The 115,343-nt window shown below is 62.6% G+C and carries 86 protein-coding genes, 1 tRNA gene and 1 pseudogene (2 of these 88 only partly in view); 46 read left to right on the top strand and 42 right to left on the bottom strand.

The window, feature by feature from the left end; all coding sequences use genetic code 11:
• Positions 1–55 carry the final stretch of a DUF1844 domain-containing protein gene (locus tag AC1TPF_RS25565; RefSeq protein ID WP_482145689.1) on the top strand. Its footprint begins 296 nt before the window's first position, so the window shows 55 of its 351 coding nt (coding positions 297–351); its start codon lies off the left edge, out of view; its stop codon occupies positions 53–55.
• 89 nt (positions 56–144) lie between these two features.
• Here AC1TPF_RS25565 and ilvD read toward each other — a convergent pair whose 3' ends face one another.
• From ilvD to AC1TPF_RS25550, 3 genes are all read right to left on the bottom strand, one after another.
• The gene (gene ilvD, locus AC1TPF_RS25560; RefSeq protein ID WP_482145688.1) at positions 145–1,833 is read right to left on the bottom strand and encodes a dihydroxy-acid dehydratase; all 1,689 of its coding nucleotides are present in this window, start codon (positions 1,831–1,833) and stop codon (positions 145–147) included.
• A gap of 66 nt (positions 1,834–1,899) precedes the next feature.
• A complete protein-coding gene (uvrA, locus tag AC1TPF_RS25555; RefSeq protein ID WP_482141947.1) occupies positions 1,900–4,851 on the bottom strand; it encodes an excinuclease ABC subunit UvrA in 2,952 nt (983 codons plus the stop codon).
• 158 nt (positions 4,852–5,009) lie between these two features.
• Positions 5,010–5,636, bottom strand: a complete 627-nt coding sequence (locus AC1TPF_RS25550; RefSeq protein ID WP_482141946.1) for a YoaK family protein — start codon at positions 5,634–5,636, stop codon at positions 5,010–5,012.
• Between the two features lie 216 nt (positions 5,637–5,852).
• Here AC1TPF_RS25550 and AC1TPF_RS25545 point away from each other — a divergent pair, with 216 nt between their 5' ends.
• Both AC1TPF_RS25545 and AC1TPF_RS25540 read left to right on the top strand, forming a co-directional pair.
• Entirely contained in the window at positions 5,853–6,527 is a 675-nt protein-coding gene (locus AC1TPF_RS25545) for an MBL fold metallo-hydrolase (protein WP_482141902.1), read from the top strand.
• 110 nt (positions 6,528–6,637) lie between these two features.
• Positions 6,638–7,882 (top strand): DoxX family protein, encoded by a 1,245-nt coding sequence (locus AC1TPF_RS25540; RefSeq protein WP_482141901.1) that lies wholly within the window; start codon positions 6,638–6,640, stop codon positions 7,880–7,882.
• A gap of 24 nt (positions 7,883–7,906) precedes the next feature.
• Here the strand turns inward: AC1TPF_RS25540 and AC1TPF_RS25535 are convergent, their stop codons facing one another.
• Positions 7,907–9,583 carry a phosphoenolpyruvate--protein phosphotransferase gene (locus AC1TPF_RS25535; RefSeq protein ID WP_482145714.1) on the bottom strand — a complete coding sequence of 559 codons (1,677 nt, stop codon included), beginning with the start codon at positions 9,581–9,583 and terminating at the stop codon, positions 7,907–7,909.
• A gap of 178 nt (positions 9,584–9,761) precedes the next feature.
• On the opposite strand from AC1TPF_RS25535, the gene AC1TPF_RS25530 reads away from it, so the two are divergent.
• From AC1TPF_RS25530 to AC1TPF_RS25510, 5 genes are all read left to right on the top strand, one after another.
• Positions 9,762–10,529, top strand: coding sequence for a DeoR/GlpR family DNA-binding transcription regulator (locus AC1TPF_RS25530; protein ID WP_482145687.1), 768 nt, complete (start codon positions 9,762–9,764; stop codon positions 10,527–10,529).
• A complete protein-coding gene (locus tag AC1TPF_RS25525) occupies positions 10,526–11,521 on the top strand; it encodes a 1-phosphofructokinase family hexose kinase (RefSeq protein WP_482145686.1) in 996 nt (331 codons plus the stop codon). Before AC1TPF_RS25530 ends, AC1TPF_RS25525 begins: the two co-directional genes overlap by 4 nt.
• Before the next feature lie 71 nt (positions 11,522–11,592).
• On the top strand, positions 11,593–13,689 hold the full coding sequence (locus tag AC1TPF_RS25520; protein ID WP_482145685.1) for a PTS fructose transporter subunit IIABC: 2,097 nt from the start codon (positions 11,593–11,595) through the stop codon (positions 13,687–13,689).
• Positions 13,690–13,738: 49 nt separating this feature from the next.
• On the top strand, positions 13,739–13,996 hold the full coding sequence (locus AC1TPF_RS25515; protein WP_482141897.1) for an HPr family phosphocarrier protein: 258 nt from the start codon (positions 13,739–13,741) through the stop codon (positions 13,994–13,996).
• Positions 13,997–14,214: 218 nt separating this feature from the next.
• Complete coding sequence (locus tag AC1TPF_RS25510) at positions 14,215–16,413, top strand: HelD family protein (RefSeq protein WP_482145713.1); 2,199 nt, start codon at positions 14,215–14,217, stop codon at positions 16,411–16,413.
• Here AC1TPF_RS25510 and AC1TPF_RS25505 read toward each other — a convergent pair.
• Positions 16,401–16,847: a universal stress protein gene (locus AC1TPF_RS25505; RefSeq protein WP_482141896.1), complete on the bottom strand. Its 447-nt coding sequence runs from the start codon at positions 16,845–16,847 to the stop codon at positions 16,401–16,403. The two genes, AC1TPF_RS25510 and AC1TPF_RS25505, sit on opposite strands and share 13 nt — an antisense overlap.
• 198 nt (positions 16,848–17,045) lie before the next feature.
• The gene (uvrB, locus tag AC1TPF_RS25500) at positions 17,046–19,202 is read right to left on the bottom strand and encodes an excinuclease ABC subunit UvrB (RefSeq protein ID WP_482141895.1); all 2,157 of its coding nucleotides are present in this window, start codon (positions 19,200–19,202) and stop codon (positions 17,046–17,048) included.
• 75 nt (positions 19,203–19,277) lie between these two features.
• Between uvrB and AC1TPF_RS25495 the strand changes: the two genes are divergently transcribed.
• Positions 19,278–19,787, top strand: a complete 510-nt coding sequence (locus AC1TPF_RS25495; protein WP_482145684.1) for a ribonuclease FAU-1 family protein — start codon at positions 19,278–19,280, stop codon at positions 19,785–19,787.
• Between the two features lie 21 nt (positions 19,788–19,808).
• Here the strand turns inward: AC1TPF_RS25495 and coaE are convergent, their stop codons facing one another.
• Together coaE and aztD are read right to left on the bottom strand one after the other, a co-directional pair.
• Positions 19,809–20,726 (bottom strand): dephospho-CoA kinase, encoded by a 918-nt coding sequence (coaE, locus tag AC1TPF_RS25490; protein WP_482145683.1) that lies wholly within the window; start codon positions 20,724–20,726, stop codon positions 19,809–19,811.
• A 114-nt stretch (positions 20,727–20,840) separates the two neighbouring features.
• Positions 20,841–22,085, bottom strand: coding sequence for a zinc metallochaperone AztD (gene aztD / locus AC1TPF_RS25485; RefSeq protein ID WP_482145682.1), 1,245 nt, complete (start codon positions 22,083–22,085; stop codon positions 20,841–20,843).
• A gap of 255 nt (positions 22,086–22,340) precedes the next feature.
• Between aztD and AC1TPF_RS25480 the strand changes: the two genes are divergently transcribed.
• The gene (locus tag AC1TPF_RS25480) at positions 22,341–23,678 is read left to right on the top strand and encodes a serine hydrolase domain-containing protein (RefSeq protein ID WP_482145681.1); all 1,338 of its coding nucleotides are present in this window, start codon (positions 22,341–22,343) and stop codon (positions 23,676–23,678) included.
• Positions 23,679–23,734: 56 nt separating this feature from the next.
• Here AC1TPF_RS25480 and rpsA read toward each other — a convergent pair whose 3' ends face one another.
• Positions 23,735–25,228: a 30S ribosomal protein S1 gene (gene rpsA / locus AC1TPF_RS25475; protein ID WP_482141890.1), complete on the bottom strand. Its 1,494-nt coding sequence runs from the start codon at positions 25,226–25,228 to the stop codon at positions 23,735–23,737.
• Positions 25,229–25,403: 175 nt separating this feature from the next.
• On the opposite strand from rpsA, the gene AC1TPF_RS25470 reads away from it, so the two are divergent.
• The gene (locus tag AC1TPF_RS25470; RefSeq protein ID WP_482145712.1) at positions 25,404–26,198 is read left to right on the top strand and encodes a class I SAM-dependent methyltransferase; all 795 of its coding nucleotides are present in this window, start codon (positions 25,404–25,406) and stop codon (positions 26,196–26,198) included.
• A gap of 15 nt (positions 26,199–26,213) precedes the next feature.
• On the opposite strand, the gene AC1TPF_RS25465 is transcribed toward AC1TPF_RS25470, so the two are convergent.
• On the bottom strand, positions 26,214–27,278 hold the full coding sequence (locus tag AC1TPF_RS25465) for an isocitrate/isopropylmalate dehydrogenase family protein (protein WP_482145680.1): 1,065 nt from the start codon (positions 27,276–27,278) through the stop codon (positions 26,214–26,216).
• A gap of 43 nt (positions 27,279–27,321) precedes the next feature.
• On the opposite strand from AC1TPF_RS25465, the gene AC1TPF_RS25460 reads away from it, so the two are divergent.
• Positions 27,322–29,652, top strand: coding sequence for a molybdopterin-dependent oxidoreductase (locus AC1TPF_RS25460; protein WP_482145679.1), 2,331 nt, complete (start codon positions 27,322–27,324; stop codon positions 29,650–29,652).
• Complete coding sequence (locus AC1TPF_RS25455; protein ID WP_482145678.1) at positions 29,653–30,177, top strand: 2'-5' RNA ligase family protein; 525 nt, start codon at positions 29,653–29,655, stop codon at positions 30,175–30,177. It begins immediately after the preceding gene.
• Between the two features lie 25 nt (positions 30,178–30,202).
• On the opposite strand, the gene AC1TPF_RS25450 is transcribed toward AC1TPF_RS25455, so the two are convergent.
• The 9 genes from AC1TPF_RS25450 to polA form a co-directional block, all read right to left on the bottom strand.
• Positions 30,203–31,579, bottom strand: coding sequence for a maltokinase N-terminal cap-like domain-containing protein (locus AC1TPF_RS25450; RefSeq protein WP_482145677.1), 1,377 nt, complete (start codon positions 31,577–31,579; stop codon positions 30,203–30,205).
• On the bottom strand, positions 31,576–33,429 hold the full coding sequence (treS, locus tag AC1TPF_RS25445) for a maltose alpha-D-glucosyltransferase (protein WP_482145676.1): 1,854 nt from the start codon (positions 33,427–33,429) through the stop codon (positions 31,576–31,578). Before treS ends, AC1TPF_RS25450 begins: the two co-directional genes overlap by 4 nt.
• Positions 33,430–33,579: 150 nt before the next feature.
• Positions 33,580–34,326, bottom strand: a complete 747-nt coding sequence (locus AC1TPF_RS25440) for a succinate dehydrogenase/fumarate reductase iron-sulfur subunit (RefSeq protein WP_482141883.1) — start codon at positions 34,324–34,326, stop codon at positions 33,580–33,582.
• An 11-nt stretch (positions 34,327–34,337) separates the two neighbouring features.
• On the bottom strand, positions 34,338–36,257 hold the full coding sequence (locus AC1TPF_RS25435; protein WP_482145675.1) for a fumarate reductase/succinate dehydrogenase flavoprotein subunit: 1,920 nt from the start codon (positions 36,255–36,257) through the stop codon (positions 34,338–34,340).
• Positions 36,258–36,318: 61 nt separating this feature from the next.
• On the bottom strand, positions 36,319–37,143 hold the full coding sequence (locus tag AC1TPF_RS25430) for a hypothetical protein (RefSeq protein ID WP_482141881.1): 825 nt from the start codon (positions 37,141–37,143) through the stop codon (positions 36,319–36,321).
• Positions 37,140–37,433: a hypothetical protein gene (locus AC1TPF_RS25425; RefSeq protein ID WP_482141880.1), complete on the bottom strand. Its 294-nt coding sequence runs from the start codon at positions 37,431–37,433 to the stop codon at positions 37,140–37,142. Before AC1TPF_RS25425 ends, AC1TPF_RS25430 begins: the two co-directional genes overlap by 4 nt.
• 57 nt (positions 37,434–37,490) lie before the next feature.
• Positions 37,491–38,714, bottom strand: coding sequence for an RNA polymerase sigma factor (locus AC1TPF_RS25420; protein WP_482141943.1), 1,224 nt, complete (start codon positions 38,712–38,714; stop codon positions 37,491–37,493).
• 55 nt (positions 38,715–38,769) lie between these two features.
• Positions 38,770–39,192, bottom strand: coding sequence for a YciI family protein (locus AC1TPF_RS25415; protein WP_482141879.1), 423 nt, complete (start codon positions 39,190–39,192; stop codon positions 38,770–38,772).
• Positions 39,193–39,294: 102 nt separating this feature from the next.
• Positions 39,295–42,039 carry a DNA polymerase I gene (gene polA / locus AC1TPF_RS25410; protein ID WP_482145674.1) on the bottom strand — a complete coding sequence of 915 codons (2,745 nt, stop codon included), beginning with the start codon at positions 42,037–42,039 and terminating at the stop codon, positions 39,295–39,297.
• Between the two features lie 306 nt (positions 42,040–42,345).
• Between polA and AC1TPF_RS25405 the strand changes: the two genes are divergently transcribed.
• The 4 genes from AC1TPF_RS25405 to AC1TPF_RS25390 are packed head-to-tail and all read left to right on the top strand — an operon-like array spanning position 42,346 to position 46,518.
• Positions 42,346–43,590, top strand: a complete 1,245-nt coding sequence (locus AC1TPF_RS25405) for an ABC transporter permease subunit (protein WP_482145711.1) — start codon at positions 42,346–42,348, stop codon at positions 43,588–43,590.
• A gap of 3 nt (positions 43,591–43,593) precedes the next feature.
• Positions 43,594–44,583, top strand: a complete 990-nt coding sequence (locus AC1TPF_RS25400; protein ID WP_482141877.1) for a branched-chain amino acid ABC transporter permease — start codon at positions 43,594–43,596, stop codon at positions 44,581–44,583.
• The gene (locus AC1TPF_RS25395; protein ID WP_482145673.1) at positions 44,576–45,685 is read left to right on the top strand and encodes an ABC transporter ATP-binding protein; all 1,110 of its coding nucleotides are present in this window, start codon (positions 44,576–44,578) and stop codon (positions 45,683–45,685) included. Before AC1TPF_RS25400 ends, AC1TPF_RS25395 begins: the two co-directional genes overlap by 8 nt.
• The gene (locus tag AC1TPF_RS25390) at positions 45,682–46,518 is read left to right on the top strand and encodes an ABC transporter ATP-binding protein (RefSeq protein ID WP_482141875.1); all 837 of its coding nucleotides are present in this window, start codon (positions 45,682–45,684) and stop codon (positions 46,516–46,518) included. The genes AC1TPF_RS25395 and AC1TPF_RS25390 overlap by 4 nt, the downstream gene beginning before the upstream one ends.
• Positions 46,519–46,605: 87 nt before the next feature.
• On the opposite strand, the gene AC1TPF_RS25385 is transcribed toward AC1TPF_RS25390, so the two are convergent.
• A complete protein-coding gene (locus AC1TPF_RS25385) occupies positions 46,606–47,931 on the bottom strand; it encodes an ABC transporter substrate-binding protein (protein ID WP_482145672.1) in 1,326 nt (441 codons plus the stop codon).
• 207 nt (positions 47,932–48,138) lie between these two features.
• Positions 48,139–48,768: an ANTAR domain-containing response regulator gene (locus AC1TPF_RS25380; protein WP_482145671.1), complete on the bottom strand. Its 630-nt coding sequence runs from the start codon at positions 48,766–48,768 to the stop codon at positions 48,139–48,141.
• 143 nt (positions 48,769–48,911) lie between these two features.
• On the opposite strand from AC1TPF_RS25380, the gene AC1TPF_RS25375 reads away from it, so the two are divergent.
• Positions 48,912–48,985: transfer RNA gene (locus AC1TPF_RS25375), tRNA-Leu, on the top strand.
• A 1,563-nt stretch (positions 48,986–50,548) separates the two neighbouring features.
• Positions 50,549–51,661, top strand: a complete 1,113-nt coding sequence (locus tag AC1TPF_RS25370; RefSeq protein WP_482145670.1) for a hypothetical protein — start codon at positions 50,549–50,551, stop codon at positions 51,659–51,661.
• 701 nt (positions 51,662–52,362) lie between these two features.
• Here AC1TPF_RS25370 and AC1TPF_RS25365 read toward each other — a convergent pair.
• On the bottom strand, positions 52,363–53,022 hold the full coding sequence (locus AC1TPF_RS25365) for a hypothetical protein (protein WP_482145669.1): 660 nt from the start codon (positions 53,020–53,022) through the stop codon (positions 52,363–52,365).
• A 102-nt stretch (positions 53,023–53,124) separates the two neighbouring features.
• Here AC1TPF_RS25365 and AC1TPF_RS25360 point away from each other — a divergent pair, with 102 nt between their 5' ends.
• The 4 genes from AC1TPF_RS25360 to AC1TPF_RS25345 all read left to right on the top strand — a co-directional run bounded on the left by AC1TPF_RS25360 (position 53,125) and on the right by AC1TPF_RS25345 (position 56,031).
• Positions 53,125–53,634, top strand: a complete 510-nt coding sequence (locus AC1TPF_RS25360) for an SDR family oxidoreductase (RefSeq protein WP_482145668.1) — start codon at positions 53,125–53,127, stop codon at positions 53,632–53,634.
• Between the two features lie 93 nt (positions 53,635–53,727).
• Positions 53,728–54,183, top strand: coding sequence for a hypothetical protein (locus AC1TPF_RS25355; protein ID WP_482145667.1), 456 nt, complete (start codon positions 53,728–53,730; stop codon positions 54,181–54,183).
• Positions 54,180–54,566 (top strand): M23 family metallopeptidase, encoded by a 387-nt coding sequence (locus AC1TPF_RS25350; RefSeq protein ID WP_482145666.1) that lies wholly within the window; start codon positions 54,180–54,182, stop codon positions 54,564–54,566. Before AC1TPF_RS25355 ends, AC1TPF_RS25350 begins: the two co-directional genes overlap by 4 nt.
• A gap of 721 nt (positions 54,567–55,287) precedes the next feature.
• Complete coding sequence (locus AC1TPF_RS25345) at positions 55,288–56,031, top strand: DUF4839 domain-containing protein (RefSeq protein ID WP_482145665.1); 744 nt, start codon at positions 55,288–55,290, stop codon at positions 56,029–56,031.
• Positions 56,032–57,172: 1,141 nt separating this feature from the next.
• Here the strand turns inward: AC1TPF_RS25345 and AC1TPF_RS25340 are convergent.
• Together AC1TPF_RS25340 and AC1TPF_RS25335 are read right to left on the bottom strand one after the other, a co-directional pair.
• The gene (locus tag AC1TPF_RS25340; RefSeq protein WP_482145664.1) at positions 57,173–57,763 is read right to left on the bottom strand and encodes a hypothetical protein; all 591 of its coding nucleotides are present in this window, start codon (positions 57,761–57,763) and stop codon (positions 57,173–57,175) included.
• A 707-nt stretch (positions 57,764–58,470) separates the two neighbouring features.
• Positions 58,471–61,488, bottom strand: a complete 3,018-nt coding sequence (locus tag AC1TPF_RS25335; protein ID WP_482145663.1) for a DEAD/DEAH box helicase — start codon at positions 61,486–61,488, stop codon at positions 58,471–58,473.
• Between the two features lie 599 nt (positions 61,489–62,087).
• Between AC1TPF_RS25335 and AC1TPF_RS25330 the strand changes: the two genes are divergently transcribed.
• Positions 62,088–63,386, top strand: a complete 1,299-nt coding sequence (locus tag AC1TPF_RS25330; RefSeq protein WP_482145662.1) for a hypothetical protein — start codon at positions 62,088–62,090, stop codon at positions 63,384–63,386.
• Positions 63,387–63,416: 30 nt separating this feature from the next.
• On the opposite strand, the gene AC1TPF_RS25325 is transcribed toward AC1TPF_RS25330, so the two are convergent.
• From AC1TPF_RS25325 to AC1TPF_RS25315, 3 genes are all read right to left on the bottom strand, one after another.
• A complete protein-coding gene (locus AC1TPF_RS25325) occupies positions 63,417–63,788 on the bottom strand; it encodes a hypothetical protein (RefSeq protein WP_482145661.1) in 372 nt (123 codons plus the stop codon).
• A 318-nt stretch (positions 63,789–64,106) separates the two neighbouring features.
• Entirely contained in the window at positions 64,107–64,625 is a 519-nt protein-coding gene (locus tag AC1TPF_RS25320; RefSeq protein ID WP_482145660.1) for a hypothetical protein, read from the bottom strand.
• Between the two features lie 585 nt (positions 64,626–65,210).
• A complete protein-coding gene (locus tag AC1TPF_RS25315) occupies positions 65,211–66,359 on the bottom strand; it encodes a hypothetical protein (protein WP_482145659.1) in 1,149 nt (382 codons plus the stop codon).
• A 334-nt stretch (positions 66,360–66,693) separates the two neighbouring features.
• On the opposite strand from AC1TPF_RS25315, the gene AC1TPF_RS25310 reads away from it, so the two are divergent.
• Positions 66,694–67,905 carry a hypothetical protein gene (locus AC1TPF_RS25310; protein ID WP_482145658.1) on the top strand — a complete coding sequence of 404 codons (1,212 nt, stop codon included), beginning with the start codon at positions 66,694–66,696 and terminating at the stop codon, positions 67,903–67,905.
• A gap of 951 nt (positions 67,906–68,856) precedes the next feature.
• Here AC1TPF_RS25310 and AC1TPF_RS25305 read toward each other — a convergent pair.
• Complete coding sequence (locus AC1TPF_RS25305) at positions 68,857–69,789, bottom strand: alpha/beta hydrolase (protein ID WP_482145657.1); 933 nt, start codon at positions 69,787–69,789, stop codon at positions 68,857–68,859.
• 77 nt (positions 69,790–69,866) lie between these two features.
• Here AC1TPF_RS25305 and AC1TPF_RS25300 point away from each other — a divergent pair, with 77 nt between their 5' ends.
• Positions 69,867–70,397, top strand: a complete 531-nt coding sequence (locus AC1TPF_RS25300; RefSeq protein ID WP_482145656.1) for a TetR family transcriptional regulator — start codon at positions 69,867–69,869, stop codon at positions 70,395–70,397.
• A 92-nt stretch (positions 70,398–70,489) separates the two neighbouring features.
• On the opposite strand, the gene AC1TPF_RS25295 is transcribed toward AC1TPF_RS25300, so the two are convergent.
• The 4 genes from AC1TPF_RS25295 to AC1TPF_RS25280 form a co-directional block, all read right to left on the bottom strand.
• Positions 70,490–70,765: a DUF6461 domain-containing protein gene (locus AC1TPF_RS25295; RefSeq protein ID WP_482145655.1), complete on the bottom strand. Its 276-nt coding sequence runs from the start codon at positions 70,763–70,765 to the stop codon at positions 70,490–70,492.
• Positions 70,766–71,266: 501 nt separating this feature from the next.
• Positions 71,267–72,100, bottom strand: coding sequence for an SDR family NAD(P)-dependent oxidoreductase (locus tag AC1TPF_RS25290; RefSeq protein ID WP_482145654.1), 834 nt, complete (start codon positions 72,098–72,100; stop codon positions 71,267–71,269).
• Between the two features lie 496 nt (positions 72,101–72,596).
• A complete protein-coding gene (locus AC1TPF_RS25285; protein WP_482145653.1) occupies positions 72,597–72,785 on the bottom strand; it encodes a hypothetical protein in 189 nt (62 codons plus the stop codon).
• A gap of 302 nt (positions 72,786–73,087) precedes the next feature.
• The gene (locus AC1TPF_RS25280; RefSeq protein ID WP_482145652.1) at positions 73,088–74,287 is read right to left on the bottom strand and encodes a metallophosphoesterase; all 1,200 of its coding nucleotides are present in this window, start codon (positions 74,285–74,287) and stop codon (positions 73,088–73,090) included.
• Positions 74,288–75,244: 957 nt separating this feature from the next.
• On the opposite strand from AC1TPF_RS25280, the gene AC1TPF_RS25275 reads away from it, so the two are divergent.
• The 5 genes from AC1TPF_RS25275 to AC1TPF_RS25255 all read left to right on the top strand — a co-directional run bounded on the left by AC1TPF_RS25275 (position 75,245) and on the right by AC1TPF_RS25255 (position 79,624).
• Positions 75,245–75,448 carry a hypothetical protein gene (locus AC1TPF_RS25275; protein ID WP_482145651.1) on the top strand — a complete coding sequence of 68 codons (204 nt, stop codon included), beginning with the start codon at positions 75,245–75,247 and terminating at the stop codon, positions 75,446–75,448.
• 267 nt (positions 75,449–75,715) lie between these two features.
• Positions 75,716–76,333 (top strand): hypothetical protein, encoded by a 618-nt coding sequence (locus AC1TPF_RS25270; RefSeq protein ID WP_482145650.1) that lies wholly within the window; start codon positions 75,716–75,718, stop codon positions 76,331–76,333.
• A gap of 72 nt (positions 76,334–76,405) precedes the next feature.
• Positions 76,406–77,389, top strand: a complete 984-nt coding sequence (locus AC1TPF_RS25265; RefSeq protein ID WP_482145649.1) for an SMI1/KNR4 family protein — start codon at positions 76,406–76,408, stop codon at positions 77,387–77,389.
• Between the two features lie 475 nt (positions 77,390–77,864).
• Complete coding sequence (locus AC1TPF_RS25260; RefSeq protein ID WP_482145648.1) at positions 77,865–78,035, top strand: hypothetical protein; 171 nt, start codon at positions 77,865–77,867, stop codon at positions 78,033–78,035.
• Positions 78,036–78,403: 368 nt separating this feature from the next.
• Positions 78,404–79,624, top strand: a complete 1,221-nt coding sequence (locus AC1TPF_RS25255; RefSeq protein WP_482145647.1) for a DUF6461 domain-containing protein — start codon at positions 78,404–78,406, stop codon at positions 79,622–79,624.
• A 1,160-nt stretch (positions 79,625–80,784) separates the two neighbouring features.
• On the opposite strand, the gene AC1TPF_RS25250 is transcribed toward AC1TPF_RS25255, so the two are convergent.
• The 3 genes from AC1TPF_RS25250 to AC1TPF_RS25240 all read right to left on the bottom strand — a co-directional run bounded on the left by AC1TPF_RS25250 (position 80,785) and on the right by AC1TPF_RS25240 (position 83,355).
• Positions 80,785–82,224, bottom strand: coding sequence for a sugar porter family MFS transporter (locus AC1TPF_RS25250; protein ID WP_482145646.1), 1,440 nt, complete (start codon positions 82,222–82,224; stop codon positions 80,785–80,787).
• 1 nt (position 82,225) lies between these two features.
• Positions 82,226–82,606 carry a hypothetical protein gene (locus AC1TPF_RS25245; protein ID WP_482145645.1) on the bottom strand — a complete coding sequence of 127 codons (381 nt, stop codon included), beginning with the start codon at positions 82,604–82,606 and terminating at the stop codon, positions 82,226–82,228.
• Between the two features lie 578 nt (positions 82,607–83,184).
• Positions 83,185–83,355 (bottom strand): hypothetical protein, encoded by a 171-nt coding sequence (locus tag AC1TPF_RS25240; RefSeq protein ID WP_482145644.1) that lies wholly within the window; start codon positions 83,353–83,355, stop codon positions 83,185–83,187.
• A 358-nt stretch (positions 83,356–83,713) separates the two neighbouring features.
• Here AC1TPF_RS25240 and AC1TPF_RS25235 point away from each other — a divergent pair, with 358 nt between their 5' ends.
• From AC1TPF_RS25235 to AC1TPF_RS25220, 4 genes are all read left to right on the top strand, one after another.
• A complete protein-coding gene (locus AC1TPF_RS25235) occupies positions 83,714–84,733 on the top strand; it encodes an alpha/beta hydrolase (protein ID WP_482145643.1) in 1,020 nt (339 codons plus the stop codon).
• 261 nt (positions 84,734–84,994) lie between these two features.
• The gene (locus tag AC1TPF_RS25230; protein ID WP_482145642.1) at positions 84,995–85,765 is read left to right on the top strand and encodes an amino acid hydroxylase; all 771 of its coding nucleotides are present in this window, start codon (positions 84,995–84,997) and stop codon (positions 85,763–85,765) included.
• 63 nt (positions 85,766–85,828) lie between these two features.
• On the top strand, positions 85,829–89,779 hold the full coding sequence (locus AC1TPF_RS25225) for an amino acid adenylation domain-containing protein (protein ID WP_482145641.1): 3,951 nt from the start codon (positions 85,829–85,831) through the stop codon (positions 89,777–89,779).
• Positions 89,780–90,012: 233 nt separating this feature from the next.
• Positions 90,013–90,798 (top strand): O-methyltransferase, encoded by a 786-nt coding sequence (locus tag AC1TPF_RS25220; protein WP_482145710.1) that lies wholly within the window; start codon positions 90,013–90,015, stop codon positions 90,796–90,798.
• Positions 90,799–91,092: 294 nt separating this feature from the next.
• Here AC1TPF_RS25220 and AC1TPF_RS25215 read toward each other — a convergent pair whose 3' ends face one another.
• Entirely contained in the window at positions 91,093–92,508 is a 1,416-nt protein-coding gene (locus AC1TPF_RS25215; RefSeq protein ID WP_482145640.1) for a pyridine nucleotide-disulfide oxidoreductase, read from the bottom strand.
• A gap of 172 nt (positions 92,509–92,680) precedes the next feature.
• Here AC1TPF_RS25215 and AC1TPF_RS25210 point away from each other — a divergent pair, with 172 nt between their 5' ends.
• Positions 92,681–93,193, top strand: coding sequence for a hypothetical protein (locus AC1TPF_RS25210; RefSeq protein WP_482145639.1), 513 nt, complete (start codon positions 92,681–92,683; stop codon positions 93,191–93,193).
• 349 nt (positions 93,194–93,542) lie between these two features.
• Here AC1TPF_RS25210 and AC1TPF_RS25205 read toward each other — a convergent pair whose 3' ends face one another.
• Both AC1TPF_RS25205 and AC1TPF_RS25200 read right to left on the bottom strand, forming a co-directional pair.
• Positions 93,543–94,535, bottom strand: a complete 993-nt coding sequence (locus tag AC1TPF_RS25205; RefSeq protein ID WP_482145638.1) for a helix-turn-helix domain-containing protein — start codon at positions 94,533–94,535, stop codon at positions 93,543–93,545.
• Positions 94,536–95,596: 1,061 nt separating this feature from the next.
• A complete protein-coding gene (locus AC1TPF_RS25200) occupies positions 95,597–96,139 on the bottom strand; it encodes a hypothetical protein (protein WP_482145637.1) in 543 nt (180 codons plus the stop codon).
• Positions 96,140–96,412: 273 nt separating this feature from the next.
• Here AC1TPF_RS25200 and AC1TPF_RS25195 point away from each other — a divergent pair, with 273 nt between their 5' ends.
• Entirely contained in the window at positions 96,413–96,760 is a 348-nt protein-coding gene (locus AC1TPF_RS25195) for a hypothetical protein (RefSeq protein WP_482145636.1), read from the top strand.
• Between the two features lie 102 nt (positions 96,761–96,862).
• On the top strand, positions 96,863–97,150 hold the full coding sequence (locus tag AC1TPF_RS25190; RefSeq protein WP_482145635.1) for a hypothetical protein: 288 nt from the start codon (positions 96,863–96,865) through the stop codon (positions 97,148–97,150).
• A gap of 370 nt (positions 97,151–97,520) precedes the next feature.
• Here AC1TPF_RS25190 and AC1TPF_RS25185 read toward each other — a convergent pair whose 3' ends face one another.
• Together AC1TPF_RS25185 and AC1TPF_RS25180 are read right to left on the bottom strand one after the other, a co-directional pair.
• Positions 97,521–97,925: an ABC transporter permease gene (locus AC1TPF_RS25185; protein WP_482145634.1), complete on the bottom strand. Its 405-nt coding sequence runs from the start codon at positions 97,923–97,925 to the stop codon at positions 97,521–97,523.
• A 477-nt stretch (positions 97,926–98,402) separates the two neighbouring features.
• On the bottom strand, positions 98,403–98,783 hold the full coding sequence (locus AC1TPF_RS25180; RefSeq protein WP_482141726.1) for an ACT domain-containing protein: 381 nt from the start codon (positions 98,781–98,783) through the stop codon (positions 98,403–98,405).
• Positions 98,784–99,062: 279 nt separating this feature from the next.
• Between AC1TPF_RS25180 and AC1TPF_RS25175 the strand changes: the two are divergent.
• Positions 99,063–99,193, top strand: a pseudogene (locus AC1TPF_RS25175) (IS256 family transposase); the annotation flags it as partial.
• Between the two features lie 144 nt (positions 99,194–99,337).
• Here AC1TPF_RS25175 and AC1TPF_RS25170 read toward each other — a convergent pair.
• Positions 99,338–99,940: a TetR/AcrR family transcriptional regulator gene (locus AC1TPF_RS25170; RefSeq protein WP_482141724.1), complete on the bottom strand. Its 603-nt coding sequence runs from the start codon at positions 99,938–99,940 to the stop codon at positions 99,338–99,340.
• A gap of 109 nt (positions 99,941–100,049) precedes the next feature.
• Between AC1TPF_RS25170 and AC1TPF_RS25165 the strand changes: the two genes are divergently transcribed.
• Together AC1TPF_RS25165 and AC1TPF_RS25160 are read left to right on the top strand one after the other, a co-directional pair.
• The gene (locus AC1TPF_RS25165) at positions 100,050–100,763 is read left to right on the top strand and encodes an SDR family NAD(P)-dependent oxidoreductase (protein WP_482141722.1); all 714 of its coding nucleotides are present in this window, start codon (positions 100,050–100,052) and stop codon (positions 100,761–100,763) included.
• 504 nt (positions 100,764–101,267) lie between these two features.
• Complete coding sequence (locus AC1TPF_RS25160) at positions 101,268–101,951, top strand: hypothetical protein (RefSeq protein ID WP_482141720.1); 684 nt, start codon at positions 101,268–101,270, stop codon at positions 101,949–101,951.
• A gap of 180 nt (positions 101,952–102,131) precedes the next feature.
• On the opposite strand, the gene AC1TPF_RS25155 is transcribed toward AC1TPF_RS25160, so the two are convergent.
• Positions 102,132–102,584 carry a MarR family winged helix-turn-helix transcriptional regulator gene (locus AC1TPF_RS25155; protein WP_482141718.1) on the bottom strand — a complete coding sequence of 151 codons (453 nt, stop codon included), beginning with the start codon at positions 102,582–102,584 and terminating at the stop codon, positions 102,132–102,134.
• A gap of 63 nt (positions 102,585–102,647) precedes the next feature.
• Between AC1TPF_RS25155 and AC1TPF_RS25150 the strand changes: the two genes are divergently transcribed.
• From AC1TPF_RS25150 to AC1TPF_RS25130, 5 genes are all read left to right on the top strand, one after another.
• Positions 102,648–103,016 (top strand): VOC family protein, encoded by a 369-nt coding sequence (locus AC1TPF_RS25150; protein WP_482141716.1) that lies wholly within the window; start codon positions 102,648–102,650, stop codon positions 103,014–103,016.
• Between the two features lie 1,311 nt (positions 103,017–104,327).
• Positions 104,328–105,542 (top strand): M14 family zinc carboxypeptidase, encoded by a 1,215-nt coding sequence (locus tag AC1TPF_RS25145; RefSeq protein WP_482141712.1) that lies wholly within the window; start codon positions 104,328–104,330, stop codon positions 105,540–105,542.
• A gap of 10 nt (positions 105,543–105,552) precedes the next feature.
• Positions 105,553–108,633, top strand: coding sequence for a DUF6603 domain-containing protein (locus AC1TPF_RS25140; RefSeq protein ID WP_482141710.1), 3,081 nt, complete (start codon positions 105,553–105,555; stop codon positions 108,631–108,633).
• Positions 108,633–111,848 (top strand): hypothetical protein, encoded by a 3,216-nt coding sequence (locus AC1TPF_RS25135; protein WP_482141708.1) that lies wholly within the window; start codon positions 108,633–108,635, stop codon positions 111,846–111,848. The genes AC1TPF_RS25140 and AC1TPF_RS25135 overlap by 1 nt, the downstream gene beginning before the upstream one ends.
• Positions 111,848–115,343, top strand: partial view of a hypothetical protein gene (locus tag AC1TPF_RS25130; RefSeq protein ID WP_482145633.1) — the 5' portion only. 941 nt of this gene lie beyond the right edge of the window; the window shows 3,496 of its 4,437 coding nt (coding positions 1–3,496); its start codon is at positions 111,848–111,850; its stop codon lies off the right edge, out of view. The genes AC1TPF_RS25135 and AC1TPF_RS25130 overlap by 1 nt, the downstream gene beginning before the upstream one ends.

Raw genomic sequence — 115,343 nt, 5'->3', positions numbered from 1 at the left:
CGACGAACTCGGTAAGGGTCCCGGCGAGAAGCAGACCGGCCCCGTCACCGAATAGCCCGCCGCTCCCCGATGATGTGACCTTTTGGCGGCGCCCACCTGGGGTTTTGTTCGCCAAAAGGGCACATCATCGGGTGTGCCAGTGGGTCAGTGGGTGACGGCGCCGACCGAGGCCGAACGCACGAGCTTTGCGTACTTGGAGAGCACGCCCCGCTGATACTTGTGGTCGAGCGGTTGCCAGTCCTGTTTGCGCGACTCGATCTCGGCATCATCGACGAGGAGATCGAGGGTGCGGCCCGCGATATCGACCCGGATGCGGTCGCCGTCACGGATGAAGGCAACCGGTCCCCCGTCGGATGCCTCCGGCGCGATGTGCCCGATGCAGAGCCCGGTGGTGCCGCCGGAGAATCGTCCGTCGGTGAGCAACAACACATCTTTACCCAGGCCGGCGCCCTTGATCGCGCCGGTGATCGCCAGCATCTCCCGCATCCCGGGTCCACCTTTGGGACCCTCGTACCGGATCACCACCACATCGCCCGCCTGGATCACACCGTCGGCCAACGCGGCCAGGGCACTCTGTTCGCGTTCGAAGACCCGCGCCGGGCCCTCGAAGGTGTCGGCGTCGAAGCCTGCCGACTTGACCACGGCACCCTCCGGCGCCAACGAGCCGTGCAGGATGGTGATGCCGCCGGTCTTGTGGATCGGGTTGTCCAGTGCCCGAATGACTTTCCCGTCGAGCGGGCCGATCTCCATTGCCTCGAGGTTCTCGGCCAAGGTCTTGCCGGTGACGGTGAGGGCATCGCCGTTGAGCAGGTCGGCGTCCAGAAGAGCCTTCATGATGACCGGGATACCGCCGTGGCGGTCGAAGTCGTTCATCACGTATCGGCCGAACGGCTTGAGGTCGCCCAGGTGGGGCGTGCGGTCGCCGATGCGGTTGAAGTCGTCGAGGTGCAGATCGACCTCGGCCTCGCTGGCGATGGCGAGCAGGTGCAGCACCGCGTTGGTGGAACCGCCAAGGGCCATGGTGACGGTGATCGCGTTCTCGAGTGCGGGTTTGGTGATGATGTTGCGGGTGGTGATCCCGAGCCGCAGCAGGTTGACCACTGCCTCCCCCGAACGATGGGCGAAGGCATCCCGTCGTCGATCAGCGGCAGGCGGCGCGGCCGAGCCCGGCAGGCTCATCCCCAGGGCTTCGGCGATCGACGCCATGGTGTTGGCGGTGTACATGCCACCGCAGGCCCCCTCGCCCGGACAGATGGCCCGCTCGATGCGGCCCAGATCTTCCTCGGACATCTTGCCTGCCCGACAGGCCCCGACCGCCTCGAAGGCGTCGATCAGGGTGACATCTCGCTCGGTGCCGTCGGCGAGCTTGACCCAGCCCGGCGCGATGGTGCCCGCGTAGAGGAACACCGACGCCAGGTCGAGGCGGGCCGCCGCCATCAGCATGCCGGGCAGCGACTTGTCGCACCCGGCCAGCAGCACCGATCCGTCGAGGCGTTCGGCCGACATCACGGTCTCGACCGAATCGGCGATCACCTCACGCGAGACCAGGGAGAAATGCATGCCCTCGTGGCCCATCGAGATGCCGTCGGAGACCGAGATGGTGCCGAACTCCAGCGGGTATCCGCCACCGGCGTGCACACCCTCCTTGCTGGCCTGAGCCAGCCGGTCGAGCGACAGGTTGCAGGGGGTGATCTCGTTCCACGAGCTGCCGATGCCGATCTGGGGCTTATCCCAGTCCTCGTCACCCATCCCGACCGCACGAAGCATTCCGCGACTCGGAGCCGCACTGATCCCGTCGGTGACGGTGCGGCTACGGGGCTTCATGTCGACCATTTGGAACTCCTCGGTGTTGTCGTCGGCCGGCGAGGATCCCGCCTGACCCGATCAGTCGTGCCGCACTCAGCCTGCGGTGACCGCTTTCTTACGTCCAGTCTGCTTGGCCGCAGCCTTCCGCGGGGCCGCTTTACGCGCAGGCGTCGGCGCCGCGGCACTCGTCGGCTTCAGGATCTCGGCGAGGAACTTGCCCGTATGACTCAGCGGCTCGGCTGCGACATCTTCGGGGGTTCCCTCGACAACCACGGTGCCGCCACCCGATCCGCCTTCGGGACCCATGTCGATGACCCAGTCGGCGGTCTTGATGACGTCGAGATTGTGCTCGATGACGATCACTGAATTGCCCTTGTCGACAAGGCCGTTGATCACGTGGATCAACTTGCGGATGTCCTCGAAGTGCAGACCGGTGGTGGGCTCGTCGAGGACATAGGCGGTGCGTCCGGTCGACCGCTTCTGTAGTTCGGCCGCCAGCTTCACGCGCTGCGCCTCACCGCCGGACAGTGTTGTCGCCGGCTGCCCGAGCCGGACATAACCCAGCCCGACCTCGTTGAGGGTCTTGAGGTACCGATGGATCGAGGTGATCGGTTCGAAGAACTCGGCGGCCACCTCGATGGGCATGTCGAGCACCTCGGAGATGGTTTTGCCCTTGTAGTGGACCTCGAGCGTTTCGCGGTTGTACCGCGCACCGTGACAAACCTCGCACGGCACGTAGACGTCGGGCAGGAAGTTCATCTCGATCTTGATCGTGCCCTCGCCCGAGCATGCCTCGCAGCGGCCACCCTTGACGTTGAACGAGAACCGGCCCGGCTGGTAGCCGCGGACCTTGGCCTCGGTTGTGGCGGCGAACAGGGTCCGGATCTTGTCGAACACACCGGTGTAGGTGGCCGGGTTGGATCGCGGGGTGCGGCCGATCGGAGACTGATCGACACGGACCAGCTTGTCGAGGTTGTCCATCCCGTTGATGCGGGTGTGCCGGCCGGGGACCTGGCGCGCACCGTTGAGCTTGTTGGCCATCACCGTTGCCAGGATGTCGTTGACCAGAGTCGACTTGCCCGACCCCGAGACACCGGTGACCGCGGTGAGAACACCCAGCGGGAACACGACATCGATGCCCTGGAGGTTGTGCTCCCGGGCCCCGACAACGGTCAACTGTCGTTTGCGGTCGATCGGCCGCCGGGTCTCCGGGACCTCCAGCCTCGAACGCCCCGAAAGGTATGCGCCCGTGATGGATTCCTCGTTCTTCAGCAGGTCTTTGTAGCTGCCACTGTGGACAACCCGACCGCCGTGTTCACCGGCGTGAGGGCCGATGTCGACGATCCAGTCCGCAGAACGGATGGTGTCCTCGTCATGCTCGACCACGATCAGGGTGTTGCCCAGGTCACGCAGCCTGGTGAGGGTGTCGATGAGCCGCCGGTTGTCCCGCTGATGCAGGCCGATCGACGGTTCGTCCAGAACGTAGAGGACACCGGCCAGGCCGGAACCGATCTGGGTTGCCAACCGGATGCGCTGCGCTTCACCGCCGGACAACGATCCCGCCGCCCGGGAGAGCGACAGATACTCCAGTCCCACGTCCAACAGGAAGCGGATGCGTGACTGCACCTCTTTGAGGACCTGGCCGGCGATGGCTTCCTCACGCTTTCCGAGCTTGAGGTCGGAGAGGTAGTCGGCGCATTCGGCGACCGACAGGGCGCAGACCTCGGCGATCGACTTCTCACCGAACCGCTTGTGGTCGAGGGTGACCGCCAGGATCTCCGGACGCAGACGGGCGCCGTTACAGGTGGGACACGGGATGTCCCGCATGTAGCCCTCGTACCGATCCTTCATCTGCTCGGACTCGGTCTGCTCCATCCGGCGATGCAGGAACGACATCACACCTTCGAACTCGGTGTAATACGAGCGGGTGCGGCCGTAGCGGTTGCGGAACTGCACGTGGACCTGATGTTCACTGCCGTTCAGGATCGCCCGACGTGCCTTGACCGGCAGCTTTTTCCACGGGGTGTCGGTGTCGAAACCCATGGCGTCGCCGAGTCCGGACAGCAATCGCAGGAAGTAGTCGGCGTTGTGGCCACCCGCCCACGGCGCGATGGCGCCCTCGGCGAGCGTCAGATCGGAATCCGGGACGACCAATTCCTCGTCGACCTCTTTACGGATACCGAGGCCATCGCAATCCGGGCAGGCACCGTAGGGCGAGTTGAACGAGAACGAGCGGGGCTCGAGATCGTCGATCGCGATGGGGTGACCGTTCGGGCAGGCCATCCGCTCGGAGAACCGGCGCTCACGATCCGGATCATCTTCTTCCAGATCGACGAAGTCGAGCACGATCACACCGTCGGCCAGACCGAGCGCGGTCTCCACCGAATCGGTGAGCCGCTGCTTGGCCGAGGCCTTCACCGCGAGCCGGTCGACGACGACCTCGATGTCGTGCTTCTCCTGCTTCTTGAGCTTCGGAGGATCAGCCAGCGGATGGACCACACCGTCGATACGGGCGCGCGAGAAACCCTGCGTCTGCAACGTGCCGAACAGGTCGACGAACTCACCCTTGCGGGTCCGCACCACCGGCGCGAGCACCTGGAATCGAATGCCCTCTTCCATCGCCAGCACCTGATCGACGATCTGCTGCGGGGTCTGCTTCTCGATGGCCGCCCCGCACTCGGGGCAATGTGCCTTGCCTGCGCGCGCATACAACAGACGAAGGTAGTCGTAGACCTCGGTGATGGTGCCGACCGTCGACCGCGGGTTGCGGTTGGTGGACTTCTGGTCGATCGAGACCGCCGGAGACAGACCCTCGATGAAGTCGACGTCGGGCTTGTCCATCTGCCCGAGGAACTGCCGGGCGTATGCGGAGAGCGATTCGACGTATCGGCGCTGGCCCTCGGCGAAGATCGTGTCGAAGGCCAGGCTCGACTTCCCGGAGCCGGAGAGCCCGGTGAAAACGATCAAACTGTCGCGCGGGAGATCCACGTCGACGCCGCGAAGATTGTGTTCGCGGGCTCCGCGCACGATGAGTCGATCAACCACTGTGGTCCTTTTCAAGGTCAAATTAGTACTGTGCCGACCATCACTGATCAGCTGTTGGGCGTGCGCCAGGGCGTACCCGGCAATGCTAGAGGCACCTACTGACAAGATACCGGCGGCAGCAGAGCCTGCCGACCGATCGCGCCCCCTGCCGCAGCTCGTCAAACCTTCTGACCTGCGAAAACCCTCACCACCCAGAGTGTGAGCAAGGCAACGATCACAAACGGTAACCACACCGCCGACATACCTATTCCACGGTAGGCGCCGGCACCGGCGAACGCGCCGACGGCCATCGCCGACCACAACAGGAAATGCCGGACCCACCCCCATCGCGGGCCACCGAACGCCGCATCCACGAGCCGCTGCGCCGCCTTCACCAGGGTGCCGGTCATGTAGGTCAAGCCCACCGAGACCACCCCCGATTTCTCGAACACCGAGTTGAGTGCGCCCATCGCGACTGCCACGACCATCAAGGACGCATATCCGGACCACGCGGCCGCGATCACCGCTGACACCCCGAGAAGTGTTGTCACCGAACACATCACCGCGATTCGACCATGCACCTCGGCATTGAGGCGGCGAACAATCGAACCCACCATGACCCCGATCACGAACAATCCGATGATCAGCAGGCAACGCAGCCCCGCACCCGTCATGTCCTCGACGAACGACGTCGACATCTGCGTTGTGTTGCCGCTCATGAACGAGATGAAATAGCCCCCGAGGTGGATGAACGCGACCGCGTCCAGAAATCCTGCGACCGCGGTCAATGCGGTGGCCAACGCCAGTTCACTGCGATCGATCGTGTTCAAGGCCGCACCGTCACCATCCACAACTCCCGGCCGAGTCCGGCCAATGGGCTCAATTATGCGTCACCGGCCCAGTTCAGCCGGTCTGGTGCAGAGTCGGTGGCGGATGCCCATCTCAGTCGCCGTGGACCCATCGGCGCAGATTCGGGGGCAGGCGACCCCCAAACCCTCATTCGGACGGTTAGGGTTGTTCCCATGAGTGCAGCGGCCCCGATTTCCGACAACTACACCGGCGACTTCAGCAATTCGGATGTGCCACAACGCAAAACCACACCGAATTCGACGATCCTCAAATTGTCCGTCGGCCCGATGGACAACAACGTCTACGTCATCACCTGCCGTGAAACCGGCAAGGGTCTGTTGATCGACGCCGCCAACGACGCCGATGTCCTGATCGACCTGATCAAGGCACACGGCCACATTGAATCGATCTTCACCACCCACTGGCATCCCGACCACTGGATCGCACTCGAAGAGGTGGTCAAGGCAACCGGTCTACCCACCGCTGCGGGCCGGATCGACGCCCCACCGATCCAGGTGGCCACCGATCGGCTCGTCGACGAGGGCGACGTCATCGAGGTCGGCAACCTGAAGCTGGGGACCATTCACGTCAAAGGCCACACCGACGGTTCCATCGCCCTGTTCTTCGACGACGACGTCACCCACCTGTTCACCGGCGACTGTCTGTTCCCCGGCGGTGTCGGCAAATCGCAGACACCAGAAGACTTCGAATCGCTGATCAGCGACGTCAAGACAAAGCTGTTCGACCGATTCGACGACAGCACGGTGGTCTATCCCGGCCACGGACTCGACACCACTCTCGGTGCCGAGCGCCCCCATCTCGATGAATGGCGCGAGCGAGGCTGGTAGAAGTTCGCTCCGCGGGGTACACACCCAACGTCTATAGGCTCAAAAGAGCAGTAGCCGAGAAGTTCGACAAGCAGATTCGACTTAGAACAGTGTCTTTGAGGAGGCCCTTCATGCTGATTCGCCGAATTGCCCGTCCCATGCTCGCAGCAGCGTTCATCGCCACCGGGGTCGAGGTGATCCGACGGCCGGAAGCACTTGCCGAGGCCGCGCAACCCTACGTTGACAAGGCAAAGGTCGCGCTGCCACCCGCAGCCGCGGACCTCATCCCTGCCGACACGCAGGTTCTCGTCCGCGTCAACGGCGCCATTCACATCGTCGGCGGCCTGGCCCTGGCGACCGGGAAGTTCCCGAGGCTGGCAGCACTGTCGCTCGCGGGCGTTGTGGTCCCGACCACCTTGGCCGGCCACGATTTCTGGAACGAAACCGACCCACATGAGCGCGCCGAACAGCAGGCGCACTTCATCCAGAACCTCGGTCTGCTCGGCGGACTGCTGCTCGCCACGGTCGACACCGAGGGCAAACCGTCGCTCGCCTGGCGCGGACGCAAGGCTGCCGCCACCGCCGGCGAGAAGGTGGCCGCCGTGCTGCCCTCCGGTTCATCCGGTTCGGCAACAACAGAGGTACTCACCGACAAGGCCTCGCACCTCGCCGGGTTGGTCTCCGAACGCACCGGGGAGTTGGCCGAGGTCGCCGCTGATCGAGGTGGCAAGTTCGCCGATGTGGCTTCGGAGCGCGCAGCGGAACTGGCACACAAGGCATCGGAGAAGGCGGCCACATTCGCCGATGTCGCGGTCGAACGTGGGTCCGAGTTCTCGGATGTGGCGACCAAACGGGGAGCTGTCCTCGCGGGAATCGCTGCCGAGCGGGCCTCCGAGTTCGCCGACGTCGCGTCGAAGAGGGGCGAGCATCTGGCGGACGTGGCTTCTGATCGGGCCGCCACGCTCACCAAGGCTGCCGCAAAGAAGCAGGCCGCGCTCTCCAAGGTGGCCGCCAAAAAGCAGGCGAAGCTGGGCAAGCAGGCCGGTAAGAAGCAAGCGAAGTTCGCAAAGCTCGCCGCACATGAGCAGGCCAAGCTCACGAAGAAGGCTGCCAAGAACGGTTCGACCGCCAAAGATCTGGCGGCCGAGCGAGGCGCGGAGCTCGCGGAGTCGGCAGCAAAGGCCTGGGCGTCGACCAACGGCTACGCCGAGCACTACCTGAACACGGTGCGCGACAAGGCCCCTGAGCTGGTCGAGTACGTGCGAGAGCACGGCACCGAAGTTGCCGAGCGCGCCGCCGACGAAGGCGCCAAGCTCTCGGCCCTTGCCCGTGAGCAGGCCAAGAAGGCACAGAAGAAAGCAGAAAAAGCGGTCTAGTTGAATCCGGTGGGCGCGCGGGCCTCAGCCCAGCACCGCACGGGCCGCTGCCCGCGCACCTACCGGATCGGACGTCTGCGAGACCGCTGCCGCGGCGCGGCGGCAGTCATCGAGGCTGACCGTCCCGAGCTTCGCGCCGACTCCGGCCACCGCCGAGGCCGCCGCCGACAACGATGTGACACCCAGCCCGACAAGGACACAGGCGAGCAGCGGATCGGCCGCCGCCTCACCACAGACACCCACCGGTTTGCCTGCCGCCGCACCTGCCGCCGCCGTCCGCGCAACCAGGGACAGCACCGCCGGCTGCCACGGATCGGTCAGCCCGGCAAGATCAGCCGACATCCGATCAGCGGCCATCGTGTACTGGGCGAGGTCGTTGGTACCGATCGACAGGAAGTCGACGTGCTCGAGAATTCGTTCGGCCAGTAGCGCCGCCGCGGGCACCTCGATCATCACGCCGGGCACCAGCCCGCGTTCGCGCACCTTCTCGGCAAACCACTTGGCCTCGGCCGGGGTGGCGATCATCGGTGCCATCACCCAGGGTGCCCGCAGGCCGTCGGCCGCGGCCGCCACCCCGTCGAGCTGACGCTCAAGTAATCCGTTGTCCAGGAATGCCATTCGAATACCACGGACGCCAAGCGCGGGATTCGCCTCATCAGGATGGGCGGCGAAGCGCAGCGGCTTGTCCGAGCCGGCATCAAGGGTTCGCAGGACCACCTTGGAATCGGGAAATGCCTCGATCACCTCGCGGTAGATCGCCGCCTGCTCATCGACCGGCGGTTCCTGCTCCCGATCGAGGAAGCAGAGTTCGGTCCGGAACAGTCCGACTCCCCCGGCCGCGCTCCTGGCAGCCACCCGCGCGCCTGCCCCGTCCTGGACGTTGGCGAGCACATCCACGCGATGCCCATCCGAGGTCACGCCCGGACCTGTCCAGGTGGCAGTGCGCTCGGCGATCAACCTATATGCGGCAACGGCCTGTGCCGCGACCTCCTCGTCCGGCGACACCGTCAGTTCACCGGCGCTTCCGTCGATCAGCACCGGCGTTCCGGCCGCGACGGTCTCGAGTCCGGAAACCGCCACCACACAAGGGATCCCGAGCTGACGGGCGATGATCGCGGTGTGACTGGTCGGTCCGCCGAGTGATGTTGCGAGCCCGACGATCAGCGTCGGGTCAAGTCCTGCGGTGTCAGCGGGTGCGAGGTCGTCGGCCAGGAGCACCGAAGGCACCTCCGGCACCGGGATACCGGGTTCCGGCTGCCCAAGCAACTCGGCCAGCACCCGATCGCGAACGTCGTTGAGATCGGTCACCCGCTCGGCCATCAGCCCGCCGAGTTTGGTGAACATGTCGGCGAACTGAGCGGTCGCAGCAACGGCCGCGGCCGCGGCCGAACTGCCGGCGGTGATCAGGTTTTCTGCGGCGCCCAGCCACCCGCGATCGGTCGCCATCGCAGCGTTGGCCGAGAGCACCTCCGATGCCGAACCGCTCGTCATCGACGCACGGTCTTGCAGACGCTTCGCCACAGCGGTGGTCGCCTGACCGAACGCTTGAAGCTCGGCCTCACGACCCGCAGCAGGCACGGGATCTGTGTTGATCACCGGATCCACGCGAGGTCCGGGCACAACAGCAGGCCCGAGGACAACGCCGGGCACCACCGGGGTACCTCGCAGAACCTGACGCGGACTCTCCACCTGCGCTGACATATTCATCCGACCTCCTCAGACCGATCCGTTCACCTCGCGTGGCTGGACATATCCAACGTAGCGATGTGATCTAGATTACAGAAACCTCTTGACAAGACAATACGTTCGGGCATAAAACAACATAAAGCAACATTCAAACCACATGCTTGCACATCGCGGCGAGCCACACGGAGGACGGATGTACCCAGAGGAACGGCAGCAGGCGATGGCATCGGTCATCGCGCAGAACGGTCGCATGTCAGTCGCAGACCTCGCCGAGCTGTACGCCGTGACGACCGAAACCGTCCGTCGCGATCTGGCCGCACTGGACCGGCTCGGACTGATCCGCCGGGTACACGGCGGCGCGGTCCCGGCCTCGGCCCTGACCGCCATCGAACTCGGCACCACCGAGCGCGAGAACAGCCACGCAGACGAGAAAGAACGAATCGGGAAAGCCGCCCTCGACCACTTGCCACCGGCCGGTGGCAGTGTGCTGATCGATGCCGGGACCACCGCCGCACGGTTGGCCGCGTACCTGCCAACCGACCAGGATCTGGTTGTCATCACCAACTCCCTTCCGGTTGCCATGCGAGTCAGCGGCCTCGGCGGTCTGCGGCTGCATCTGCTCGGCGGACGCGTCCGCGGCATCACCCAGGCAGTCGTCGGTGACGAAGCCCTACGCACACTGTCCACGATGCGAGTCGACGTCGCGGTGATCGGGACCAACGGCATCAGCGTGCGCCACGGTTTGTCCACGCCAGACAGCGACGAAGCAGCCGTCAAGCGGGCCATGGTCGCATCCGCGCACCAGGTTGTGGTCGTCGCGGACTCCTCGAAGGTCGGCCGCGAAGACCTGATCAGCTTCGCCCCGATCGACCGGGTCGATGTACTCATCACCGACACTGAGATCTCGGACGCCGCCCGTGCCGAGTTCGTCGATGCCGGCGTCGACCTGGTGACGGCATGATCATCACGCTGACCGCCAATCCCAGCATCGACCGCACCGTGACGCTGGCCGAACCACTGCGTCGCGGCGCCGTACACCGTGCCACCACCGCGACCTCACATCCGGGCGGCAAGGGCGTCAACGTCGCCCGCGTGATCACCTCTGCCGGAAGACGCGCCGTGGCAGTCCTTCCCGGAAACCGGAACGAACCACTCCTCGTGGCATTGACCGAAGCCGGCATCGAGCACCGCGCGATCGAATATCCCGGTGCGGCGCGCGTGAATCTCACCGTGACCGAACCGGACGGCACCACGACCAAGATCAACGAGCCCGGCGCCGCACTGCTTCCCGAACACCTCGACGCCCTGGCAACCTGTCTGCGCGACCTGTCGGTGTCTGCCAACTGGGTGGTCCTGTCGGGTTCGCTGCCACCGGGAGTCCCCGATCGCTGGTACGCCGATCTGGTTGCGACGCTCCGCACCGCCTCGACCGGGAGCACCCCGGTCCGGATCGCGGTCGACACCTCGGACGGCCCCTTGCGTGCACTCGCGGCCGAATTCTCCACTGCCGCACCCGATCTGATTAAGCCCAACGCTGAAGAACTGGGGCAGATCGTCGGGATGGACGGACTTGAACTCGAACGTGCCGCCGAAGATGGCGACCCGTACCCCACCGCCCGCGCGGCCCGATCGCTGATCGAGCGCGGCGGCCCACAGACCGTGCTCGCCACATTGGGTGCCGCGGGCGCGGTATTGGTCACGCCGACAGGCGCCTGGCACGCCACCACACCTCCGATCGTGCCGCTCAGCACGGTCGGTGCCGGCGATTCGTCGCTGGCCGGATATCTACTCGCTGATCTGGAAAACGCCGGACCAGCTGACCGCCTCGTCATGGCGGTCGCGTACGGCAGTGCCGCTGCCGCCCTACCGGGCACGGCACTTCCGAGTCCCAGTCACATCAATCCGGACGCGGTGACCGTCACCGCGCTGACCTCGATCCTCGGCAGCCCCTGATGGCTGCACCCGATCTGAACACCAGCGCTGCGCACCCTCACGATCGCGCATCTCGAACCTAGGAATCCGTCATGTCGAACCCGACAGTCCACACCGGCCCCACGCCGGCGATCATCACTCCAGAACTGATCACGCTCGATGCCGGACTCGGCACCACCAAAGAGGCCGTCATCGGGGCCCTGGCCGGCAAGCTCGCCGCCGCCGGGCGCACCACCGACGTCGACAGCCTGCGCGACGCCGCGCTGGCCCGTGAATCACAATCGGCCACCGGACTTCCCGGTGGGATCGCGATCCCGCATTGCCGGGACGAATCCGTCGTCACGGCGTCCCTCGGATTTGCCAGACTCGACCCGAAGGTCGATTTCGGCGCCCCCGATGGCCCGGCCGATCTGGTGTTCCTCATCGCGGCACCGGCCGGCGCCGGTTCCGAGCACATGAAACTGCTGACCTCGCTGGCCCGCGCGCTGGTCAGGCCGGAGTTCGTGTCATCACTCCGTTCAGCCGCCGGTCCCGACGACGTTGTCGCACTCGTCGAGGATGTCCTGCATCCGGCACCCGCGGCCGCACCCGCTGCCACGCCGCCTGCCACGGCCGCCACCCCAGACAAGGCCGGTGCTGAGAAGCCAAGTACCGAGAAGTCGCCTGCCCCGCCCACCGGCGACACCGGTCCGGCCGGGTCCGAGCAGACCATCGTCGCGGTCACCGCCTGCCCCACCGGAATCGCGCACACCTACATGGCCGCCGATTCGCTGGTGGCGGCAGGCAAACGCGCAGGCGTCGAGGTGCTCGTCGAGACCCAGGGGTCGAGCGGCAGCACTCCGCTGTCACCCGAGGCGATCGCCTCGGCAAACGCGGTGATCTTCGCAACCGATGTCGGAGTGAAGGGCAAGGAGCGATTCGCAGGCAAGCCGGTGGTCGCCTCAGGTGTCAAGCGTGCGATCAACGAACCGGACACGATGATCACCGAGGCGTTGCGCGCGGGCGAAGATCCCAACGCGGCCAGAGTCGCAGGCTCCACGACCGGCGACACCGAACAATCCGGCTCCGGCGGCGGCGACGTCGGTTGGGGTACGCGAACGCGTCAGATCCTGCTGACCGGCGTGAGCTACATGATCCCGTTCGTGGCCGCCGGTGGACTGCTCATCGCACTCGGATTCTTGTTCGCAGGCTATGAGATCTCGGACAACGCAGCAGAGATCACCCTCGACAACTCACTGACGTCACTGCCCGACGGCGGTCTGATGACCTACATCGGCGCCGTCCTGTACCAGCTCGGCTCCCTGGCCTTCAGCTTCCTCGTGCCCGCGCTGGCCGGCTACATAGCGTTTGCCATCGCCGACCGGCCGGGCCTGGCCCCCGGTTTCACCGCGGGCGCGGTGGCCGTATTCGTCGGAGCCGGGTTCATCGGCGGCCTCGTCGGCGGATTGATCGCCGGTTTTGCCGCCCTCTACATCGGCCGGATACCCGTTCCACAATGGGCGCGCGGTCTGATGCCAGTGGTGGTCATCCCGCTGTTCGCCTCGCTGGTTGTCGGCTTGTTGATGTTCATCGTGCTCGGCAAACCGCTGGCCTCGATCACCGAGGGATTGACCGACTGGCTCAACAGCCTGTCCGGCTCGTCTGCCATCCTGCTCGGTGTCATCCTCGGATTGATGATGTGCTTCGACCTCGGTGGACCCGTCAACAAAGCGGCCTATGCGTTCGCGGTGGCCGGACTCTCGGTCACCGACGACGCCTCACTACGGATCATGGCCGCGGTCATGGCGGCAGGCATGGTGCCGCCGCTGGCGATGGCACTTGCCTCGACCGTCCGTCCCGGGCTCTTCACCGAGGCCGAACGGGAGAACGGGAAGGCCGCCTGGTTGCTGGGCGCCTCGTTCATCTCCGAGGGCGCCATCCCATTTGCGGCGGCCGACCCACTGCGGGTTATTCCGTCGATGATGGCCGGTGGCGCCGTGACCGGAGGTCTGATCATGGCCTTCGACGTCACCCTGAGCGCTCCCCACGGTGGCATCTTCGTCTCGTTCGCCATCGGCGGGATCGCCTGGTTCTTTGTCGCACTTGCCGCGGGAACCATCGTCTCGGCGCTGTGCGTTGTCGCTGCCAAACAATTCATCCGTCCCCGCAAGGCAGCACCCGACGAGACAAAGGTTCTCAGCGCGGCCTGACCGATATCGCCCCTGATCAGCATCAACCGAATAACAACAAGGAGAAATCATGCCAAGTACCACCGTTGCAGTCGGATCGTCCATCGGTCTGCATGCCCGCCCCGCAGCCACGATCGCCGAGGCCGTTGCCGCCGCCGGAGTCCCGGTGACACTTTCGGTGGCCGGTGGTGAGCCGGTGGACGCCGGTTCGGCATTGCTGATCATGACTCTCGGCGCCACCGTGGGCACCGAGGTCACCGTCACCTGCGAAGACCAGGCAACCCTCGACAAGGTCGCCCAGCTCGTCGCGTCGGATCTCGACGCCTGAACGACGATGAGTATTGCCTGCTAGCAGGCCGCATCCCCAACGTGACGCGGTGGGCCGGGAACGTTTACCCGACCCACCGCGTTATTCTTTAGCACTATTTTGTGCGCGTACGGCGCGGTCGAATTCGCAATTCGACAAGGTGCTGAAGCAAACCGAGGAGGACCGTGTTCGAGGCCGAGCAACACCATCTGGATCGCGTATATGGTCGTCTGGACCGGATGCGCCGCAATACCCAGACGCGGTTGGCATCTGCTCTGCGCGACACCGGCGGCACTCCGCAGGCACGTTCCGAACGCGAATCCTATGAGCGTCTGTACAACGACGATCTGACGAAGTTCGATGCTGCCGAACACAATCTCTATTTCGGTCGCCTCGACCTCGAGAACGGTGAGGTTCGCCGGATCGGCCGTATCGGCATCCTCGATGACGACGAGCAGGACAGCACTCTCCTGCTCGATTGGCGTGCACCACTCAGTCGCCCGTTCTATCTCGCGACGCCGGCCTCACCGGAAGACGTCCAGGTCCGCAGTCACGTCCGGACCCGCAATCGCAAGATCACCGCGATCAACAAAGAACGCCTCGACGTCACCGAGATCGCCGATGCCGACAACACCGGCCACGGCGATGTGGTGAACGAGACGGCTCTGATCACCGCGCTCAATGCCGCCCGCACCGGGCACATGAACGACATCGTCGAAACCATCCAGCGCGAGCAGGACGTCATCATCCGGTCACCGCACCGGGGAGCGCTGGTGGTCCAGGGCGGTCCGGGTACCGGCAAGACCGCGGTCGCGCTCCACCGCGCCGCGTACCTGCTGTACACCTATCGCGAAACCCTCGCGCGCAGTGGCGTTCTCATCATCGGGCCCAACACCACCTTCCTGAAGTACATCGGACAGGTGCTCCCCTCGCTCGGTGAGAGCGGCGTGCTCCTCTCGACCATCGGCGACCTCTATCCGGGCGTACGGGCCACCCTCACAGACAATCCGGTGGCATCGACCCGCAAGGGCGACCTGGCCATCGTCGAGGTCTTGAAACAAGCGGTCCGGGACCGGCAAGAGCTGCCCACATCGCCGATCATCCGCAAGTTCGAGGGCTATGAGGTCGCGATCACCAGCAAGGTGATCCAGCGCGCCCGCGGTCGGGCCCGGTCATCGAGGCGGCCGCACAACCATGCCCGATCGGTGTTCCTGCGCTCGGCATTCGACGCTCTGGCCCAGCAACATGCCGAACGCATCGGATCCAGCGTTGTCGACGGTTCACAGTTGTTGAGCGGCACCGACATCGCGGACATTCGTGACGAGATGCGCGAAGACCCGGATATCACCGCCGCACTGGCGCACTTCTGGCCACAGCTTTCCCCGCATGTGGTGCTGGCCGATCTACTGACGTCGCCCGAGCGGATCAAGTCCGCGACGCCGGGCTGGTCGCAATCCGACCGCGACGCACTTCTCCGTACCGAGCGGGGTGGTTTCAGCGCCGCCGACGCCCCGTTGCTCGACGAACTGGCCGAGATCATCGGCATCGACGACAACGACGATGAAGAACGCGAACGCGCCCAGTGGCGCCAAAAGCTCTCGGACGCACAGGATGCACTCGACATCCTGACCGGTTCGGCACCACAGGATCTCGAGGACGAACTCGATCCGGAGATCCTGATGGCGTACGACCTGATCGACGCCGAACAACTCGCCGCACGCCAGACCAACCGGGTGGCTTTGACCACGGCCGAACGCGCCTACAACGACCGCACGTGGACGTTCGGGCACGTGATCGTCGACGAGGCGCAGGAACTGTCGGCGATGGCTTGGCGAATGATCATGCGCCGCATCCCGAATCGCTGGATGACCGTCATCGGGGATACCGCGCAGACCGGCGATCCGGCCGGGACGAATTCCTGGGGCGAAGTCCTCACGCCGTATGTCGCACAGCGGTGGCGCAAGTTCGACCTGACGGTCAACTACCGCACGCCCAGCGAGATCATGGCGGTCGCGGCACCGATTCTCGAACAGATCGACAAAGAGATGTCGGCGCCCACCTCGATCAGGTCGAGCGGGCGGCCCCCGGTGTTCGAACACACATCGGCCGACAAGCTCGGTGCGGTAGCCGGTCGGCTCGCCACCGAACCTCTCGACGGTATCGCCGCGATCATCGCACCCGACGATCTGGTCGACGAGATCCGCAGTGCCACTGAGAATCTCGAGGGCACAGGAGAGCTGTCCGTTCTCACGGTGGCGCAGTGCAAGGGTCTGGAATTCGACCGCACGATCGTGATCGAGCCGACGATGATCGTGCATCAATCATCGCGAGGATGGGGCGACCTATATGTCGCGCTCACCCGGGCAACCCAGCAGCTGGCAATTGTGCACAGCGCCGAGTTGCCCGAGCCTCTGAGGCAGTCCGCTCAGACCGTGTGAACGATCAGGACGTCGCACCGCGACTTGCGGGCGACGTCCGCCGGAACCGATCCCAACAACCTGCCTGCGATCGAGTTGAGACCCTTGTTGCCGACCACGAGCAGGTCGGCCTTGGAGTCCTGCACCAGGTTCAGGAGCGCGTCCACCGGCGAGCCGACGACTGGGCGGGTGACGATGTTGACGCCACCTGCCGCGGCCGCCCGCTCTTTGGCACTCCGAAGAATCTCTTCGGTCGGCGCAGACCCGTGCACCTGATAAGCCTCGTCCTTGAGCACATCTGATGCCGCAGAGAAGTCCTTGTCGTCAGTCGGGAAGTACGCACAGGCAATGATCAACTTTGCCGAGTCCCCACTGATCGCCCCCGCTCGTTCCACAGCCTTCATCGACGATTCAGATCCATCGGTTCCCACTACGACGGTCTGGTATGCGCTCATTCATTCCTCCAATAAACGTGCTTGCATGTGGATACGCTCCGCGGCAATGCCTTCCGAGAAGGGGGCGTTGCCTTCCGAGAGGGTATATCGATACCCGCGGCCAACAATTGGGTATCCACCGAAGCGCACGCCACCATGCCCGCTGACCTGCAACAACACTTACTGTCACTCACGTCACATGTATCTGCGGGAGATCGGCTAGGAGATGCCTGCGGCGTCCATACCGCGCAATTCTTTCTTGAGATCGGATATTTCGTCGCGCAGGCGACCCGCAAGTTCGAACTGCAGGTCGCGGGCAGCATTCATCATCTGATCGGTGAGCGCACCGATGAGGTCGGCCAGTTCGGCGCGTGGCATCGCAGACACGTCCCGGCCTTCGAGAACACCCGACGAGGTCGAGGCTCGACCCGGTTCGCCCTGCGCGCGCCGTCCACGACTGGCATTGCGGCCGGAACCGCCGACGGCGACAGAGTCCTCGGCTTCTTCGTAGACCTGGTCGAGGATGTCGGCGATTTTCTTACGCAACGGTTTTGGATCGACACCCATCTTCTTGTTGTAGGCGACCTGCTTCTCGCGTCGACGATCTGTCTCATCGATGGCGTTGCGCATCGAGTCGGTGATCTTGTCGGCGTACATGTGCACTTCACCGGAGACGTTTCGGGCCGCACGGCCGATGGTCTGGATGAGGCTGGTGGTACTCCGCAGGAACCCTTCCTTGTCGGCATCGAGAATCGCGACCAACGACACCTCGGGCAGGTCCAAACCCTCACGGAGAAGGTTGATTCCGACGAGGACGTCGTAGTCACCGAGCCGCAGCTGTCGCAAGAGTTCGACACGGCGCAACGTGTCGACCTCCGAGTGCAGGTAACGCACCCGGATACCCATCTCCAGCAGATAGTCGGTGAGGTCTTCCGACATCTTCTTGGTCAGCGTGGTGACCAGAACCCGCTCGTTCTTCTTGGTGCGTTCCCGGATCTCATGTATCAGGTCGTCGATCTGCCCCTTGGTGGGTTTGACAACCACCTGCGGATCGACCAGGCCGGTCGGGCGGATGACCTGCTCGACGAACTCACCGTTCGACTGCCCCAACTCGTATTTCCCGGGCGTTGCCGACAAGTACACCGTCTGACCGATGCGATCGGTGAACTCGCTCCAGGTCAGCGGACGGTTGTCGACGGCCGACGGCAACCGGAACCCGAAATCGACCAGGTTGCGCTTGCGCGACATGTCGCCCTCGTACATGGCGCCGATCTGCGGCACCGTCACATGCGACTCGTCGATGACCATCAAGAAGTCTTCGGGGAAGTAGTCGATCAAGGTGGCGGGCGCGGTGCCGGCACCACGGCCGTCGATATGCCGTGAATAGTTCTCGATTCCGGAGCAGAACCCGACCTGCCGCATCATTTCGACGTCGTAGTTGGTCCGCATCCGCAGCCGCTGGGCCTCGAGCAGTTTGCCCTTGCCCTCCAGCTCGGCGAGCCGCTCTTCCAGTTCGGCCTCGATGGAGACGATGGCCCGCTCCATCCGGTCGGGACCGGCCACATAGTGGGTGGCCGGGAAGATGCGCAGCCCCTTGACCTGCCGGACGACATCTCCGGTCAGCGGGTGCAGGTAGTACAGCGCCTCGATCTCATCGCCGAAGAACTCGATGCGGATCGCCAGTTCCTCGTACGAGGGGATGATCTCGACGGTGTCGCCGCGCACCCGGAAACTGCCTCGGGTGAAGCTGACATCGTTGCGGCTGTACTGGACGTCGACGAGTAGTCGCAGCAGCGCGTCACGGTCGACCTCCTGTCCGACGTCGAGTTGCACCGAACGATCGAGGTAGGACTGCGGTGTACCGAGACCGTAGATGCACGACACAGATGCCACCACGACCACGTCGCGGCGCGACAGCAAGTTGGACGTCGCCGAATGGCGAAGTCGCTCGACGTCGTCGTTGATCGACGAGTCTTTCTCGATGTAGGTATCCGTCTGCGCGATGTACGCCTCTGGCTGGTAGTAGTCGTAGTACGACACGAAATACTCGACGGCGTTGTTGGGCAACATGTCACGTAGCTCGTTGGCCAACTGGGCGGCGAGGGTCTTGTTCGGCGCCATCACCAGGGTCGGCCGCTGGACCTTCTCGATCAGCCACGCGGTGGTCGCGGATTTACCGGTACCGGTGGCACCGAGCAGCACGATGTCTTTCTCACCCTTGGCCAGGCGCTGCTCCAGCTGCTTGATCGCCGCCGGCTGATCACCGGCCGGCGAGTGGTCGCTGACCACCTCAAAGGTGGCCGCCGAACGTTCGATCTCCCCGACCGGGCGGAATTCCGAGTGCGCAATGATCGGATGTTCTGCTGCAAAGGCCATGTCATCAGAGTAAACGCGACCTCCGACACGGCGCGTACGCCGACAGTGAACATCGCACTGGGCTAGGTTGACGCGATGGACGCGATTCATCCGCCCAAACACGAGACATTCGACGTACCCGGGCGCACGAACACCGATCCGAAAGGGTTCATCCGCCAGGTAGATGTCTACCGGGCCACTGAATTCGGCCTCTACATGGACCGGCCCGCCGACCACCGAAAGTTCAGCCGACTCCAGTCCTGGCTGCTCCCCGACTTCGGACTCCGGGCCACCATCTTCCACTTTCGTCCCGGGTTCGAACGTGACCAACGCCTCTACCTCGACATCGGGGAGTTCACGCGTCCCGACGCACAGGGGTGCTGGCATTCCGAGGATTGGTACCTCGACCTGATCGAGCGCTCGGGACAGATCGAGCTCGAAGACGTCGACGAACTGTTCGACGCCCATGCCGCCGGGCTGCTCCCCCGCGAGCACGCCGAGGCAGCCGTCCACATCGCAGCCCGGACGATGACCGGGGCCGCCACACATGGTGACGACGTCGAGGCCTGGCTCGCGGCGGAGGGCGTAGCACTGGTGTGGGAGTGAGCCCTCAGTCGAGCGTGACCGTCACACCAGTCTGATCGTCACAGCCCGCCCGGGATCGGCGTTGGCGTGCACTCCGGGACTGCTCACCGGGAATCCGCCGTCCGAGAGCGGGTCGACGAGATCTGCTGCCGACGCCCCTGCAGCCAGCGCTACGTCGAAGTCGATGACGTCGACGGCCGCGGATCCGACCTCTGAGGTGGGGCCCACATGCTTGATGTCGACGATCTTGTCGGCGCCGAGCAACCGCAGCCGATCCGCCAGCCGGGTCGCATCGACCTGCCACTGCTCTCGGTAGGCCACCTCCGCCGTCGGTTGTGGTGCACACACACGGGTGCGGACCCCACGCTCGTACGGCACGAGCCGTTCGTCCCAGAGTGTGGCCGCGAGTGCTGCGAGATCGTCCGGGGTACCGCTGTTGTCGAGCCAGACATCTGCGACCGCACGCCGATCCTCGACGCTCGCCTGCGACCGGATCCGGGCGCGGGCATCCTCTTCCGGCATGCCGCGCTGTCCCGTCAGGCGAGCGAGCCGGACGTCTTCCTCGGCGTGCACGATGACCACGAGATGGAAGAACGGCGCGGTCCGGTTCTCCACCAGCAGCGGGATGTCCTGGAGCACGATCGCATCCGCAGGCGCCGCCTCGAGCAGTTCTGCCGCGCGGGCACCAACCAGCGGATGTGTGATGCCGTTGAGCTTCTTGCGTTGCTCGTCATCGACAAAGGCCTTGGCCGCCAATGCCGCCCGGTCGAGGGCGCCGTCGGGGAGCAGGATGTCTGCTCCGAACGCCTCGACAAGCTTCGCGAGACCGTCGGATCCCGGCGCCACGACTTCCCGGGCGATCAGGTCAGCATCGATGAGATACGCACCGCGCTCTGTCAGCGTGCGTGCCACCGTGGATTTTCCGGCGCCGATACCGCCGGTCAGGCCTACTCGAATCACCGACCCAGTGTTGCAGATCGACCCGTTGTCTTCCCGCATCCACCCGCTTTTGCACCAGCCCGCCGGGATCTGGACGGGACGGAACGAAAGCGGGTGGACGATCAAGCCATTGGGTCAACCCGTGACACCGGTCAGCTCGTTCGGAGCCGCGGCGAACTCGTTCTGGGCGGTGATGTCGCCGCTGTCGAGGTCCACCGCGACGATCTTGTTGTTCGCCGGATCGGTGACGTAGGCGGTCGATTCCATGACAAACAGCGTCGGACGCGGAAGCTGCCACTCGATGGGCTCAGCCCAGTCCTCGATGACCGCGATCCGTTTGGTCGTGGTGCCCGAAGCGGGGTCGATCACGTGGAGGTCGCCATCGGTGCCCAGGACCAGCGCCTGCCCCTGCGGTCCGCGGGCCAGTGATCGGAAGCTGTAGCTGGTACCCAATTCGACGAGTCGGAGTTCAGCGGTCTGAGTGTTGGTCAGACTGATCCGGGTCGGACGTTCGAGCTCGGCATTCTTGTCCACCTTGTAGTCACCGAGTACCACCGGTGACGCTTCGGTGCCTGCCTGATTGCCGATCCGCCCGTAGACGTCCGGGCTGGCGATCTTCTGGATGTTGTTGCCCTGCACCACCAGAAGACCGTCCTGGCATCCGAATGCGAGCGCTTCGCCGGCGGCGATGGCCTCACCATGGACACCGGGACATTGATCGTTGCCTGCGAGCACCGCGTTGTCGGGTCCGAGAATCTGGATGCCACTGCGGGATTCTTCGGTACCCACTGTTGTCACCAGGGTGCCATCGGCGCGCGCCACGGCGACACCGTGATGCGCCGGTACCTGATGGCGTTCCGTCTGAGCCTTGCCACGCGACAGTTCGGCGGGTGCAACCACATCGATCCCACCGGTGCCGTCAGAGAACAGCGTGACCCGATCATGATGTGCCACAACGTGTCCTGGCTCCCTCCCGCCGAAAGTCAGCTCCGTCATCGCCGGTTGCGCCGTGTAGTGGTGGCCGTGATCACCGTGTTGGCGTGTCCACGTGCCCATGTCGAGGACACCGAATCCTTCGGGCCGGGACACGAATACGTGGCGCCCATCGCCGGCCGGATTCAGCCGGATGAATCCCTCGGTCGCGATGTCTCCGACCGGCTTGAGATCGTCTGCATCGACGATCACGATGCCGTCATCGTGAGTGAATGCCAGCCGTTTGGTGGCCGAGGTCTGTTCAACGGGATCAGAACCGGCAGCTGCGCTCCCCGAGGGTTTCTCGGCAGTGGTTGAGGTGGTGGTGCCGTCGTCGGTTCCACAGGCGACAAGTAGACCCCCGACACAGAGAACGGTGATCAATTGGACGGCGCGAGTATTTTTCACACCCGAATCGTCCGCCTTAATGACAATGATTGTCAAAAAGCAATGTTTGCATAGCTCATTGGCGCAACCGCGTCCTGCAGATGCGATCGGGAGGTACCGTCGCACTACCCCACACGGAGCGTCCCACCTGTCGGGATCGGCGCGTGCTGGATTCCCGAGCGGCCCATGTGGTCCCCCGAAGCTCTACCGAACATCCCTGTCGCCCAGATGGATCCGGTGTCCTCGGCGCGATCGGCACACCGGAAGCGAGCACACATGTTGTCACCGAATCTGTTGAACACCAAGGACTATCACCGTCGAACCCGGCGGTCGGGACAATCCGTCGCAGTCACCTTGATGCTCACGACCGCACTGGTTGGCACCGCCTGCTCATCTGATGCAGACACATCATCGACCACGAGCAGTTCAACGTCGAACAGTGCGCTGGTATCCCTCGACACCGCCGCCATGGACGCAGTGGTCGACGAACTCGCCACCGGGTTCCATGAAATCGGGATGCTGGTGCTGATCCGGACGCCCCAGGGTGACTACACGAACGCGTGGGGCACACTCGGAATCGACTCCACCGACGAACCCACCGTCGACACCAGGGTTCGCGTCGGCTCGAACACAAAGACCTGGACCGGTACCGCCATCATGCAGATGGTCCAGGAAGGCAAGATCTCGGTCGACGATCCGGTTTCCGAATACCGGCCAGATGTCCCGAACGGGGAGAACATCACCATCGGCCAATTACTCGACATGCGAAGCGGGCTCTACAACTACACCGCGACACTCGAACTGAACACGGCCCTCGACGACGACACCCAACGGGTGTGGACGCCTGAGGAGCTGCTGGCTCTCGCCTTCGCCAACCCGCCGTATTCGGCTCCCGGCACCGAGTACCACTACTCCAACACGAACACTGTCCTGCTCGGTCTGATCGCCGAGGAACTCGACGGCAAACCGCTCGCACAGGTCTTCCAGGACCGGTTCTTCTCGGAACTCGGCATGACGGGCACGTCATTTCCCGCCAACACCGACACCTCCATCCCGGCTCCGTATGTCAGCGGATACTCGTACAGCGGGAACCTCGAAACCCTGGGCGAAGGCAAGGAGTCTCTTCCGCCCGAGCGCCTGGCAGCGATCGAGGCGGGCACGGTCCAACCGAGGGTCACCACCAAGGACAATCCCTCGTGGACGTGGGCCGCGGGACAGGGCATCTCGACCGCCAACGACCTGGCGATCTGGGTGGAGGCCCTGGGCAGTGGCCGGTTGCTCGATGCGAAAACCCAGCAGCTGAGGATGGACAGCATCGAGCCCTCTGATCCCGACGACCCGGCGAGTTCCGGATACGGCTACGGCTACGGCATCGCACAGATGGGACCGCTGCTCGGGCACATCGGCGAGATGCCCGGCTACAACTCGTTCATGGGCTACGACCCGGTCAACGACGTGACGATGGTGGTCTGGGGCAACTTGGCCCCCACCGCCGACGGGCTGCCGCCTGCCGCGATGGTCGCCAAGTCGCTGGTCCCGTACGTGTACGCCGGGCCTGCCGACGACACCGGCGAGGACATCGACGATGCAGCGGAAGACACCGGCGGCGGCTGAACCAAAACAAACCGCCCCCGACCGAAAGGCCGGGGGCGGTTTGCGTTACAGCTCTATCAGGCGTTGCCCGAAAGCTTTTCGCGCAGAGCAGCGAGCTGCTCGTCGCTGGCCAGCGAGCCACCGCTCTTCGGAGCGGACGACGAGGACGACGATGCCGTTGTGGTCGCAGCGTCGTCACCATCCTTGTCAGCCGAATCCGACGAGTAATCAGTCGGAGCGTTGGCAGCGGCCTCGGCGGCAGCGGCGAACTTCTCCATCTGAGTGGTGTGCATCTTGTGGCGGCGTTCTGCCTCGGCGTAGCGCGACTCCCACACTTCCCGCTGCTTGTCGAATCCGTCGAGCCATTCGTTGGTCTCGGGATCGAAGCCCTCGGGGAAGATGTAGTTGCCCTGCTCGTCGTAGCTGTCGGCCATGCCGTACTTCGAGGGGTCGAACTCTTCGGTGTAGTCCTCGTTGGCCTGCTTGAGGCTCAGCGAGATCCGGCGACGCTCGAGGTCGATATCAATGACCTTGACCATCGCGTCGTCACCAACGGCGACAACCTGATCCGGCACCTCGACGTGGCGCTCGGCCAGCTCCGAGATGTGGACGAGGCCTTCGATGCCCTCTTCGACCCGCACGAATGCACCGAACGGAACCAGCTTGGTGACCTTGCCGGGCACGATCTGGCCGATGGCGTGGGTGCGAGCGAACTGGCGCCACGGATCTTCCTGGGTCGCCTTGAGCGACAGCGATACGCGCTCGCGGTCCAGATCGACATCGAGAACCTCGACGGTGACCTCGTCGCCGACTGCGACAACCTCGGACGGGTGATCGATGTGCTTCCAAGACAGCTCGGAGACGTGAACCAGGCCGTCGACGCCGCCGAGATCGACGAATGCGCCGAAGTTGACGATCGAGGACACAACGCCCTTGCGGACCTGGCCCTTCTGCAGCTGGTGCAGGAACTCGCTGCGCACCTCGGACTGGGTCTGCTCGAGCCATGCACGGCGCGAGAGGACGACGTTGTTCCGGTTCTTGTCGAGCTCGATGATCTTGGCTTCGATCTCCTTGCCGATGTACGGCTGCAGATCGCGCACGCGACGCATCTCCACCAGCGATGCGGGGAGGAATCCACGCAGACCGATGTCCAGGATCAGGCCGCCCTTGACGACCTCGATGACGGTGCCCTTGACGGCCTCGTCCTTTTCCTTGAGCTCTTCAATGGTGCCCCACGCACGCTCGTACTGAGCGCGCTTCTTGGACAGGATCAACCGACCCTCTTTGTCCTCCTTGGTGAGGACCAGTGCTTCCACCACGTCACCGACGCTGACGACCTCGCTGGGGTCGACGTCGTGCTTGATGGACAATTCGCGGGACGGGATCACTCCCTCGGTTTTGTAACCGATGTCGAGCAGCACTTCGTCACGGTCAACCTTGACGATGGTGCCCTCGACGATGTCACCATCATTGAAGTACTTGATAGTTGCATCGATGGCAGCAAGAAAATCCTCAGCCGAGCCAATATCGTTAATGGCTACTTGCGGCGAGGTAATGGTCGTGGACGGCATATGTTAGATGGCTCCGGACAGGTTGGGTTGTAGGGACAGATAATGCAGATATTGCTGGAACGACACGTATCACTCCAAAGTGATCGGCATGTAGAACCACACGAGCTCAGGCACGCGCGTGGTTGAGGATACGCCAGGCCCGGTGGGCTGGGCAAATACCGGCGAGTCGCACCCGTTGTTGCGCGGCTCCGTGGACTCGCAGACGAGTGCCGCGGCGAATCGTCGCTGGTGGGACGCCGACGCCGACGAATATCACGTCAGCCACGGCGAATTCCTTGGAGCCGGCAGCGCGGCCGGCGACTTCGTCTGGTGCCCCGAAGGGCTCCGCGAAGAAGACGTTCACCTACTCGGCGACGTTACCGGAAAAACCGTTCTCGAGATCGGCTGCGGGTCGGCGCCGTGCAGTCGATGGCTCACCGGGCAGGGTGCCCACGCGGTGGGCCTCGACCTGTCGCGGGAAATGCTGCGGCGGGGTCAGATGGCGATGGCGCGCGGCGGTCCACAGCCGCCGCTGGTCCAGGCAGGCGCCGAACAGCTCCCATTCCGCGACGAGGTGTTCGACACGGTGTGCTCGGCATTCGGGGCCGTGCCCTTTGTTGCGGACTCCGCGGGGGTGATGGCCGAGGTGGCGCGGGTGCTCAAGCCCGGTGGGAAGTGGGTCTTCTCGGTGAACCATCCGATGCGGTGGATGTTCCCGGATGATCCAGGGCCTGCCGGACTGACCGTGATGCTCTCCTACTTCGACCGCACCCCGTATGTGGAGACCGAGGACGACGGGACTGTGTCGTACGTCGAACATCACCGCACCGTCGGCGATCGGATCCGGGAGATCCGGGCGGCCGGCTTGATTCTCGACGACCTCATCGAGCCGGAATGGCCGGAGGGCTTCGACCGGGAGTGGGGTCAATGGAGTCCGCTTCGCGGTCAACATTTTCCGGGCACCGCCATTTTCTGTTGCAGAAAGCCCTGACCGAAGTCCGCGGAGTCAGATCAAGCGCAGTACGACCTCGGTGAACTCGGTGGTGGTGGCGGAACCGCCGAGATCACGGGTGGCGACCCCTTGCGACAACGCTGATCCGACTGCTGCCCGAATACGGGTGGCGGCGTCGGCAAGGTTGTTGTCACCGGATCGGGCCGCCTGCCAATCCAGCATCATCGCGGCCGACCCGATGATGCCCACCGGATTCGCGATGCCGCGCCCGGCGATGTCGGGCGCGGCGCCGTGGGCGGCCTGGGCCATCCCCTTGGTCGCCGAGGTGTTGATCGACGCGGCCAGGCCCAGTGAACCCGCGAGTTCGGCGGCGAGGTCAGACAAGATGTCGCCGAAGAGATTTTCGGTGACCACCACGTCGAACTCGTGCCCGCGCCGCACCAGGTGCGCGGCCATCGCGTCGACGTGCTGTTCGGTGATCTGTACCTGCGGGTACCGCTCCCCGACCTGCAGGCAGACGTCGCGGAACAGTCCGGTCGTCATCGTCAGCACGTTGGCCTTGTGCACGATCGTCACCTGTTTGCGCCGCGTCATCGCAAGCTCGAACGCGGACACCGCAATTCGTTCGGTCGCCGCGCGGGTGACCACGCCGACCGAGAGGGCGACGTCGGGTGTCGGCATGAACTCCCCTGTCCCGCGCGCCATGTTCCGGTCGGCGTAGAGCCCCTCGCTGTTTTCGCGCACGATGATCAGATCCATCTGCGGACTCACCGCCGGAACCCCCGGATAAGCCACTGCGGGACGAATGTTGGCGTAGAGATCGAAGCGCTTTCGGATCACCGCACCCGGTGTCAGACCGGTGCGATGCTCGGCCGGATAGCCCGCCGAGTCATGGGGTCCGAGGATCCACATGTCCAGCTCATCCAGCGCGGACAGCGTCTGTTCGGGGATTGCCTCACCCGCGGACTCGATCGCCGCGCGGCCGATGTCGAGGGGTACCCATTCGACCGCACGGTCGAGATTTGTCAGTGCGGCTTCGGTGATGCGCGCGGCCGCCGGGACGACTTCGGGACCGATCCCGTCACCATTGATCAGTCCGATCCGGTAGCACTGCATCATGGCGACAATGCTTCCAGATGGCGGAGCTGCAACACTGAGGGACATGCCTGACGAAGCATGGGTGACAAGATCGGCATCGGCCAAAAGTTCGGGAGCGACCAACAGTTCGCACTGGGGTGTCTTCACCGCTTCCGTCGACGGTGACGTAATGCATGTCGAGCCGGACTCCGCCGACCCCGATCCCTCGCCGCTCCTGGGGAACATCCCCGCGTCGCTCGACACCGGCGCCCGGATCCTGCATCCGTATGTTCGCCGCCAATGGCTGAACAACGGGCCCGGCGCCGACGGCGCTCGCGGCGACGACGAGTTCGTCGAGGTGACGTGGGATCACGCGCTCGACCTGGCGGCTCGCGAGTTGGAACGCGTGCGCGACACCTTCGGTAACCGCGCAATCTTCGGTGGCTCGTACGGGTGGGCCAGTGCGGGCCGATTTCACCACGCACAGAGCCAGATACATCGTTTCCTCAACTGCCTCGGCGGTTACACCCGATCGGTACACAGCTATAGCCACGGTGCATCGAGCGTGCTGCTCCCGCACATCGTCGGGAGCGAGGCGCCGCTGTACAACCCGACGACGTGGCAGGTGATGAGCCGGCACACCGAGCTGTTTGTGTGTTTCGGTGGCATCCCCGCCAAGAACTTCCAGATCAACGGCGGCGGCATCAGCAAACACATCGTGCGCGGCGCCATCGATACCGCACACGACAACGGTGCGCAGTTCGTGTTGATCGGTCCGCTGGCCGACGACCTGGAGCTGACGGAGCACGACGAGTGGATCGCCATCACTCCGGCCGGCGACACCGCACTGATGCTGGCGCTGTGCTGGGTACTGCTCGACGAAAACCTCTGCGACCGGGACTTTCTCGGCCGCCACTGCGTTGGCTTCGAGCGGTTCGCCGACTATCTGCGCGGCGGACCCGACGGCGTTGTCAAGGACACGCGGTGGGCGGCAGAGCTCTGCGGCATGGATCCCGATTCGATCGCCGACCTGGCTCGGCGGATGACATCCAAACGCACGATGGTGACCACGTCGTGGTCGTTGCAGCGAGCGACCTACGGCGAGCAGCCATTGTGGGCTTCCATCGCGCTGGCCGCGTTCCTCGGTCAAATCGGTCTTCCCGGAGGCGGTTTCGGTCACGGTTACGGTTCGACCGGTGGCATGGGTGCGGCCAAACTCCCCTATTCACTGCCGACGTTCTTCCAGGGCGCCAACCCGGTGAACGAGTTCATCCCGGTGGCGCGCATTGCGGATTTGCTGCTCCACCCCGGCGAGAGCTACGAGTTCAACGGGCAGACCAAGGTCTATCCCGACACCAAATTGGTCTACTGGGCCGGCGGCAATCCGTTCCACCACCACCAGGACCTGGTCCGGCTCCGGCGCGCCTTCCAAAAACCGGAGACCGTCATCGTGCACGAACCCTTCTGGACGGCAACCGCACGCCACGCCGACATCGTGTTCCCGGTGACCACCACGCTCGAGCGCAACGACATCGGCTGCGGGCGGTACGACCAGACCATGATCGCCATGCGGCAGGTGACCCAACCGGTTGGTGAGTCGATGAGCGACTTCGACGTCCTTGCCCAGCTCAGCAAACGCCTCGGCGTCTTCGATGCCTTCACCGAGAATCTCGATGAACCCGGTTGGCTCGAGAAGATGTACGAGGATTGGCGTCGCGCCACACCCGAAGAACACACCCCGCAGGAGAACTTCGCAGAATTCTGGGAGAAGGGCAGACTCGAGCTTTCTGGCGCAGACACCGAACACACTCTCTACCAAGAGTTTCGCAGCGATCCCACCGCGCATCCGCTGCCAACCCCGAGCGGCCGGATCGAGATCTTCTCTGACACCATCGCGGGCTTCGGCTACGACGACTGCCCGCCGCACCCGGCCTGGCTCGCCCCACCAGAGGCCGACGGACTCGGCTCCGGTGCGTACCCGATCTGCCTGATCGCGAACAATCCGAAAACGCGACTGCACAGCCAACTCGATCACGGCGCCTACAGCGCCGCGTCGAAAGTGCAAGGCCGAGAGCCGATCCGCATCCATCCCGACGACGCCGCCTCGCGGTCCATCGCCGATGGCGATCTGGTTCTGGTCCGCAGTCAGACCGCTCAGATGCTGGCAGGTGCGGTCATCGACAACCGGGTCACACCCAACATCGCGCAACTGTCCACCGGCGCCTGGTTCGACTACAGCGCCCCCGACATCGCCGACTGCGTCCACGGCAATCCGAATGTCCTCACCCGCGACGTCGGCACGTCCCGGTTGTCACAGGGATCGACCGGACAACTCGTCCGAGTCGAGATCGAGGTCTATCGCGGCGATGTTCCGACAGTTACCGCCCATGACCAGAAGCAGTGGAGCCGGCGCTGAATGGCGCACTCGATCGAGCTCATCTTCGATGAGGCCACCAACTCCGTCATCGGACAGCAGTGGCAGAAGATCACCGATGCCGGACTGCCCAGCCAGGGCAATATCCGGTCGACGTCCAATCGACCGCACGTCACCCTGGTCGCAGCCGACTCGATCGACGCCGCCGTGGACGATGAGCTCGGCGCGATACCCGATGTTGTCGGGATGCCCGTCAATGTCGGAGCGCTCCTACTGTTTTGGGGTCGCCGCGGTACCGCCGCCCGCCTGGTGGTCCCATCCGAAAACCTCTTGGGTGTGCATGCCCGGGTATATGCCACGACCCGACCACATATCGGCGGACGGCCGCTGCCCCATATCCAGCCCGGCGGCTGGACCCCACACATCACACTCGCCCGCCGGCTGCTGCCAGGTCAGCTCGGACACATCGTGCGGGCCATCAGTGACCACCCGGAGATGTTCACCGCACACGTCGCAGGCCTGCGCCGCTGGAACGGCGACACCCGTGAAGAGTTCCGGCTGATCTGACGCACACCGAGCACGGGATCAGAGGTCACACGGCGACGAGTCGCTCGATCGCATTCAACGGCAACGGCAACCATGCCGGACGGTGACGCGCCTCGTACACCGCTTCATAGACGGCCTTGTCGAGTTCGTAGGCCCGGAGCAACGCGGAGTGGGCTCGGGGGTCTTCACCGGTCACGGCGGCATACCCGTCGCAGAATGCCGCCGAGTTGCGTTCCACCCATTCCCAGGCACGGAACTCGAGTTGCCCGGTGCGCCCCGGGGTTGCCTCGCCCAGGAGATGGTGACCGGCATAGTCGAACGACCGGAGCATGCCTGCCACATCGCGCAACGGACTGTCGGGCAATCGGCGTTCGGCCACCGACTTGAGCGGTTCGCCTTCGAAGTCGATCAGCAACCAGGTCAACGGTGTTCGCAGAACCTGACCGAGATGCAGGTCGCCGTGGATTCGCTGCACAGGTGTCGGGCCCGCGTCGGCGGCCTGGTCGAATACCGCCGACACCGGCTCGCGCAGGGCTGCCAGTTGAGGAATCGATTCCGCCGCGGCGCTCAATCGTGCCCGCATCTCACTGATCACCGAGCCGTTGCCATTGCGTTCGCTCACGCCGAGGCTCCGGGCCAGATCCGCATGCACGTGTGCCAGTGCCGCGCCGAGTCGCTCGGCATCCGCGGCGAAGTCGCTTCCCAGCTCAGCTGCATGCAGGTCGGCCTCGCTGAACAGATCACGCACACTGATCAGCGCCATGCTCCACCCGTCGGCGGCGTTGTCGACGAACTCCTGCGCCATGGCCAACGTCGTCGGATCACCATCGATGTCCGCTTCGATCCAGCCGCGTAGCTCGGCCACATGCTTGCACCCGACTTCGCTCAGGGCGCGATGTAGTTCCACGTCAGGATTGATCCCGACCTCGAGTTGCCGGAATATCTTGAACAGCAGGGACTCACCGAATACCACCGACGTGTTGGACTGCTCGGCATTCATGACCCGACCAGGCGCCTGCGAGTCGACAACACCACCGGGCAAGGCCTCGAATCGCAAGGGCCCGATGCGCTCATCGGTGGCCAGCGCAGTCAGGAGGCGCCCGGTCAGGTCTGGATCCTGCAACCCGTCATAGGCGCTCGCCTCCTCCGGCACCGGATCAGTCACCGCCCACGTCAGCAGCGGTTCCGACAGGTGCGTGCGATATCCGAGCGGGATTTGGTATCGCAGGTCGGGGCCAGAACTGAATTCGACAGAGACCACCACGTATTCGGCCGCGTAGCCGTCGTCGGCAGCCAACGGAACCCGCATGATCACCCGCACCGCCACTATTTGGCGGTCTTTCGCCGAGAACCACCGCTGCTGTGGGAGCCATTGCGTCAATCCGGTGGCCAACTCCTGATCATCGGGCAAGTTCACAGTCATGTTTGGACCGCCGCCTCTGCTTCGCTGCTGAGTGGATATCCCTGGGCGACACCGGCATCAGCCGGGTCCGGTTGCAACGCAAACCAATAGAACCCGTGGCCAGGGAGCGTCACCATGTAGGACGCGGAATCGATCTTCGGAAACGGTATCGACCCTGTCAGCTCCACCGGGATCCGGCCGTCGAACATCGACAGGTCCATGATCACGGCCTGCGGGAAGCGGGACAGGTTGTTGACGCAGAGGATGACGTCGCTGGATCGACGCTCTTCGGCTGACGGCGCCAATTCCCGCAGGTAGGTGAGCACCGACGGATTGCTGTTGCCGAGTTCGGTGAAGGTCCCCAGCCCAAAGGCCGGATGTTGCTTGCGCACTTCGATCATGCGCCGTGTCCAGTGCAGCAGCGTGTTGGTCGAATACATCTGCGCTTCGACATTCAGCGCCTGGAATCCGTAAGTCGGATCCATGATGACCGGCAGATACATCCTCGCCGGATCGGTCCGCGAGAAGCCGGCATTGCGGTCGGGTGTCCACTGCATGGGGGTACGCACCGAGTCCCGGTCGCCGAGCCAGATGTTGTCGCCCATACCGATCTCGTCCCCGTAGTAGAGCATCGGAGATCCCGGCAGACTCAACAACAATGCGGTGAACAGTTCCAGCTGGTTTCGGTCGTTGTCGAGCAACGGCGCGAGTCTGCGCCGAATCCCGATGTTGGCCTTCATCCGTGGGTCTTTGGCGTACTCGGCGTACATGTAGTCACGCTCTTCGTCGGTGACCATCTCCAGCGTCAACTCATCGTGATTGCGCAGGAAGATCGCCCACTGGGCCGACTTCGGAATCGGCGGTGTCTGTTCGAGGATCTCCGAGATCGGGAATCGGTTCTGCCTGCGAACCGCCATGAAAATTCGTGGCATCAGCGGGAAGTGGAACGCCATATGGCATTCGTCGCCGACTTCCGATTCGCCGAAGTACTCGACCACATCGGCCGGCCACTGATTTGCCTCGGCCAGAAGGACTCGTCCGGGGTATTCGTCATCGACAACCTTGCGGCAGCGTTTAAGGAACTGGTGCGTCTCACTGAGATTTTCGCAGTTGGTCTCGTCCCGCTCGAACAGGTACGGCACCGCGTCGAGCCGAAACCCGTCGATCCCGAGGTCGAGCCAGAACCGCAACACATCGATCATTGCTTCGGCGACTTCGGGATTGTCGTAATTGAGGTCGGGCTGGTGGGAGAAGAAACGGTGCCAATAGTATTGCCCGCGAACCGGATCCCACGTCCAGTTGGAGATCTCGGTGTCGACGAAGATGACGCGCGCGTCCGGATATCTCGCATCGTCGTCGGCCCAGACGTAGTAGTCGCCGTACGGGCCCTCCGGATCGGAGCGTGATTCCTGGAACCACAGGTGGCTGTCGGACGTATGGTTCATCACCAGGTCGGTGATGATGCGGATCCCGCGACGGTGCGCCTGGTCGAGCAACTCGACAAAGTCGTCCACCGTTCCGAACTCGGGTAGGACGGTCCGGAAATCCCGGATGTCGTAACCGCCATCGCGCAACGGCGAATCGTAGAACGGCGGCAACCACAGGCAATCGACACCCAGCCATGCCAGATAGTCGAGCTTGTCGGTCAAACCGCGTAGATCTCCGACTCCGTCGTTGTTCGAGTCGTTGAAGGCACGAACGAGCACCTCGTAGAACACGGCCTTCTTGAACCACTCATTGTCTACACGCAGCGGCTTCGCGTGATCGAAGTCATCGGACTGCGCCTCGACCAGATGTCCGTCGGCTGTGTGCTCAGCCTCGGACAGGCCCAGTGGCGGTCGCGATGAGTCCGGCTGATTCTCCAGGGGCATACACACCTCGGTTGTCTCACTCGGCGATGTTCCGTTTCCAACCCTACGGGCTGCTGCCGGAGTTGGCCCGGTCTGCGGCCATCGCGGATCGCGTTCATCCACACAAGCGATCGTCATCCGCAGTGCGCGGGTGGAACCAATGGCTGCCGGCTACCTGCGAAAGAGCTTGTTCCCCAACCACACCAGCGGATCGTATTGGCGGTCGACGACACGTTCTTTCATAGGGATCAGCGCATTGTCGGTGATCTTGATGTGTTCGGGACACACATCGGTGCAGCATTTGGTTATGTTGCACAGTCCCAAACCGTGTTCGGACTGGGCTGAATCTCGCCGCTCGGCCACATCGAGTGGATGCATGTCGAGTTCGGCGATACGCATCAGATAGCGCGGACCGGCGAAGTTCTCTTTGTTCTCCTCATGGTCGCGGACAACGTGGCAGACGTCCTGGCAGAGGAAACACTCGATGCACTTGCGGAACTCCTGCGACCGTTGCACATCGACCTGTTTCATCCGGTACTCCCCCGCCTCGAGGCCTTCGGGCGGCGTGAATGACTGGATCTCACGGGCTTTCGCGTAGTTGAATGAGACATCTGTGACCAGGTCGCGGATCACCGGAAAAGTGCGCAGCGGCGTGACCGTGATGACCTCGTCTTCGGTGAATGTCGACATCCTGGTCATACACAACAGTTTCGGACGGCCGTTGACCTCCGCCGAACACGAACCACACTTACCGGCCTTGCAGTTCCAGCGCACAGCCAGGTCCGGGGTCTGGGTGGCCTGAAGCCGGTGGATGATGTCGAGCACCACCTCACCTTCGTTGGCGAGCACGGTGTAGTCCTGCAGGTCGCCGTCCGCAGTGTCACCACGCCACACCCGGAACTTCGCGTCATAGCCCATGTCAGTTTCTCCTAGTTGCCGCCGGCGTCAGGGTGACCGGCGATTTCGCCGGCGGTGTAGTACTTCTCGATCTCGGGGAAATCGAAGAGTTCCAACAGCTCCGGACGCATCGGGGTCTGCTCCTCCTTGACCACCGTCACCTCCGGGACCGGCGAATCGTCACTGAGGTCGGCGGTGCAGACCAGCAGTGTGTTGCGCCAGTTCGGGTCCATCGCGGGATGATCGTCGCGGGTGTGGCCACCACGGCTCTCGGTGCGCAGGAGTGCCGCCTTGGCGACACATTCACAGACCAGCAGCATGTTTCGCAGGTCGACCGCCAGATGCCAGCCCGGATTGAACTGGCGGTGCCCTTCCACCTGCATGCCGGACAGTCGGCCGCGGATGTTGTCGAGGACCTCGATCGCCTCCTGCACCTCCGACTCTTTCCGGATGATGCCGACGAGGTCGTTCATGGACTGCTGCAGGTCGGTGTGCAATGTGTAGGGATTCTCTGGCTTGCCCTCGGCAGGCGGATCGAAAGGCGCCAACGCAAACGCCGCCGCCCGATCGATATCCGCGGCCGCGACCGTGGGTCGCGTCTGCAGCGATTCGATATACGACGCCGCACCGAGCCCGGCACGCCGTCCGAACACCAACAGATCGGATAAGGAATTGCCACCCAAACGATTTGAGCCGTGCATGCCGCCCGAACACTCACCGGCCGCAAACAGGCCCGGTACGCGTGCGGCCCCGGTATCCGGATCGACTTCGATCCCACCCATCACGTAGTGACAGGTCGGACCCACCTCCATGGGTTCCGCCGTGATGTCGACATCGGCGAGTTCTTTGAACTGGTGGTGCATCGACGGCAGCCGGCGGATGATCTCGTCTGCCGGCATCCGGGAAGCGATGTCGAGGTAGACGCCGCCGTGTTCGGTGCCGCGGCCTGCCTTCACCTCTTCGTTGATCGCGCGGGCGACCTCGTCACGCGGCAGCAGATCGGGTGTGCGGCGTGCACTGTCGTTGTCGGCGAGCCACTTGTCGGCCTCTTCTTCCGTTTCAGCGTACTGCCCCTTGAACACCGGCGGGATGTAGTCGAACATGAACCGTTTGCCGTCGGCGTTCTTCAGGACGCCACCGTCGCCGCGGACACCTTCCGTCACGAGAATGCCCTTGACGCTGGGTGGCCACACCATGCCGGTCGGATGGAACTGGATGAACTCCATATTGATCAGGCTGGCCCCGGCCCGCAGCGCGAGTGCATGTCCGTCGCCGGTGTACTCCCACGAATTGGACGTCACCTTGAAGGACTTACCGATACCGCCGGTCGCCAGCACCACTGCCGGAGCTTCGAACAGCACAAAGCGGCCGGATTCACGCCAGTATCCGAACGCTCCCGCAATGGCATCGCCGTCCTTGAGCAGTTCGGTGATGGTGCACTCGGCGAACACCTTGATACGCGCCTCGTAGTCCCCGGTGGCCGCGTAGTCCTCTTGTTGCAGCGAGACGATCTTCTGTTGCATGGTCCGGATCAGTTCGAGGCCGGTCCGGTCGCCGACGTGCGCCAGTCTCGGATAGGTGTGACCACCGAAGTTGCGCTGGGCGATTCGGCCGTCAGCGGTCCGATCGAACAGCGCGCCATAGGTTTCCAGCTCCCAGACCCGATCCGGTGCCTCTCTGGCGTGCAGTTCCGCCATGCGCCAGTTGTTCAGGAACTTGCCGCCGCGCATGGTGTCTTTGAAGTGGGTCTGCCAGTTGTCCTTCGAGTTGGCGTTGCCCATCGATGCGGCACAACCACCTTCGGCCATGACGGTGTGGGCCTTGCCGAACAACGACTTGCACACCACCGCGACGGAGTAACCCTTCTCCCGGGCCTCGATGACTGCCCGCAGGCCGGCACCACCGGCCCCGATCACAACAACGTCGTATTGGTGGCGTTCGGTTTCGGTCATCTAGCAATGGCTCCCAGCGTGAAATCGATTGCGCAACAGTCGTTGCGCACAGGGCAACGGATCAGTTCACAAAGCGCAGGTCGGAGATGGTGTCACTGGCCACGAGCATGATGTAGAAATCGGTGAGCACGAGCGTGCCGAGCGTGATCCAGGCGTACTGCATGTGGCGGGTGTTGAGCTTCGACACCTGGGTCCAGATCCAGTATCGGATCGGATGTGCCGAGAAGTGCTTGAGACGCCCGCCGGTGACGTGCCGACACGAATGACACGACACCGTGTACGTCCACAGCAGGATCACGTTGCCCACCAGGATGATGTTGCCCAGACCGAAGCCGAAACCACCACCCTTGCCGTGGAACGCGGTGACCGCGTCGTAGGTGTTGATCACCGAAACGATCAGTGCCACATAGAAAAAGTAGCGATGGGCGTTCTGGACGATCAGCGGAAAGCGGGTCTCCCCGGTGTACCGACCGTGCGGCTCCGCCACCGCACACGCCGGTGGAGAGGCCCAGAACGACCGGTAGTAGGCCTTGCGGTAGTAGTAACAGGTCACCCGGAAGCCGAGCAGAAACGGCAGGACCACAAAACCGAGTGGAATCCACATCGGGAGTTCCGGAAACGGGGTTCCGAAATGACTTGATCCCGGGACACACGATTCGCTCAGACATGGCGAATAGAACGGTGAGAGGTAGTGGTAGTCCGCGACCCAGTAGGCGCTGCGGACAAATGAACGCACGGTCGCGTAGATGATGAACGCCGATAGACCGATCACGGTCAGCAGTGGCGACAGCCACCATCGATCCACTCGAAGAGTTCGCGCCAGGATGCGCGCCCGTCCGGGAGAAAGAATCCCGGTTGCTTCCCGCTCAGTCGCGGGGGCGCTCACTTCGTTCGCTCACGCGAGTGGAAGCCCAGCCCTTCGTCTTGCGCTCCGAGCCACGCGGACTCGTCTGATTTGCTGTCCGGCACGTAGACCACGTCGTCCTTGCCCACCGGTGATCTACGCACCGGCGGTGGAGACTGTTCGAAGTCGTGCAGGTCGATCTCGAGGCGGTCGAGATCATTGGTCATCCGGCGGACTGCATCAACATCCCCGTAGTGCAGTTTCAGTGTGACGATGTGATGCCGCAGCGCGCCGATGCTGCGATGGAGTTCGTTCATTTCGGCGGTTGCCATGGCATTCCCTCCAAGACCCTTGTGATACGCACCACAGTACTGGCAGGACCGATTCAGTCAACGGTTTTGACCGAACGTGTCGGACATCGAATCCGCCTTGGCTCGCAGAACTTCGCTCTCCCTTCGGTTTCCGGCCATCCCTGCCGCCTTCCTCAACTCCCCCTCAGCTTCGGAGTACCGTTCCAAACGCGACAAGAGTTCACCGCGGACCGCGGGCAGTAAATGCGACCGGGCCAGAGCACCGTCCGCCACCAGATCGTCGATGATCTCCAGCGCCGGACCGGGCCCGGATGCCATCGATACCGCAACCGCCCGATTGAGGTCCACCACCGGCGACGGCGCCAACCTCCCCAGCGCCTCGTACAGAATCACGATGCGGTGCCAGTCGGTGTCCTGCGCGGTCGCCGCGGTGGCATGACATTGCGCCAGCGCAGCCTGCAGGCCGTAGGGTCCGCGGCCACGTCCGCAGGCGTCGGCACGCGCGAGTGCCGCAGTGCCGCGGCCTATCTGGGCTCGATCCCACGTATTGCGGTCCTGGTCCGACAGCAGGATCGGCGTCCCGTCGGCGGCGATGCGCGCACCGAATCGTGAGGCCTGGAACTCCATCAGGGCCACCAGCGAATGCACCTCCGGTTCGCCGGGTACCAGTTCCGCCAGGATGCGGCCGAGTCGCAGCGCTTCCGTGCAGAGCTCGCTGCGGATCCAGCGATCACCGGAGGAGGCCGAATAGCCCTCGTTGAACACGAGGTAGATCACGCTGAGCACCGCGGACAGTCGCTTCGGATAGTCCTCGCGGGGCGGCACCTCGAACGGCACGTTCGCGGCCTTGAGCGTTTTCTTCGCGCGCACGATGCGCTGCTGGATCGTGGCGGTCGAGGTCAGGAACGCCTGAGCGATCTCGGTCGGGGTGAGACCACCGACGACGCGCAGCGTGAGCGCGATCTGGCCTTCCCTGGCCAGGACCGGGTGGGACGAGACGAATATCAACCGCAAGACGTCATCGTCGATGTTGTCCGGATCCCAGCCGAGTTCGGTGTCGGGTCGGGTGTCCAAGTCGCGGGCGATCGCGACATATTTCGCGTCCAACCGCTCTTGGCGCCGCCAGCCGTCGACGGCACGGCGTTTCGCGACGGTCGTGAGCCAGGCGCCCGGATTGCGCGGGACACCTGACTCCGGCCACTTCGATAGCGCTTCTACCAGTGCTTCTTGCGCCAGGTCTTCTGCCAGACCGACGTCACCGACCATGCGGCTGAGGGTCGCGACGATCTTCGCGGCCTCCATCCGCCACACCGCATCAACGGTGCGGCCGATCGCGTCGGGATGGCTCACCGGCGGCTCAGCTCGACTTCTGATCCAGTTCTTCGCGCCATTGCTCTTCCTTCTGGATCCATTCGTTGTCCGCCGGGAAGTCCTCGGGTCCGTGGACGCGCCGCACCTCGAGCTTGCTGCCCTTACCCAGCGGGCACTGTGCGGCCCACTGTGCGGCCTCTTCCTTGCTGGAGACCTCGATGATCCAGAAACCGCTGAACAGCTCCTTTGCCTCGGCGTATGGTCCGTCGGTCACCACGGGCGGATCAGAGTTGAAGTCGACAACAATGCCTTCGGATGCGTCCGCGAGGCCTTCGCCGGACAGCAGCACACCGGCCTTGACCAGCTTCTCGTTGTACGCGCCCATCGCCGCGATGATCTCCTCGAAGGGGACCTCTTTGCTCGCGTCGATCGCTTCCTGCGTGTCGCGCATGATCATCATGTATCGCATTGTCTTCTCCTCATTCAGTGGATGTTCTGAGGTTCGTTGCCCTCACCCATGCGTCGAACAAGCATCGACCCGATCGACACACTCACCGAAAGACTTTTTGACTCAGTGCGCGGCCTCGTCCCAGGAGCGGCCATAACCGATCGACACATCCAACGGCACGGACAACTCGATCGCGCCACCCATCTTCGCCCGGACCAGTTCTTCGAGCTTGTCCTGCTCACCGGCCGCAACCTCGAAGACGAGTTCGTCGTGGACTTGCAGGAGCATCCGCGAGGTGAGGTTCTGCTCCGCGAGGGCCTTCTGCACATCGATCATCGCGACCTTGATGATGTCGGCGGCAGTGCCCTGGATTGGTGCGTTCAGCGCAGCGCGCTCGGCCACATCGCGCCGTTGCCGGTTGTCGCTGTTGAGATCGGGCAGGTACCGGCGACGGCCGAACAGGGTGGACGTGTACTCGTTGCGGCGGGCCTCTTCGACGGTCTCGTGCAGGTAGTCCCGCACGCCACCGAAGCGCGTGAAGTACGCCTCCATCTGATCTTTGGCCTCGCCGGTGCTGATCTTGAGCTGTTGCGACAGACCGAACGCACTCAGTCCGTAGGCCAGGCCGTAACTCATCGCCTTGACCCGCCGCCGCATGTCGGGGGTGACCTCCTCGATCGGCACACCGAACGCCCGGGACCCGACAAAGCTGTGCAGGTCCTCCCCGGTGTTGAAGGCCTCGATCAGGCCCTCGTCACCGGACAGGTGCGCCATGATCCGCATCTCGATCTGGCTGTAGTCGGCGGTCATCAGACTCTCGTAACCGTTGCCCACCACAAAGCCCTGGCGGATCTGACGGCCGGCGTCGGTGCGCACCGGGATGTTCTGCAGGTTCGGATCGGTCGACGACAACCGGCCGGTCGCGGCCACGGTCTGATTGAAGGTGGTGTGGACCCGTCCGTCATCGGCGACCGTCTTGAGCAGTCCGTCGACGGTGACCTTGAGCCGGGTGGCGTCGCGATGAGCCAACAGGTGCTCGAGGAACGGGTGGCCCGTCTTCTCGAACAGCCCGGCCAGTGCGTCGGCGTCCGTGGTGTAACCGGTTTTGGTCTTCTTGGTCTTGGGCATCTCCAGCTCGTCGAACAGCACCACCTGCAGCTGCTTCGGCGATCCCAGGTTGATCTGCTTACCGATCACCTCGTAGGCCAGATCAGCCGATTGCCGCACGCGCGCAGCAAAACCCGACTCCAACTCTTCCAGGTGCGCGGTGTCGATGGCGATGCCGGCAGCCTCGAGTTCGGCCAGCACGAACAGCAGCGGCAGCTCCATGTCGGTGAGCAACGACGCCGAGTCGATCTTCGCCAGTTCTTCGTCGAACCGGTCGGCCAGCTCTGCGACCGCCTGCGCCTGCAGCATCGCCTGATCGGCGGCCGCCTGCGCACCGGAGTCCTCGTCGAGCAAAGACATCTGACCGTTGTCGGCCACGGCCTCGGCGACGAGTTCGCGCTTCAGATAACGCAGCGCGAGGTCGTCGAGGTTGAACGAGCGTTGCCCCGGACGCACCAGATAAGCGGCCAGTGAGGTGTCACTGGTGACACCGCCGAGCTGCCATCCACGGCCGCGCAGTGCATGAAACGCCCACTTCGCCTCGTGAATTGCCTTGGGTACGTTGGCATCTGCCAGCCACTCGGCGACAATCTTCTCGTCGTCGGGTCCGATCTCTGCGGGGTCGAAGTAGGCCGATTCACCGTCCGCGGCGGCGATCGCGATACCGGTGACATCCGACCCGAACACCTGACGGGGCCCGAGCACCGTCAACCCGGTGCGCGCGCCACCGGGCGCAGCGTGCGCGGCAAGCCAGGCAGCGACCTCGCCGGCACCCAGCAGGCTGCCGCGCAGGTCGAAGCCGGACTCGGCCTCCGGCTCCGCAGACGAGAGTGTGGTGAAAAGGCGATCACGCAAGACGCGGAACTCGAGGTCGTCGAAGAGCTGATGGATCTTGTCGCGATCCCACGGCGCCAGCATCAGGTCGTCCGGCCCGATGGGCAGGTCCATGTCGCGAACCAGCTCTGTCAGTTGCCGGTTCATCTGGACATTGGCCAGGTGCGTCCGAAACGATTCGCCGACTTTGCCTTTGATTTTGTCCGCGTTGTCGACCAGCGCCGACAGCGAGCCGTATTCACGGATCCACTTGGTGGCCGTCTTCTCCCCGACACCGGGAATTCCGGGCAGGTTGTCGGACGGATCGCCGCGCAGTGCCGCGAAGTCCGGGTACTGGGCGGGGGTGAGTCCGTACTTGGTCTCCACCTCTTCCGGCGTGAAACGCGTCAGCTCGGACACACCCCGCTTGGGGTAGAGCACGGTGACGTTGTCGCTGACGAGCTGGAGCGCGTCGCGGTCTCCGGTGACCACCAGCACGCGGTACCCGAGAGCCTCGGCCCGCGTGGTCAAGGTGGCGATGATGTCGTCGGCTTCGTAACCCTCCTGGGCGAAGACCGGAATCCCCATGGCGCCCAAGACATCTTTGGTCAGATCGACCTGGCCACGGAACTCGTCGGGCGCGGCACTGCGCTGCGCCTTGTATGCGGGGAACACCTCGGCACGGAATGTCTGCCGGGACACATCGAACGCGGCCGCGATATGCGACGGCGCCTCATCGCGCAACAGGTTGATGAGCATCGAGGTGAATCCGTATACCGCGTTGGTGGTCTGACCCGACGCTGTTTTGAAGTTCTCTGCCGGTAACGCGAAGAAAGCGCGGAACGCCAGTGAATGACCGTCGAGCAACATCAAGGTCGGGCGATCACCCGATTCGGTTGCGGACTTCGCCGTTGCACGGCCGGGCTGACTGATCTGGGCAGGACTCACGGGTCCAAGTGTATGGAGCGGCCCCGACACGCCTTGCCATACGGGCCAGAAACTCATGAATTTGCACTGTTTTTCGAGGTCACGAACTCAGTTACTCAACGGTAACCGCGAGGAAACTTCTAAAGCCTGCCGAGTGCGATCGCTGGCTATAGAGTCCGCAAAGATGACTTTCCGCCGCCCGGCTGACGGCCGGGTGCCGACCATTTTCGGGAGGACACACGCGTGATGCCCCATCCTGCTCAACGGGTAAGGGTCTTTGGAGCCAGATGGGGTGCAGGAGCTTTGCTTGCCCTGCTGATCTCACTCATGTTCGCCGGGCTGATGGGCTCCGGCCTGGCCTCGGCTGCTCCAGAGGCCCCCGTCGACGACGACACCGTGCGAGTGTTCGGAACCCTGCGCAACGGCTCTGAACCTGTTGCCGGTGTCCAAGTCGATGCGAAAGACCAGGCCGGTGCGACCGTCGAGTCCACGGTCTCCGCCGCGACCGGCATGTGGGAAGTGTTCGTGCCGCCGGGCAACTACACCGTCGTCATCGAGAAGACAACGATCCCGAGCGGGGTCGAGGTCCAGAAGGACACCGTGCCGGTCACGGTCACCCCGGGCTCGCCGCGACCGGTGATCTTCCTGTTCGGTGAGAAGCGGACGAGCACCGAGATCTCCGCGGCCGAGGAACTCACCCGACTCACCATCGACGGTCTGCGATTCGGTCTGATCATCGCCATCTGTGGCGTGGGCTTGAGCCTGATCTTCGGCACCACCGGCCTGACCAACTTCGCCCACGGCGAACTCGTCACCCTCGGCGCGGTGGTGGCCTGGTTCTTCAACGTGAAGATGGGCATCCAGCTCATCCCGGCGACCATCCTCGCGATCATCGTCGGCATCGGGATCGGCATGCTGAACGAGCTGGCCATCTGGAGACCACTGCGTCGACGGCGCTCGGGTTTGATCGCGATGCTGGTGGTCTCCATCGGTCTGGCATTGATCATGCGGTACCTCATCCTTATCTTCTTCTCCGACCGCGCCGAACCTCTCGACGACTATCAGGTCCAGAAACAGATCGGGTCAGGCGCTTTCGCGATCACCCCGGTCAACCTGTGGTGCATCATCATCAGCCTGGTTGTCCTCCTGCTGGTGGCGGTCATGCTGCAGAAGACCCGAATCGGCAAGGCGATGCGAGCCGTCGCAGACAACAAGGATCTGGCCGCGTCCTCGGGTATCAACGTCGACCGCGTAATCCTGTTCGTGTGGTCGTTGGCCGGCGCTCTGGCCACGCTCGGTGGTGTCCTGTTCGCGATGTCCGAACTCGGTGGACGTGTCCAATGGGAGATGGGATTCAAGCTGTTGCTGCTCATGTTTGCTGGCATCACCCTCGGTGGCCTCGGCACGGCCTACGGCGCGCTCCTGGGCTGTGTGATCGTCGGTCTGCTGGTGCAGCTCTCGACGTACTGGATCGACCCCGACCTCAAATACATCGGAGGCCTTTTGGTCCTCATCGTCATTCTCACCATCAGACCCCAGGGCATTCTCGGGTCCAAAGCGAGGATCGGCTGAGACATGGATATCATTTCGGCACTTCAGATCTCGGTTGCCCAATTGGTCGGCCCGTCGGCAATTTTCTACGCGCTCCTTGCCATCGGCCTCAACCTGCACTTCGGTTATGCCGGACTGCTCAACTTCGGTCAGATCGGCTTTGCCCTGCTCGGCGCCTACGGCGTCGGCATCATGGCCGAGAACTACGACCAGCCCCTGTGGATCGGTGCGCTCGTGGGCATCATCGCCTCCGGTGTCCTGGCCCTGGTCCTCGGCTTCCCCACCCTGCGCCTGCGGGCGGACTATCTGGCGATCGTCACCATCGCGGCATCGGAGATCTTGCGATTGATCTTCCGTTCGACCGCGTCCAATGACCTGACCCACTCCACCAACGGCATCTTCGGTTATGCCGGGGGGTTCTTCGAGTACAGCCCGTTCGAAAACGGTAAGCAGTACTCGTTCTTCGGGGTGAAGTTCCAGGGCACCGACCTGTGGGCGATGGTGGTCGGCTGGTCCATCGTGTTGCTGCTCTGCCTGCTGGTGTGGCTACTGGTCCGCAGCCCGTGGGGCCGCGTGCTCAAAGCGGTTCGCGAGGACGAGGACGCCGCACGTTCGCTCGGCAAGAACGCCTACCTCTACAAGATGCAGGCACTCATCCTCGGTGGCTGCATCGGCGGCATCGCCGGCGTCTACAACGCGATACAGACGCAATCGATCAACCCGGACTTCTACTCCACCGCGCAGACGTTCTTCGCCTACGGCGCCCTCATACTCGGCGGTGCCGCAACGGTATTCGGCCCGGTGGTCGGTGCGATGCTGTTCTGGTTCCTGCTCGCGATCCCCGATGCCCTGCTCCGGCAGGTCACCACCGGCCCTGACGCCTGGTTCGATCTGACCCAGCAGCAGGTCGGTGCCATCCGCTACGTCTTGTTGGGATTGGCCATAGCGCTGATGATGGTCTTCAGACCGCAAGGAATTCTCGGTAACAAGCGGGAGGTGCAACTCGATGCCTGATGGACGCCATCTGAAATCCGACCCGTCCGGCGATGAGCCCGCAGGCGAGGCGACCACCCTGACAGAGGACGCCGCTCCGGCCACGCTCGCCGAACTCAAGACGTTTTCGGCAGCCGAACGCGCGGCGATCTTCGAGTCGGTGTCACCCGAGCCGGGCTCGGCCAAACCCGATCCGATCATCACGGTCGACGGGATCACCCGCACGTTCGGTGGTCTCAAAGCCGTGGACGTCGAACATCTGGAGATTCAGCGCGGGTGCATCACCGGTCTGATCGGCCCCAACGGTGCCGGCAAGACCACGTTCTTCAACCTGATCACCGGATTCGACAAACCCGATACGGGCACGTGGGCTCTCAACGGTCGGGAAATGGGAACGGTTGTGCCGCACCGGGTTGCCCGCAACGGCATGGTCCGCACCTTCCAGCTGACCAAGGCGCTGTCGAAGTTGTCGGTGCTCGACAACGTCCGGCTCGGTGCCCGCCATCAAAAGGGTGAGCACATGTTCGCCGCGCTGGCACCGTGGTTGTGGCGTAAGCAGGAGGCCGAAACCACCGAGCGTGCATACGAATTGCTCAAACGGTTCAAACTGGATACGAAGGCCGACGACTACGCCGGCTCGTTATCCGGCGGCCAGCGCAAGCTGCTGGAGATGGCCCGTGCGCTGATGACCAACCCTGAAGTGATCATGCTCGACGAGCCGATGGCCGGCGTCAATCCGGCTCTCACCCAGAGCCTGCTGGAACACATCAAGTCACTGCGCGACGAGGGCATGAGTGTGGTCTTCGTCGAACACGACATGGACGTCATCCGCAACATCAGCGACTGGGTGGTGGTGATGGCGCAGGGCAAGGTCATCGCGGAGTCACTCCCCGGGCGTCTCGGCGACAATTCGGCGGTGGTGGACGCCTACCTCGGCGGCCATCACGATCAGGCCCTGGAATTCGACGACGAGGGCAACCCCGTCGGCGAGACCGCGGTTCTGGCCGAAGAGGTGCAGGCGGCGATCGAGGAAACCTTGCAGGCCGGCGGCGACCTTTCCGAACCGGTCATCGCCGAACCCGAGAAAAAGTCCGATGACTCGGACCGAAAGGACACACCATGAGCGGGCCGGACATGTCGAAATCCGGTGGGACACCGCCGGATCGCGCGCTGACCCAAGCCGAGCTCGCCGCGACCCCCGAGGTACATCGCAAGGACGCGGAGAACGCATTGCTCCGGGCCGACGACATCACCGCGGGTTATCTGCCGGGTATCAACATCCTGGAAGGCTGCAACTTCTATCTCGACGACGGCGAGATCGTCGGAATCATCGGCCCCAACGGTGCGGGCAAATCCACCCTCCTCAAGTCGCTGTTCGGTCTCATTCCGGTGCGGGTCGGCTCGGTGACCCTGCGCGGCGACGACATCACGTCCGCCAAAGCGCATGTGCTGGTGACCAAGGGCGTCGGCTACGTACCGCAAACTTTGAACGTGTTCTCGGCGCTGACCATCGAAGAGAACCTCGAGATGGGAATCTATCTGCGTCCCAAGAAGTTCAACGAGCGGTTCGACTTCGTCTCGGAGTTGTTCCCACTGCTCGCCGAACGGCGCAAGGTGAAGGCCGGCGCGTTGTCCGGTGGCGAACGTCAGATGGTGGCCATGGGCCGTGCACTGATGATGGAACCGTCGGTGCTGCTGCTGGACGAACCGTCGGCGGGGTTGTCGCCGATGTTCCAGGACGAGGTGTTCATCCGGATCAAGAAGATCAACGCCACCGGGGTGTCGGTGGTTCTGGTGGAACAGAATGCCCGTCGCTGCCTGCAGATCTGCGACCGCGGATACGTGCTCGATCAGGGCCGCAACGCCTACACCGATACGGGCACCAACCTCGCCAACGATCCGAAGATCATCGAGCTGTACCTGGGAACACTGGCAGGCAGCTCCGAGAAGAAGTAGTTCTCCCAAGAACGACAAAGAAAGGGGCCCAGGTCTTTCGACCTGGGCCCCTTTCCTATTGGGTTGTGTGACTGTCGCTACTGGCGATCAGTCGTCGGAGACGACCTTGAAGTCGGCAACCGGAGTGATCAGCTTGTTGTCGGCGTCGAACTCGAGAACACCATACGAACCGATCGACGGTTCACCGGCGGTCACGAATGCCAATTCACCTGTGACACCGTCATAGTCGATGTCGGTACCGGCCTGGACCAGCGCCAGGCACTGTTCGTAGGTCGTGCACTTGGTGCCGTCCTTGGTCACGTTGTTGATCTCCGAAGCGATCGACTGACCGTTGGTCGACTTCGCGATCTCTGCCGCCAGGGCCGAGATCACCACTGCGTCATAGCTTTCACCGGCGTAGTTGAAGTCGATCAGACCGGGATCGACGGCCAGGAGTCGGGCTTCGAAGTCCGGGCCGACCTCGGTCAGCGGTGTGGTGCCCTTCATCCCCGCGAGGATTCCGGCGCCCACCGACTCACCCAGTGCGTTACCCATGTTGCCGTCGACACCGAAGACCAGCTTGTCCTTCGGTCCGATTCCAACCTCGTTCATACGGGTGAGGATCTTGGCGCTCTCCTCGAATCCGATGACGGCGATGCCGTCGGGATTGAAGTTCTTCACCTGGTCGACCTCAGCGTTGAACGACTGGGCGTTCGGGTCGTAGATGATCTTCTGGATCTGGTCGGACGGAATGCCGGCCGCTTCCAGGTCAGCGACCGTGTTGGAGGCGAGGCCGGTTCCGTACGGGTCGTTCATCGCCAGGATCGAGACGCGCTGCACACCACCTTCGGCGATGACCTGGGACAGGGCCTGGGCCTGCAGGGTGTCGGCCGGGGCCGTACGGAAGTACATGCCCTTGTCGGCGTAGCAGGTGAACTCGTCCGATGTGTTGGCCGGCGAGAACAAGACGGCGCCTGCGCTGGCGACCTTGTCAATGACCTTCAGCGACACCGACGATGACGCCGCACCGACGATCACCTGGGTGCCTGCCGCGAGCTGACGATCGACTGTGGCGCTTGCGGTGTCGGTGGTGGTGTCACCGGAGTCGCCGTTGACCTCCTCGACGGGCTTGTCGAGGACGCCGCCTGCAGCGTTGACGTCTTGGATGGCAAGTGCGACGCCCGCGAACTCAGGCGGTCCCAGGAATGCCAGGGAGCCGGTCGCAGGAAGCAGTGTGCCGATCTTCAAGGGGGCCGTGCTCACCGGTCCAGGCGAGGCCTGGGGGACGTTGTCGCCACAATCGGTGGTTGTGGTGGTCTCCGATCCGCTCGACGACGCCGCATCTGACGAGTCATCATCGCTACTACATCCGGCCAACGCCATGGCTGTTACAGCCAGCGCCACCGTTCCCCTCAAGAGATATCTATGAGCCATCAATATTCTCCTCGCGGTGCATCCACAAAGCGCGGCGCGCCATTGACGACGCATACGACCGACGCTTGCTGGGGTAAAGCTAGCGCCAACGTGTTGCCCGCGAGTAACGTTCGTGAAACTACAGCCTCTGGGAGCGCGCCGTGATCATTTCGAGACCTCGGCCAGTTTGCTTTGGCTTCAGCCACGCGAAAGACGTTCTCTACGAGATCAGCTCGGCTTGGTCCCCAGCGTTTCGATGACCACTTCGGCAACCGCCTTCATGGTTGTCCGGCGATCCATTGCCGCGCGCTGAATCCATTTGAAGGCTTCGGGCTCGGTGAAGGCGTGCGACTGCATCAAGATGCCCTTCGCCTTCTCCACCAGCTTGCGGATCTCGAGCCGCTCGGTCAGATCAGCGACGTCGCGCTCCAGGACATGGAGCTCGTTGTAGCGGCTGACCGCCACCTCGATCGTCGGCACCAGGTCAGCTTTCGTGAACGGCTTGACCAGGTATGCCATCGCACCGGCATCACGCGCCTTCTCGACGAACTCACGCTGACTGAACGCCGTCAGCATCACTACCGCCGCCAACCGCTTGCTGGCGATCTCCGCGGCGGCGTCGATGCCGTCGCGCACCGGCATCTTGACGTCCATGATCACCAGATCCGGGCGGAGCTCTTCGGTGAGGTCGACGGCCACCTGACCATTCGGGGCCTCCCCCACGACGTCGTAGCCCTCTTCCCGGAGCATCTCGATCAGATCCATCCGGATCAGAGAGTCATCTTCGGCAACCAGAACCCGGCACGTCGAGGTAACCGGCTCCCCGCCCTTGGCTGCAATCGCGTCCGTTGTCGCCATCAGTCCACCTCCACATTGAAAAATTGCCTGGTCACCACGCACGGACCAGCAGCAATACACGCTACTTCCCCCGCCACGATGTGACGCAACAGTACCGGTTTGGTTGGCGTGAGGCCTGTCCTCTAAAGTGACTTCTGCGACGAGCCCCCGTAGCCCAATTGGCAGAGGCAACGGATTCAAAACCCGTCCAGTGTCAGTTCGAGTCTGACCGGGGGCACAAAACCGCAGGTCATAGCGTTGCTTAGATCCGCTAAAGCTGCGGATACGCTGCGGGTACGCAGGAGTCGTAGCAAGCAACGCTTCCGATGCGGCCAGATTAGCGATTCAGCGAGCGGCCATACCTCGGGGCGAGTACACCTTCTGGGACGAACACGGCCAGGAAATTGCCTAGGCCGTAACCGATCTGGTGAGCGGCAAACCTTGAGCGCCGTGACCCGCCTGCCAACGCCACTCAGCACGGATCGACCCCGCCCCGCGCCCATCTCGCCACTGAACGGATTTCTCACGGGCAAAGTTGCCCGTGTGCCGAAAGCCGAGGTCCGCCAACATGACGGACACTGGTCACCAACCGCCTCCAAATCAGCCCTCGACAGGTCCGTGAGACCGAGAAAGCAACCAAGTACACCCAACACCAGCCGCCTAATCCCCTGGCGCACGCGGAGCAACGATCACCATCCGGCGAACCACCAGAGGATGCAACTGAGGCAACAAGCACACCAGAATGCGACTTCAAACCGATTCGAGGCAGTCCCGACCGGACGGGAACTCTAGCTTCCGGGGCGAGGTGGGGTATCTTATCGGCGTACCCGATTGCCGCACAACATATTTCGTCACCAATGACGAAATGTTCGGGAGTCCGCGAGAGTTGATGGCACGCAGAGGCCGCCTGACAATCAGATTCCCATCCGGGTACACATCGACGGGCCTTATGGCACGGCCTGCGTGACGTTCTCTGTAGAGGCGACAGTAAGTTGGCGAAGCTCCTGCAGCCCTTTGATGGTGCTCACACCGCATCTGTCCAGAGGTTCGCGTGGGACTAGGCCAAGCCCATCGACATTGATCAACCACACTTCGGGCCCGCGCCTGGCTGCAGCTGTGCACGAATCGTCGGGACGCTGGTCCCGTCCGGCGAATGCCTAGAGTGCGGCTGCGAAGTCGCCGCGGTACCGCGTTGCGGTGTAGGGCCCGGACGCGTGCCGGGGCGGTCCATTCTTCGCATCTGCGCACACGAGGGCCTCGACAGGAACAAAATTCCTCGGCACCTGGACAGGTACAGGCGCTGGATTGCCTGCACACACAGGCGACGCTAATGCTACCGGCGTCATCTGAGGTGGTGGATCAACATCTTCCGAACACCCGACGACAGAAGCTAACGCAGCAACCCCACACAAAACCGCCACAACATGTTTCAACACCTTCCGGGGAAAAGGTCCTCGCTCCGTCACCATGCGCCCGCCCTTCCGCCCCAGCCGCATTCCACGCAGCGATTCGTACCAGCCTAACGAACTGGATTCATGACGGGGTGGTACAGGCAACGGTGTGGCTCGCACGCTCCCCCAATCCTTCTGCGGTATACGCGATACCGGCATTGTTAAACTGAGCGACCCAGCTCAATACCGAGGGACCGGCTGGAGCGTGTGCCTCATCAGCAATACGCAGAATCGGAGAGCAGGATCACTGCAAGGCTGGTTCTACACCAAATCGCGCGAGATCAACGGGGACCGCTTCCTCGTACGCGCCAACTAAAGAAGGACACCGACACCTAGTGGCTATAAAACGAATGCGCGTCACTCAGCCCCAGTACGTCGCGCTGCGAGCTCTGCCTGATGGGTGGCAGCCCGGACAGCTGCTGACGGTCGGAGGGGCCTCGAAACGAGACACCACACCGTATGAGGGGTACCCACCTGACCATCCAATCTGGCAGCAACTGCCCGAACAAGGCACGCGGTACCTGGTGATCGTGATCGGGGACGAGCCCGATGAAGTCAACATCGAAGTCACAACCCACCAGACCGCACCACCCCTCGACCTCGACAGCTGGGACAGCATCGAAGAAGCCGGCGCCGAGTTCGAGCCAGATGCCATAGAAGCCAACAACCTCCTCGACATCGACTTCACCGAAGAACTACGCGACGTCCTCACCACGGTCCCCGCCGGCTGGAACATGGTCCGTGCCAGCAAACGCCGCATAACCCAACCGCCCAGCGTCGACGTCCACATCGACATATGGCCCATCGACGGCCCCGCGGACCTGAACCGCATCAAACATCAACCCAACCCCCGCCGATCCCGAAAGGCCCAAACATCAGGCGTCGACGCCGAAACGCACTGGTGGCGCATCACTGGCATTCTCCAACGCGCCGGTGCAGCCACGCCCCTGGACTCTTCCCCCAATCCTCGACGCCAGAACCCCGGACACGTCCAAGACATCGCTGCGAGCACCGGTCAAGACTGGCCGCAAGAACTCACCCAGTGGTTCACGACCCTCAGCGGCTACCCCGACGATCGATGGACCACCCTGTTCCCTAGCTACGACCTCCTGACCGCAGAACAGTCACTGCACAGCCGGAACACCTCCGTGGCGGCGATGTGCCCCAGCGATATTGACTACCCCTCCACTGCTGGCGAACCCGCCTACATCTTCATCCCCGAGTACATACCCATCGGCGAACGCGACGGCTACTCGCTCGTCTGTGACACACGTCCCGGACCGCGCCACGGCATCATCCTCGCGTTCGACAAAGTCGACGCCGACGACGACGCCACCACGTGGAAGAGCATGTCCCACTTCCTCGGCGACCTCGCAGACGCACTAGAGGACCGCCAACCCTTCCTGGGCTACAAACCCGAGTTCCCCAACAACACGCTGACATGGACCTACAACCGTCGCTGAACTGCCCCAGGCCCACTGGGTTCACGCACGAGCAGCCGGGCGCACCAGGGAGTGAATGAGTTTAACGGCGCTCATCTTCTCTACTCACCTAATTCTCCTAATCTCTCACGACGAACCACTCTTGCTGCGGCACAACGTCGCTGCCCGTAGCCAACAACAGTCAAGACAGCCCCTACCGCGGCAACCACGATGACCGACCACAGCCCTAGACCGGTTGGCCAGTTGCCCTCGGTGGGGCTACATGAGTTCCCATCACAAGCGAGGCCGCTAGCGGGATGCTGGAACTGCCCCACAACTCCAATCATCACCACCGCTAAAGCCACCAAACAGAGACCTAACCTAAAGACTCTGCGGCCCGCTCTACCTGCTGGATGTCCGACCATTAACCACCGTATCCCTACCAGCCAAACTTGATGTGGTCACCAAGCTGCCCGCAACGGCGCTCGTCTGCGGCGAGGCCCCCTTTACGGTCCGGTCCTTTCCACCGCCGAAGCGATCCTCGCCCATTCCGGCATCGAAGCCGTCCACCTCCTACACACCGGGCGCCTCGACATCAACGCCGACACCCTCAACCCACCTCGGAGCACCACCCTGCCTAGCTGAACGTAATACCCTGCTATCGACTGCCAGCTAAGACGAGTAGACGCATTGTGCGACAACCACTTTGCCGACATACGTAACACATGGGGCTCTATCGGCTGCTAAGCCGTCCAGCCCAAGGTATGTGCGAGGTCAGTGATCTCGCGGTCGATGTCGGAACGGGTTTCCGGTTCTCTCTGCCACCGTCCCGTCATATCACCGACAGCGTAGATCGCGGCGATGAGCGGGCCGCCGGCTTCGGTAACGTCGCCGCCAAAGCTACCTGCGTTGCTGTTCCAGATGTGTCCGCCGATCGCGGGGTGAACGAAGCCGTCTGCGATACGTGCCGACCACATGCGGCTGCACAGGCGACTACCCGCTGCCGCCAGCCCGTCACCAAGATCGCCACCAAGACTCAAATACAGCTCATCGCGAAGCTGGGCCTCCTCATCAGGTAGATCTATAGCCCCGGGGACCTGCTGACCAGGCCGCCACCGGGAGACGATGCGGTCGACGTGTTCGGTGGCGTTTGGCGGAACAAGGGGCACTGGCTCACCAATGGCGGCCGCATCTTCCTGGTGCGCTGCCTTGAAATGCTCGCAAGCGTACGAGAATGAGTTCGCGGCGGCCTCATCCATCGCCCAAAGGGTGGCTTCAAAAATGAAGCTATCGAACCAGTCCAGCCAGATTGGCGTACGCCGACGCAGAGCCTCAGCATCCGAGGGAGCCACAAAGTTCGAGAACTGCGCGAGGACTTTTCGCTCAACATCCAGGATGTACATCACGCACAGACTATCCGCGGTCGGAAGAAAAACTCACTCTCGTAGTCGTCCAGGGCACCTGGTTACCGCATTCGCGCGGACCGAGACGCCCCGCGGGAGGGCGTGCGGGTGGTCACCGGCGACGTGTTCGACTCGGATGCGTTGGGCAAGGCGATGATCGGGCAGGAGACGGTCGTCACGACGCTCGGCATCTCGGACGACCCATTCGGGGTTCGGCTGCGGCGGCGGGCGAAGACGCCGCTCGAAGTCCGCCCTGCGGGCACCTCACCGGCGATGGAAGCGATGCGGGAAAACGAGGTTCGGCGTTTGGTGGTGCTGACCACCTACGGTCTCGGCGACACCTTTGCAAACCTGTCCACGTTCATGAAGGTCTTCTTCCGGGCCGTGCTGGGACCGCAGATCGCCGACGGCGAGCGGCAGGAAGAACTCACCCGAACCAGCGGATTCGACTGGACGCTGATTCGGCCGTTCTCGTTGCACGACGGCCACGAGGCCGAGGCGGCGCACTTCGACGTGCATGACGACATCCTCGGCGAGAGGGTATCGCGCAAGCAGGTTGGCCGGGTACATGCCGACCCCTCTCGCCTCCGGATTGGATCGGCGCCCCGGTGACCCTGTCGAATTAAACAGGGCCACAGGCGAATTGCCCAATGTCGCACGAACAGGCGATACCCTTCTCAGTATTGGAGGCATTAAATCCTGGATATGACATCCACCACGGTCGCATCATCCATTTCGTCGCCGTCACGCTTCCGGTCGTCTCAGGTCCTGATTCGGGCTGTTGCGTTGACCGCTGCTGCCGTCACTACGTTGGCGGGTTCGGCGCTGCTCGAGCCTGCCCTTGCGCAGGCGGCGCCGCGCGCGGTCACCGTTACTACCGGTGCCGGGCCGGTCAACGTTCGCGAAGGTGCCGGTACGAATACTCGGTTGCTGCGGACCATCCCGAACGGTTCGAAAGTCACGATTGTTTGCTTTGTGCGGGGGCAGACGTTTACCGGCGGGCCATTCCGGGTCAGCACCAATGTGTGGGACCGCCTCGACAGCGGTGGGTATATCACGGACGCGATGCTCGAAACCGGGTCGAACAATCCGGTGGTTCCGCAGTGCCCTCCGGCGCAGAGCAACCAGCCAGCCTCGTCAGGGTCGTTGCGGGTGCCGTGAACGGCAACCCAGCGATCAACCGCGGCTTCGGTGGTGCGGGCCACAACGGCATCGACTACGCCGCGGGAACGGGCACTCCCGTGTATGCCGCAGACGCGGGAACCGTGCATTTCGAAGGCTACGGTCAGAACAACACGTGGATGACGGACGTCGCCGGTATTTCTGTGCTGCTCAGGCACTCCGACAAGTTCACCGGGTACGCGCATTTGAGTCGTACGGTGATCAACAATGGCCAGCCGGTCTCCAAAGGCCAGTTGATCGGGTATTCGGGAGCGACCGGGCGGGTCACTGGTCCGCATCTGCATTTCGAAGTTCTGCCATTGAACCCGAACTTCCAGAACGGGTTCCACGGACGAATCGACCCTGCTCCGTTCCTACGGTAGGCCGCGAGGCGCCGCAACTGCGATCACTCTGATTCGCTGCGTGAGGGCCGGCGCCTTGGATGGCACCGGCCCGCCACGCTGCCGGACAACGAGAAGTTCGACAAAATGGTCGAACTCTCGATGACGCTTGGAAAAGGAAAAAACATCTTCGAGAACGCGGATACCACTGAGACATTCATGAAATCCTCGATCCGCGCGTACTGCCCACAGCATCAAGGTCTGATCACGTCCTGAAATGGACTAAGACGTCCCAGATGTCGATCCTCAGTGTTTAAGGCGAGACAGAATTCTGCCATCCCCTTTCTGTAACTTTCCGCGGCGGAACATGTCAAGGTGGTTTGACCATGTTCTGAAACTCGTGTCCGAAACTGGTGGTTCACAAGTTCGGATATTGACCAGTTATGGAAACCGATGCACGAGTGAGATTTTGGGGACCGTACCGGTATCGGCCAGAACGTGCCCTTGACCCCCGAGCGCGACACGCAGAACGCATGGACCGAATCGTCTACCACTGGCGACCGGGTATTCGTGTGAGGGATGTAGTCGCATCGCCTCCTTGGCCCTGTTGTCCAATATTTTTAGCTTCCCTCCCCGGTGATAATCTTCCGACAACGTCAACCACGTCGGGAATAAGTACATCCCAGCCCACCGTGCAACTGGCTTCCCTGCCCTTGGGTACGGGGTTCACCCACTACACCCCTATCGAAGGACGGGCAGAGACATGACCGGCGAGGAAACACGGTACGAGGTCACTGAGATCAAGGCGATCCGGGGCACCGAGGCGAAAACGATCACAAGCAAGCAGCAGGAAGGCTGGGAACTGGTCACCCAACAGCAGGGCCGCCTGCGAACCACCATGACCTTCCGTCGACCAAAGCCAAAGACCCCCTGGCGATTGTGGGCCGCAGTCGGCGTGGCCGCTGTCATCCTGGCGGGCATCATCACCGTCGGGGCGCTGCTGGAAGGCGACAGCGACGCGTCCACGACCGACGCCGTGGCAGCCGCGAGCACTGAGCAACCCGCCCCGCAGCCTGCTCCCGAACCGGAAGCGGAACTTGCGGCCCCTGAAACCGCTGAGATACTCACCATCGACAACAACGAGGATCTCGCCCGGATCCTGCACGATGGGGACACGTGTGGCCAACCAGTCGCCGATTGGGCTACCGAATATGCAGGCCGGACCATTCAGTTCGACGGTCACATCGCTGCGATGGACAACCATGGCAGTTACAAAACACGCTACGACATCCTGATTGGTGCCAGAGATTTCGACGAAAGCGACGGCCGCGGGCCGAATTTCCAGTTTCGGGACGTCAACATCGTGTCTGATCTACGCCTCACCGGTCCGGACATCCCCGATACCCTGGGGGTCAAAGACACCCTTCGTGTCACCGCAGTCGTGAAAGAATTCGCGGAGAGAACCTGTCTTCTCCAACTTGACCCAGTCTCCACCGAGATCCGATAGAAACCACCCCGTCGCTGACACTCGAGGGGAGGCCTCCACTCGTGGGGAGACCACCTCATCAAGGTCCAAGGACGCTGCCGCTGACCACCAGCCGACGCCTGCGAATAAGTTGGCTCGTCTACGCGCGGAGAACCTGCGATTACAGGCCGAGACTCACAAGCTGACCACCGAGCGCGACACCATACGCAAGGCGGACAAGTGTCATTGAGATTGAGATGACACCTTGCCTGTACTGTCAGCGGTCACATTATTCCGACCGGGTCGCTGTGGCTGCCGGTCAAGATGTAGCGCTCAAGGTTACGGAACCCCACGCGATGCCCCTCGAGTCGCGCTTTCTGCCGACCGGTACACAGCTTCTCGTGGAGGCTTGCCGATTCGAAACCAAACCGCTGAGCGTCCTCCTGCGGGTTTGGTTGTGCGTTTTGACCATCGTCATAACGGACGGCGCTCATTGAAAATGCCACGTCTCGCTACCAGTTATTCCTGTCGAGCGATACTGGCGCCGGTACGCAGAGGGTACGCAGAGGGTACGCAGTAGCACCGAAACCGTCCATACTGGTTCAACGGCGCAAACACGAATACCACTCCTCCGCTGCATCATTCATAAACAGTCCACTGCGCCAACGATCTGCAAACATCCACGACCGCAGGTTTAAAACCCGTCCAGTGTCAGTTCGAGTCTGACCGGGGGCACCATTCGCGCAGGTCACAGCGTTGCATGCAAATGCATGGATATCCCGGTACGCAGTGGGTACGCAGGAGCTTCCACGGAAGGTCATCCCGACGTGCAAAATCGACCCCACATGAAAACCATCCCCAGTGTCACTGCAGACCACATCGCAAGTCGATTGGATCTCAATCTCTCACCTGCACAACGGACCTGATTCAACCGCGCAGAACAGACACCCAATTCCCCTCCGCTCACCCTGATCTGAAGCCGTGATCCAAGCGGTAACTGGACGGATTTTCGAAAAATCAACCGTTCGGTGGCGCGCGCACGCGCCCGAGGGGCCGGTCGCCAGAACCGGCGCATGACGATCAATACAAGCGGCGACCAACAGCGCCAACGGCACCACCATCGCGATCGCGGCCGGCGCATTTGTCCCCTCGTTTAACGCCCTCGAGGACACCTTGCTACTTACTACATGCCTTTCGCGGTCAGCGGTATCGGGATTGTCCGCCATCTTCTGTTCGGTCCTTCCGGCGACTGTCGCTGCTCCTCGGTTTCAATCAGCTGACCGTTCGGTTGCCGCTGCCATGAGACCCCCTTCTGATCGGTGAAGTAGATGGAAAGCTCGACATTGTCCCCTGCGAAATCGTCAGGTAGGGCGACTTCGTCCAGTGCCCAGTGCCCGGGACCAAGCGCGTCCACTAGGACGTCTACCGTACTGTCTGCACTATCTTTGATCGCCAGCACGAAAGCTACGCCGTAAATGACTCCCTCGGAGTTGTTAACCCCACCGATATTTGCCATATAGCGGGTAACCGTTCGGTCCGTCTCCTGCCGCTCAGCGTCGCTGATCTGTACCACTGGCCGCGTGACGCTCGAGGAATACCTCATCCAGCCTGCGATCTTCTCTGCCTGCTCGCGTCGCTCCTGCTTTCTCCGACGTAGCAATTCACCTAGGGCTACCGATAGTGCCACCACCACAGCGAAGAACGTCCCAATCGCCCCCACCCACGTGCCTACGTTTCCCCACACAATCGAATCTGGACAGAGCATGCCACTCATCCTGCCTCAGGGGAACGTAACTCGTTAATCCCCGCACCTACCGGAACAGCCGCAAAAAGCCCTAGCTGTCGACCAGCCCAGGAGAGTCGGTTTTGCGTCGGGTCAGTCCGGGCACCCTGGCCTTCGTCAGCGCTCCGCCCTCCCTATTCTCCTCATGCTCGGGAGCCGCCGAGACTGTCAGATTAAAGGTGGATCTGATCACCCTTCAGCGAGCACAAGCGCTGCGAGAAGGATTCAGAGGTGGCCCGGCGAGTTGGAAACCGGCGCTCACACCGCCGTTGTCTTCGCCGACAGCTACGCCCCCGGTACGCAGTAGAACCGAAACCGTCCAAACATCTCCAACACCGCAAACGCGAAGCACCCTCCCCCACTGCATCATTCGTAAACCCTCAACGCTGCCAACAATCAGCGAACATCCACGACGGCAAGTTCAAAACCCGTCCAGAGTCAGTTCGAGTCTGACCGGGGAACAAAACCGCAGGTCACAGCGGTGGTTAGACCTACTAACAGACCACGGGATGCAGTGGGTATGCAAAAGAGCTGGCGAATGACCGATTCGCGAAGCAAATCGTCCACTTCGCGGCACCTAACACCACCGGTCTCCCACACATCCTGGCGCCTCCAATCGCACTGATCTGTTCATGACACCCACGAACATTTTTGGCCCGCTCCCGGCCCGCCAGCTCCGACCGAAATAATGCACCCGGTCACGTTGAGCAAAACACTCTCAAGCGTGCGCCGACTTGACTGGTTGCGCTCCACGCGCTTTGAAGTAAGGCATACAGCTGGATGAGTTCTGGGGTCGGGTTTTCCACCGCATTTCGTGCCGCAGACAGGCTCAGCGTGCCACCAAGAACCAACCAGACCTCTCGCTCGGCGCTGGGGTTTCTGATGACAGATCGAGCGTGCGCCCACATCGCTTGGCCACCATCGAACTCGCCAACACGTTGCCGGTTGACGATCTGTTCAACGTTGCACCCTTTCTCTGTGAGCTTCCAAGGTTTATTCCAGTCGGTCATCGCCGCCGCTGGCACGTCGTTGTTCAGAGGTTGCAGCCAGAGCAGGTTCTTGGTGGCCTGCGAAACGACCTCATGTAGTTTCGATGGCGCCAGCAGACTTCCTTTTGCCGCCTTGGCATGGATGAAGGCAATCCGATTCGATTGGACTGCAATGAAGTCCGCGATCTCATGCCCGAGGTCTGCGCAGAGGATCAAATCCGGCTTGTCGAAGTATTGCGCCATCGCAGCACTCGGTTCGCTGTTGGTTCCGGGCTTGCCGATGTTGTCGATAAGGCTGAAAACCGAACCTGCTTCCCACTCATTTCCGGCACGTCGGTTCCCCTTTTCGCTCTGTGCGCTGTCCAGCGCGGCCATCGGAGTCAGCGCATCAAGTAGCCAGAAGCGGTCTTCGGCGGTGTCCGGTCGGATGGGCTGAGCGAAGTGGCCATTTGCGTATAAAAACCCTTCGCTTGCGGGGACGATACGGAAACGTTGCTCTGCGTTGATAACCGAGATCAGTTCTCGTCCGGGAGCCACCCGTTCGCGGTAGTTCAGCTTGGCGAGTTCTGGACATCGAAATTCATAGCGCTGGCGTTCAGAATCCCAAGAAAGGTTGAACGTGAGGTCCTGCTGGTCGATCCTGATAGTGCCGACACAGTTATCAACATCACTCGAGTAATCGTCCAGAACGAGCCCGTGACGTGCGACGCCGTCTCCAGGACAATCGAAGTCATCGGCAACGACATCGAGGAGCAAGTGCAGTGGAGTCTTGTCGGATGGGCTCGTCGACGTGTCGGCGTAGCGGCGGAAGCTATCAGCAGGGACCTCTCTGCTTTCCAGCTGTCTACTGATCGAATCTGACCAGCTGGCGAACGCAGTGAACGTGTTGGTGCTGTCTTGCATATCGCGCAGGCGCGATCGGCTGATACCCACGTACCGTCGAAACCGGTCCTGGTCTCCTGCTGCGGGCGGATAGCCTTGCGCGACTGAACACACATAGGCGTAGTCGGTGAGCTCTGGTGCCACCTCGTCAAGCGCGGCGGCGCGGATCGTACGACTTCGAATCGATTGCCGTCCCAGATCAGTATTGTCCAGCGAAACCGTCGTCAGCCTAGAGTTTTTAGACAGAAGTAGTGAGAGACGTTTGGGTGATTCGAGTGGCAGGGATCTTAGGACCTCTGGCGTGCGCCCTTCGGTATCGAACACAAAAAGATGCGGTCCAGACCGGCGCAGCACTGTGAAGCCGAACCGCGTCTCGACAAAAGTGGCAGTACGGAGGAAAGACGAGTTTGCGACAGCGACGAATGGGATGATCACGGTGTCGTCGGCGGGATGCTGCCGCAGTTGAACTTCCCGGTCCGAGCGGCTCCACTCTGATTCGACATCATCAGCGATCTTCGACAGGTCTAGCCCCGAGTCGGGGCGGAAGATCCGTGCGGCGAGCGGAAACTTGAAGTGCCGCCATGCATCTTCGGCTGCCAACTCGAGCGCTACCCGGAACTTACCGTCGTAGTAGGTCGATGTCGGTGCGGCAGAGATGAGTTCATCGACAAGTTCTTTGCGTGTGGCAATGCCCTCACCAGCGCTACTGTCGAACTCACGATAGTTCTCCCATACCTCCGCGACGTTGAAGTCACTACGATGCGCAACCCACGCTGTCGCATCGGCAGGAGACTTGGTCGGGTTCCTGAGGACACGCCCAATCTGTTGGACTACCCCGCGGTCGTTGCCCATCCCGTCATAGAAGGCAAGGATACGAAAGTTCGGGTCATCAAGTCCCTCAACCAATTTGGACTGGTGGATCCAAACTTCGTCTGCAGTGTTGTCAGGGTTGGGAACGTTACGGTACAGGCCTACTGCGACATCGGTGCGGAACGTCTCGTGGATCCCGATTGCCGACTTTCCGTAGCGGGAGGACCGCAGTATCCCTACGAGATCGCGGATCTGGCTCGCTTGGCTACATCGAACAATCGCACGCGTATTGCAGTGCAGGAGCGTCTTTTCCTCGAATAGCTGGACAAATTCGGCCGCGAATTTCTCGATGTCGCTGCCCGAGAACTCGATGAATTCGGGAGTACGAAGGAAACCGTCGCGGACAGCGTGCGACAGCGGATACCGATATTGGGAATCTAGATCAACGCTGAAGTATTTGTGGTCGTTTCGATACGGCGTCGCTGTGAGCAGTACTGTCGGGCGGCCGATTGCGCGAATTGCCTGCGACCAGCGTGGTGCGGGCTCGTAGTGGCACTCATCGACGAAGACTGCTACGAATTCAGAGAACAGGTTCTCCATGTCAACATCTGCCGTACCCGGGCGGGTGTAGATCTTCAGAATTTTCGCGTTCGTTGTGACGAAAACACTCGGATTCTGCAACTGCCGCAGCGCATCAATTTCACGAGTTGCAGGTAAGTCCCGTGCTTCCGGAAACGATTTGGGGCGCTGCACCTCGAGCCGTTCCCAGATACGGAACTTGAGGTCGCGGGCGAGCTGATCCACGATTCCTCTCCACGGCGCCACGACCAGGACGTGTTTCCCATTCTTGGCCGCCTGACCTGCACCCAACTTGTTGATCGCGCCAGCGATGACCGCACTCTTGCCTGTGCCCGTGGGCATCGTGACGAGTGCGGATCGGCCGTCGTGACTGCGCTTCCTTAGATACATGTCGATGAGCGCGATTGCATCCCGCTGATGCTCCCAGAGCTGCGAATCAAGGTCTTCAAAAGGCACCCGCCAATTTAGCGCCTCCGAACGGCGATTCCCAAAACAACGCCCGAGCCTCGACTCGTGTCGGATCGCAATGTTGACGACACCCGCTGTTGTGCCGCGCCTTCTCGCCAGGGCGCGACGTCATGGACAGGGTGCGCTTGTAGTCGCGGGGTCTAGTTGCCTGCACCGGTAGAGGGGTAGTCAGAACCAGCGAGTGCCTTTCGTTGAGCGCCAGAGGCCCGCTGCGTTGTGGAGGTGGCGCATTGACCACAGGAGAGTCAATGTCGGTTGGAGGTCTTAGCGTTTCACCGACAACAGATCGAGGGGTGTGCTCCCCGAGGGGTTAATGGACTCGCGGACGATCTCCTACTTGTCGATACGGCCCAGATCCTCTTCGGCAAGTAGGAAGTCGTGCGCGTCCCTATAGCGGGTCAGCCTGCTCATACGCAGGCTTCCGTGCGCGCTCTGATATGCCTGTGGCCGAGCACGTGTCTAAGAAACGTCAGCTGAGAACAGCGGGGAGGTGGGAAGGTGCTTAGGTGTGTAGCCGGCCCAGGTCGGCAAATTCCTCTACCGTCAGATACAGCGCGCGGCTAGACAACTTGCGACAAGATCTAGCCGTGACTCACATAACGAATGTTTTTGAACGCGCACTTGGAGCTCGTGTATCTGACTTTGCCAAGGGCGGCGCACTGGGGCGGCGAGAGATCGAAGCGGTACGTGAGTCCTACATAGAGTGGATATCCCAGCCCGACAGCTTTTCTCGAGGCCAGAACGAGTTGTGGCCACTCATCAGTCACCACGACGACGTCAACGGAGACGTAGTCCTTCGCAACTTTGTAGCTGGTGCAGAACACCGCCACAGGAAGGACGCCGCAGACGAGTTGAACATGCATCTCGTGGCGTGCAACGGTGTCGTCCTTGCGGACCCTCTCCGGCGAATTTTCTTTAATCTCAACGGCCAACCGGTCGCCTCGCCAGAAGGCGACCACATCCATCGCGTTGCTGCTCGGCTCGCTGACATCGAGCCGTTCATCAACGATGACATCGTTCACGTATCTCGAACACACCCACTACTCAACGATGAGAAGCGACAGGCCTGGATAGCACCGTTCAATCTCGGACAGAACCTTCGGGTAATCACTGATCTGATTGAAGAAGGCTACTTCCCCGACCCGTTGCAGCGTAATCAGGACGTTTACCCCCGAAAGGTCGAAGAGCTACTAGCCGCCTGCGGTATTCGGAATGGTGATATTCCCCCAACTCTCACACCGCTAGACAAGCTGATGGCATTCGCTCGGACGCTCATGGAGGTCTCCTGGCAACTCGCACACTCAGCAGAAACTGATGCTGACCTATATCTCACGAACGAACTCGAGCGTCGCATCTTTGAAGTATTAATCGAAGACTGCGAGGACGAGCTCGCCAGGCTTCGGCACTCCGCCGTCACAGGCATGCACCTTCAAATGCTTGCAACGGTCGGGTTGCCGCTCCTGGATGTCTCTCGCGTCAGTCCCGATGACATCGTCGATATTCGCTCCGGCGACGCTTTCAGCCAATGGCGCAACACCCTCAATGTCGCTCTCGACACCTATGCGATGCACGAGACACACGGATCGGACGTCAAGGCGAGAATGGCGTTCGGCAACCAGATGCGGGAGGCCCAGGACCAACTCCGAGCCGCAGTGAAAACCGACGCGTCCATTTCGAAGACATTCAAGAAGGGATTTGTTGGACTAGGCATCGGTGTAACCACTACGGGGTGGTTACAACTCGCGAATGACTCCCACACGATGGCAGCGGTGGCGGGAATCGGATCGCTTGGTTACTCGGCCCAGTTGATGTACGAGTACCTTACGGGCCGCACCAGCACGGACACCAAGGCTCATCTCCGGTACTTCGCCGCGTTCGATCTGTAGCTCCACGCTCCGACGAGGAGCCCGCCCGTTTCAAAAATGCGACGTGAGCATGGATGGCGTTGCGAGACCGAGGTCCTTCTGACACGAGGTGATTGCAACGCCGAGAATGCCGTTGCCGCTCCCGGCCACATGCCATCGCCAGTGATGATCATCATGCATCCAGGGAAGTGACATGTCGCGGTTGGTCAGCACCAAAGGCATGAGGGGAACAGAACGTTCATGCCGTGTGACTGTGATCGGTTGGGTGATGGCGGCCTTGATGGTGTTCTTTTCTTCAGTGCTGAACGCGTCCTTCAGCGTCGCGAAAAGTAGAAGAGAAACGATACCTTTGGCGTGCAGATCGCGCTGCAAGCTGACCAGATTGGCAACGTCATTCGCATCGATGCGGTTGCCTTTCTTCACCTCTCCAAGAACCACGATCCAGTATTCGTCATGGAGAATGGTCGCGATTGTCGACTTCGACCGGTTGTGCGTTCGGTCGTTTGATGGTCAAGCCGTACACATGGCTTGGCGGCAAACCGCGGGTGTGGGACAGCTGAGCCAGAACGGATGTAGCGGCGATGGCCGGCAAGAAGCCTTCAATATTCTCGGCAGATAGATGCGCAGCGCCATGAATTCTTAACCATGACAGGGTATTTCGCGCCTACGACCCGCTGCCGGTCACTGCCGGATCGGTGCATCCTGTTAAGCTCTCAACGAGTGCAGATTGGAGTCTAGGCCTCAGCCGTCGAGGCTGAGACTTCTTATCTGTGCGAGTAGGTCGACCTGCTGGCTGATCTTATTAGCAAGGTCCTCGCGGTCTGTGTCAGACAGTTGATCGAAACCTTCCACGCTCGAGATCATCTGCAACTGCTGGTTAGTTATCTGCCTCTGAACGCCGTACCTGTCAACGTCTTCTCTTTGGCCCTGAAACACGCCCCACAGGTTTGACATGACCCCGACAGCTCGAACGATGTACCCGAACATCGCCTCGATCGCAAGCGCGACCTCAAGTGGTGAGTTGTATGACACGCGTTTCACCTGGATAGAAGCCTCGATCTCGCCGGCCACTTCTTCGCGCAACTTGGCCAGGTGGTATGGAGGGAACCCATTCTCGTTGATCCGCTCGATGATCGCAGCGGTAATGAGAGCCTCATGGAGATCTCCCAGCAGGCGGTTGAAGTGCCCGAGTCCAACCTCATCAGCCAGGGGGATCACGGCGGTTGCGGTGATTACTCGCGATGCGCTAGCACTGGTCATGGCTTGATCTAAGCAGAGCACCCGCGATCCACGGCTCACTTGAAGTCCGTGTCTTAGCCCCGCTGACCTGACACCATCACCTCATGAACGACTGACACGCCGACTACCTTCGATCACGCATCTACACAGGTGATCAGATCTGCACAGGTCCCGCCCAGGGCCTGTTAGCCCACGTGTCTACGGGTGGTGGTTCAAAGAAGTCTCCGGAGACATAGCTACCGGAGCGTGTAAGACGCGCGAGCAGCATGGCAGGTTGGTCGGCCTTGCACGGCGAGATCCTCGAGTGCAGCAAACGAGATGAGGTCCCCCGGATTGTGGAGTGTGGTTACGCGGCCATAAGGTCCGCAATTAACGATGCCTCATTTTTGATCGGACTGAGCATCCCGTAACCACGCTCCACTATTCGGGGGGGGAATGTCACGTCGCCTTGGCACAACTTGCGCACGATCTGCTCCGCGGAGTGCCATTTCCGTCCAACCATGATGTCTATCGTCCTTCCAGCCTCAGGTCGGGGCGACAAGAAATTCCGAACTTCGCGAACTCATCTACTGGGGACACACCAGATGAGTCGCCCCAACCGGTTCGCTATGTAAATTTCAACCTGGGGGATGTGTTTGTCGTATACGCGGCGGGAATCAAGCCGAGCGGACCCATCTGGCGCTGTTGGCGCCTTCCGCGGACATGGGAACGAGTGCGCCTGACCGCATGCTTTAACAGCTCTCCATCCACCCCGTCTGGCACAGAATAGTCATCCTCTGGCAACGCATCATGGCGGTTAAGACTTCCAACCGCGAACTTGACCTGGCCCGCGCGGAAGAGGACGCCGTGATCTTTGGAGAAAAGTCCAGCCTCGGTAATGACCCAGCCGCTAGATAGCCATTCGTAGACCCGGCCCGCGAACCACGCGCCATCCGGTGTTGCTACGGAAACATCCATGGCCTCTTGGAGCGCCAGAGCGAGATTTCCGAACAGCACATTCGTCGAGATCATGTGGGACACGAACGTAAGTCGCTGCTGTTGCAGGGCATCGGAATGTTGAGCGAGCACATCGAATGCGGACATCTGTGGGTGCCATTCCACCGTATGGGCGAACTCCACGACGCGATCATCCGATCCTTGGTAGTCCAAGGTGAGGGAAAGCTGTGGTTGATCCCGGTCCAGCTCGTCCCAACTGCCGATGCTGACGAGGTGGACCGGGCCCCACCGGGCCGTGATTCGAGGGCCGTTGACTACATCTTTACCTGCAGGCACAACCAGGTCACCAGTCGCTAACGCGCCAACATCGTTCGCTGCTTCCAGCGCGCTGGCGACGGTGTCGAACGTTGGTTCTTCGGCAAGTTGTTTGAGTGCAGCGCTCCGGGCGGAATCTTGTTGCGCGGCCCGGTCATCGAGTGCCTCCTGAATCGCGTTGACCCGCGCAGTCAGTTTGTCGGTCGCTGCAGTGAACTCGCGGGCTCGCTCATCAACGACTGCTGAAGCGCTCCGAGTCGCCACATCCTGCACGCGTGTCACGAGCAACCTCTCGATTACCAAGAGCGCTGCTGCGAGCATAAGAGTGGTTCCTACGTTGATCACCACTGTTGCCAGAAGGATCTGCCAGGTGCCGAAACTCGGGCCAAAGATGGCCGGAAGGAAGCACACCGAGATGGCCAAAACTACCCCGGCAACGGTGACCGCTACAGCCGTGCCCGTGTGTATCCGCTTGCCAGCGGCGCTATCAGCTTCCAACGTCATCCCGCTTCCAAAAAGGTTTCGGTGCAATAAATCTCGTCCCGAACCAGCGACGAGTAGCCGGATCAAGATCGTGTTAGTTTACTGGAAACCATGCATATTCCCACCCGACGGACCGCGTCCGACCGGGGCGATCCGTCCTGTCAGGCGCGTCCGGCGAAGTGTCCGGGTCCCGGTTCCAGCTACGCTGCGCGGCCGAGCATCTTCGCTATGCGCCCGATCAGTACTACAGCAAGCAGTAGGTCTCCAACTCACTCGGCGCGTGCTCCCCGTCGTGCACGCGGTGATCTAATCTGTCCCAAGCGAACTGGTCAACCCCACAGAGGAGACACGCAAGATGAAGGCGCAGGGGCATTCTCGTGCGGAGAAGGCCAGTGCGCGGCTGCCTGAAGAGCGTCAGTTCAAGTTCGTCCTCATGGGAGTGTGTATTTCGGTCGCGCTGTTCGCAGTCGCCTTCGTCGTGCTGACTGTGGTCAAGTCCATACGAAGCGCGCAAGACATCACCTCGAACTGGTTCGTGGCTTGGGGCACTTGGGCGGGCGGGCTGGGCACGGCAGCGGCCTTCTTGATCGCCGCATTCAACATCTCGGTCGCGAGCGCGCACTCTCGGTTCGATCGCCGACAGGCAGCGAATATCCGCGAGGACAACGACATGGCGCAGGCCCGGCTTTTGACCATCTACAAAGTTGAGGGCGAGGACTCGATCTCGTCCTTGTCCACCTATCGGATCGAGAATCGAAGCAAAGACTTGTTCTTCGATGTCACTGTTCCGTACGTCGATTCACCCAATGGATCAGACGCGGACATCGAGCGCAGGACTGCGGATCTGGTCGCTCAGGATAACCGGCTCCACGAATTCATACCGACGGCTGAACAGCTCTCCCCGTACCGCGACCGCACCGACCAAGAAGCATGGTTCACCCTCGTCACCGTCCACACCACGGACGCCAGCGGCATAGAGTTCGCCGTCGAATGCACTGATGCTGGCGGGCGGCGGTGGAGCCAGGAACTCGGCGGGGGAATCAAGCGCGTCCACACCACAGAGGCTGTCCCAATTCGGCCACCCGACAGGTTCCAACCCCGTCAGCAAATCAGGCGAATGTCGAACGTAGAAATTTGGCGTATGGGCGGTCCGGCCACCCGTGATCTCGAGCCGCTGGAATCCGACGAGGAATTCCTGGAAGTGATCGAGGTGTTCAACGTCGCGCGTTGGAAGCGCATCGAGGACATCGTGGTGGGGCCCAGCGATGACGGCGAACAGCCCGAGAATCCGATAATCTCAGTGACGTTCAGCCCAAAGGCCCCGCCCTTCTGGAGTGACCACTTCCGCGGCAAGCTGGCCGAGTCTGGATTGCGCTATGCCGGCGGACGCTCCCAAACAACTCAGACCGATAACTTCCGTTGTCCCCCACAGGCTGACACGGCGGGACTAGGCGATCTCATCGACGCCGCGATTCAATACGCTAACGACCACTTCGAGGAGAACGAACTCGCATCAGCGCGCAGAGCGTTGGACGCGCGACGAAGTCACACGAGGACTTCTACCTAATCTACCGCTGCCAGTTCATTGACAGGATCATTGCTGTCTACTCCCGCTCCAATCGAGTGATACCGTCCCCGGTACGCAGAGGGTACGCAGCAGCACCGGAACCACCCACAACCATCCAACGCGCCAAACACGAATACCGCTCCCCCACTGCATCATTCGTAAACGGTCAACAGCGCCAACAATCCGCAAACATCCGCGACCGCAGGTTCAAAACCCGTCCAGTGTCAGTTCGAGTCTCACCGGGGGCACAAAACCGCAGGTCACAGCGGTGCTTAGATCTGCTAAAAGTGACGATATCCTGCGGTACGCAGTGGGTACGCAGGAGTTTCAGCAGTCTCCCCCTCCGAGGCGGCCAGATTTGCGATTCAGGGAGCGACCACACCTCGGGGCCACCACACATCGTGGGCCGGATACGGCCGGGAAATTGCCGCGGCCGTAACCGATCTGGTGAGCGAGAAACCTTGCGCCCCGCGACCCGACTGCCGACGCCACTCAGCACGGACCGAGTCCCTCCGCGCCCATCGCCCACTGAACGGATTTCTCACGGGCAAAGTTGCCCGTGTGCCGAAACCGAGGTTCGCCCACGACGGACACTGGTCACCGACCCTGTCTCCAAATCAGTCGGCGACAGGTCCACCACACCAAGACGCCAGCCAAGTACACCCAACACCAGCCGGCCGATCCCCTGGCGCACGCGGAGCAACGATCACCATTCGGCGAACCACCACAGGATGCAACTGAGGCAACAAGCACATCAGAATCCGACTTCGAACGGATTCAACGCAGTGCCGACGGGACCTCTCTAGCTTTCGGGCGGCATAGTATCTATTGTGCGTACATCGTTGCGGCTCAGCCCTTTTCGTCACCAATGACGAAAACGTACCCCGAATCGCACACTCGGGACCTTGGGTCCCTGAGCACCCAAGGGCAGGTCGGCAACACCTATACTCCTCACGCCTGTCGAGACCTGACGGGCACGGTCTCAACCAGAAACTTAAGTTGGTCGGTGACCACGCCAGGAAAGGCGGGATCGATGTAGGGATCGAAGTGGCCGCATTCATAACGCAGCAGCGTCGACTCGGGGATGGCGCGGGCGGCCTTCACTGCCGCCGTGGCCGGCGCGATATTGTCCGACAATGCCACCTGGATAAGCACCGGACAGCTGATCTTCCGGGCAGTTCGCGCCGGCGAGTAAAGCCCGATCTTCACCAGGATCCGCGCGGCCACGGTCTCCGGGTAATCCCCACGCCTAACGCTCGACTCTGCAATCAACCGCTCGAACGCGGCCATCGCGCCCGGGGCAGCGAGGGCTGCCACGGCGTTTTCGGGCCCGACCGCCGCGACGTATCGAGGCGGTCGCCGAAGGAAAGATCCGACGAGGTCGGCAAGACCCACCGGCGCCAGTCGCAGCACTTGCCGCAGACCCGTGGCGCGCACCGCCGCCGGCCCACTGACGTGAGGAACCTGAGCGATGACCGCCGCCAACCGCTCACCATGGCCGGCCAACGTCAACACATGACCTCCGGCAAACGATGTCCCCCAGGCAACGACACGTTCGGCATCGGCGAACGGCAGAGAACGGGCAAACCTGATGGCGGCTCGCCAGTCGTCGAGTTGCGATCGGACATCAAGCAATTGGCGTGGCTCACCCTCGCTGTCGCCGAAATAGCGGTAGTCGAACAAGACCACCGCGTATCCCGCGGTCGCGAAATGTTCCGCGTAGGCCGGTAACCGAATCCCCCGCGTCGCGGCGAAGCCATGAGCCATGACGACCACCGGCACCGAGCCCAGCGGAGCGCTCGGTCGATACACCGTCGCGGCGCACCGGACCCCGTCGCTCGAGAAGAACTCTTCAGCCTGGGTGTACTGGTTGCCGCTCGACACGGTCGCCCCCCTGTTTTCTTGATCGGTATTCAAGGAATCTAGCGTCTTCTTGAACGCCGATCAAGTAAAGTGGTGTTATGCCCGCCAATCGTCGTCCACGAGCACGGGCAGAAAAGCGGGACGAGATCGTCACCTCCGCTCGCCGACTCTTTGTCGACAACGGCTACGACGACACGGCGCTGAGCAAGATCGCCGCCGATGCCGGAGTCACCGCGAACACCGTCTACTGGTACTTCCCCGACAAGGACCACCTACTGGTGGCCGTCCTGGAAGAACTGCTCATCGAGGCATTAGCGCGCTACGAACCGATGGCACAGCGTCCGCTGGCGGACAAGATCATGTTCGTGGTCAAAGAGTTGTCCGCAATGCGCACCCTTGTCGACACCGTCCATTCGCGGCGCGCCGCCTCGCCAGTAATAGATCGATGGCACAGCAACTTCCACTCGATGGCCGACGCACTCACCCGCGCCGATCTCCCGCCCGATGATGCGCAACCGGCGAGCCACATCATCGCGTTCGTGGTCGAAGGCCTACTCACACATCCCGGCGACGAAGCAGAGCAACGGGCAATCATCGATCTACTCGTCGACCGCATCACCCAGCGCTGATCGCCAGATTTGGTCCACCCTCCACTCGAGGAGCAGCCGTTCCCTTCGGCCACCTGACGTAATCTATCTTCCCGGCCTGGCCTGAGAACCGCTCAGTACCGCACGCTACCGATCTCAAACGTGGCGGACTCTAGAAACTCTCGCGTGATATCCACCCCAGTGTGGTTGGCGACCATCGCAACGGATCCCTCCACGATATGGAACTTGCCGTCTGGCATCCGGCCATCGATGTCGTCCTCGTCGTTGGACACTACCGAAAATCCCGCTTGACGCATCAGCGTTCGCAATGGTTCCGGTACAGAGTCGTCGAGCCCACTTCCACAGCGCAGCAGAGGATCACAGGAGCACACGCAGTCGCCGTTTTCCACAAACTAAACGAATAGTGCCCAAGAACGCCCCGGAAGTAGACGACCTCCCGGCCGGCAGAGAGGGCCGGAACATCTTCCATGCTCCATGCCGTTGAGCTAACCGCAATAACCCAATGGTCAGTGATTGCCGCAACCCCGACGAGATCTACGTCGCGGGTATTGACCGCCTCCATTGTCATGCCTTCGATTCTGGCGCGTTCGCCCGCGGGGCAGTCCGCCGAATTGAGGATTGGAACGATACCTACCAGCGTGGCGTCAAGTTTACTTGATGAGATATATACTATCGGCGTAACACGTTGTGCCCCGATATGTTTAGCCACCAGCGACGCAATGCAACGGAAAACGCGGCCCGGCTGTCTCGGTCTTCACCGTCTGCCCGCATGTCGACGAGCATGACACGCAGGCAGGCTTGATGCCTCAGGTCACAGGTGGATCGGCCATGACGTCTAATGAGCCGCATATACGTCAGGTAGAGGGACCCGCGGCTATAAGGCGTTCGCGCTAGATCGCGCCAAGCGGTGTCGACATGGCGCCATCGAGTCTGATCGTCTGACCATTCAAGAATGGGGTTGAGATGATGGCATTCACGAGATTGCCGTAGTCCTCGCCGCGACCGAATCGCTTAGGGAACGCAACGGCGCTCACGAGATGATCGAGGAGTTCTTCGGACGCACTCGCGAGTCGGGGTGTCCACATCGGACCAGGAGCGATGGCGCAGGCGCGAACAGCTACGTCAGCCAGATCACGCGCCATTGCCAGAGTCATTCCAACAATGCCGGACTTCGCAGCTGAGTAAGCGGTCTGGCGCGCTTGACCGTCGTAGGCCGCAGTTGAAGCGGTGTTGATGATCACGCCCCGCTCACCATTTTCGTCGAGTTCGTTCAAAGCGAACGCCGCGGCACTCAGCCGAGACATGTTGAACGGCCCAAAGAGATGCATGGCGATCATCTCTTGAAACATCAGCATATCGTGGGGAACACCGTCGGCAGTGGTCGTACGGGGCATTCGCAAAGTAGCTCCAGCCGCGTTGACATTGACTGTGAATCTACCCTGCCTCTGCGCGATCTCGATCGCCGCCCGCACGTCGTCAGCGTTGTTGTGGTCACCCGCCGCAGGCACAGCCCGCTCACCCAGACTCTCCGCAAAGTCCGTCGCACGCTGCTCATCCGGCTCGAAAACAACCACGCGGAACCCGCTTTCTACGAGGCGGCGCGATGCGCCGCCCCCGAGCCCCCCTGCCCCACCACTGACCAGAGCGGAATGTCCTTCAAACCTCACCGGGATCGACCTTTCGTTGATCGCCAGACGGTGACTAAAGCCGCCCGGAAATACCATTCTCTCTCAGAGAGAACTAGCATACCAAGCAGCTTTCAGCTGATCTGGTAAGGCTCGACAGGAGCCAGCGCGTACCTCGATAAACGGTATCCAACCTTCACCGATGCGGGCCGGCCGGAACATCTGTCACGGTCACTCGTAATAGATGTTCCGACCGTGCCGACGGCGAGGTGACGGCCACTCTGCGCGTCTTCGCCGTCCACGACCCGGTTCACATCGGCCGGGTGGCGACAGCGACCATCGCACGGGGCCGCGCCTAGCAGACTGCCCCGGTATGCAGAGGGTATGCAGGCACCGTGAACACAGCCCCGAACCACCAACACCATCAAACGCCAATACCTCTCCCCCACTGAACAATTCACAAACAGCCAGCAACACCCACGAACAGCAAACATCCACTTCCGCAGGTTCAAAACCCGTCCAGTGTCAGTTCGAGTCTGACCGGGGGCACCACGTCAACGCACCGTCACATCGTCGACGGACCAACCACAGACCCCTATGGCGACAACGCCGGAATACCAGGCCTGAACCTGCTGTGCCGCACCAGCACCGCGAGCAACAACCCGTTGACCTCGACGGCGATGTGCCGTTTGCGGCCGTTCGTCATCTTGCCGCGGTCGGGCAGCAGTCGCGTCCGGCGTGCCCCCGTAGCCGGTGGCGCAGCATGTCGTGGATATGCTGCCACGCCCCGCACCGGTTCCAGCGGACGAGATCCCGCGCACGGTGGTCGGCGGTGGCAATGCTTTTCATGGCAGCTGCCCCGGCCGATTGGCGGAATTGCCCTGTCGGGCATCGTGACTGCCACTCCGGCGTCTTCGTTGCTCGAGCAGGTTGCGAAACAAGACGATGCAGCCCATAGTGCGACGCGCAAGCAGGTGGCGGATTTAGCCGAGCAGGTTCGACTCCTGGCGCAGCAGCCTGGTCACGGCTCTCTCAAACATATCGGAACCGAAGAGTTGCGTCGAAAACTGGAGCGACCCGAGTTAATCAAGCCGAATGCAGTGTTATCACAGTGATTTCACTCGGCGCGAAGATGCGTAGCGGAGGCCCCCAGAAACCGGAACCCCGGCTTGTATAGAGCTGTGTGCGCTCACCGTGGCGGCTCAAGCCGTGGACGGTGGGCTGGTCGAGGCGGACCAGGAAGTTGAACGGCCAGATCTGCCCGCCATGTGTGTGGCCCGCGATCTGCAGGTCAACTCCGGCGGCTTCGGACTGGAAGACCTGCTTGGGTTGGTGCGCCAACATCAGCACCGGCAGTTCCGGGTCGGCCCCGGCCAGAGCCTCCTCGAAGTTTGCGCCGTGGCCCGCGATCTGTGAGGACTTCGCGGTGGCGTCGTCGACACCCGCGATGATGAGTCGGTCGCCGCCGCGTTCGACGACAATGTGCTTGTTGTGCAGTGTTTCCCAGCCTATCGAGTCCATGTAATCGAGCCAGCCCTGTGCCTCGCCGAGATACTCGTGGTTGCCGGTGACGTAGACCTTCGCGAGTTCGGCGCGCATGGTGGTGAGTGGTGTTGCTTGAGCCCGTCGTTGTTCTACCGTGCCGTCGGCGATATCGCCGACGTGCGCCACGATGTCGGGGCGTAGTTCGTTCACGGTTGCTGCCACTCCCTCCGACCACTTCGTGCGGTTGATCGGACCAAAATGTGTGTCGGTAACCGCGACAACACGGGTGCCATCGAGTCCCTTGCCGAGTCTCGGAAGCACGATGTCTACATGCTTGATCCGAGGCACTCGCATGGCTTCCCGATTACCCCAGATTACGAGAATCACGGACACGACGATGACGGCTACGGCTACCCAACGCGAGCGAGTCGGGTCTTCGACGCCAGCGAGACCGAGCGCGAATCGTGCGAGATTTCCGATCACCGACCATGCGAACAGCACCCAGATGATGCCCAGAATGGAGTCGCCGACCAACCCTGCCCAATCGAGGTGGCGGCGGCCGTGGCTCAGAACCAACATCACCGGCAGTGCCACCAACGTCAGCGCGCAGGCCACGGTTCCCAGTGCGGTGACGGGAGTCGGCCACTGCGTCCCCGACCTCACCAACGTCCACCACGGGACAACAAAAAGGATCAGCAGGATGGAGACGAGCGTCGCGGTGATCGCGATTGCACGCAGTGGTCTGCGGGTTTTCGGCGAATCAAGCTCGGGGGCTATCTCTCGCGACTGGGGAGTACTCACTACGCCGATCATAAAGGCTCTTCAACTTTATGCGGGCAATCACCCTGAGAAAGCGTCCGAGAACTCGCGATGGTGAGCAGCGCTGGCGGATCGTGGGTGGGCTCCTGGTTTGGTGATAAGCAAGTCGCAGCCAGTACCCAGGAGTCCACAATGTCATCGCCGATTTCGCTGTGTCCGTCGTTCCCACCTCACGCGTCGGCGGGACACCGGTGCGCGGTGAATCCGTCCTCGTTACTGACCGACCACCAATGGGCGGTCCTGGAACCGCTACTGCCGGCTCGTCGGCATCCTCAGAAATGTCACCCGGTACGCAGTGGGTACGCAGCAGCACCAAAACCGCCCAAACTGGTTCAACGTCGCAAACACGAATACCGCTCCCCCACTGCATGATCCGTAAACCCTCAACACCGCCAACAAACAGCAAACAACCACGACCGGAGGTTCAAAACCCTCCAGTGTCAGTTCGAGTCTGACCGGGGGCACAAAACCGCAGTTCACAGCGGTGATTAGATCCGCTAAAGGCGCGGATATGCTGCGGGTACGCAGTGGGTACGCAGGAGATTCGGCAGTCACACCTTCCGAGGCGGCCAGATTTGCGATTCAGCCAGCGGCCATACCTCGGTACGAATACGCCTCCCGGGCCGGTTACAACCGGGAAATTACCTCCGCCGCAACCGGTCTGGTGAGCGACAAACCTTGAGCGCCGCGACCCGACTGCCGACGCCACTCAGCACAGATCGAGCCCAGCTCCGCGCACATCACGCCACAGAACGGATTTCTCACGGGCAAAGTTGCCCATGCGCCAAAAAAACCGAGGTTGGCCACATGACGGACCCTGGTCACCGACCCGCCTCCAAATCAGCTGGCGACTGGTCCGCGACACCGAGACGCCAGCCAAGTACACCCAACACCAGTCGGCCGATCCTCTGGCCACGCGGAGCAACGACTTCGAATCGATTGGCCCCGCGGCCCGCGATCGACGGCAACGACCTCGACCGCTACCCATTGATTCACGGCGTGCCGCCTCTGTGGGAACTGAGTCCGACCTATCTCACATTTCCGGTGTTGGGCACGCTGATCGGGATGGCAATCGTGGTGACCGCCATCGGTGTTCGGCATGCAATCGCGGCACGCGCCGTCGACCGCAGTACTTTCATCTGACTCCGGGGATGGCGCATCAATGGCAGGCATCCTAGGCAGCTCGCGCAATCGCGACCCGTTCCGCGACAGCACGGAAGGGTGTTCTTTCGGCGAGATTCATTGGTGCAGTATCGATATTCGATCACCAGCGCTGTAACGAAGCTCGATTCGGTGCTGCGCTCTTCTGGTCTGGCGGTGTATGTCCGCCTGGATGAGGGTGAGCGCTGTAAGCGGTCCCTGCCACGGAAGTGCCGTTGATGACGGTTCCAGCCACCTACCATGCTTAACGTGACCGACGACGAGGACCGGTGGATTACCACGTTTTACGAGGACGGGTCGGTGGAGACGGTGGAGCGGCCCGGCTACGCCGAATCCCTCCGACAGAAGGAATGGGATGCCTGGGGTGGTGGACCCCCTATCCCGGAGGTGACGTCTTACAACGCAGGCCACGAGCTCACTCGACACGCGCGTGATGTGGTGGTCGGCATTCTGGCCACCGACGACGCCACTGCACGCCAGGTCGCGGCATGGAGCGCCCGCAGCGCCTGCGAGTACGCGGGACTAGCACAACGACCATGGGTAGCGTCAGCACTAGATGATCTCGACGAGGGACGGCCGGCGGCCGACCCATTTATAGACCCGATCGACGCAGTCCATCGGCTGCAGGTCGAGCTCGGTCTCGACAAGTACGCCAGCGATGGTCCGCAATTAAACGCAGGGTCGGCATACACTGCGATTCCTGCCGTACTCGGCGCCCGTCACCCCGATAGCCGGCGTGCAGCGATGGAAGCGTTGAGCCACGCCCACTTCACCTACGGCCCCCGGCACACATCCGAACTCTATGGCCGTCTTCGTGTCGCGTTTCCCACCCTTCCCCGCAGCGACAACGTTCACGACCCGCAGTGACCTACCCCTCAACCTCGCCGCGGTGGCACCGCCGCCACCGACTCGGTCCATTTACGTTCGTAGGGAGCCGAATTGAGTGTCACCCAAGAATGGAACAAACTGATGTCGGCCCTGGACACGCTGTCCGACAGAGCCTTGACATTCCTTCCGCCCGCGTCCGCGACAGAGGTGGCGGCCGCCGAAGCCGCAACAGATGCGGAGTGGCCCCAGCAGCTCCGTGAGTTCTACACACTGCACAACGGTCAAGACCCGGACGACCGGGAACGTTTTTACGGCGAGCTACTTCCGCAGTCCTGGCTGTTTCGCGTCGACTACATCGCCGAGCAGTATCAAATCATGGTCAAGCACGGCCGTTGGGAACTTGAGAACGACCAGTGGCTACGCGACAATGCCCGCGACTCCGAAGCGGGGTCGACAGCATTCTGTTTCTTGCCGTCCTACATCCCCGTCGGCGGATTGGACTCCTACTACTACTTCATCGACACCCGGCCCGGGCCACACTCCGGATGCATCCGGCACTGGACGCGAGACGATGGCGACAACGGCAGCGAACCCATCTGGGACTCCATCACAGACATGCTCGCCGCGGTCCGCGTGAGCGTCCTGACCGACGCACCGCTGTTCGAGCCATGGCGTCCGTGGTTCATCCACGACCCAGAGGACCCCTCTCACGGCGCCCTGACCTGGGAGACGACATTTAGCACCGACCTCGGAGACGCACCCGCGCCTGTCCCGGACCCGATACCGCTGCACCTTCCATTCCCGCTACTTGACTTCCCCCCGTCCGAAGTCGGACCCGACGACGACTGCGTCGACCTCGAATCGGTCCGGCAGTCCGTCCTGGCCGTCGCTCGTCGCCTGCACCCCGACGCCAACATCGAGGGCGGCTACACGGTGTACCAACGACTCCCTCGCCGGCAAGGAATCACCGCCAACTCGATGACATACATCGACGGGGAACTCACGGCATATCTGACCGTCATTACCGGTATCGGCAACCGGGTCCTAGTACACGAACACCGGCCCGGAGGGTTCACATTCATCACCCATGACTAGAAGGGGCGTCGAAACCCACCTGAATACAGCCGGTTACACTCCCCACCGCTTTAGTCCCTTGCTGGCGAAATCGGCATCATTGGCGTAAAAGTATGACGAGTCAAAACCCAATATAACAACAGATTTCAGTGCAACACGGGATTCCGACCATGTCCCACGGAGTTCAGAAATGGTCGGCACTGGCGCCGATCCTGACCGAGTGATACGCAACACTCGACCAGCTGGTTTGCGGCTGTGCGAACATTGGGCGATGAGTAGACGGGCACGACTCTGGGCGGGGTTCTCGCGTTGGCGACCGGTCGTCAGGGACACGCTAATAGTGGTGATCTACGGCCCGCTGATTATTCCGAGAGTCCTGTCGACACCATTTTGGTGGGAATGGATTCTATTCGCCATTTGGTTGGTGATAGCTGCCTATCTTCCGCTCACGGTATGCACGACATGGCGCAATCGACACAAGCCGCTTGATCGAGGAATGTTGGGCCCCTCGACGATTGCTCTCATCGACCTGGACGACGCCGTCGTGGGGGACATCGCCGCGCGACATAAGGAGCGGGTGCCGGCGGTCAGGGAGCTCCGCGAGACTTACCCCGGCCTGGGTCTGAAAGACGCCGGTACCCTCGTCGACCGACATTGGGTGACCTAGCGCCGGAGGGCGAGACCCAGGTGAGCGTCAGCACATGTCTCACTATCCAGCAGAGTTTCACCGGTCGAAGGCGATCGCGCTCATTCGCGAGGACCTCTCCCCCGCCCCCACACACCAGAGCGGTCGTGTCCTGCTTGGTTGTGGTGCTGGCTCGACACGAAAGCGGTCTCATTCGCGGAACGACTCGTCCTACATCTACACGTCGCGCTTCCAGTATCTTCTGTGGCGCAATCGATTTCTTCACCAGTGATAAAAGCGAATCGCGGATCACGCCGCCTAAGCCTGGCAACCTCCTTCCGCCACAGGAGTTCAGCCACGCAGCCTCAACGGTAGTTCACAGCTGCGTTTGGTCTGGCATGATTCGAGCTATGTCGACCTTTCGTGACTATCTGTGGATGAAGGACGAGCCGTACTATGGGTGGAACGGTAACGGGTATCTCGTCAGTTTGATTCGCGACACGTCCTCGACCGATGTCCTCGACTCCCTCAAGGCATTCAACAGACGGCCACACGGTCACGGATTTCTAGGCTTCGCCGCCCGCTCTAGTGAGTTCGAGTCCCTCGAACTGGTCCAGCCAATGGTGATGTGTGCGCAGACCGTCGGCGTCGCCGACATTGGAGACGGTTGGGTGTTGATGATCCAACAGAACAGCGAGTACCTCGGTATTGATGACAAATTGATGCGGCCAGTCTTTGAAAAGCATGAAGTCATAAGTCATTTCAGCAACGTCAACGCGCACTCACGGTTTGTGTGGTGGCGCGACAGTGATCGTCAGATCTCGTTCGACCTGCTATCGCCGGAGTGGGATCTGGATGCTGCTGCAGCATCGCCCACCGCAGGCTCACCCACAGTCTTGAACCTCATCCCCGAGGTCGGCGGCATCGAGCGCGACTACTACGGGACACGGACCGAATTCTTCCACATCGAGGGCGCCTTCGCGCTCGCCGAACGCCTGACAGGGGTCACGGTGACCCAAGAAATCCTTGAGTCAGCAGACTTTACCGTAGCAATCGTTCCCACAGTTCCCGACTCCGAATGCCAGCTAGCCCATGAACTTCCGCCACGCTTACCCCTGGTTGGCGAGCAGGCTACCTGGGGCGAGGTCGCGCAACTGTATCGATCGTCTGCTGAGGAAACAGTTCACGGCCACTTCGTGCTCACCGAATCCGGATCCGGCAACGACGAAGTGACCGAGGTCGAGATCTGGCAGACCCCGTTCGGATTCTCGCGACAGGCCGACAGCGACGGCCTAGTCGCTGTAGGAACTCCGCGCGACCACTGGCACCGCGGACCGTACGCGCCACAAGCAGACATGCACCGGTTCGTCAACATCCATCGACGCTGGGACGCACCATTAGCCAGCCTCGTCTCCACCTCTACACCCGCACGCCTGACCGAGGTGGCCGGGCGGCGCGCATGGGAGTTCGACTTCCCACCGGCGTGGGACGGCGCACCGATCGCAGTCGCTTTTGACGCCGCAACCGGCGTCGTCCTGCGGGCGACAACCCCGAACCGAACCGAAGAGTTCACCCACATCATCACCATCGGCGAAACCTTCGACAGTAAACTCTTCACACTGCCGTCCTGATCCGACCAAGACGGACCTCCGACTTCTGATGCTCGTTTCATACCTGCCTTTCAGTACACCCCGCCGGACTGGCACGAACAACGCCCATCAACCCGACGCAATATCGATTCTCGGCGTAATAGGCTGTTGCACAAACTATTACGTCACCGGCAACGGAACGTAAGATGATCTCGCACGTACCTGGCAGACTGTTCACATGCCACAGGCCCTAGACAGCAGCCAAACTGGACTCAGAGAATGGGGGACGACCTTCGCTGTCACCGCCGGCATGATTGTAGGCGCGGGCCTAGTCATAGCATGGTTATTCGCCATCAGATCTGCACTCGCCGAAGCAATGAATGTCCCGGTTCTTTCACCGGTCCCGATCAATGACCGCGCATCAGGCGTCCCTGGACCTACCCTCGATTATTGGATAGCAGCGTTGGCGCCACCCATCGTCATGATCGCATGCTTGGGCACCCTGACACTGTGGCGACGAGTTCGTGTGCTCGCCGCAAGTACCCTTGTCACATTCCTTATCGTTGGGGTACCCCTTGGCTACTTCGCAGTCTCCCTTGGTGTCGAAGGCTTCGCGCCCAGCTAATTGGTGGCGGGACGTGAGACGTGTATCCGCTGTGGAACATTCCGTGACATGAACACCGTCTGGGGCGGGAAGAATCTCAACCACTAAGCCGCCAACACTCTCTTTACTGGCCTGCGGAATGCCGACACAAGGTCGCCCGACCGATCCCGAGGTGCCGCAGGGAAAGCCCCACTAGACCCTTGTCAAGTTTAGGTGACGCAGTCTGCACAATCGGCTGTCGTTCCTGTCGAGCTGTATTATCCCCCGGTACGCAGAGGGTATGCAGGAGACCTGGCGAACAGCCGTTTCGACGGGGATACGCCCAGAAGTGGAGCCAACCCCAACTAGACCGCCGGGCACAACGCGAGTCGCAGACACTCCGAATTCGCGACGCGCACAACAGCTCCAACGCATCTGAGCCACTTGTTCCAACTTTCGCCCGCTGCACACCCAGTTCTGAACCGCGATCCAAGCAGTGACTGGACGGATTTCGCAAAACCACCGACCTCGTACTCGCGCACGCCGCCACCGACCTCCACGATCGTCGCACGCTGGTCGCCGAGGCTGATCTCGAATTGCTGACCCGATGGAGGAGTGGTCATGCCTCTGCCTTCTTTCCATGCGCGCGGGCCTGGAGGTCGGAGTCGATCTGCTTGAAGTTCCGGTCTTTGGTCTCGGGCACGTAGCGGTAGACGAACGCCAAGCCGAGCAAGCACACGACCGCGAAGATCAAGAACACCGGGCCCGTGCCGATCGCCCCAACCAGCGGCAGGAAGGCCGTGGACAGGGCAAAGTTCGAGAGCCAGCTCGCTGCCGAGCCGGCCCCTGAACCCTCGGCCTGGTTCTCGGACGGGAAGATCTCCCCGAGGATCACCCAGAACACCGGGCCCATCCCCACGGCGAAGGAAGACACGAAGACCAGCATGGCCACGAGCAGGATCACCGAGCTGAGCTCGGCGACGAACGCGAGGCCAAGCAGGGCGACCGAAATCCCCATCCCGATCAACGAGACCAGCAGCAGCGGCCGACGCCCGATCCGATCGACCAATCTGAGCGAGACGATCGTCATCGCGAGGTTGACGGCCCCAATGATGATCGAGTAAACGATCGAGTTCGAGGCGCTCAGCCCGGTCTGGGCAATGATGGTCGGCGCGTAGTACAGGACGGTGTTGATGCCGACGAACTGCTGGAAGATGGCCAACCCGACTGCCACGATCAGCGCCGGGCGGACCCGGGGCGAGAACAGTGCGCGCAACCCCGTGCGCTCGGGGCGCTGATCCTGCTCCCGCTGGTGTTTCTGCTCGTCCTCGTCGCGGCGGTAGGCTTCGATCACGCGATCGGCGCCCTCCGGACCGGCGACCGATTCGATCACCTCACGCGCCGCGTCGGCACGTCCCGTGCGAACCAGCCAGACCGGCGAGTCGGGCAGCCGTACCGCGATCACCGCCAGCACGACCGCCGGGACCGCGCCTACCCAGAACATCGCTTGCCAGTTGCCGCTGGAGCTGAAGGCGAAGTTCACGATGTAGGCGACGAGCATCCCGACCGTCTGCAGTAACTGATTGAGGGTGAGCATCCGGCCCCGGATCTGCGGCGGCGAGATCTCGCCGAGGTAGGTGGGCACGAGCGCCGACGCGATGCCGACCGCGAGGCCCACAACCAGGCGGCCAAGAATCAGCACCACGAAGCCCGTCGCCAGCGCCGAGACCGCGAAGCCCACCGCGAAGAGCACCCCCGCGATTCCGAGCATGGCCTTCCGTCCGAAGCGGTCCGCGAGCCGGCCGGTGAACACCGCGGCGACCATAGCGCTCAGCAGCACGATGCTCGTCGCGAGGCCCTGCTGAGCGCTGTTGATTCCGAAATCGTCCGCGATGTAGAGCAGCGCCCCGGCGATGACGGCAGTGGCGTACCCGATCAGGAAGGTTGCGAGGTTGATCCACAGCCCCCAGCGCCGCGTCCGGGCCAGGCCCTCATCGGAGATATCGACCTGCGGCCGCGTCCCGGATGCCTTGTTCTTCGGCGTTTCGTCTTTCGCCATGTCACTGTCTCCATGGGGGAAGCCCGGTGAGCGACCAGCCGCCGGTGTCGGCGCTGCCCGCTTCCTCGGTCACGTCGGACTCGACATAGCGCGCGCTCTCGACGACCGCGTCTACCTGCGCTCCGCTGGCGTCGGCCTCCGCGAAGGGCTCCGTGATCTGCGCGCGCCACCGATCGTCGTCCCAGTCGTCGAGCCCGCTGCCGACAAGCGCAAGGCTCTCCAGGGCGTCGGCGGCCACCAACCCGCCCAGCCCTGGCAGTAGTAACCGTGCAGTCAGGTCGCCGCTCGCGCCCAGAATAAGAAGGGTCTGATCGCGGGAACTGTCCGCCGCGGATTTTCCCCCGGGCAATGCCTTCGCGGTGTGTGTCGGGTCGGGGGCCATGAGTGTCCCTTCCAGTCATTCGACAGGGTATTACGCGCGACGCGCCACAGTAGCGTTATCGCGTCGTGAAGCACCCCAGGTCCGTTCCAATGTGGTTGCGAGTGCATGGATTCGCAACCGATGCAGCAAAACGGTCTTTACGTCGCCTACCCGGAGGTTGGCGATGGCGCGCACATTCGAAGCCCGCGAAACAGTTGCCGACCACGAGGCGCGGCAGAGCAGACCGCACATTGTGGTTGCCTCAGACTGACGTCATCGAGTCTCAATCTGGCTGCCAACGTCTCACTTGCAGTGTCATCCGAAAATGCCAAAGTAGAACACGAATAGTCTTGTCTACCAGCATCTTCAAGACGCTATCTCACAAAGTATCCACTATTGGCGTGATACGTTGTGCCGCAGGGTAATTTGTGTCACCGGTGACGTAAATACAACTCACCGGTGACGTAATGCGACTAGAGCCAACACAACCGCACCGACTAGGCCGACCAACGTACGCCCACCGTCGCGAAGAAGTCTGGGGCACAATCGATCACGGTAACCTGCCACGGAACTGGACCGAAGCAGCAGAAGAAGTAGGGCTAGAGGCTCCGACTGTCCGGTAACGCGGGCATCCCGGCGAACTCGGTCAGCCGGCTCATCCCCAGCGCCGCGTACTTCTTCAATCGCTCGACCGCAGCGGCGAGTTCATCGGACTCCATCAGGTTCGGTGGCATACGCGAAGGGTTCAGCGCGACCTTGCGAACATCCACGACCGCAGTTTCAAACTCGTCCAGTGTCGGTTCGAGTCTGACCGAGGCACCACAAACCGGCAATCGGATGCGCACCGATCGGCCGGCGATCGCGGTCTCTGCCAACGCCCGTTCATAGCGGCCGTGCCATCCGCGAGATCCCATCGATCACGACAGCAGTCAAATGCGGCAGCAACACCTCATGGCACTCGAACTGAGATGTCCAATATCAGCCGCCCACACCACTCGCCCCCACGGCAACCCGCGCAATACCGGCATCACTCGATTCGCGCCAGGACCGTTCCCGCAGCGGCTACGATTTCGGAATGTATGAACACCACGCTCGGCGGCGTTCACCGGCTAGCAGCGAACCAGTCCGATGACGGTGCGCCGGCGGGGACCACTGTGGATGGCCGTCGGTGCGTGGATGGTGGTCTGCGCGATGGCCGCGTCTTCCACGGTTGCATTCGCGGCCCCCAACCCCGCTGGACCTGTTGCGTCGAATGGATCCGCTGTGGTGGCCGTTGCGCCTCTGGGCGGACGCCAGTTCGCCGTGACGGTGTATTCGGCGGCGATGAATCGGCAGATACCGCTGTGGGTCTCGCACCCGAACGCCTCGGCACCGGCGCTGTATCTCCTCAACTCCGTCGATGGCGGCGACGGCGGAGGCGCGTGGACCGGGCGGACCGACGTGGCCTCGTTTTTCGCCGACAAGAACGTCAACGTGGTGATCCCGATGGGAGGCCGCGCCAGCTACTACACCGATTGGAAACACGACGATCCGGTCTTGGGCTCCAACAAATGGGAGACGTTCCTGACCCGCGAGCTGCCGCCATTGCTCAACGCCAGGTTCTCCATGACAGGCCGAAATGCGGTCGCCGGATTGTCGATGTCGGCGACCTCAGCCTTGGACCTGGCGGGTCATGCACGCGGGCTGTATCAGGCGGTGGGTTCCTATAGCGGCTGCACGCGCATGAGCGACCCGCTGGTGCAGGGAACTGTGTATTCGGAGTTGGCGAGCTTCGGCGCCAATGCAGCCAACATGTGGGGCCCACCCGGGGATCCTGCGTGGGCTGACCACGATCCGACGCTGCACGCGGATCGACTGCGTGGCACCCACGTGTATCTATCGGTCGGCACTGGTCTTCCGGGTCCGCACGAAACACTGAATGCGCCGGGAATCGGCGGCAATGTCGGCGCGCTGGTCGATCGAGGTGTTGTCGGCGGAGCGTTGGAGGCGGTTGTCAATCAGTGCACGCGGCCATTGGTGGACCGCCTGCATGCCCTCGGCATCCCGGTGACCGTGAACATGCCTGCGACCGGCACACACTCATGGCCGTATTGGCAAGACGAGCTGCACAATTCCTGGCCCACGCTGGCTGCCGCGATCGGCGCATGAGCTGCGACCCCAGAATGTGTCGGGGTTGGTGACATCCGAAGTGTTCATTTCGCACATTTCGGGCGGGATCGCTGGTTTCGCAGGATATTTCGCCGGGTATCGCTTGCGAAGATGAGTTCAGATGTTGCCGGTGTGTGGTCTATCCGGAGAACGGGTGGCAAAATTACCGTTGATAATCGGAGAGCCCGGAACACATATGAGCTGAGCGTCAACAGGGGGTAGCTGAGACTGGCAGGAGAATTCCAGCGACCAGAAAGACCGATGGTGATGACAGAATCTCTCGATGTCCGAGCCGAGCGTGAGCGGCTTACCGGCGCGTTCCGTCCGGGGCAACTATTGCCCGATTTTGGCTACAGCAGCGAAGAGGACGCTTTGTGGTCGCATGTGCTCGCAACGCTTCGCGGCATGCACAAGAATTTTAGTTGCGCGCAATATCAGTTGGCCGCACAACGCGTGACGCTGCCCACCGGCCGGGTGCCGCAACTCCGTGAGGTCTCACGCACGCTTCGGTCCTTGACCGGCTTCGAGCTTGCACCGGCGATGGGAGCAGTACCAGGCCCCCTGTTCTACGGCCCACTTGCCGAGGGGATCCTCACGTCAACCCCGGATTTGCGCCCGGTCACGGAGCAATCTTTTTCGCCGGATCCCGATGTCATTCATGAACTGGTCGGCCATGGGGTGATGCTCGCCGATCCGGAGTTCGCGCAGCTGTATCGCTGGTTCGGACGAGCCGCCGTGCATGCCGCCTCTGACGAGGTGCGGACGGCGATCTCGCGGTTGTTCTGGTTCACCATGGAGGTCGGCCTCGTCATCGAGAAGGGTCGCCCGCGAGCGTGTGGTGCCGCCATCTTGTCCTCGGTTGCGGAGATGGAGTCTTTCGAGGATGCGGAGTTGAGAGACTTCCGGGTCGAGGATGTCATTGCCAGCGACATCGACGACAGCATGTGTCAGCCAGTGCTGTTTGTCGCCGATTCGGTCAGCCAGATGATGGATGATGTAAAACGTTTCCTCGCGACAAGTGCCGACTTATGACAGTGCACTTCGGCATGGTTGCCGTCGCTGAGACCCTCGCCGTCGAGCGTTAAGGACTTTGCGGTGCTGGACCTGCCTGGCAATGTGCGCCGAAATGGCAGCACAATGCCGCAGGCGGGCACCTTCGAATTGTCGGTCGCGCAGTCCGAACTGTGGATGGCGCAACAACTTCACCCCAGCGTACCGTTTTCCATTTCTCAGTATGCCGATCTGCACGGACCCGTCGATCTCGAACTGCTACAGGATTGCGGGCGACGGGCCGGTCGCGAATTGCAGTCGCCACATGTGAGATTTGCAGTCGTCGGTGGCCGGCCGCGCCAATACGTCGACCATGACCTGCTGACGGGGTTCGACTGCGTCGATGTGAGCGATCACCCCGATCCAGACCATGCCGCTCGTGTGTGGATGAGCCAAGACCGTGAGGCCGCCATCGACTTGTCGGGTCCCGATGTCACCAGGACGGTGATGTTCACCCTCGGCCCCGACCGATACCGCTGGTACGCGCGCAGCCACCATATCGCGGTCGATGGCTTCGGCGCCGCGCAACTATCGCAGCGAACGGCCGAATTGTATTCCGCCGCAACCGAAGGCCGGAACGCTCCACCGTGTCGGGCGATGCTCCTGACCGAAATTGTGGCGACCGAGCAGCGGTATCGGTCCTCGCCGCGATTCGACGCCGACCGCGAGTACTGGGCTGAGCAACTCACCGGTCTGAATCACATCACAAAGCTGACCGATCGGTATGCTGCACCGTCAGCACGGCCGCATACCGCGCACGCATCGGTCGATGCAGCAGCAACGGCGCGGCTCGATGCCGTGGCCGGCCGGTATGGCACCGGAATGGCGGAAGTGTTGGTCGCGGCAGTCGCCGGATTCCTGGCGCACATGACCGGCGACCGCGATGTCACAGTGTCACTGCCGGTCGCCGCCCGCACCACCGGGGCACTGCGGCGATCGGCAGGGATGGTCTCGAATGTGGTGCCTCTACGCGTGCGGGGCGTAGCCGAGAGCACGGTCGCTGATCTGGTGCAACAGGTGCGCCTGAACATCATCGGGGCGTTGCGCCACCAACTGTATCGCCACGAAGACCTGCTCCGCGACCACGGTGTGGGTCTGGCTGGTCGCAGTGGCTACGGTCCGCTGATCAACGTCCTCACCCTTCCCGAGAGCATCGGCTTCGGTGTCGCCCGCGGGCGGGCGCACCTGCTCTCGGCCGGGCCGGTGGAGGATATGTCGGTCAGCTGCTACCGAGTCGGTACCGGACCCCTCAGCATTGATTTTCATGCCAACCCCGACCTCTACACCGCAGATGAGCTGGATCGATATCGGCAGCAGTTCATCGACTGGTTGTCCCGATTCCTGCGGGCTTCGGCCGAGGAGAAGGTGTTCGCACTCAGCGCCGGCACACGGAGCGTCGCGGCCCCCCGGCCCCGGCGCCGGTCGCGGTTGCTGCCCGAGTTGCTGGCGGCCGGGATCGGAGCCGGTGAACGGATTGCACTGAGCGGGCCGGACCGGTCGGTGTCGTATCGCGAACTCGACGAGGTGACCGCGCAGTGGGCACGTGAGCTGATCGCACATGGGGCTGGTCCGGAAGTCGTTGTCGCGGTGGCCTTGTCCCGGTCGGTGGAATCGGTTATGGCGTTGTGGGCGGTGGCCCGAGCGGGCGCGGTGTTCTTCCCGGTAAATCCCACCGATCCGCCGGCGCGGGTGGCGAAGCTGATTGCAGATTCAGGGGCGATGCTGGGAATCACCCTCACCAGATGGTGCACACTGCTGGACGCCACGGCGGTGGACTGGTTGCTGCTCGACAGCGACGAGTTCACCACCGCCGCCGCATCACACCCGGTAGTGGCGGTGACCGATGCGGAGCGGACACAACCACTGCGTGCCGCTCACCCCGCTTATCTGATCTACACCTCCGGTTCCACCGGAGAGCCGAAGGGTGTGCTCAGCACTCACGAGGGTCTGCCCGCACTGAGCGACGAACTACTCGCTCGTGGTCAAATTTGCCCGGAATCGGTCGTGCTGCTGGCGCATTCACCCTACTGCGACGCGTCGATGCTCGAATACCTCTCCGCATTCGCGTCCGGGGCGAAGCTGGTCGTGTTGGCGCCGGACATCGTGGCCGGCGAACAACTTTCCCAGGTGATCGAGCATGATGCGATCACCCATTTGAACGTCACGCCGACCATTTTGGCGACACTCGACCCGCATCGACTTACGTCGCTGCAGAGCGTCACCGTGGGCGGCGACAAATGCCCACCGGCACTCGCCGGCCGCTGGGCCACCCGGGTGCCCATGTTCAACTCCTACGGCCCGACCGAAGCCACTGTGATCGTGACCCACACCGGCGCGCTCGACCCGAACGCGGCGATGACGATCGGCGGGGCACTTCCCGGAGTGCAGATTCTCGTGCTGGATGCCAGACTCGGCCTGGCGTCGCCCGGGGCCCGCGGCGAACTCTATCTCGCCGGTGACGCGTTGGCGCGTGGGTATCTGGGACGGCCCGCGACCACGGCGCATTGTTACGTGGCAAACCCGCACGGGCCCAAGGGAACCCGAATGTATCGCACCGGCGATGTAGTACGCGAGCAGCCGGACGGCACACTGGAGTACCTCGGACGAGGCGATGTCCAGATCTCGCTACGCGGGCAGCGCATCGAACCGTCCGAAGTCGAGCGCGCTCTGACCGCGGACGAGGCAGTCGATCAGGCCGTGGTGCGGATCTGGACGTCCGAGACACTCGGCGACCGATTGATCGGCTATGTCGTCGCCGCAGATGGCGACAGCTTTGACCGCACCGCCGTGTTGGCGCGGTTACGGACGGTATTGCCGCCTGCCATGATTCCGGCAGCGTTGGTTCCGCTGACCGCGATACCGATCAACCCCAGCAGCGGTAAGACCGACCGATCCGCACTGCCCGATCCACAGGTGCTGGCGCGTCCCGCATTTCGCCTGCCGCAGACACAGATCGAGCACACGGTGGCAGATGCGATTGCCGAAGTGACCGGACAGTCGCGCATCGGCCTGGACGACAACTTCTTCGAACTCGGCGGCAACTCGTTGCTGGGAGTGCAGCTGTGTCAGCGGTTGTCGGAGCAGAGCGGTATTGCGGTGGCGATGTCGTGGTTATTCACCCCGACGGTGCACACCTTGGCAGCTGTCATCGAATCCTCAGCAGCGGTCGGCGCGAACAGTGATGTGACGGTGGGTGTATCGGCGCTGGAGACGATTCTTCCGTTGCGTCGCAACGGTTCAGGGACGCCGTTGATCTGCCTACATTCCGCCGTGCCACTGTCGTGGTGTTACACCGGTTTGCTGCAATACGTCACCGACCGGCCGATCTACGGGCTGCAGTCCCCATCGATCGCCGCAGGAGGGCGCCGGTACCGGACCGTCGAGGAGTTGGCGCAGGTATATCTGGACGAACTCACCCGCGTGCAACCACAGGGGCCGTACTACCTGCTGGGCTGGTCGCTGGGCGGGCAACTCGCGCACGCGCTAGCCATTGGGCTACGCGCTCGTGGGCATGACGTGGATTTGCTCATCATGCTCGACAGCGTGGCATTCGCCGACGGTGCACCCCAACCGCCACCGCCGACCCTGCGCGATCTGGTCACCCACCTACAGGGCAATGAGACAGACACTCCAGACAGCCGGCCGCTGAACATCGACGACGCTGTCGATGTACTCGCCCACACCACCGGGCCGGGCCGGGGGTTGACCCGTCAGCAGCTCGAACGCCTGCACCAGGGATATGTCGACTGCGTTGGCATGTCGGCGCGCCACCGGCCGGAATCCTACGACGGGGACTTGCTGTACTTCTCGGCACGCGAAGGAATCACCAGCGAACTCACCGGGGAGATGTGGCGACCGTATGTTTCCGGACAGATCACCGAACACCCCGTCGGCGTCGCGCACGCCCAAATGGCGAACCCCGAGGCCATCGCGGTCATCGGACCGATCCTGGAGGCCGAATTGAATCGGCGACAACGCATCGGCAGGCGACAGTGAAGTCACACAGCACGCAGAGGGTCTCGCCTGACGTTGGCAGCACGTTAAGGGACAGACATGTGAGCAAACATTTCGCTGCGATCCTGGCAGTCACGGTGTCGGTCGCTTCATCGGTTCTGCTGACCACACGTCGGCCAAGACTCCTTGGGAGCCGTCTCCCGCAGGTTGTGCTGGCAGCCATCGCGGCACTCGGTCTGGCTATCGGCGCCAACGAGTGCACCGGTAGGCCGGTGATGTTTCTGCGATGGTCGTATGTGCGGTTCCTGTTCGGTCTACGGCACATGGGCGCCACCTGGCAGGTCGGTGACGGCCGCGAACAAGCCTTGGCCGACTATGTGTGCACGCATGCGCGCAGAGACGACATCGACGACGTCATCCGGGCGATCGACGAGTTCTGTTACACCAAGAGCTATCTGATCAACATCGGTGACGAGAAAGGCAAGCTTCTCGACCGCGCCGTCGTTGCAGCGCAACCGCACCGGCTGCTGGAACTCGGTACCTACTGCGGCTACAGCGCACTGCGCATTGCGCGTGTCATGCCCACCGATGCCGTTTTGTACTCGATCGAATTCAATCCGGCGAACGCCGTCGTTGCCCGACGGATCTGGGATCACGCGGGCATCGGCGAGCGCATCGTCGTGATCGTCGGAACGTTGGGCGATGACGGCAGGACCCTCAGCACACTGGGCGACAAACACCAGTTCGCCCCCGGAACCCTCGATTTCGTCTTCATCGACCACGAAAAAGACGAATATCTTCCCGATCTCCACCGGATCCTGGACCGCGAATGGCTGCACCCAGGCGCGGTTGTTGTGGCAGACAACGTCAAATACCCAGGCGCCCCACAGTACCGAGCATTCATGCGCAGCCAAGAGGGCCTCGACTGGCATACCCGAGAACACCCGTCCCACGCCGAATACCAAAAGATCATCAAAGACGTCGTGCTCGAATCGACCTACCTCGGCCGACCAGAAAACGCGCAATCAGGTCAGCGGCCCAACCCACCTCGCTCCGGATAAGCAGCCGCACCCTTGAAAGGCAGATCTCGGTCGACACCGATCGCGACAAGGCATTGTCACCATGCGACAAGCCCTCACCTGACCGAATACCGCTCCCCCACTGCATCATTCATAAATCGCAATTCCGCCAACGATCTACAAGCTTGAGGCTCGCTCCGATCTGCCTGCGAAGCCATTCGTCGATCGGCTGCAGCGCAATTCGTGCCATCGAGGTCTCGTGCCCCGTGAGCGCGCGCGATGCGGATAGCGGCGCAAGTCAGCTCGTCTGCCGTCATCAGCCGAGTGACTGTCCGGTTACGCGGGCATCCCGGCGAACTCGGTCAGCCGGCTCATCCCCAGCGCCGCGTACTTCGTCAATCGCTCGACCGCAGCGGCGAGTTCATCGGACTCCATCAGGTCCGGTGGCATACGCGAAGGGTTCAGCGCGACCTGATCAGCCCACGCCTTGATGTCAGGGTTCGCACTGAATGCCGCAGCGGCGCGGCCACCGGTGACCTGCATCCACGCCCATTCGGCAAGACCGTTGGGATAGGTCGACGACGGGCAGACCGCGTTCTTCGCAGCATTTGCGGCGTCGGCGTCCAATCCGACAGCCACGGTCGCCTCGACATGGCCCGCCAGTGCCGCGCCGAACAGCGGGAAGCCGGCACGTACCGGTTGCAGCGTCAGCGTCCCGTTCCCCCAGATAGGCACCTGCGGCTGAGTACGTAGTCCCCGCGCAGCACAGTGCACGATCACCGCGTCGGGATCGACGGCCACCGCATCATCAGCAGCCTCTTCCTTGTCGAACGTGAGGTGCCCGGGCGCGACTGCGCGCAGGTGACCCCGGCGTACGACATTCTCGATCATCCGCAATCGATCGAGCTCCCACTGCGCGATCGTCGGAGTCCTTGCCATCGTGGGCGTCACCGAACGGTCGATCCGCAGCATGACGCCGGCGTCCTCGAGGCGGCAGAACATCTCATCGGCCGAGGCGGACTCGGATGCGGCCTGCATGGTGTCGGCCGCGGCACCGATGAACATCACCGGCTCGGGCTGGATGACGGCACGGTTCAACATCCACGGATCGCGCGGCCGCACCCAGCAGATCGCGTCGGGGTCGACCCCGTTGTCGATCAGCCACACGCAGGCGTCAGTCGCGGTCTTGCCCGAACCGACAATCACGTACTGCGATGTGGCACGACCGAGGCCGACCAGATCATTGATGGGTATGACGTGCGCGCCGTCGGCCACCTCGAACGGTGGCGGCATCAACGAGGGGATGTCCGGGGCGAGATAGCGGGCATCGACCACGCTACGACGTACCCGCACCTCGTGCTGACGCCCGGAGATCAGGGACACAAACCGGCCTCCGCCGAGGTAGTCGCAGTTCGAATAGAACGACACCTTGCCGGAAGCGAGCAGGCGGTCACGCAGGATGCGTTCGTAGTAGGCGCTGATCTCCGGCGCGGTTGCCCGCTCGTGCAGACCAGCCTCGGGCCCGCGCTCCTGGATCCGTCCACCTCCCAACGGCGTCGAGGCCACACCGTAGAGGGCAGAGGCCTGGTGGAGCCGGACGAACGGATAGGCATCGAGCCAGTGACCGCCGACTCCGTGCCGCCTATCGACCATGACCACGGAGACGTCGGCGCTGTCGATGAGGGCGTCGACAAAGGCCATACCCATCGCACCCGCACCGACCACCAGGTAGTCGGCCTCTAGCATCGCCATCTCCTCAGACTGACTCTGGCCACGGGGAACGTCAATGACCTCTTGGGTGGCGCCACAGCACCGTTCAAGATTCCGCACGCTTAGACGAAGCGGGCCCGTCCAATCTTCGGCATGGTTTCTGCCGGGTTGGGGTACTGGAGCAGAAGCACAGGGTGAAGGAACTGGGAGATGCGTGGGTGTGGATCGAGATAACGTCGGGTGTTGGATCGTCAAAGGCAATGGCGCGACCAACCCCGGCTACGTCGGCATCGATATCGGTGCGGCACGCAGCATGCCAGCCTCCGTCATCGAGGCCACGTGGTGCCTGAGTGCCCGGACCCGGCGCCCGGCACTCGTTCGTCGCGGTGATCTCATCGCGCTGTGGATCACCGGGAAAAAGAATCCGGGCATCTATGAGTTCGGATACGTGACGAGCGACGGCCTCGCCGACGAACCGACAGACCCGGGATCTGCTCTGCACGTTGAGTTTCAGGCGATTCGACTCGATCGAGACTCATATGTGCCGAGGGCGGTGATGGCGGCATCGCCGACGCTGAGGGATTGCGAACAGTTCCGCGCGCCGATCGTGGCGAATCCGTCGTATTTGACCCGTCCGGAGGCCGTTGTCCTGGCCGGATTGATCGCTCGGCGGGTGCCGCGAGAATCGATGGAGATCTCCGGATGGGCAACCGCGCTCACATGGTGAACGAAGGAGGGCCCGCTCCGCAGCAGCACCCACTGAACGGATTTCTCGCGGGCAAAGGTGCTCGTGTGCCGAAAACCGAGGTTCACGAACATGAGGGACACTGGTCACCCGCCCCTGCCTCCAATCAGCCTTCGACAGGTCCGTGAAACCGAGAAAGCAACCAAGTACACCCAACACCAGCCGCCCGATCCCCCGGCACACGCGGAGCAACCGCATCGGGGCGCCGGCCGCCGAACTCCCACTCGAACTCGTAGCTGGCGTTCGCAAATAACGCACTCGCGTCATCGCCAGCGACGACCGCAGCCTCCGCTGGATGTGGGGCAGTCAAAACTGCCTTTGATTGTCGATGTCAGGCCACCGCGAATGTACTTCGATATTCGCTTGGGGAGGTGGCCATTATTCGAGTGAAGTGATAGCGAAACGTCACCACAGAGGCGAATCCGACCATCCCCGCAATACGTTCAACCGGCACATCTGAGGTCTCGAGCAACTCCAAACTGGCGTCGATACGCCTGGCGATGAGCCATTTTATCGGCGTTGTTCCCGTCGCCTTCGCGAACTGCCGCAGATAGCTGCGTCGAGACAGCATGGCTTGCTCCGCGAGATTGTCCAAGGAGATTGGTAGGTCGATCCGGGCCAGTGCCCAGTTCATGCTGTCAGTGATGGTGGTGTCACCGGCCACAGTCGGCAGTGGGCTCTCGATATATTGCGCTTGGCCGCCGGAACGATGGGGCGATGCAACGAGGCTCCGTGCGACGTCATTGGCGACCTGCGAACCGTAGTCGCGACGCACGAGATGCAGCGACAGGTCAAGTCCAGCAGAGCATCCGGCGCTCGTCAACACCGAACCCTCATCGATGTACAGCGGGCGTGGGTCGACTTCAACTGCAGGATAACGCTCTTGCAGTGTCTTCGTGTAACGCCAATGGGTTGTCGCGCGCCGCCCATCCAACACGCCCGCCGCCGCGAGGACGAACGCACCCGAACAGAAAGAGACCACCCGAGAACCCTGGTCGGCGGCATGGCTTATTGCCTCGAGCAACCGCGGCGACACCGGCTCCCGAACATCGGCGACACTAGGAATGATCACGGTGTGCGCGGCAGCAAGATCATCAAGTCCATACGACGTTCGCAGTCTCGCACCCCCCACCAACCGCACGGGATCGCGCGTGACAGTGCACAGACGCAGCTCGTACCAGGGTTTTGCGATACCTGGCCAAAACATCTCAGACAACTCCGACAGACCGAAAACTTCTGCCGCTATTCCCATCTCGAAGCCCGTCATACCGTCGTACGCGAGCACGGCCACCCGATGCCTTTCCGTACCCTCTCTCACACTCATGGCACCATCTTAGCGATAGTGGGCATCAGTGCCACTGGCCAACAGCCCCGAAGAGGCCGACCATTCGTCTATGCAGAAAAAGAACCGTCCGGCGATACAGAAGTTTCGGACCGTGATCCGCCAGGTTGCTGCCGGCGTCAGCGCGGGCAACGCACTGCGCCACAACATCTCGCCCTCAGACCAATCGTGGGCACTCTCGATACAAGAACCCTCCGCCGGCCAACGACCCGGTAGTCGAGTCGCGCAAAGGCGCGACAACAAGACCCGCCGTCCACGCCCGCTGAACAACGATTCGTCGACTAGGATTTATCAGCACTAGGACTTATCAGTTCTGATTTGCCAACACGTGCGTCAATTCAGTGACCGTAGACCCCCATTACTCATCCTCGCCGAGCCGACTTGCCTTGGCGGGCTGCGAGAGACCATATAGATGGTGCTGGGGCCGAGGTTGTAAACACCATTCCTAACGCGGTAACAGCGACAGCGACAGCGACAGCGTGGCGGCATCCACAAACAGCACGCGGCAGTGGGATACCACTATGCGCCGCCGGAGGCGCTTCGAAGTGGCTGACTGCCGGTTTGCGTATCGGACGGGTCTACGGTGCGGCAGGCACGATCCGGATGTCGCGCTCGGCGCCATCGCCGAGCACCGCGAGAGCGCCGCTCCCCTACCCGACGTAAGCTGTCAGCTCCGACAGAAGCGTCCTATCGGCGTATCACATCGGGCGACAACATGTTTCGTCGCCTAGGACGACAGCTGGCTAGACCTACCGTCGGATCAGGCAGCATTCACTCTCACCGAAATCCTCACAGGCATCCCTGTGTCACTCGACTTGATTCGCCAATCGACCTACCTCAGCCTCGACATACCATCCCCGACCGGCAATAGCCACACCGGGCGGCACGACCCGCCAAGCTGACGTTATATCTGTTGTCGGCGAGAGTAGGACGAGCCCAAACAGATGAAAGTACCGACCTCACTGAACCTTTGGTGGGTTAGCGTGCTGGCCATAAAGGCCCCACACATTTGGCGGGCTACCCTACGCGCCTTGTGATCGAGGTCAGTCGGGCGCGAAGCCGCCGACCTCAATCGACATCGCTATGGGCACGAGGAATAGAACTACGCCGCTAAGGCCGGCTATGACGGTTCCGGTAAGTAACCGCCCACGACGCCACCTCCACAAAAGGAGCGCATTAATGCTGTAGACCGTCACAAGCGGAATCACCCACGACAACCAATAGCCCAGCGTCGGGCCCGGCACCCCGGGAGCTCGGTCGTGTAGCGGTACCGGCGAGAGTTCTGCGACGTCGAACGCGACTCGAAACGTATGGACCATCCAAGTAGACGTGTACCAGCCGAGCACGCCGCCGATGAACAAGCCCACTGCTGGCACGAAGGCTGTGAGCACTTCCAGCCAAAAACTTTTACCTGATTGCCTATCGGCAGAAGAACTCGCGACCGTCCCCTCTTCAACCACCCACCGACCATAGCTTCTCCCGTCGAACTCAGTCGTCCGGTCACAACACGCAGCCTGCAGCCGCGGGGATTCCACGACACGCGTTTGTTCGAAGCCCTTGGTGCCGTACATCGAGAGCTGATCCACCAATCGGAGCGCTCGTCAGTGGCTCGATCTGAGCGACTCGACTGGCGCACTCTGGAAGAGTCCTAGACATGCAGAGGCCACCAGACAACGAGATACCCGTGCGCGCACCGATCGCCGGCATCGTCAACCGCACCTCGGAAGTAGTCTTCGCACTGACATCAGTTGAGGTGTACTCGGTCGGCGTGATGTGGACCATCGACATCTTCAAACGAGTACCTACCCACTCGCTCGGCTCCTACGGGTTCGGCCGACCCGAAACCTCGAGGTCCTCAAGTGCCCTTCTCCATCGTCACCGCTTGGCCCTTCTTCGACATTCCCGAACGCCAAGTCAGCTTCGACGGATCCGTCATTGCCGCCGCCGCCGAACGGGTAGAGCGGCTATGGGAGCCAGTCGAGGCGACGCCGGACAATCACGACATCCCGCGAGCCGACAACGCCATCCTCGTTATGCCCAGAACAGGTTGGTTCGGTGAGCATTTCGACCAAACACCTCCACCACCGAAACTCGATGAACACGGCAACGTTATGCATTTTCGAGCGATCGGCATCGACGGCGAGGGCAACCACATTCCCCTCACGCCAGCACCTCGAGGATGGCGGCAAGCCGGCGCCGACGAGTAGCGATGCCCGTATGTTGGCGGTATGGCACTGAGTAACGACGGCCCAGCCACAGCGCATACTGCACGTAGCCGATGGATCACAGCGTTAATAGCTGCCACTCAGGTGGTCACTGGGCTAGTGGGTGGTTGGTTCGTAGGCGCGGCGGTCTTGTTCGCGGCGCTGGCCGGGGCTCAAGTCGCGGGCGTTCGTTCTACGACCGGCGACTTCACGGGGATGGCCGGAATAGCCCTGTGGGCGTTGGTGGCGATCGTGGGTGCAGTTCAAGCCTTCCGGCGCCGCCGGTTCTGGCTTCCCCTTGCCGCCGGATTCGCTTTCAGCACAACAGCTTTTGCGCTGTTTGCGATACTCGTCGCAATCCCGTTTGGTGCAAGCATGCGAGAGTTCGACTGATAATCCAGGTCAGTAATTTGTCCTACGTGATCATGTCTCGTACCAGTCCTTGTTGCAGCAACGACGCTGGCCACCCTCCTCATCGCTACTGCCTGCGCCAGCTCACCGGATTACCCTGGCGAAGGTCTGAACGAATTGCCGCCACAAGCTGTCGGCGCCGTTGTGGTCGGACCGCTCGGATTGGAATCCAGCAGCGGAGCGACAAGTCGACACTGATCGCATTCGATGCGACCGGCAAGGCGCTCGGCCGGGTCGAGGGCGGTGTTGGGAATCGCCGAACACTGGATGTGCGGCGGGATAGCTCGCCGGCACGCCGCATCCCCAGGAATACCGAACACTTGCAATAGCGAACGTCCCAATCCAGCAAATTCTATTGTGCCAAAACCAATTTCGAGTGTCTTCCGGGTGAGACAACCTGCTGCACCGTGGCGACGACCACACCAACGAGCGCCATCGGGACGGCGAACCAAAGAGACACCCAAAATGACGCCCAGTTCGCTATAGCCACGAACGTCAATGCGAAGAATGTTGCGACCACGAGCCACGAAACCCAGCATCGCATCGCAAGAGCCGCCACAACCGGCGGCACCGCCAGCAACAGCCCAAGCTGGACCAGCGGCCACACGCCCAGCACGTGGACGATCGAATCATCACATTGCAACGACGCTTGGTCGCCGTCGAGTCCCAGGTCGCCGGTCTTTGAACACGACAGCGACACTTCAGATATCGGCGACATCGAAGACGAGACAGTAAACACCACCGCTGCCAGCGCCAAACTCCACCACACTGCTCTCAGCACCGACACGCCTGCAGCGTATACCCACGTCTATCGTCGACGCTCCAACCACGACGGTAGGCGCGCGCGATGGTGGGGGTCGCGGTAGTCAAAGGGTTTAGTCATGGCTCGATGCAGCGTGGGGTAGCTAAACAGTGCCAGGCCTGACCGGCCGACTCTATCGGCATGAAGCCCTCCGTTTGCCGACTGTGCTCGATTGAACGCGCGAGAGTTCCACAGATTGCGTAACCACCGATCTGCGATTGTGACCACGGGCCGATCGATAGATCCTCAGGCCGCAATGAGCCGCCGTCGACCGCTGAAAAGAACGCCACCATAATCGAACCCCCGAGATCGCCGACGTCCCATACTAGAACATGCGGTGCAACCTACGATGCACTCAGCGCGACACACCCACGCCGTATCGAGTAGCAGCCGTCAGGTCGACCGCTCGTTCGCCGCGATGTTACTTCCATCCTAGGCAGCGACGCGGTGACCAGATTCACGCAAGACCGCGATCGCGGCGTCGACGTGATCAGTTGGGACGTACACCAGATCTGCAGAGAGCGTGGACAGGACGAATACCGAGATCTTTGCGCTTGCCAACGGGGCAAGTACCGAGACCGCCATCCCGGGGATGTCCAGTTCATGTGCCGACTCGTCACCGTAGAAACACCGCCACGTATTGCCGTCCCCGCCTGAATCCTGCACCTCTACGACTGTGGTGCAGTCCGGCGCGACGACGGTGGCCACTGCAGGCCCGGGTACCTTGCCAGATGGCGAGTCCGCGATGCGGTATTCGCCCGGCAGGAGTCGAAGGCGTTGCTGTGCAACGGTGATTCGAATTGTAGTGCTCATCTAGAGGATGCTACGGAAGTTGTGTAGCCAGTTCCATCGGCACCAAGATGCGCACGAAGACGTTCCGACGAATTACTTGGTGCGGCCCTTGTCGCGTTGGGCCTGATCGCGGATCCCACGCTCGGGCTTCGGTTCCACAAAGTCGTACGCAGAGGGTACGCAGCAGCACCGAAACCGCCCACACTGGTCCAACACCAGAAGCACGAATACTGCTCCCCCACTGCACAATTTGAAACTATCAACGGCGCCTTCGTCATTGCTCGATTTAATCCCGGTACGGTCCCACGGACCCGAGGGCAACTCGATACTGGGATCGCACGCTTTCGTGAACGCGCCCTGACCCACAACACCTTTCCCTACATTTTCCTCGATGCCGCCTTCTGCAAGGCCGCATCGGCGCCCACGTCGTCGAGGACACCGCGGCGGCTATTTCTTTCGTCGACGCGAGGATCGAGTTGGCCCGAAATACGTTTTAAGGAACAAAGATAGGGATCCCGACCGCGCCGGATATCAGGATCGCTGACCCTCACACGAGTCCGTTCGCGGTGACCGCGTCAGGGCAGATTCGGTGCGGGTTGCGGGAGAGGACTGGCGCCTTCCGTGCGGAGGCCATCGAAGATGATCGCGAGGTATCGCTTCCATAGCTCGGGATCGGGATGGGAGAGATTGCTGACGACATGTACCGGTGCGCACATCAGCAGAAAAATATCTGCCCCAGTCACATCGGGGCGGATGGTGCCGGCCTGGCGGGCACGGTCGACAAGGGAATCGATGGCCAGGTGCAGACGGTTCCGTAGCTGCGTCACCCTGATATCGCCATCGCTGACCGCCCACAGAAAGTCGACGTCATGTTGTTGCCGTTCGTCGGCCGCTACGGTCAAGAATTCCAGTAGCGCAGCTCCCGGGTCAGCAGCCCCTGCCAGTTGTTGGGCGTGGGCGATGAGAATGTCGAGATGACCGGTCACGATCGCAACCATGAGATCTTCTTTACTGGCGAAATGCCGGAAAACGGTGCCTTTACCCACGCCCGCCCGACGAGCGATTTGGGCAACCGAGGCCGACAATCCGCGCTCGGTGAATTCCTCCTCGGCTGCTGCCAGCAGCAATTGCCGATTTCGCGCAGCATCCACGCGCAAGGGTCGGTCAGATGGCGGCATCTCCCAATAGTAGCAAGGTGACCGCACGGTCCGATTCCATGCTAGCGTCGCAGACGTAAGCGGACCGGTGGGTCACCTTATTGGTCCGGAGCTAGCACCAGGAGGACAGATGAAACTATCGAACGCAACGGCCCTTGTCACCGGCACCAACCGAGGCCTTGGCCACGCCTTGGCCAGTGAATTGGTGCGCCGAGGCGCGAAGGTCTACGCGACAGCACGGCGGCCAGAACTGATCGACATTTCCGGCGTCGAGGTTCTCCGCCTGGATATCACCGATCAAGCGTCGGTCGACGCGGCTGCAGCGGTCGCCGGAGACGTCGATGTGCTGATCAACAATGCTGCTTTCACCGGTGGCGGAAACCTGGTCACCGGTGAACTTGACGCCATCCGCGCCGTGATGGATTCCAATTACTATGGCACCCTTGCTGTTATCCGCGCGTTTGCCCCGATCCTCGCCCGCAACGGTGGTGGCGCGATCCTTAACGTCCTGTCCGCCGCAGCATGGAACACTGTCGACGGCAACACCGCCTACGCCGCCGCCAAGTCCGCAGCATGGGGCCTGACCAACGGAGTGCGAGTCGAACTCGCTGGACAGGGAACACAGGTCACTGCCCTGGTGCCCGGCCTGATCGCCACCCAGACCCTGCTCGATTACGCGGCGCAAGCAGGCATGAACTTGCCTGAAGAACTACTCAACCAACCGGCCGATCTGGCACATGTAGCTCTTGATGGATTGGAGGCAGGAGATTTGGAGATTCTCGACGATTTCGGCAGGCAAGCCAAGGCCAGCCTTGCAGGACCCCCGCAAGCTTTTGCACTGTAGTTGAACGCCGCAGCCACAGCCCGCACTCAAGGCAACGCCCACCCCGCCGTCCGGGGCGTCCGAGTCGCACACCTCGCACACCCACCAAGTTAGAGACTTGATGTCGCGGTAGCGGTGGGGATTTGGGTTGTTTCCTTTGCTGGTGACCACGGGGAGCGGAGTGATTTTGGTGGTCGCGGTGGTAGGCCCGTTCGATCCACGTCACCATCGCCGGTCACAGTTGCCCGCAGGTGGATCAGCGTTTCCGATCGAGCACTTTAAACCGCTGCGGCACAACTGATTTACGAACTTTCTGTGCCGATACTGGCTGCCACAAACCGAGGGGACGATCGTGGCGACTGGGTCGCGTTGATCGACAGCGCTCCATAGTGTGGGGCACCTCCCTGCACTATGGGGGCCCGATAGTCTTCTCGCGCAGCTTCTTTTCGGTGCCGGACTATCGATGGGATCGGCTTTTTACGAACTGCGGACCGACGCGGCTTATGGCGGGTACCGTCACGCATCGTGACTTCTTCGAAGGTGATCGTGGCGATCCGAAGTGGCGGATTGTCGCGGGCGAACACCGCTGACCTCGTCGATCGGTGTGCCGCGTCGGGTGCGACTCGTGTTCAGGTCAACATCAGCGACGAGCCGGTGTCACCGGCCATGCGAATCGACGAGCTCAATCCCCCGATCCAAGCTGTGGTGACATTCTGGGCCCCAGACCCCGACAAGTTGCTCGCCGTCCTCGCGGAGGACATCGACGGGGCCATCGCGGCCTGGGAGGTCGAGGCCCGCACGCCGCTTGACCCGCTGCTGCCCGCCGACGGATCGCGGATCGACGCGTTGTCCAACATCGCGTTCCTCCGGCGCCCGGCCGAGCTCGGTCACGACGAGTGGCTCGAGCGGTGGCTCGGACACCACACGCAGGTGGCGATCGACACCCAGGCCACCTTCGGTTACGTCCAGAACGTCGTCACTCGGGCGCTCCTCGAGGACACTCCCCGCGTGGACGGGATCGTCGAAGAGCTCTTCCCGATGGCGGCTGTCAGCGACATCCACGCGTTCTACGGCAGCGGTGGTGACAAGGACGACCTTGGTCGTCGAATGACCCTGATGCTCAACAGCGTTGCGCGTTTTGGTGCCGACCGGAACCTTGACGTGGTGCCGACGTCGCGCTACGACTTCGATCTCACGCGCGGCGCCTGACGGGGCGTTCTTCTTCGCCGCCGTCGCGTACTTGTGCAGCTCAGATCAGCGAGTTGCGGCCTCGACACACCGATCCCCGACCAGCAGTAGGTCACGCAAAGAACTGCCCATCTCGACAGCCCAGCTCACGTAATCGCTACTGTCGGCGTTGAACTGGGTTGGATAGAAGGCCCGGGAACGCTATGCACCGTCGTTGCTATCGCGCAGGGAATCGATCATGCCCCGCAGGATCCGGAACGCACCTGACCGCTCGGTCTCGGTCATGCCGGCCAACATTCTGACCTCGACGGACCGGACCGCCACGGTCGCCTTCTCAAGGCTTCGTCGGCCGCGAGGCGTGAGCCGAGTGGGAAGAGTCTTCCCGACGGGTGCCTCTGCAGGCCTGGTCACGTAGCCGTCTCGTTCCAGGGCCTGAAGCAGCACGTTCATCGACTGCCGTGTCACGAACGCGCCCCGCGCAAGCTCGGAGTTCGACAAACCCGGTCGCTGAGCCAGCAGCTCGAGGCACGAGTAGTGCGTCACACTCATCCCCAACGGGCGCAACACTTCCTCCATGGCTGCGCGGAGGGCGCTCGACGCCTCTTTCAGCAGATAGCCCAGCGACGTCTCCAGCTCGACACCATCTTGACTCATGTCAGTATCCTGACATATCGTGCTCTGTGTCAGCTAACTGACACGTAATTAAGGAGCATCATCATGCCCGCCACCGGCCCCGACTTCCTCTCGCTCCAAGCGCGTGACCTCAACGCTTCGCAGGCTTTCTACGAGCAGTACCTCGGCCTCGTCCGCTCCCAGGCCGGACCTCCGCACGCCGTCGTCTTCGAGACGAAACCGATCGCATTTGCACTGCGCGACGTCATTCCCGGCACCGATCTCACATCCGTTGCCCAGCCCGGCATCGGTGCCGCGATCTGGCTTCACGCCACAGACGTCCAGGCCATCCATGATGCTCTCGTCGCCGACGGTCACACCATCGTTTCCGCACCGATCGACGGACCCTTCGGTCGGACATTCACCTTCGCCGACCCCGACGGCTACCAGATCACCCTCCACGACCGCGCCTGATCGCCAAACGCCGCCGCCGTGTCGAGCATCTTCCTCCGCAACGACCGGCGCTAGCGTCGATGCCGTCACCCTGATCGCGTTGCACATCGACCACACCAACCCCGCCCGGTAGTCCCCGGGGACAACCCTGTCGAGGTTTCGTCTCGCAACATCAACACGCCCACCTAGAAGGACTCTGTTGTGGCACAATCGATTTCGTAACCAGTGACGTAGCGCAGCCCGTATGCGAACCTCCCAGGCAGTCGCGGTTCGACATGCCCGCCGATGGACCATTCGCTCTCATAACGGACTCGGAGGGATTGAGCAGCACGCCTAATCGACGTCAGTAGGTGACACTGGGGCTATGCCGTCCACGCGTACTGTCGAAAGGAACGATCGCTACCAGGTTGACCGCGTTCGACAGAGCGACGCCGAGCCACGCCCCACAACGCAGCGTCTACGCTCGTGAGGTGGCTCGGCATTGCGCTTCCAGTGACGGCAGCGGCATCGCTGCTGGTGGGATGTGCACAGTACGTGGAATCTCCACCAGCAACTCCAGTGCAGTTGCAACCTCCAAACTGCTTGGGAGATACACCGCCGGAGCCATCGCGGTTACCCCCTGACTTCGTGCCGATTGAGGCCTTGGTGTGCGGGGCGAAGGCCGAAGGGAATCCCCGCAACAATCCCGGCGCTCCCTACCTTGCATCGCGATATCGCGGAGACTTCACCGACGCAGTCAGCGCTTTGAATGGCAGGGACCGCAAGAGGGAAAGCTGCGACTACTCGCTGATCGCATTGCCCGAGCTATGGCTGATCGACGCCAGCGGCCAAGGTTTGATCCCTCGCTATCCGCTCGATGAATGCGGAGGTCCAAATATCGGCGCTCTCAACGCCATACTCGCCTTCCCCGTCGCAATGCAGGAACAACTCGTGTCACCACCGACCTCGACGTCGACCTCGCCTACGCTCACGTTCCCAATCCCAACCCCAGGTGAAGAAAACCCGCCCCCACCCTCACCACCACAACCGCGCTGAGGCCGCCGGTGACCTTCTGACTGGTATGAACGCTGAGGAATATCGGATGGCCATTCAATACCGTGTCCAACAATGCAATAGGCGGCGGGGGGATCCGTCCCACGAATTCCCAGCGATTTCCTCAATCGAGTGTGCTTAGCGACATCACCTCGGATAGCCGACTACCTGCCGCGGCCACGAAGTTGACGTCTTTTACACGAGTAGTCGACTACTCAGGTAGAACGCCCCGCGACGGTATAGCGTACATAGCATCTCGAATAGTCGTCCGGTCTTTCACGCCAACGATCGAGGAACCCGATGGGATACTTGACCGCATTCCAGGTCACCGAGGCGCTCACTGGTCTCGCCACAACGTTCCCTACGCTCTGCACCATGAGTCAGCTGACCGCGACGGTCGGCGGCAATCCGGTTAACGTTGTCGTACTTCATGATCCAGCCGTTCAGGACCGGATTCCGGTCCTCGTGATCGGCGGCGCACACGCCCGCGAATGGGCACCGCCGGACGCTCTGATCGGACTGGCTACGCGGCTACTCAACAGTCGGGCTTTGAATACCGACATCGTCTATCCCGAGTTCGTCAGCGGCGGTGTCCCCTACAGCGACCCCAACTACACGATCGCGTCCGCCGACGTCGCCAGAATGTTCGACAAGCTCGAGTTGATCTTCGTGCCGCTGATCAATCCCGATGGCCGCGACTTCAGCCTCCAGGCGAGCACCCCTGCCAACCAGCTGTGGCGGAAGAACCGCCGGGTATCACCGACGAACGCAGCGTGCGTCGGGGTCGACCTCAACCGGAACTTCCCCATCGCCTGGTTCCATCGCGATTTCTACAATCCGGCAGCAGCAGCAAAAGCCGCGGTCTCGGAGAACCCGTGCGAGGTCCAGATATACAAGGGTCCGAGCCCCGGATCAGAGATCGAGACGCAGAACATCGTCACCCTCGCCACCGACCGCAAAGTGCAGGCATTTGTCGATGTGCACATGAGCGGGCGCAGCATCACCTACCCATGGGGGCTCGACCGCAACCAGGAGGCAGATGCAACCCAGCGGTTCGACGAGGCCGCACTGAACCACTTCCCGAATCAGCCGACGAGCGGTCGCGACGGGCTACTCGGCTCCGTCTACGGCGAGTTCATCCCGACCCAACTGCATCAGCGACTCCGCACCTTGGCGGGCATCATGTCTGCCGAGATCCTGGCGTCGGCGGGAAGTTCGCCGATCGCAAAGAATCGGTCGAAGTATGCGGTGTCGCAGACAGTGGACACCGGGATCCTGCCGAAGGAGACCTTTGTCGGCTGCGCAGACGACTTTGTGTTCAGCCGACAATTCGTCGATCAAGACATGCCCGAGTGTGTCGCGTTCACGATCGAATGCGGTCTCGATGCCGGCCAGAATGAAAACAATCCGGACGAATCCGACGGTGGATTCTTTCCGCATTTCACCAAACAGTTTCCGAAAATCGAGCGGGAGATCCACGCCGGCTTGTTCGGGCTGTTCCGAGCCCTCCTCTGAGGAGCACGCCATGGAGAAAGTGATCGTTCGCGGCACCGACGGCCAGCTCGCGACGCTGCGTGGGCGATCCGGGGTGAACCTCATCGGCGGTGAATCCGGTGACTCGGGCACATGGTTTGTGGTCGCATATCTCGACGACAACGTCCGCGCGGCGCTCACCGCCGAAGGGATGCAGGTGACCCTGCTCGCTGATGCCGCAACCACCGGAACGAAACTCGAGGCCGCTCGAGGTCAGGTCGGCACCGGACCGATACCGGCCGATGTCCGGATCCGAGGCGAGTTCTCTGCCGAGTTACTTCGATCGGCCCTTATTTTCGTTCGAGAGCGGCTGAATGCCTTCGCGATCGACGCACTCGCCTCGGTAGACAGCTTGGCCGCAAAGCTCGGTGCTGCCGGTGGCGGCGCAACCATCGCCGGGGACCATTCCGATGCACTCCTCTCGATCGACAAGTTCTCCGCAGTCCTCGAAGACGGCCTACTCCACCCGAATCCCAATTTCATCCGCGCCGCGATCGCACCTTTGGCCTCGGCGATCGGTGCACTCGACACCGCTGCCATCAAACTGGGAGGAAATCTCGCGGCCCTCCTGACCGAGACCTTCGCCGTCGCCCTCCCCGGCGTCGGCATTCTCAGCCAACTCGGCCTGCCTGCCGGCCCCGGCGCGCTCACCGCAAGCAGCGGCACGCTCGGGTATTCGGTGCGCGTCAACAGCCCCGACATCGTCGGAATCGGCGCCGACTCGGTGGAACTCGCTGCCGGACTCCGGTTTCGGGGCGCCCCACCGGCGCTTGGTGTGACTGTCACAGTGACCGGGGCGCGTATCTCGATTCCGGGGGCAGGTGAACTGCTGTCGGCCATCGGCCTGGCCGGAAGTGGCGTGGCCGCCGATATCGCGGTCACGGTCGACAGCACATCCGGCGTCACGATCGGCGGCGCGACGCAGGGACGAATCGCCCTGCCCGCGCGTCCGCAAGCCGGGCCGATCAAAGTCAAAGGGCTCGCACTGGATTTCGGGCGTGACGGGGAACGGCTGGTGTTCGACCTGGTCGCAATGATCCAGGGCAATCTCGGACCACCGCTCCAGCTCACGGTGGATGGGGCCGGATTGCGGTTTGTCATCGACCCCGCGAACCCGCATCCGCTGCAGGATGCGACGGCCAAGCTGCCGACCGGATTCGGTGTTGTGCTCGATGCCGGTCCGGTGCGAGGCGGCGGATACCTCGACATACGCAGCGTCCCCGGACATCCCGACTGGACTCGCTACGGCGGTGCGTTGCAGTTGCGGATAGGTCCGGTGGACGTCAAGGCATTCGGCGTGATCACCGACAAACCCGGCGGATTCTCCATCGTCGTGGTGATGTCGGTGGAAATCAACCCACCCGTCGAACTGGGACTGTTGTTCACGCTCAACGGGGTCGGCGGCATCGTCGGTATCGAGGTGGCTGCCAATACCGAGGCCTTGCGTGCCGGCCTGCGAACCGGCGCGCTGGCCAATCTGCTGTTCCCGAGTGATCCGGTCGGCGCCGCACCGACAATCCTGGACACCTTGTCCTCGGTGTTCCCGCCCACCAAGGACGGATTCGTGATCGGTCCGATGGTGAAACTCGGTTGGGGCCGTCCGATTTCCTTTGTCACCGCCGAATTGGCGCTGATCCTCTCGCTTCCCGACACGAAGGTCCTGCTCCTTGGTCGTTTGCGGATGGCGATTCCGCTGCCCGAACTGGCGCTGATCGACCTGCGGGCGGAAGTGTACGGCGAGTTCTCGGCAGACCGAATCCTGGTGATCGCCAGCCTGTCCGGATCGCGGATCGGGTTCTTCGGCATCGGCGGTGATGTCGGCCTGCTGCTCCGGTTCGGAGACGACGCAACATTCGCTCTGTCGGCGGGTGGCTTCCACCCACGCTATGACCCGCCCAGCGAGCTGGCATCACTCCAACGTCTCAATGCCGAGCTCTCCCCTCCCGGGCTGCAATTGCGGCTCGAAGCCTATGTGGCGATCACCAGCAATTCGGTGCAGTTCGGCGGGCATCTGCAGGTGGCCATCGCGATCGGCGACACCGGCGTGTTCGGATATGTCGGACTCGACGCGCTGATCCGGTTCGCTCCCCGATTCGGGTTCCTGGTCGATGTGGAAGCCGGAGTGTGCGTTCGGGTCTTCGGGCTCACCCTGGCGTCGATCGACCTGCACCTGCACCTCGAAGGACCCGGTCCGTGGAAGGCCTGGGGCACCGGAGAGGTGTGTCTGCCGTGGCCGCTGCCCGACGTGAGCCTCGATGTCGGCCCGATCACCTGGGGTGACGACCCGGCCACCGAACCGGCGAAGGTATCGCCGCGCAAGCTCGTTCGCGACGCACTGGCGAAGGAAGCGGCGTGGCGGGCCGCCCCGGCACCCGGTCGGGAGCAACCGGTCCACCTGCACGAATTACCGGCCGGCCCCTCCGACGGTCTTCCGGTCGAACCGTGGTCGCTGCTTCAAGGACTGCAGTCGGCGGTGCCGTTGGATACGGACATCGCCCGCGTCGGTGCCAGCCCGGTTGTTGACGGCGAACATCGAATCAGTTTGGGCGAGCCAGTTTTCGAAGATGTCAGTGGAGGTGGCGCACTCACCGGGGCGGCCCGGTCACCGGTCGCCGATCGGTTCGCCGCAGGCCAGTATCTCGATCTGTCCGACGACCAGCAGCTGCGCCGGCCCTCGTTCGAGCAGTTCCCGGCGGGGCTCAGGATCGATCCGCAGGGTGTGGCCGATCCGGCGGCGGGAGCAGTCGAGGCGGATCTGCGATACGAGACCTCGTATCCGCATCGGCCACGCAAGCGGTTCACGACCGAGCTGTACACCTTGACTGGCGCCGACGCCGTGCTCGCGGCGTACGCAACCGCGGCCGGACACAGCAATCTGCGGGCCGGCGACCGCTACGCCACCCTGTCGCCCGGTCTGCCCATGGCAGGGTCCGACCAGGCCGTTGTTCGCAGTCGCAGCGACCTCACTGTGGTGGCGGGGGTTTCGAGTGCGGTCATGACCTGGACCCATGCCGAAGCGGCGGCGGCCGCCGCCCCCGCAGCCCTGCAAGTTGTCGCACTCGGAGGCGCCTGATGGCCGGAAAAATCGTGGCGGACGCCTTTCGCGTACACCTGCCGATCGAACCCGAAAAGCTCGTCTTCGACTCCTACACGCTGCTGCCGCACTACCGCACCGGTATCGCCGCCGCATTGCGCCATCCGTTCAGTCCCACCGCACCCGCCACGGCAAAGGTGGCCCTGCGGGTGCCGGTGGTCGCCGCGGCCGGGACCGACAACGCCGAAGTGACGCTGCGCCTGCGTGGTCCGGGCGCGGTGGCGTCGCTGATCGGAAAGCAGGTGATCCGGAGGTACCCAGAACCCGGCACCGCCAATGCCGAACCGAGCGACATCGCACACATCGAATTCGATGCGCCCGACCTGCCATGGCAATTCACGCCGGCTGGGCCGGATACGAACGGGCACCTGCCGCCGTGGCTGCGTCTGGTGGTCGTCGATGCGGCAGTCTCCAAGGTCGTCACCACCACGTCGGGTGGGCTTCCGGTGTTGACGACTCCACGTTCCGAACTTCCGCCGACCGGCGAGGCCTGGGCGTGGGCGCACGCGCAGGTGATCGGCAAAATCGCTGCGGCACAAACCATTGCGCAACGCCTCGCGCCCGCCACACCGTTGGCAAATCTGTCCCGTCTTGTCGCCCCGCGTCAGTTACCGGCATTCCGGAACTGGATCGCCTGTGTGGTGCCGACTTTCAAGGTCGGCGCGCAGGCGGGGCTCGGCAATGAACCCACTGAACAAACGCTGGCGTACGCCTGGGGCGACGGCGCGGGTGGTGTGGTCACACTGCCGGTCTACGACCATTGGACCTTCTCGACGGGCCCGAACGGTGACTTCGAAACCCTCGCCGAACGATTGTGGCCGGTGATGGCGACAGGCTCGGTCGGCGAGCGCCGCGTCGATGCCACTCACCCCGGAAACGGCATTCCTGTTGTCCCCGCCGATGCGGAAGGCGGCGACCGGCGGGTCCGGGGCGCGCTCACCCGGCCCAACGCGCCCAACTCCGACGGCAAGCACTGGCCGACCGGCACCACCGACCACCTGCGCCACCAACTCGAAGCCGCCGCCGAGCACAAGTTCGGCGCCCCCGCCGCTGACGACCCAGCTGTTGGTCCCCCGATCTACGCGGGCGCGCACACCGCACGCTCGCGGGTCCCGGACGCACCGGCGTCCTGGTTTCGCGATCTCAACCTCGACCCGGCCGACCGCATCGTGGCGGGCCTGGGCACCCGTGTCGTTCAGATGGATCAGGAATCCCTGATGGCCAGTGCGTGGGCGCAGGTGGCCGGGGTCGAGGACGCGAACCGCGCGCTGCGGTTGGCCCAATTCGCCCGCTACACAGCCCAATCGCTGCACCGTCGCCACCTCGGCGGCTTCGACGCGGCAAACCTGCTCGCCGTGACGCAGCGGGTGTCGAGCCGGATTCTGGCTGAACCGGGCACAACGCTGAGCGCGCACATCGGGGCGAGTGTGCTGCCCAGCGGCGCGGTGGCCGGGATCTTGCGGCGACTCGCGGCACCACGCGGCAAGATCACCCGGTTCGTGCGGTCGCCCGACGGCGAATTGCCCGCGGTATCCCGTGCGCGGGCAGTGCGCCGCCTGGTCACCGACGATGAAGGCAACGCCCGCAATTGGGTCCGCACCTATGCCGATCCCGACGGAGTGACTGACCTGCACCCCGCCGGTCTGGAACTCCTCCCTCCCGGTCTCGGCGACCTGGTCGCCGCCGGGTTGGCCGAACCCGCCCTCCCCGACGCGCTGACCGCCGCCGCCGACGACGGATCACTGTCGGACCTGCTCGAAGGCGACCCACCCGACATCGCCCGAGATGTTGTGGCCACCATGCTCGATGCCCTGCTCGCCGCACTCCCGACCCGCGACGAGATGGAGCGGAACCGTGATGCGGCCGCCGGTGTCGGCGACATCCTGCGTCAACTGTTCGCAGTTCTCGACGTCGGACAACGATTCGGCCAGACCGACTGGATCGTGCAGGCATCGACTGCTGCCCGCACCGGCATCGGACGTTCGGTGGGTGACGGTTTGGCCCTGGTCACTGTCAACGAGGTGGAGTCCTACGCCCGCGCGGTGGCGGAATGGGCCCGCGAGGCCGGTTTCCCGGTTGAAGTCGCCGCCGACCCCGAGGTGATCGATGTGCTGCTCGTCGCCATCCGCCACAGTGAGCCGCGTGGCCTCGCCGACGACTACCGGTTGTTGTCCGACGGCCTGACCCGTCCCGGCGGATTGCGCGACATCGACCGCAGCAACTTCGCCGTGGGCAGCCTCGACCTGCTGGGCAAGCTCGACCCGAAGGAAACACTCACGCGACGCGTACTCGCCCGGCTACCTGCGCCCAACCTCTGGCCGCCGTGGCTACCGCGAGACTGGTTCGGGGACAAAAGAATCGAACAGGTGCTGGCCGCACCACGCTTCGCCCACCCGATGTATGAGGCGCTCGACCGGTATGACCGGGAATGGTTGATGCCAGGTGTTGGCGCGATGAAACCGCACGAGATGGTGACACTGCTACAGACCAACGCCCGCTTTGCCGAGGCATTCTTGATCGGCGCCAACACCGAATTCGCTCGCGAACTGGTGTGGCGGGGGTACCCGACCGACGGGCGCGCGACGTCCTTCTACTCGTTCTGGACGCCGGCAGCCGAACTTCTGGCTCCCGTCCACGCCCTGGACGACCAGTCGCTCGGCGAGCACATCGACGAAAAGTTCGCCGGCGCACTCGTTCTGCTCGTGCGCGGCGAACTGATCCGGCGGTATCCGAATGTCCTCGCGCATGCCGTCAAGCAGACAGCTGATGCCGATCCGCCCACGGTGTTCGCCAAGGATCCGGCGAAGACGCTGTTCCGCCTCCACCTCGACCCCGACCTGCTGCTCATCGGTTTCGATCTCAAAGCAGCCGATGTGGCCGCGCCGCCACCCGGGATGGCCGGCGCCTACTGGTTCACTCTCAGCGAGCACATCGGTGAGCCACGATTCGGGCTCGACGAAGTGGACGAACCGGCCGCCAAACATCCCGACGGGGCCTTGGTGAAACGCGACGACCTGCAATGGGGTGATCTCATGCAAGACGCCAACGGGTTCCTGCTAACCACCACACCTCGGGTGAAGATCGATGTGACTGGCGGCTATCGGCCCGATGCGGCGTTCCTGGCATGGTTGCTGTTCCAGCAACCATCGCGGGCGGCGTTCGCGGCCACCGACATCATGGACAAGGTGCGGTGATGGACAACTGGGAAGCCGTGGATCCGGCCGTACCAATGCTGTTGCTGCCAGTGCGAATCGAAACCCGTTCAACGCCGGATCGCACCGCGCTGCGCGTACGGATCTATCCCGACGACGTCCATGTCGACATGCTCGATACCGCAGTGAACCCCGACGAACGCGTGGCAGGCGTCCGTTACTGGCAAGAACGTTGGCCTGTCGATCGACCGGTCAATGCCTCCGACCCGTGGACCGGACTGGTCGGTGCAATCGGTGCGCGGCGGGCGGCCTGGGTCGCGGCGGCCCTGACGCCGGTGAATCTCGCTGCCCGGCCGGACGATCCGCCGGAGTTCCCGGATGTCCCCGATGCGCCGGACGTCAACGGTGTGTGGGCGCGGTTGCTGCCGGACTGTTTTCGCGTCGTGGTTGATCAAGCCGGTGTCCGGACGTCAACTCCCGGCGCACCGATCGCACGCGAAGGCCTCGCGCTGGGCCCCGGATTGGATCTGCGAAAGCCCGGCGCGACAGAGAAGCTCGGTGCGATGGTCGACAGCCTGCGGGGGCAACCGGGCATCGAGCCGGATCCCGACATCGCTTGGCTCACCGACTACGACGCCGCCGAAGCCGCAGGTATGGCCGTGACGGTGCCGCTGACCGATCCGTTCGCGCGCATCGACCGGCTGTACGTGATCGGTGTACGTGCTGCAGAATCACCCGAGTCGACGGCCGACGAGCTCGCACATCTGTTGCGTGCACACGCATTCGGCGACGGACTCGCGTTTGTCGCACCGGGGACGGTCACCAACAACACCGCCTCCTCGAAGTCGGCATGGAGTCGTGCTGCCCGGACGCCGGGTGAACCACCGATCGGCGTCGCGTCGCCGGATCCGGCGGCCAACGCCCAGGTGCTGGCCACCGCGTTCGGCATCAGTCCCACCGACCTGATCGGACTCGATGACGCGAACCGCACCGACCAGGCGACGGCGGCGGCGTTTGCCACCGCGCTGTGGCCGATCACGTGGGGAACATTCCTCGACAAATCCCTGACCCCGAATGCGGCAAGCGGCGCGGTACCCGCGGCAGCTCGCGAAACCGTGCGTGAGCATGCAGCCGCACATGTGCGGGGGCTCGGTCCGCTGCCGACGATGCGAATCGGCAAGCAACCCTATGGAATTCTTCCCGCCACCACACACGGGGCGTGGTGGAAGCCCCGAGCAGGCGACTACATCGACCAGTCGCTGGCTGCGCTGCTGTCACGAATCCGGCCGCTGTGGACGCAGGCCGCTCACTCGGTGCCGACGGTGACCTCGGGCGATCTCGAGAAGGACCTACCGCACATCCTCGGTCACACGCCGCTCTCGCGCGGCCTACGAGTGCGTAGCGCCGTCGACGCGCAGACGGCCAAACCGATCACGCCCAACCTCGGGACCGCAGCCAACTCGGCGGCGCAACATGCGGTCACCGTGGCCATCGAGACTCTTATCGGCACCACCCCCGGTGTTTTTGTGCCGCCCGACCTACTCGGGAAATCCACCCGCAACCTGGCGTTGCCGATGGCACATGACAGCGACGCCGACTTCTGTTCAGCGATCCTGCGGATCGAACAGCTCCCCGAGGTACACAGTGTCCTGCAGGCACTACTCGGACTCGCCGAGGCAAAATCCCGTCACGAGGTAGAAGAGTTTTTCGTGCGGGAACGGCTGCAGCAGTTACAGATCCGGCTGGGTGCCGCCCAAGATTTTGTCAGCCAAGACGCGATCGACCTGGGACTTGCTGCTCTACAACGCCTCTCGGATCGGTCCTGGGATGAGCGTGAGCTCTACCGGGATGCTGCGTCTGCCCTGGAAAGTTACGTCGGCCCGTTCGAGCCGACACGGTTCGCGGCCCGCTTCCCGATCGTCTCGCTGCGCCCGCACCTCACGGAGGCCATCGGCGATGTCATCGAAGGTGTGCGTGCAGCGGCCGCAGCACTTCGGGCTGCCCAGCGGTTCAGTGAAATTCGCGCTGCCATCACGACCATTGCCGGGATCGAGAGCATCACTGACCGTACGCTGTTCCTGTCCGGCACCCTTGACTGCACCTCGCACCGACTCGACGCCTGGCTGACTTCCCTGGCCGCTCGTCGGCTCACTGCCGCCCGCACGAGTGGGGTCCGGGGAATCGTCGTCGGCGCCTACGGCTGGGCCGACGGATTCGACTTGGCGCCGCCGGTTACTGTCGACGTGCCCGGCCTGGAGGGACCGGTGTTCCAGGCATCGCGCGACGGCGGCCACATCCTTGCCCCGAGCCCTGCCCACGCGGCGACGGCTGCCGTACTGCGCGGCGCGCATCTCACCCACGATCCCGGCGACACGGGCCGTTCGGCGTTGAACATCGACCTGTCCAGTACCCGAACGCGCGCAGCGATGTCGGTGCTCGACGGAATTCGGTCCGGTCAACCGATGGGGGCACTGCTCGGGTATCGGTTGGAGCAGTGGCTACACATCCGGACGCCGGAGGGTCACGCACTGGATCGGTTCATCTATTGCCTGCGATCGCTTGCACCGATTGTCGCCGCGAAGGCGACCGACCGGGCTCCCGCGGGTACCCCGGTCCCGGAATCGCTGGAGTCGATCGCCGCCTCCGAGGTGACCGATGGGCTCCGCCTGCTGGAACTGTTTCGGGCCGACCCGGATTCGGTACTCGCCCGGCTCAACACACCTCCCGCCGCTTACAAGAACTACATCGTGAACTGGGCACTCCCGACTCCCGACGAGATCGCGGCGGTGAGCGCCGCGATCGAGCGGCTCGACCGGTTGCACGACGCGATCGCCGACCTGCTGCTCGCCGAGTCGGTGCATCAACTCGTGCTCGGGTCTGCGCCGCGGGCGGCCGCCGCGATGGATGCACTCTCCGGCGATGGCATGCCCCCGATCCCCGATGTCGTGAAGACACCGCGCTCGGGTGTCGGCCTGACACATCGAATCCTTGTGGGGGTGCCCGATGGTGCTGTTAGCGTTGTCGATGGCTGGGCGGTCGCGGCCCGCGCAAAAGCCCACCCCGCCTGGGAGATGTGGGCCCGCGAGGGGTTCGGGCGAGCCGATCTGATCGTGCTCGGGCCCGGAATCACCCTCGCGGACGCACACCTCTGTGCCCTCGACTTCCTTGTCGCAGCAGGCAACAACCCTGCACCGTTCTGGGCACTTCTTCGTCGGCGCCTACCCGGTCTCGCTGTCGAGCCCGAACCGGTCCGTCCGGCCGGACTCCCCGCGAACGCCCTGATCTTCACGGAGGCATGGTCGCTCGCCGGTTCCCTCCGGAATCTGATCGTGGGAACCCGCGCCCTCGGGCCCGAGGACCTGGTGCCACCCGGGGAGGCCGGATCGACGAGCACCACACAACGTCGGACCATTGATCTCGCCGACCTTCATACGCGCGCCGAGGCCGCGGTGACCGCGCTCGGGGCGCTCATCGACGCCGTTGAAGAACCCATCGCCCGAGTGGACGCCTTCGCCCTGTTCGGACTGGGTATGTCTG

It is taken from the genome of Williamsia sp. Y853 (genome assembly GCF_056786495.1).
Note: the sequence above shows the minus strand (reverse complement) of the source record. Positions and strands in the feature narration are given on the sequence as shown.

Excerpts from the sequence above, each read along its gene's own strand:
- ilvD (WP_482145688.1), bottom strand. The coding sequence starts at position 1,833 with ATGGTCGACATGAAGCCCCGTAGCCGCACCGTCACCGACGGGATCAGT.
- AC1TPF_RS25545 (WP_482141902.1), top strand. The coding sequence starts at position 5,853 with ATGAGTGCAGCGGCCCCGATTTCCGACAACTACACCGGCGACTTCAGC.
- AC1TPF_RS25540 (WP_482141901.1), top strand. The coding sequence starts at position 6,638 with ATGCTGATTCGCCGAATTGCCCGTCCCATGCTCGCAGCAGCGTTCATC.
- AC1TPF_RS25535 (WP_482145714.1), bottom strand. The coding sequence starts at position 9,583 with ATGTCAGCGCAGGTGGAGAGTCCGCGTCAGGTTCTGCGAGGTACCCCG.
- AC1TPF_RS25530 (WP_482145687.1), top strand. The coding sequence starts at position 9,762 with ATGTACCCAGAGGAACGGCAGCAGGCGATGGCATCGGTCATCGCGCAG.
- AC1TPF_RS25525 (WP_482145686.1), top strand. The coding sequence starts at position 10,526 with ATGATCATCACGCTGACCGCCAATCCCAGCATCGACCGCACCGTGACG.
- AC1TPF_RS25520 (WP_482145685.1), top strand. The coding sequence starts at position 11,593 with ATGTCGAACCCGACAGTCCACACCGGCCCCACGCCGGCGATCATCACT.
- AC1TPF_RS25515 (WP_482141897.1), top strand. The coding sequence starts at position 13,739 with ATGCCAAGTACCACCGTTGCAGTCGGATCGTCCATCGGTCTGCATGCC.
- AC1TPF_RS25510 (WP_482145713.1), top strand. The coding sequence starts at position 14,215 with ATGCGCCGCAATACCCAGACGCGGTTGGCATCTGCTCTGCGCGACACC.
- AC1TPF_RS25505 (WP_482141896.1), bottom strand. The coding sequence starts at position 16,847 with ATGAGCGCATACCAGACCGTCGTAGTGGGAACCGATGGATCTGAATCG.
- uvrB (WP_482141895.1), bottom strand. The coding sequence starts at position 19,202 with ATGGCCTTTGCAGCAGAACATCCGATCATTGCGCACTCGGAATTCCGC.
- AC1TPF_RS25495 (WP_482145684.1), top strand. The coding sequence starts at position 19,278 with ATGGACGCGATTCATCCGCCCAAACACGAGACATTCGACGTACCCGGG.
- AC1TPF_RS25480 (WP_482145681.1), top strand. The coding sequence starts at position 22,341 with ATGTTGTCACCGAATCTGTTGAACACCAAGGACTATCACCGTCGAACC.
- rpsA (WP_482141890.1), bottom strand. The coding sequence starts at position 25,228 with ATGCCGTCCACGACCATTACCTCGCCGCAAGTAGCCATTAACGATATT.
- AC1TPF_RS25465 (WP_482145680.1), bottom strand. The coding sequence starts at position 27,278 with ATGATGCAGTGCTACCGGATCGGACTGATCAATGGTGACGGGATCGGT.
- AC1TPF_RS25460 (WP_482145679.1), top strand. The coding sequence starts at position 27,322 with ATGCCTGACGAAGCATGGGTGACAAGATCGGCATCGGCCAAAAGTTCG.
- AC1TPF_RS25455 (WP_482145678.1), top strand. The coding sequence starts at position 29,653 with ATGGCGCACTCGATCGAGCTCATCTTCGATGAGGCCACCAACTCCGTC.
- AC1TPF_RS25450 (WP_482145677.1), bottom strand. The coding sequence starts at position 31,579 with ATGACTGTGAACTTGCCCGATGATCAGGAGTTGGCCACCGGATTGACG.
- treS (WP_482145676.1), bottom strand. The coding sequence starts at position 33,429 with ATGCCCCTGGAGAATCAGCCGGACTCATCGCGACCGCCACTGGGCCTG.
- AC1TPF_RS25440 (WP_482141883.1), bottom strand. The coding sequence starts at position 34,326 with ATGGGCTATGACGCGAAGTTCCGGGTGTGGCGTGGTGACACTGCGGAC.
- AC1TPF_RS25435 (WP_482145675.1), bottom strand. The coding sequence starts at position 36,257 with ATGACCGAAACCGAACGCCACCAATACGACGTTGTTGTGATCGGGGCC.
- AC1TPF_RS25425 (WP_482141880.1), bottom strand. The coding sequence starts at position 37,433 with ATGGCAACCGCCGAAATGAACGAACTCCATCGCAGCATCGGCGCGCTG.
- AC1TPF_RS25420 (WP_482141943.1), bottom strand. The coding sequence starts at position 38,714 with ATGGAGGCCGCGAAGATCGTCGCGACCCTCAGCCGCATGGTCGGTGAC.
- AC1TPF_RS25415 (WP_482141879.1), bottom strand. The coding sequence starts at position 39,192 with ATGCGATACATGATGATCATGCGCGACACGCAGGAAGCGATCGACGCG.
- AC1TPF_RS25405 (WP_482145711.1), top strand. The coding sequence starts at position 42,346 with ATGTTCGCCGGGCTGATGGGCTCCGGCCTGGCCTCGGCTGCTCCAGAG.
- AC1TPF_RS25400 (WP_482141877.1), top strand. The coding sequence starts at position 43,594 with ATGGATATCATTTCGGCACTTCAGATCTCGGTTGCCCAATTGGTCGGC.
- AC1TPF_RS25395 (WP_482145673.1), top strand. The coding sequence starts at position 44,576 with ATGCCTGATGGACGCCATCTGAAATCCGACCCGTCCGGCGATGAGCCC.
- AC1TPF_RS25390 (WP_482141875.1), top strand. The coding sequence starts at position 45,682 with ATGAGCGGGCCGGACATGTCGAAATCCGGTGGGACACCGCCGGATCGC.
- AC1TPF_RS25385 (WP_482145672.1), bottom strand. The coding sequence starts at position 47,931 with ATGGCTCATAGATATCTCTTGAGGGGAACGGTGGCGCTGGCTGTAACA.
- AC1TPF_RS25380 (WP_482145671.1), bottom strand. The coding sequence starts at position 48,768 with ATGGCGACAACGGACGCGATTGCAGCCAAGGGCGGGGAGCCGGTTACC.
- AC1TPF_RS25370 (WP_482145670.1), top strand. The coding sequence starts at position 50,549 with ATGCGCGTCACTCAGCCCCAGTACGTCGCGCTGCGAGCTCTGCCTGAT.
- AC1TPF_RS25365 (WP_482145669.1), bottom strand. The coding sequence starts at position 53,022 with ATGTACATCCTGGATGTTGAGCGAAAAGTCCTCGCGCAGTTCTCGAAC.
- AC1TPF_RS25355 (WP_482145667.1), top strand. The coding sequence starts at position 53,728 with ATGACATCCACCACGGTCGCATCATCCATTTCGTCGCCGTCACGCTTC.
- AC1TPF_RS25345 (WP_482145665.1), top strand. The coding sequence starts at position 55,288 with ATGACCGGCGAGGAAACACGGTACGAGGTCACTGAGATCAAGGCGATC.
- AC1TPF_RS25340 (WP_482145664.1), bottom strand. The coding sequence starts at position 57,763 with ATGAGTGGCATGCTCTGTCCAGATTCGATTGTGTGGGGAAACGTAGGC.
- AC1TPF_RS25320 (WP_482145660.1), bottom strand. The coding sequence starts at position 64,625 with ATGACCAGTGCTAGCGCATCGCGAGTAATCACCGCAACCGCCGTGATC.
- AC1TPF_RS25315 (WP_482145659.1), bottom strand. The coding sequence starts at position 66,359 with ATGACGTTGGAAGCTGATAGCGCCGCTGGCAAGCGGATACACACGGGC.
- AC1TPF_RS25310 (WP_482145658.1), top strand. The coding sequence starts at position 66,694 with ATGAAGGCGCAGGGGCATTCTCGTGCGGAGAAGGCCAGTGCGCGGCTG.
- AC1TPF_RS25300 (WP_482145656.1), top strand. The coding sequence starts at position 69,867 with ATGCCCGCCAATCGTCGTCCACGAGCACGGGCAGAAAAGCGGGACGAG.
- AC1TPF_RS25290 (WP_482145654.1), bottom strand. The coding sequence starts at position 72,100 with ATGGTATTTCCGGGCGGCTTTAGTCACCGTCTGGCGATCAACGAAAGG.
- AC1TPF_RS25260 (WP_482145648.1), top strand. The coding sequence starts at position 77,865 with ATGTTGGGCCCCTCGACGATTGCTCTCATCGACCTGGACGACGCCGTC.
- AC1TPF_RS25255 (WP_482145647.1), top strand. The coding sequence starts at position 78,404 with ATGTCGACCTTTCGTGACTATCTGTGGATGAAGGACGAGCCGTACTAT.
- AC1TPF_RS25250 (WP_482145646.1), bottom strand. The coding sequence starts at position 82,224 with ATGGCGAAAGACGAAACGCCGAAGAACAAGGCATCCGGGACGCGGCCG.
- AC1TPF_RS25245 (WP_482145645.1), bottom strand. The coding sequence starts at position 82,606 with ATGGCCCCCGACCCGACACACACCGCGAAGGCATTGCCCGGGGGAAAA.
- AC1TPF_RS25235 (WP_482145643.1), top strand. The coding sequence starts at position 83,714 with ATGACGGTGCGCCGGCGGGGACCACTGTGGATGGCCGTCGGTGCGTGG.
- AC1TPF_RS25230 (WP_482145642.1), top strand. The coding sequence starts at position 84,995 with ATGGTGATGACAGAATCTCTCGATGTCCGAGCCGAGCGTGAGCGGCTT.
- AC1TPF_RS25220 (WP_482145710.1), top strand. The coding sequence starts at position 90,013 with ATGTTTCTGCGATGGTCGTATGTGCGGTTCCTGTTCGGTCTACGGCAC.
- AC1TPF_RS25215 (WP_482145640.1), bottom strand. The coding sequence starts at position 92,508 with ATGGCGATGCTAGAGGCCGACTACCTGGTGGTCGGTGCGGGTGCGATG.
- AC1TPF_RS25205 (WP_482145638.1), bottom strand. The coding sequence starts at position 94,535 with ATGAGTGTGAGAGAGGGTACGGAAAGGCATCGGGTGGCCGTGCTCGCG.
- AC1TPF_RS25180 (WP_482141726.1), bottom strand. The coding sequence starts at position 98,783 with ATGAGCACTACAATTCGAATCACCGTTGCACAGCAACGCCTTCGACTC.
- AC1TPF_RS25170 (WP_482141724.1), bottom strand. The coding sequence starts at position 99,940 with ATGCCGCCATCTGACCGACCCTTGCGCGTGGATGCTGCGCGAAATCGG.
- AC1TPF_RS25165 (WP_482141722.1), top strand. The coding sequence starts at position 100,050 with ATGAAACTATCGAACGCAACGGCCCTTGTCACCGGCACCAACCGAGGC.
- AC1TPF_RS25155 (WP_482141718.1), bottom strand. The coding sequence starts at position 102,584 with ATGAGTCAAGATGGTGTCGAGCTGGAGACGTCGCTGGGCTATCTGCTG.
- AC1TPF_RS25150 (WP_482141716.1), top strand. The coding sequence starts at position 102,648 with ATGCCCGCCACCGGCCCCGACTTCCTCTCGCTCCAAGCGCGTGACCTC.
- AC1TPF_RS25145 (WP_482141712.1), top strand. The coding sequence starts at position 104,328 with ATGGGATACTTGACCGCATTCCAGGTCACCGAGGCGCTCACTGGTCTC.
- AC1TPF_RS25140 (WP_482141710.1), top strand. The coding sequence starts at position 105,553 with ATGGAGAAAGTGATCGTTCGCGGCACCGACGGCCAGCTCGCGACGCTG.
- AC1TPF_RS25135 (WP_482141708.1), top strand. The coding sequence starts at position 108,633 with ATGGCCGGAAAAATCGTGGCGGACGCCTTTCGCGTACACCTGCCGATC.